The organism is Burkholderia sp. KBS0801, from assembly GCF_005937855.2.
Lineage (GTDB): Bacteria > Pseudomonadota > Gammaproteobacteria > Burkholderiales > Burkholderiaceae > Burkholderia > Burkholderia ambifaria.
Genome location: NZ_CP042177.1, coordinates 2,900,354 through 3,014,484 on the forward strand (window position 1 = coordinate 2,900,354; position 114,131 = coordinate 3,014,484).

Consider the following 114,131-nt stretch of genomic DNA (forward strand, 5'->3'; position numbering starts at 1 on the left):
GCGCAACCTGTGCGGGCAGACGTCGCTGTCCGAGGCGTGCGCGCTGATCGCGCGCGCGAACGCGGTCGTGACCAACGATTCCGGGCTGATGCACGTCGCCGCCGCGCTGCGACGGCCGCTCGTCGCGTTGTACGGATCGACCGATCCGCGCCACACCCCTCCGCTGTCGGACCTGGCGAAGGTACAATGGCTTCATCTCGAATGCAGTCCCTGCTTCGAACGCGAGTGCCCGCTCGGCCATCTGAAATGCCTGCGCGAACTCGGTCCCGAGCAGGTATTCGGCGATTTGCGCGGCATGCTCGTCGGGCAGCGCTGACCCTGACCGGCAGCGTCGCACGACGCGCCGGGCAATCCGATTCACCGGTGCAAGGCGGCCCCCACCCGGGCCGCCGTGCTGAATACGGCGCGCGACGCGCGCGAGAGATAACCCCGATGCCACGTTTTGCCCGCCTGTTCGAAGCCGCTGCCGATACGCTGAACGCCTACTACCAGGCCGTCGCCGATGCCAATCTCGACGCGCTGCTGGGGTTGTGGATCGACGAGGACTTCGCCAGCTGCGTCTGGGCCGACGGCGAGCATCTGCACGGCCTCGACCAGATCCGCAGCGGGCTGGCCAACCGGCTCGCGACGCGCCCGGTGACGATCGAACCGCTCGACATCCGTGTTTACGACAGTCTCGGCACCGTCGTCTATACGATCGCCGAAGCGCATCAGCAGGCCGACCTGACGGCCGAACCCGACATGGTTTTCGCGACGTACGTGATGATCCACGAACGCGGCGAGTGGCGCATCGCGCATATTCACGCGAGCCCGATTCCTGAACAGGCGGCCGGACAATTCGCCGCGAAGATCCGTCACGGGCAGGGTCCGCTGCACTGACGAACAACGAAGCAACGCATTAGCGGGGCGATCATGAGTACGGCTTCTCCGCCCACCTCGCCGCTGACCGGGGCCCCGGCCCCCGACGACGATTCATTGCGCTATCGCGCACCGCGCTGGCTGCCGAACAGCCATGTGCAAACCATCGTGCCCGCGCTGTTCGCACGGCGTCCGGCTGTCGCCTACCGACGAGAGCGATGGGAAACCCCCGACCACGACTTCATCGATCTCGACTGGGTCGCGCACCTCGACAGTGCCGCGCCGCCGCCCGACGCACCGCTGTTCGTGCTGTTCCACGGCCTCGAAGGCAGTTCCGGCTCGCACTACGCGCTGGCGATGATGGCCGCCGCGCGCGCGAAGGGCTGGCACGCGGTCGTCCCGCACTTTCGCAGCTGCAGCGGCGAGTTGAACCGCCAGCCGCGCTTCTACCATCTCGCCGACAGCGCCGAAGTCGACTGGATCCTGCAGCGGCTCGCCGCGCAGCATCGCGGGCCGATCGTCGCGGCCGGCGTGTCGCTCGGCGGCAACGTGCTGCTGCGCTGGCTCGGCGAGCACCGCAGCGACACGTCGATCGTGCACGCGGCCGCCGCGATCTCGACGCCGATTGACGTGCATGCGGGCGGCCGCGCGCTGTCGCAGGGCTTCGCGATGGTCTATACGCGCAGCTTCCTGAAGACGCTCAAGCGCAAGGCGCTCGCGAAGCTCGACCAGTATCCGGGCCTGTTCGATCGCGACGCGATGCTGCGCGCCGTGACGATGCGCGACTTCGACGAGGTCGTGACCGCACCGCTGCACGGCTTCGCCGACGCCGACGACTACTGGACCCAGGCCACGACGCGCCCGCTGCTGCCGGCCATCGACGTGCCCACGCTGATCCTCAACGCCCGCAACGATCCGTTCCTGCCGGAATCCGCGCTGCCGAGCGCCGCCGACGTGTCGCCGGCCGTCGAGCTCGACCAGCCCATGGACGGCGGCCATGCGGGATTCATGACCGGACCGTTCCCCGGCCGCCTCGACTGGCTGTCGGCGCGGGTGTTCGGCTATTGCTCGAAATTCGTCGACCATGGATGACATCGTCAGGCAGGCCCTCGCCAAGTGGCCGAACGTGCCGCACTGCACCGGCTGGCTGCTGCTCGACCGGCGCGGCGAGTGGCGGCTGCGCGACGACGCCGCGCAGGCCGCCGGCGAGCTCGGCTCGCCGGTCCGGCATGCGGCGCTCAATGCGTTCATCGGACGCAACTACGAATGCGACGCGCATGGCCAGTGGTTCTTTCAGAACGGGCCGCAGCGCGTGTACGTCGAGCTCGCGTACACGCCGTGGGTCGTGCGCCTGGCCGAACGCGACGGGCAGCTCACGCTGGCCGACCAGACCGGCGCGCCGTTCGAGCCCGACGCCGCATGGCTCGACGATGCGGGCGGCGTGCTGTTCCGCTCGGCGGGCACGCCGCCGCGCATCGCGGCGCTGCACGACCACGACCTCGGCCTGTTCGCCGATCATGCGGACTTCGACGCGACACCGCCCGTGCTGCGCTGGCGTGACGGGCGCACGCTGGCGCTCGGCAACCTGGCGTGTGCCGATGTGCCGGCAACGTTCGGCTTCGTCGCGAGTCCCGCGCAGCGGGCGCAGTGCGACGCGCCGGCGGGTGGCAACGACAACGACAGCGGCAGCGCCGCAAGCTGAAGCGCCGCCGCCCTGCCCGCCTAGCGACCGTTATCCGCGGCCGTTCTTCTCGTCCTCGCGCTCTTCCTTGTAGCGCGCCTCGAATTCCAGCAGCCGCGCGCCGATGATCGACTGGTCGTAGAACGACACGTCCTTCGCGTCGCGCGCCTCCTTCAGCTGGCGAATCGCCGACGGCCACGCGCCGTCGAGCGCCAGCTTCTCCGCGAGCGCACGGCGCCGCGCGAGCACGTCGCCCTTGCCGTCGCTCGCCTTCGCGAGATAGTCCCACCAGTCCGGTTGCTCCGGGTCCGCTTTCGCCTGCGTGCGTGCGAGCGTCTGCGCTTCGTCGAAGCGGCGCGCGGCGATCAGCGCCTGCAGGTGCGCGACGATCGCCGCGTGCGACGCCGGCCAGCGCCGCTGCGCGAGCGCCGCGAGCCGCACCGCGTCGTCGGTCCGACCCGCGCGGCGGGCGAGGTCGGCGGCGAGCACGTCGAGGCTCGGCGAACTCGTCTGCGGATCGTCCGCGCGCCGCTCGCGCGCGTCGAAGGCGGCGCGGGCCGACGCAAGCGCCTTGTCGGCCGCGTCGTACTGGCCGAGCAGCGTGTTCGCGAGCGCGATCCCGTACTCGTTCGCCGCGACGTTCGGCGCCGTGCGATCGTCGATCTCGAGCTGCATCCGGCGCGCCTCGGCCGCGATGTCGTTCGGCGCACGGTTCTGCAGAATGCGCAGCCGCGCGCGCACGAAGCCGTATTCGGCCGACTGGCGCGGCTGCCGGTACGGCGCGCGGCGCGCGCGATCCTCCATGTCGGCGATCCGTTCACCCGTCAGCGGGTGCGTGCGCGCATAGGCCGGCACGCCCGCGTCGCCCATCGACGCGCGCTCGAGCCGCTCGAAGAAGCCCGGCATCCCGTACGGGTCGTAGCCGGCGCCCGCGAGCAGCTGAAAACCGACGCGATCGGCCTCGCGCTCGGCCGAGCGCGAGAAGCGCAGCTGGTTGTCGACCGCAAACGCCTGCCCGCCCATCGCGATCGCGCTGCCGAGATCGCCGCTGCGCGCGAGCACGCCTGCCAGCACCCCGAGCAGCATCGTCGCGAGCGCGGTGTAGCCGGTCTTCTCGTTGGCGCCGATCATCCGCGCGATGTGCCGCTGCAGCACGTGGCCCATCTCGTGGCCGACCACCGAGGCGAGTTCGGATTCCGTTTGCGTCGTGACGACCAGGCCGCTGTTGATCCCGATGAAACCGCCCGGCATCGAGAATGCGTTGATCTGCGGATCGCGCACGGGGAACAACTCGAAGTCCGGCGTGTAGCCGCCGATGTAGCGCGCCGCGGCCGCGGCCGCGAGCCGCTTCGCGATCGCGTTCAGGTAGTCGCGCGCGAGCCAGTCGTCGAGGTAGTCCGGGTCGCGCCGCACCTCGCGCATCACGCGCTCGCCGAGACGGCGCTCGGCCTGCGGCGTAAGCGAACCGCCGGAGCCGTCGCCGAGGTCGGGCAGTTCCAGCGCGCGCAGGGGTGCACGCAGGCTCGCGACCGGCGCGGACGCGCCGTCGCCGCCGGAGAACCGGCTTTCCGCGCCGCCGTAGGTGCCGAATACGCCGGTCGCGATGCCGGAAGGCACCGTGGAAATCGACGGCGAAGCGCCGGCCGCCGGCTCGAGCGGCAGCGCGGACAGGCGCTGTGCATGGCCGCTCGGCGGCAGCACGAGCGCCGTCGACAGCAACACGGCAAGCAACTGTTTGACACGCATGGCAGGATGAAGACGACGCGTCCCGCGCGCCGGGCGCGCATCGCGGCGTTTGGTCTGAAGATCCTGGTCATTGTACCGGCGGGATCGCGACTGTTCGCTGCGGCGGATGCGCCGTCTGCACGCCCGACGTCGTGCAGGCCGCTGCTATGATAGGCGCCCCTTGAAACGTTGCAGATGGTTGCGGCACGGTGCCCGACGCGGTGGATCGACCGGCCGCGACACAAGAGATCGGAGCAGGACATGTCAGGACTTACCCATTTCGACGCCGCCGGCCACGCGCACATGGTCGACGTCGGCGGCAAGCAGGAAACGCAACGCATCGCGATCGCGCGCGGCACGATCCGGATGCTGCCGGCGACGTTCGCGCTGATCCGCGACGGCAAGGCGAAGAAAGGCGACGTGCTCGGCGTCGCGCGCATCGCCGCGATCCAGGGTGCCAAGCGCACCGCCGACCTCATTCCGCTGTGTCACCCGCTCGCGCTGACGCGCGTGGCCGTCGACTTCGAACTCGACGGCGCGCTGCCGGGCGTGCACTGCGTCGCGCAGGTCGAGACGTTCGGGCGCACCGGTGTCGAGATGGAAGCGCTGACCGCCGTGCAGGTCGGGCTGCTGACCGTGTACGACATGTGCAAGGCGGTCGACCGGGGGATGGTGATCACCGAGGTGAGCGTGAGGGAGAAGCGTGGCGGGAAGTCGGGAGACTGGAAGGCCGAGGACACCGCCGGCTGACCGGTCGGCACCCTGTCGGCCGGTAAATTCGGGATATCGCCCGTTTATCTCATACAATTACCGGATTCCGCACGGGAGAGCGTGCGACCCAGCACAAAAAAAGCGAGCACGGGTGATGAATTCGCAAATGTTAAGAAGCGCATTGCTGGCCGGACCGGTTCAGCACGAGCGCCTTGTCAAACTGGATACGCCGCTGGGCCCCGACGTGCTGCTGCCGCATCGCGTCATCGGCCGATCGCGGCTCGGGCGTCACTTCGAGTTCACGGTCGATACCGTGTCGGTGTCCGATAACCTCGAGCTCAAGAAGCTGATCGCGCAGCCGGTGACGCTGTGGATCCTGCAGGCCGACCAGTCTTATGCGCCTCACCACGGCTACGTGCATTGCGCCCGCCGGCTCGGCTCGGACAGCGGCGTCACGCACTACCAGATCGCCTTCGCTTCGTTCCTGCACTTTCTCAAGTTCCGCCGCGACCAGCGAATCTGGCAGGACCAGTCCGCGGACGACATCATTGCCGACGTGCTGAACCAGCATCCGCAGGCCAAGGGTCGCTTCACCTTCAAGCTCCACCAGCCGCTGCCGCTCCGCTCGTTCTGCATGCAGTACGAGGATGACTGGAATTTCGTGCATCGCCTGATGGAATCGGAAGGCCTGTATGGCTTCTGGGAACAGGACCAGGACGGCAAGTCGCACCGGCTCGTCGTCGTCGACCGCGTCGACGCGTTGCCCACGCTGTCGCCGCGAACGGTGCGCTTTCATCATGCGGGCACGGGCGACGAGGCCGACACCTTCGTCCAGTTTTCCGGCACGCGCACGCTGCGAAGTGTCGCCCGCGCGACACGCACGTTCGACTACAAGCAGCCGCCGAGCGCGGCGAACCCGAAGGCGACCCATACGCCGACGATCGCCAATCAGGGCGACCTGCCGCCGCAGCTCGAGGTCTACGAATACACCGGTGCGTACACGTATCCCGAACAGTCCCGCGGTGACCATCTGTCGAAGATATGGATGGAGGAACAGGAGTCGCGCGCGAAACGCTTTCATGGCGTCGGCGGCGTGCGGCGCATGGATGCCGGGCGGACCTTCGAACTGGCGGATCACCCCGAACACGACAAGGACGATGCCGGGCAGCGCGAATTCGCCGTGATCGAGACGGCGTGGGTCATCGTCAACAACCTGCCCGTGGCGGACGAACAGGCGGTTTTCCCGCACAGCCTGCAGGCCGAGGTCGGCAGCATCGTGGCGGCAACCGATACGGGCCAGTCGCGCGTGCGTCATCCCGACGGCAGCGAAGGCTTCTTTCAGATCCGCGTCGAAGCCCAGCGCACGACCGTACCGTTCCGCAGCCCGTTCAAGCACGCGAAGCCGCCGATGCACCTGCAATCGGCGATCGTCGTCGCACCGAAAGGCGAGGAAATCCACACCGACGCGCTCAACCGGGTCAAGGTTCGCTTCCATTGGGACCGCCTGAACGACGGCGACGAAAAGGCGTCGTGCTGGCTGCGTGCCACCGCGTCGGATTCGGGCAAGGGTTATGGGGCCGTTCACCCGCACCGCAATGGCGAGGAGGTGCTGGTCGATTTCCTCGGCGGCGACTGCGATCGCCCGATCATCGTCGGCAAGGTCTACAACGGCGCGACCAGTCCGCAATGGCACAGCAACGGCATCCTGTCCGGATACCGGTCGAAAGAATACGCGGGCGCCGGCTACAACCAGCTCGTGCTCGACGACGCGACCTCGCAGAACCGCGTGCACCTCTACAGCAGCCAGACCAATGCGCACCTGCATCTCGGTTACCTGATCGACCATACGGGCAACAACCGCGGCAGCTATCTCGGCAGCGGCTTCGACCTGCGCTCGGACGCGTACGGCGCCGTACGTGCGAGCCGCGGGCTGTACATCACGACGCACCCGAAGCAGCCGGCGAGCCAGCCGCTCGACGTTCAGGAAACGCAACAGCAGCTCGTCCGTGCAGAAGGCCTGATGGAGGCCATGTCGGAGGTCGGCGCGCAGCATCAGGCCGAACCGCTCGACCACGGCCACTCGGCGCTGAAGCAGTTCACCGACGCGACGCAGAACAGCGTGAGCGGCGGCACGTCGGGCGGCAGGACCGCGGGTGGCGGAACCGGCACGGCCAACGCGTTCAAGGAGCCGGTGATGCTGTTCGGCAGCCCGGCCGGTATCGGGATGTCCACGCAACAGTCCGTGCAGCTTGCCGCGGACCAGCACGTCAACCTCGTCGGCGGGCAAAGCACGCACGTGGCCGCCGGAAAGTCGCTGATCGCGAGCGTCCTCGACCGGATCAGCCTGTTCGCGCAGAACTCCGGGATCAAGCTATTCGCCGGCAAGGGCAAGGTCGAAGTGCAGGCGCACGCGGACAACATCGAGCTGACGGCCCAGAAGGCGCTGAAGCTGATGGCGGTAACCGAGTCGATCGAAGGCGCCGCGGCGAAGGAAATCCTGCTGACCTCCGGCGGCGCGTACATCCGCATCGCGAACGGCAACATCGAAGTGCACGCACCCGGCAAGATCGACATCAAGGGGGCGCAGCACGCGTTCAGCGGCCCCACGCACCTGTCGCAGACGATGCCGACCCTGCCGAACTCGACCGGCAACTACGATCAGGCGTTCATCGCGCACTGGGCCGGCACCGACATTCCGGTAGCGAACACGCGATACCAGATGTTCTCGAACGGCAAGCTGCTCTCGGAAGGCGTCACCAATGCGGCAGGTGAGACGGGGCTCACGCAGAGCCACGTGCCGCACGACGTCGTCGTCAAGTTTCTAGGGAAATCGAATGGCTGACGGACAACAGGACAACAACGTACTGGGCAGCGGCTCGGGGATGCTGACGCCGACGGGGTACAAGGATCGGCCGAAGGTGGCGATCAATATCTGCGACAAGCATGTGACGCCGGCACCGAAATGGATCGTCGGCACCTGTCCGTTCTACTATCGGCCGCTTCACGGGGCGTATATGGAGACGGTCGAGAAGGTCAGCATGTCGAGCATCTGGTCGACCATCAAGGGTTTCGCCCTATCGTGGGATCCGTGGACCGACTCGGACGTCGCGCACCGACTCCTGCACCGCCGTGAAGAATTGATCAAGATAGACAGCACGAATTCCGACTGGTCTCGTCATGGCAACTTCATGATGCGTCACATCGGGTGCGGACATAAGCCGCCCGATTACTACATCAGCTACGGCTACTACTACTGCTCCGACTATGGAGCGAATCTCTATCCGAGCCTCAGCCCCCAAGGGAAAGCGTGGCTGAACAAAGCGCGCAAGCTGCTCCAGGTCAACATGGAAGACGGGTTGAATCAGAACATGATGGGCAACACGATCCAGATGGCCAGCCCGACGCCGGGAAACGGTAGCGTCGATATGACGTGGCCACAGTTCGAGCTGGAAATAAACACCGAAAAGTTCAAGGAATTTGCATTCAAGACACACCCGATGGCCTACCTCGACGGAGGATTGGCCGACCTGCCGATCATGGATCTCGTCAGGATCGGGATGCGGCCGAACATTCAGGAATGGGGCGACGGAAGAACGTGGGGGCAGGCTTTCGATTCCGCCATCCCTGTTCTCCGGAAAAAAGCCGAGGAATCGGACGCCGACGATCCGGTCGGCAAGGCGCTCGGAAGGCTGCTGGCGAAGTGACATGCGAAAAGGCAAACGATGGCTTTGGGTCGCGGGATGCGTGCTTGTTCTCCCGATCGCTATTTACGGATATACGGAAATGACATCAGGGTGGGACACGGTATCGACCGAATTCATGCGCAACGACAAGCCGTACGGTGCGGGCGCATTTCGCGTGCAACGCAACGATTTCATGTCACTGAAGGTTGCGCGACCGGAACTCAAGTTCAAGCCGGAGAGCGAGCAGAAGAACCCTGACCTCGCGGAATTCACCGAACCTTGGATGGACGATTCGAACCAGCGGCTGAACCGGTCGACCGTCAGTTTCCTGCGCGGCACGCTGGACGGGAGCGCCGTGCGCCACTTCCAGCAACCGGGCCAGACCGCGTCATGGTGGTACTCGCCTGACTGGCAGATCCTGTACGTCAGTACGGGCTGGATGGATTACGCGGCGCCGCGCACCGTCGACGGTGCGTCCCCTCAGACAACCCGACTCTGGAAGTCGAGCGACGGTGGCCAGCACTGGGCCCAGCTCGAATGGCCGACGGAGCGCAACATCAACCGCTTGCTGTTCATTGATGCGCAACGGGGCTACGCCATCGGATGGGGACCCCGCGTGTGGCGAACGGCGGACGGCGGGCAATCGTGGCAGGAAATCAAGGAACCGCCGGGTGCCGCCCTTCAGGACAAGCCACGCCGGACTTTCGACGGGACCAACCTCGGTCCCGACGGTGTATTGCGCATTGCCTATCAGGTTGAAGACGCCGAGCATCCGCAACCGGCAACGGTGGTCTGGCGGCTCGATTGGAATCAGCAGGATTTCATCCGGGAAGCGGTGCTCCCCGGACAAGTCATCGTCAGCCTCGAATCGTCGCCGGCCCCCGTCCGGAATTACGCACTGTATGCGTTGTCGCGTACAAGCGGCGAATCCGGCAGCGGTCATGGTGCGGGCGTCATTTCGACCTGGACTAGCGAGCACCCCGAACACATCCAGGAACTGCATGCGTTTGACAGCCCGCTGACGCTCAACGGACTGAGCGCGGGTCGCAACGGCGTCCTGCTGGTCCACGCGACCGACCCGAACACCGCAAACGGCGGCGGCGCACCGATCGACCTGACGATCAGCAGCACCGACGGTGGAAAGACATGGCAGCAGATCGCCGACAAGGCTTCACAGGGCGGCTACTTCGATCCACAAACGAACACGCTCTATTCGGTGTTCGCCTATACGCTGCGGAAACGGCAATTCTGATCGGCGCCCGATGCGTTTGTCGCAGGCCGTGTCCGCGGAAACGAACGACGTCCGCGGCACGGCCAGCCACGAGATTCCTCTATCGACTTCAGCCAATCCCATGCGCCATCGATCTCGACTGAAGGGGCTGGCCGTCATCGCGATCGGCGGCATCGTATTGAATCTGTTTTACGAGAGCACCGGTCCTCACTGGAAGACCGTTTCGTCGCAGATCACATGGTCCGACCCGCCAGCAGGTGTGGGTGATTTCTACATCGCCGGCAACGAAATCATGTCGCTCACGTTTGCCGATCCTGTCGTGACGCTGAAGCCGGCCGGCGAGTGGAAGGTTCCGACGGTCGCCGAACCCACCGAAGCATGGATGAACAGTGCGGGAGAAACCCTCAATCGACGAACCGTGAATTTCTTCCGCGGCACGCTCGATCACGGACTGCAGCGCTTCTTGCAAGCGCCCGGCCAACACACCGCGTGGTGGCATTCGCGAGACGGTCAGGTCCACTTGATCAGCATCGGCTGGCTGGACTATACGTCGCAGCATTCCGCGGACGACCTCGTCTCGCGGCAAACCCGTGTCTGGAAATCGCTCGACGGCGGCCGCCACTGGTCGCAGATGGCATGGCCGGAGCACGAAGATATCGACGACCTGCTCTTCATCGACGCGCAGCACGGCTATGCGATTGGCCGCGGCCCCACCGTCCGGCGAACATCCGACGGCGGCGAGTCCTGGCAACTGATCGCACTACCGCCGGATGCAGTCGTCCCCAGTGGCCGTCGGCGCAACCTCAGAGCGGTGAATCTTGGTCCCGACGGCACCCTGCGAGTGGCTTACCATGTCGATCCGTCGGCAACGGGGCCCGCTCGCAGCATCGTATACGGGCTTCCGCCAAATCAGCAGACGTTCGTTCCCGATATCGTTCTGCCGAACCAGACCGTCATCCGACTCGCTTCGACGCCGGCCACGACCAGCGGTTACGCGCTTTACGCACTGTCTCTCCTCGACGACGAGGGCGGCAAAGATACGGCACCGGATCGCGCACGCCGGGCCGGCGTGCTTTCGACGTGGACGGACACGCAACCCGCGCGCGTCCGGCAAGTGATGACGTTTGACATGAAGCTCATCGTGAGCGGCCTCGACGTGGGCCGCGACGGCCTGTTACTCGTATATGCCACCGATCCCGGGCAAGCAATCGACGATCCACCAATCCCCCTGATGATCAGCAGCACTGACGCAGGCAGGACCTGGAAACAGAATGCCGACGGGATCGTCTATCACAACCGGTACTTCGACCAGGATACGAACACGCTCTACTCGCTGCTCGATGAAAGACTGAAGAAGCTGTCATTCCCCATCCGACATTCCCCCGCCTCACAAGACTGAATCCCCTCGCTACATCCGGAGACCCTATTCGATGAAAAAAGCGCTGCATCGCGCCGCATTCGTACTGTGCGCTGCCGCGGCGGCCACCGCCTCCGCCGCCAGCCCCTGCCCCGCCGCCGACACCGCCGCACGCGCGGCGCTCGACGCGCAGCACCGCGTACAGCAAGTCCGGAATCCGCAAGGCGACGGCGGCGGCACGGTCGACGTCTCGCCGCCTTTGCGCGACGCGCTTCGCGCGTACAAGCAGGCGCTCGTCGGCGCGATCGACGCGCGGCTTGCGTGCAGCGACGAACACGTCGAGCCGGCTGCGCTGAAACGCACGCTTGCGGCCGCACTCGGCGTACCCGCCCAATCCACCCAATCCGCCCAGCCGAAAAACGGCGAATCGGCATTCGGCCGCAACCCGGACGTCGACGTCCAACGCGACGGAACGTCCCGCTCGCTCCTCTTCGTGCGCACCGGCTTCGACATCCCGTGCGGCGACGACAACCTGCTCACGGCCTACGCGTGGGAAAATGGCGGCTGGCGGCGCGTGCTGCGCTGGCAGGCCGACGACTACAAGGACATCGGCGGCGCCTATGGCGGCGGCTTCTGGTTCGGCGCATTGCCCGGCGGGCAGGTGGCGATCGTCCACGGCACGCCGTGGTGCTCGTCGCGCTGGAGCCGGTTCGGCGCGGACGTGGTCGCGCCGGCAAACGGCACGGTCACGCAACGCACGCTGTTCCATACGGCTCACGGCTACGTGCTCGACGACGACGCGATCCGCTTCAAGGTGCGCCCCGACGGCTTCGAGCTGCGCATGACGGTCGGCTCGCGCGACAGCGACGTGATGACACGGTCGGGCATCTTCCGCTATCGCGTCGACGGCGACACCGTGCAACGCGTGCAGCCGGTCGCGATCAACGGCCGCGATTTCGTCGACGAATGGCTGGGCGTGGACGATACGCTCGCGCGCGCATGGAGCGAACCCGCGACCGCTGGGGCGGCGCTGCAAGCCCGGCAGGCGTTCATTGCGGAAAGCAAGGCGCCCGATACCGGGTTCGCCTATGGACCGGTACGCGGCTGCGCGGACAGCAAGGATCTCTTCCAGGTCGAACTGGATCTGACGGGCAAGGACGGAAACACGGTTGCGCGACGCTACGCGCTGATCCGCCAGGAGCGCAACGGGTTCACGATGCTCGGGCTACGCAAGGCGGCCGAGCCGGCGTGCCACGGCGCGAACCTGATGCCGCGGCACTGAACGTCGGCGGCACGGCGGCGCCTCACAGGAATCGACGGCAAGCGGCACGCGCGCCTCGGCGTGCCCGGCCGCCCATTATTGGGCGCGTCGCGGCTCGAACACGAACGGTTGCGTGAGCAGGAACGGATTCGCGGTGGCGCCCGTCTGCGCGCAGGTCGCGTGCGTCATCGCGTCGACGGCCGCGCGGTCCGCCGCCGCATTGCGGCTGCTCGTCGTCACGGTGACGTTCTGCGCTTCGCCCGCGGTCGTCATCAGCGCGCGCACGAGCACGGTGACCGGACGCGTGAGCGGCTTCGCGCTATCCGGATAGACGGCGCGCGGAATGTGGCAGGTCAGCTTGCTTTCCTGCGACGACGACAGCATCGCGCAGCCGGAAACCAGCACGGCGACGGCAGGCAGGATCAGGAGGGTCGAGCGAAGGGCCATGGTCGAATATCGTTCTTCAGTACTGTTGCGGACGAACGCCGCGCCGGCGGACATCGCCCCGCGCCGCGGCCATCGGACCGGCGCGCCGTTACGGCCGCACGACCGACGGCTGCCCGGTCGCGATCCTGCTTGACGGGTTCCCGGAGATCCGGGGCGGCGTTCGCGGTAGCGGCCCGCAGCGGGCGGCCGCGCACGCGAACGCTTTGCCGCATTGTGCACGCGCCGCCTTGCGCGTGGCCGCGATTTGACAATGGTTGACGCGAATCACACCGGATTCGGCAGGCATCCATTCCGCGGGGGAAGCAATCGCCGCCCCCTTCGCCCCGCCATCGCCCACCCGCCTCACCGCAATGCGGCCAGCGCCGGGATTCCCCGCCCGGCGCCGCGCGGTGTCGGCACGGTGTTCAGCGTGGCGTCACTCGGAATCCTCGTCGGCGTCGTCCTCGTCCGCATCGGCCGGCACTTCCCCGTACTTCGCGACGACGGCCGCCTTGAACGCCTTCAGTGCCGGTTGCTGGTCGCACAGCTTGTACAGCAACGCCAATTGCTGCGGCCAGTCCTTCAATTCCTTCGCGAACACATGCAGGCGCGCGACCGTATCGAGCGCATCGGCTTCCCGACCGGCCAGCGCCTGCAGCGCCGCATAGCGGCGCAGCACCGTCTCGCCCGGCAGCAGCGCGATCGCGCGCTCGTGCGCGGCGAGCTTGAGCGGCAGATTCTCCGGCGAAATCGTCAGCAGCGTGGCCACTCCGTAATCGCCCCATGCGCCGAACAGCTGCGACGGCGCATCGCGGTACTGCGCGGCCGGATCGCTGCCGTAATACAGCACTTCCGCGCGCTGGTAGTCGCGCAGCACGGGCACCGCCGCCAGCACGCCGCCGACCGACAGCACCGCGAACAGCCCGAACGCCGCGCGGCCCGGCAGGAGGCGCAGCGGCTTCACGTCGAGCAGGCCGATCACGAACATCGCCGGCAGCAGGAAGAACATGTACTGCTGCGGATATTCGACGAGCGCATGCATCAGCAGGATGCCGATCAGCGCGAGGCCGAACACGCGCGTGCTCGACTGCGGCGCACGCACCGCGCGCACGAACCACGTCACGAGCGCGACGACGAGCACGCCGAGACCCAGCAGACCGGACTTCGCGAGCAGGTCGATGAAAATGTCGTGCGAGTTGTTCGCGATCTCGACACCGCCGAGCGTGCGCACGAGCGCGAACTGGTGCGACGGGAATTCGCCCCAGCCGACGCCCAGCACCGGATGCTCGCGGAACATCGCAAGCCCGTACTTCCACAGCGCGAGCCGCGGCGCGATCTGCCCCGCGTCGCGCATCCGTTCGGCGGCCGACTCGGCAAGCCCCAGGTGGAAGTGCACGTTGGCCCAGCGCACCGCGACGTTCACCGCGACGAAGGCCACCGCGAGCGCGGCCGGTATCAGCCAGGCGCGGCGGTTGCCGGGCGCACGGCGCGACTCGAGCCATGCCATCCAGAAGCCCGCGACGACCATCACCGCGACCTGCAGCCACGGGCCGCGCGACACCGTCAGCGCGAGACCGCCCGACAGCACGATCGACAGCGCGAACCAGGCCCATACCGCGAGCCGGCGCGTCTGCACCAGATACAGCGCGCCCGCGAGCGCAAACGCGATGTAGGTCGCCAGGTGGTTCGCCTGCGCCATGTTGCCGTAGGGACGGCGATCGACCGCGATGTTGTAGACCACGACGAACGGCGACACCGCGGTTTCGAGATGGAACAACTGCACGACCTGGCTCGCGACCGCGAACACGCCGCCGACGAGCAGCGCGCCGGCCATCATTCGCGCGGTGGCTTCGGCGAGCCCCTCGCGCGCGAGCGTGTAGCCGGCCTGCATCGCGACCAGCGCGGCGGCCAGATAGCCAAGCGCCAGCCAGTTCATCGACGGCACTTTCAGCGGCATCAGCGCAACCTGCGCGAGCAGCACCGCCGCGAACCCGAGCGGCGCGACGAACGCGGCCGGCGCGGCAAACGGCTCGGCCGGGCGGCCCGTGCGCGCGAGCAGCACGACAGAGAGCCCCACCAGCAGATACAGCACCAGCGCGGCAAACTCGGAATAGAAGGTCGGGATCGGATACGTGTGATTCGTGATCGCGTACGGCACGATCAGGGCGACAGCCAGCGCAACGAGCGGCAACGAACGGGAAAAAGTAGAAGGCATGAGCGAACCGGATGTCAGCAACCGGCGCACTATACAAAACTTTCCCCCGTCTGTGCGGCCCCGCCACCCCGTCACCCGATACGGCCGGGCCGGCTCGGCAGGCCGGCAATGCGTGCGCGGCGCCGTGCGCGTGCCCACGCACCGGCCCGCAGGCCGCCCGCACTATGCGCGGCATTCCGCCGGCGCGTATTTCGCTGGCAACGTCGCCGCCTCCGCAGGCAACGGGCCCGCGCCTGGCGCCGGCAGCGATGACGCGGCCTTGCCGGCGGCAAAGCATTCCCATGCGATCGCGCCGGCCTGCATCGCACCCTTTTTCAGCGGCACCCGTGCGGTCGGCGTATCGGCCTTGTCCGGCGCGGACGGCACCAGCACGAGCGTATTCGCGCCGGCCGCGGCGACGCGGGTGGTGAACGCCACCGTGATCTGGCCGGTATCGGCGTCGATCCGGACGGATTCGACGTTCCGGGTGGCGACCGGCGGGCTGTAGCCGCCGTCGAGGCCCGCGCCGCTCGCGGCATTGTCGGCGACCGCGAGCCGCGCGGACGACGCGAGCGCGAGCCCCTCGCCGACGCGCGACCGCGCGAGGTAATCCTGGTACGCGGGAATCGCATAGGCCGCGATCACGCCGACGATCGCGAGCACGATCATCAGCTCGATCAGCGTGAAGCCGGCCGGCCGCCAACGTGGCACGGGCCGGCGCGCGCGCCGCAGATCGGCGGCGACGCGCCGGAACAGGGAAACGGAAAAGGCTTCGAACATGACTGGCTCCGGAAACGAAAAACGCCTGCCGAATCAGGCAGGCGTTTCGATCGTAGCCAGTGGGCCGCGGCCCCGGCAGTCGGCCGGACGGCCAACGTCATTGCGGGTGCGGAATGCTGCGGCGGCGCCGCAGCGCGTACCCTGCGGCAACGACGAACAGTGCGCCGGCGATGCTCGCGCCGTAGATCGCGGCCTGCGTATCGAGCACCGGCCAGCGATCGCCGACCGGGTCGTGCACCATCAGCCCGCCGGCGATCCAGCCGAGCAGCCCCGCGCCCAACGCGACGACGATCGGGAACCGGTCGAGCAGCTTCAGCACCAGCGTGCTGCCCCACACGATGATCGGCACGCTGACGACGAGCCCGAAGATCACCAGCGCCAGCCGGTGCGACGGATCGGCCTGCTCGGCCGCGCCGGCGATCGCGATCACGTTGTCGAGGCTCATCACGGCGTCGGCGATCACGATCGTCTTCACCGCGTCCCACAGCCGGTCGGCCGGCTTCACGTTGTCGTGCGCGTCGGCATCCGGCGCCATCAGCTTGACGCCGATCCACAGCAGCAGCAGGCCGCCGCCGAACTTCAGGAACGGCACGTCGAGCAGCGCGACCGCGAACGCGATCAGCACGACCCGCAGCAGGATCGCGCCGGCCGTGCCCCACACGACGCCGCGCAGCCGCTGGTTGGCCGGCAGGTTGCGGCACGCGAGCGCGATCACGACGGCGTTGTCGCCGCCGAGCAGGATGTCGATGATGACGATCTGGAACACGGCGCCCCAGTGCAGCGACGTCAGGAATTCAAGCATGAGTGGATATAGGTGCGGGGCGACGACCCTGTGACGGGCGGCCCGGTTCATTACCGGCACATGCGTCGCGCATGCCCGGGGCTTACAAATTCATTGCGCGAGCATAACAAAAAACGCCGGCTAAGCCGGCGTTTTTTGCAGGACGAACCACGCGGAACTTACAGCGCCTTCTTCAACAGACGGCCCATCTCCGACGGGTTGCGCGTGACGGTGATGCCGCACGCTTCCATGATTTCCAGCTTCGCTTCGGCCGTATCCGCACCGCCCGAGATCAGCGCGCCGGCGTGACCCATGCGCTTGCCCGGAGGCGCCGTGACACCCGCGATGAAGCCGACGACCGGCTTCTTCATGTTGTCCTTGATCCACTCGGCTGCATTGGCTTCGTCCGGACCGCCGATTTCGCCGATCATCACGACTGCGTCCGTATCCGGATCGTCGTTGAACATCTTCATCACGTCGATGTGCTTCAGACCGTTGATCGGGTCGCCGCCGATACCGACTGCCGACGACTGGCCGAGGCCGAGCGCCGTCAGCTGAGCAACGGCTTCATACGTCAGCGTGCCCGAACGCGACACGACGCCGATGCGGCCCTTGCGGTGGATGTGACCCGGCATGATGCCGATCTTCAGTTCGTCCGGCGTGATCGTGCCCGGGCAGTTCGGCCCGAGCAGCAGCGTCTTGCGGCCTTCGCGACGCATGCGGTCCTTCACTTCGATCATGTCACGCACGGGAATGCCTTCCGTGATGCAGATCGCGAGATCGAGGTCGGCTTCGACCGCTTCCCAGATCGCAGCCGCTGCGCCTGCCGGCGGAACGTAGATGACCGACACGGTCGCGCCGGTTTCCGCCTTCGCTTCCTTGACGCTCGCGTAGATCGGAATGCCTTCGAAATCTTCGCCGGCCTTCTTCGGGTTCACGCCCGCGACGAATGCTTCGCGGCCGTTTGCGTATTCACGGCAGGCGCGCGTATGGAACTGACCGGTTTTGCCGGTAATGCCCTGCGTGATGACCTTCGTGTCCTTGTTGATCAGAATCGACATGTATTTTGACCTCTGTTCGATTGGCGTCGCGTGCAAACCGCGCCGCCATGCGTATTCGATAGCGTTACTTGCCTGCGGCAGCCGCGACGACCTTCTGCGCAGCCTCTTCCATGCTGTCGGCCGAGATGATCGGCAGGCCCGAATCGGCCAGCATCTTCTTGCCCAGGTCCTCGTTCGTGCCCTTCATGCGCACGACGAGCGGCACGTTCAGGTTCACGGCCTTCGAACCGGCGATCACGCCTTCCGCGATCACGTCGCAGCGCATGATGCCGCCGAAGATGTTCACGAGGATCGCCTTCAGGTCCGGGTTCTTCAGCATCAGCTTGAACGCTTCCGTGACCTTCTCGGTCGTGGCGCCGCCGCCGACGTCCAGGAAGTTCGCCGGTTCGCCGCCGAACAGCTTGATGGTGTCCATCGTCGCCATCGCGAGGCCTGCGCCGTTCACGAGACAGCCGATGTTGCCGTCGAGCGAGATATACGCGAGGTCGAACTTCGACGCTTCGATTTCAGCCGGATCTTCTTCGTCCAGGTCGCGGTACGCGACGATTTCCGGGTGGCGGAACAGCGCGTTCGAGTCGAAGTTGAACTTCGCGTCGAGTGCGATGACCTTGCCGTCGCCGGAGACGTTCAGCGGGTTGATTTCAGCCAGCGACGCGTCGGTTTCCCAGAATGCCTTGTACAGGCCTTGCAGGATCGCGCGCGCTTGCGGGATCGAAGCAGCCGGCACGCCGATCTTCGCGGCCAGGTCGTCTGCCTGCGCGTCGAGCAGGCCGGTCGACGGCTCGACGATGACCTTGTGGATCAGTTCCGGGTGCTTTTCGGCGACTTCTTCGATGTCCATGCCGCCTTCGCTCGAACCCATCAGCACGATCTTTTGCGAGATGCGATCCACGACGAGGCTGACATACAGTTCCTGCTTGATGTCGGCGCCTTCCTCGATCATCAGACGGTTGACCTTCTGGCCTTCCGGACCGGTCTGGTGCGTGACGAGCTGCATGCCGAGGATCTGGTTCGCGTATTCGCGAACCTGCTCGATCGACTTCGCCACCTTCACACCGCCGCCCTTGCCACGGCCACCCGCGTGAATCTGAGCCTTCACGACCCACACCGGGCCGCCGAGCTCTTCCGCCACCTTGACGGCCTCGTCCACCGAGAACGCCGGCTTGCCGCGCGGTACCGCGACGCCGAATTTCCGCAGGATTTCCTTACCCTGGTACTCGTGAATCTTCATGCGTGATTCCCTTCAGTCTGAGAGTTGGATGAAAAGTCGCTTAAGACGCTTCTTCGAATGATTTCCGTTCATTCCTTCGTGCTGCCTTCACCGGGCACGTCCGGCCGGCTCGCGCCATACCAGCGCGGGTAGTACTGCCGCACGACCTCGCCGTCGAACCGCAACGCCCGGCAGCGGCCGAGCTGGAAAGGCGCGTCGTCGTGCGCGCCGCCGTGATCCGGCCCTTCGCCGCCCTCCTCGCGCACGTTCCACACATCGCCGGCGAACGCCTGGATCGCTGCCGTCGGCAGCACGGCGCACAGTTCGGTGAGATGGGAACAGCCTGCGACCCCGGCGAGCAGCCGGTTCGCGTTGCGGCGGAAATTGCGGAAGAGGTTGAGCCCGATGAGGGCCCGATAGGCAGGAGTGGCGGATTGACAATGACCGGGATAGGGAACCCATTCCGAAGACGCTTCGGCGTCGACGACGTTGAGATCACGATCGATAGTCACGCGCAGCCAGAGTTCGTGGATCGGCAGGCCCTGGGGCCGGATGCCCGACGCAAGCGCGACATCGCGCGGCTTGTGGTCGGTCAGGCAGGCTTCGATGTCCCACAAGCCGTCGCCGCGCTCGTAGGCTTCCGCTCGGATTGCGCGTCGATGTCGCAACTGACGGGGCACGGGCTCGGATAGCGGCATGCTGGAGGTTGAGGCCGAAGAGGGAAACCCGTGGATTTTAGCATATCGGGTATTTGAGGCAGCCGGCCGCGACGGCGGGTATTCCCGCCTGTCCGGAAACGGTTGCATTGCAGCAAAATCGCGCGCAGCGCGCGTGACAAGCCGGTCAGTCGTCGACCAGGAAATCGTCGCCGACCTTCAGCAACTTCACGATGGTCGAACTCGAGAAGCCGCGCGCGGCAAGGAAGCGCGCCTGTTTCGCGCGCTCGGCCGGCGTTTGCGGCAGTGCACCGAATTTCTTGCGCCAGACGGCCTGCGCACGTGTCCATTCGGTCTCGCGCAACTGCGCGTTGACTTCCTCGACGAGCGTGTCGCCGACCGCGTGACGCTTCAGTTCGCTGACGATGCGCGCGGCGCCGACGCGCGACGCACGGCGATGCACGAGGCTCTCGGCAAAGCGCGCGTCGGACAGCCAGCCTTCCTTTTCCAGCGCATCGAGCACCGGCTCGACGGATTCGTCTTCGCCGACGTACGGCGCCAGCTTGCGCGCGAGTTCCGCACGGCTGTATTCGCGCCTGGACAGATAACCGAGCGCGCGGCCCTTCAACGAACGCGGCGGCTTCGACGACTTGCGCCTGCCGGCGGCCGGATCGTCGCCGGCAGATGTACTTGATGACGTGCTTGACGACGCGCCGGACGCCCGGCGCGTGCGGCGCGGATGCTGGCTGCTGCGGGTATAGACGTCTTCCCGGGCCGGCGCCGCCGCAGCGGCTGCGCGCTCGCCGGGGAAGCTGACACCGGAAACGCGACGGCGGGAGCGGTCGTGCGCGTCGAACGATTCGTCGTCGACGAACGGATCATCCGGCGCGGCAATCTCAAACGAAACGAGGGCATCATCGGATGCCCTCGTCGCGGTGCGGTTCGCGGCGTTGCCGCCTGCGACCTGCCGGTCGGCACCCGAGGATCCGGCTCGCCGGCCGGAGCGACCCGCCGTTTCGGGCGCGTCGCTCTCCTCCGGCTTGCCTGCCTGACCTCGGCGCCCGACCATCACTCTTCTTCGTCCATCGCCTCGGCTTCGTCGTGGACCGCAGCCGCACCTTCAGGCATGGTGACCACGCCGAGCGATTCGCGGATACGGTTCTCGATCTCACGCGCGATTTCCGGATTCTCGCGCAGGAATTCACGCGCGTTGTCCTTGCCCTGACCGATCTTCTCGCCGTTGTAGCTGTACCAGGCACCGGCCTTGTCGACGATCTTCGCCTGCACGCCGAGATCGATGATCTCGCCCTGACGCGAAATGCCTTCGCCATACAGGATGTCGAAGATCGCTTCGCGGAACGGCGGCGACACCTTGTTCTTGACGACCTTCACGCGGGTTTCGTTGCCGATCACCTCGTCGTTCTTCTTGATCGAGCCGATCCGGCGGATGTCGAGACGCACCGACGAATAGAACTTCAGCGCGTTGCCGCCCGTCGTGGTTTCCGGGTTGCCGAACATCACGCCGATCTTCATCCGGATCTGGTTGATGAAGATCACGAGGCAGTTCGTGCGCTTGATCGTGCCCGTCAGCTTGCGCAGCGCCTGCGACATCAGGCGGGCCTGCAGGCCCGGTAGCGAATCGCCCATCTCGCCTTCGATTTCGGCCTTCGGCACGAGCGCCGCGACCGAGTCGATGACGATCATGTCGATCGAGCCCGAGCGCACCAGCGCGTCGGTGATTTCGAGCGCCTGCTCGCCGGTGTCCGGCTGCGAGATCAGCAGTTCCGGCACGTTCACGCCGAGCTTCGCCGCATATTGAACGTCGAGCGCGTGCTCCGCGTCGATGAACGCCGCCGTGCCGCCCAGCTTCTGCAGTTCGGCGACGACCTGGAGCGTCAGCGTGGTTTTACCCGACGATTCCGGACCGTAGATCTCGACGACCCGGCCGCGCGGCAGGCCGCCGACGCCGAGCGCGATATCGAGACCGAGCGAGCCCGTGGACACGACCTGGATGTTCTCGGCCACTTCGCCGTCGCCCATGCGCATGATCGAGCCCTTGCCGAACTGCTTCTCGATCTGTGCGAGTGCGGCCGCCAGCGCCTTGCTCTTCTCGGCGGTCATCCCGGAGCCCTTCTTGCTATCTTCCATGAATCGTCCTTTGCTATGATGAGCAGCGTCTGTTAGAGGCGCGCCCGCTTTCAAGCGCTGCCCATGAATGCAGACACTGTATAAAAAAACAGTGTTTTGTGCAAGCCCGCAATGCAGAGCGTTGTACACGAATAACTTCGGAGACAGCCGCGCCGGCGCGAATGCCCGCCGGCCATCGGTCAGCACCATGCGAATTCTCATCGCCGAAGATGACAGCATACTCGCGGACGGCCTCACCCGGTCACTCCGCCAATCGGGCTATGCGGTCGACCACGTGAAGAGCGGCGTCGACGCCGATACGGCGCTGTCGATGCAGACATTCGACCTGCTGATCCTCGATCTCGGGCTGCCGAAAATGTCCGGGCTCGACGTGCTCAAGCGCCTGCGCGCCCGCAATTCCAACCTCCCCGTGCTGATCCTGACCGCCGCCGACAGCGTCGACGAACGCGTGAAGGGGCTCGACCTCGGCGCCGACGATTACATGGCCAAGCCGTTCGCGCTCAACGAGCTGGAAGCGCGCGTGCGCGCGCTGACCCGGCGCGGCGCGGGCGGCGGCCCGACCGTCGTGCGCCACGGCTCGCTCGCGTTCGACCAGGTCGGCCGCATCGCGTATGCGAACGATCACGTGCTCGATCTCTCCGCGCGCGAGCTCGGCCTGCTCGAGGTGCTGCTGCAGCGGATCGGCCGGCTCGTGTCGAAGGAGCAGCTCGTCGATCATCTGTGCGAATGGGGCGAGGAAGTCAGCAACAACGCGATCGAAGTCTACGTGCACCGACTGCGCAAGAAGATCGAACCGAGCGGCGTGCGGATCTCGACCGTGCGCGGCCTCGGCTATTGCCTCGAGAAGGTCGCGCCCGCCGCGCCGGCCGATACGGCAGCGCCCCAGCCCGCGGTGGCCGGCACGCCGCTGCGCTGAAGCCGGGCGCGCCGCGATGGCCACCCCGGCCCATTCCCGCCGCCCGAGCGGCGCGCCGGCGTCGGCCGCCGACGACGCACGCGACGCGCGCTACGAAAACCCGTTCGCGCCACCCGACGAAACCGATGCGCCCGAGGCGCCGCGCCCGCGCTCGCTGTTCGGCGAAATCCTCGACTGGATGCTCGCGCCGCTGCTGCTGCTGTGGCCGATGAGCATCGCCGTCACCTATCTCGTCGCGAAGACGATCGCGAACGGCCCGTTCGACCGCGCGCTCGAGACCAACGCATACGTGCTCGCGCGGCAGATCCATCCGGTCAACGGCGTCGCCGAGCTGACGCTGCCGCAGCAGACGCGCGACTTCCTGCGCGCGGACAACGTCGACAGCGTGTACTTCCAGGTGCTCGGCACGCGCGGCGAGCTCGTCGCGGGCGAGGCCGACATGCCGCTGCCGCGCGACGAGGACCGCCCGCCGCCGGGCGTCGTCGTGTTCCGCGACGACCTTTTGCGCGGCAACGACGTGCGCGTCGCGTATACGACCGTCGCACTGCCGGAGCCGGGCGGCGCACAGCCCGTGCCCGTGCTCGTGCAGGTCGGCGAGACGCTCGACAAGCGCAACGCGCTCGCGAACGACATCATCAAGGGCGTGATCCTGCCGCAGTTCGTGATCCTGCCGCTCGCGATCCTGCTCGTCTGGTTCGGGCTGTCGCGCGGGCTCGCGCCGCTCAACGCGCTGCAGGCGCACATCCGCGCGCGGCGGCCCGACGACCTGTCGCCCGTCGAGGCGCAGCGCGCGCCGCCCGAGATCGAGCCGCTCGTCACGTCGTTCAACGACCTGCTCGCGCGGCTCGAGCAGAACATGGCGTTGCAGAAGCGCTTCATCGCCGATGCCGCGCACCAGATGAAGACGCCGCTCGCGGGCCTGCGCACGCAGGCCGAATTCGCGTTGCGCCACCCCGTGCCGCCCGACGTGCAGCGCTCGCTCGAACAGATCGCGACGAGTTCCGAGCAGGCCGCGCGGCTCGTCACGCAACTGCTCGCGCTCGCACGCGCCGAGAACCGCGCGAGCGGGCTGACGTTCGAGCCGGTCGAAATCGGCGCGCTGGCGCGCCGCACGGTGCGCGACTGGGTGCAGGCCGCGCTCGCGAAGCGCATGGACCTCGGTTACGAAGGCCCGGAGGACGACGCGCCGCTCGACGTCGACGGCAATCCCGTGATGCTGCGCGAGATGCTCGGCAACCTGGTCGACAACGCGATCCGCTACACGCCCGAAGGCGGCCGCATCACCGTGCGCGTGCGGGCCGAGCCGGCGGCGCGGCGCGTGCATCTCGAAGTCGAGGACACCGGGCCCGGCATCCCGGCCGCCGAACGCGAGCGCGTGGTCGAGCGCTTCTACCGGATCCTCGGCCGCGAAGGCGACGGCAGCGGCCTCGGGCTCGCGATCGTGCGCGAGATCGCGACGCAGCACGGCGGCACGCTGACGCTCGACGATCATGTCTATCAACAGGCGCCGCGCCTCGCCGGCACGCTCGTGCGCATCAGCCTGCCGCTGTCGGCGCCCGCCGCGGATCCAGCCTGACACGCGCGGGCCTCCACCCTCACCCTCACCGCGCACCCCGCCGCGATCGCATCGAAACCGGCGCGTTACCGCCCGTTTGCGACCCGATCGAGGGGCGAAGCGGCCGATTCGGCGCGGGTTAACGCGCAGTCGTTTTGTGCCCGCAAGTCAGTGCGCCGTAAGTTTCCGTGCCAATAATCGTCGACAGGCCCGCCCACCCAAGGCGGCCGCATATCTATATCAAGGGACTTGGAGACGATTCATGGCAACCTTAGGCGGGCAAATTTCGCACTCGCCGATGACGGCCGAAGAAAAGAAGGTGATCTTCGCGTCGTCGCTCGGCACCGTGTTCGAGTGGTACGACTTTTACCTGGCCGGGTCACTCGCGGCCTACATCAGCAAGAGCTTCTTCTCCGGGGTCAATCCGACCGCCGCCTTCATCTTCACGCTGCTCGGCTTCGCGGCCGGCTTCGCCGTGCGGCCGTTCGGCGCGATCGTGTTCGGCCGGCTCGGCGATCTCGTCGGCCGCAAGCACACGTTCCTTGTGACGATCGTGATCATGGGCATCTCGACCTTCGTGGTCGGCTTCCTGCCCGGCTACACGACGATCGGCATCGCGGCGCCCGTGATCTTCATCGCGATGCGGCTGCTGCAGGGCCTCGCGCTCGGCGGCGAGTACGGCGGCGCGGCGACCTACGTCGCCGAGCATGCGCCGGCGAACCGTCGCGGCTTCTACACCGCGTGGATCCAGACGACCGCGACGCTCGGCCTGTTCCTGTCGCTGCTCGTGATCCTCGGCGTACGCACGTTCATCGGCGAGGAAGCGTTCGGCAACTGGGGCTGGCGCGTGCCGTTCGTCGCGTCGATCCTGCTGCTCGCGGTGTCGGTGTGGATCCGGTTGCAGCTGAATGAATCGCCGGTGTTCCTGCGCATCAAGGCCGAGGGCAAGACGTCGAAGGCGCCGCTGACCGAAGCGTTCGGCCAGTGGAAGAACCTGAAGATCGTGATCCTCGCGCTCGTCGGCCTGACCGCCGGCCAGGCTGTCGTCTGGTACACGGGGCAGTTCTACGCGCTGTTCTTCCTCACGCAGACGCTGAAGGTCGACGGTGCCAGCGCGAACATCCTGATCGCGATCGCGCTCCTGATCGGCACGCCGTTCTTCCTGTTCTTCGGCTCGCTGTCGGACCGGATCGGCCGCAAGCCGATCATTCTCGCCGGCTGCCTGATCGCGGCGCTCACCTACTTCCCGCTGTTCAAGGCCCTCACGCACTACGCGAACCCGCAGCTCGAACTCGCGACGCAGAAGGCACCGATCTCGGTCATCGCCGATCCGGCCACCTGCTCGTTCCAGTTCAACCCGGTGGGCACGTCGAAGTTCACGAGCTCGTGCGACATTGTGAAGAGCGCGCTCGCGAAGGCCGGCCTGAACTACGAGAACGTCGCGGCGCCGGCAGGCTCGACCGCGCAGATCAAGGTGGGTGACACGGTGATCCCGGCCTATGACGGCAAGGCGCCCGATGCGAAGGCGCAGGGCGCGGCGTTCGACAAGACGCTCGCGTCGACGCTGAAGGGCGCCGGCTATCCGGCCAAAGCCGACCCGGCGCAGCTCAACTGGCCGATGACGATCGTGATACTGACGATCCTCGTGATCTATGTGACGATGGTCTACGGTCCGATCGCCGCGATGCTGGTCGAGATGTTCCCGACGCGGATCCGCTACACGTCGATGTCGCTGCCCTATCACATCGGCAACGGCTGGTTCGGCGGCTTCCTGCCGGCGACCGCGTTCGCGATCGTCGCGGCGAAGGGCAACATCTATTCGGGGCTCTGGTATCCGATCGTGATCGCGCTGGCCACGTTCGTGATCGGTCTGCTGTTCGTCAAGGAGACGAAGGACTCGAACATCTACGCGCAGGATTGATGAGGTCGGGCAGGCGGGGAGCACCCCGCCTGCAACCCGGGCTGCCGGCAACTTTTTTCGGGGAAGATGAAAAAGGTGTTGACAGCCCGGCGGCACATCTGCATAATTCAATTCTTCGGCGAATTAGCTCAGTCGGTTAGAGCGACGGAATCATAATCCGCAGGTCCGGGGTTCGAGTCCCTGATTCGCCACCAAATGCAAAAGCCCTGTAAATGTTTGATTTACAGGGCTTTTTCAATAAGGGCTCTGCGGCTTCGCTGCGAGCCCTTTTCTTTTACCGGCCCCTCGCGGTGCAAATTCGGTGCAATACGCGGTGCAGACCTCACGGAAGGAGCACCATGGCAGCACTGACAAAAACCCCCTCTGGCACGTGGAAGGCAACCATCCGACGCGTTGGTTGGCCGACCGTCGCCAAGACATTCCGCACGAAGCGCGATGCCGAGGATTGGGCGCGGCGCACCGAGGACGAGATGGTACGCGGCGTGTTCATCCAGCGCGCGCCCTCGGAAAAGACCACGGTAGCCGATGCGCTCGACCGCTACGAGCGAGAAATCGTCCCCACCAAAAAAGCCAGCACGCAGCGCCGCGAAGGCGCGCGCATCCGCGAGCTTAAAGAGCACTTCGGCAAGTATTCGCTTGCGGCGGTCACGCCAGACCTCGTGGGCCGGTATCGAGACGACAGATTGGCTCAGGGCAAGGCGAACAACACTGTCCGCCTCGAACTCGCCCTGCTCGGCCACCTATTCAACGTAGCGATTAAGGAATGGCACATCGGGTTGATCTTCAACCCTGTCTCAAACATCCGTAAGCCCAGGCCCGGCGAGGGGCGAAATCGGCGTCTGTCCGGCCGCGAACAAGCCACCTTGCTTGCAGCCGTCGATGAGCACACCAACCCGATGCTGGGCTGGATCGTGCGCCTGGCGATCGAAACCGGCATGCGGCAATCCGAGATACTTGGCCTACGCCGTGGTCAGGTCGATTTGGAGCGCCGCGTCGTACGACTGACGGACACCAAGAACAATGATGCTCGCACGGTGCCGCTGACCAAGCTCGCGGCATCAGTCCTACAAAGCGCCCTCGCCAACCCCGTTCGGCCAATCGACACCGACCTGGTGTTTTTCGGAGAACCAGGCCGCGACAAGAAACGGCGCGCGTACCAGTTCACGAAGGTCTGGAACGGGATCAAGAAACGTACAGGGCTGGTCGATTTCCGTTTTCACGATCTGCGTCACGAGGCCGTGAGTCGGCTTGTTGAAGCCGGCCTCAGCGACCAGGAAGTAGCCTCGATCAGCGGGCACAAGTCGATGCAGATGCTCCGGCGATATACGCACCTACGCGCCGAAGACCTAGTCGAGAAGCTGGACCGGCTTCACGCGATACGTTGAAAGGTTGCTCAGCAAACGATAGTGGTCTGCCAACCACGTATCTTCGCGTGACCTTTCCCACATTAGGAGGAACGGATCTTCGACGAAACTCGGGAGTTCGTCCGACCACTGGCCATTGAAGTAACGCTCTTCAATGAGCCTCGCATAGTGAGGATCGGTCCAGACCCGTTCACTCTCTAAACTGACCACGTATGTCGCCAGCTCATCCCATACGCCGAGCCATCGGAACGTTGGCGACAACTCAGCCATAGCCAGCCGAACGCACAGATAGAGTGCCAAGCCATCTTCTGGACGCCCAGCCATTCCGGCCTGCTCAAGCCGATACAGCATGATTGCGCGACCAAGGTCTTCCTCTTCAATCTCGACCTCGCATCGCGAATTGCTCCACAGCTTCATTTCCAGCTCAGCCACCACATCGGAGAAGTCCGAGTCGCGTCCCCAACCATCAAGTCTCTCATCGGAATAGTGGCTCCATAGGTCAAGAAGCGCATCGTCGCCACCCCACAGGGCCTGCCACAGCCGTCCAGGACCAACCTCGAACAGTTCGCTCACGCTCTGCTTACACAGCGAGCGACGCAAACTATATTCGGCCTGGATTTCACGGGCATGCCTGCGAGTATCCGACGCGCTGTAGTAGCGATCGTCCGGAAAAAGCTCCTCCAAGTGCGCGATGGACTCCGCAGCCAATCCCACAGTGCCGGCAAAGTTCTTCCGCCACTTCCCGGATTCCTCGGTATCCCACCCCCTCAGCGGATGCCGCTTGCGCATCGCCTCATCGAACCAACGTGCAAATTGACTTGCGTTCTCAGCGCATGTGACGCGCACCAGCAGCTTGTTCAGCGTTGCGACAGTTCGGATGCGGTCGCGCACGCGCGCTCTGCGGTCCTTCACCGATCCTGGCGGCCGACCGCGTCTCGGTCGGACAGGTACAGCACTCAGCTGGGTCGAAAAAGCTTTGGGCATCGGCGGACTCGCGGCGAATTTCTTTTACCGCCCAATATAGCTGAGTTCAGCGAAAACTAGCGATACCAAACGTAACTTGAAGATGCCCCCGGAGCTACCGTGACAACGACGCTTGCCGCATTGAAGGAACGATATTCCGTATTGCTAACGCTGGATCAGCTCGCGGAAATTCTCGACCGCAGCCCGGAAGGCCTGCGCATCAGCTTGAGCACGTCGCGCGCCGATTGGGCACGCCACATCAACGCGACGAAGGTCCATATCGGACGCCGGATTTACTTCCGCACCGAAGCGATCGCGAAATTGATCGACGAGCAGTTCTCGGTGCAGTCATGAAGGCCAACGTCATGCACGAGCAAGGCGACCTGTTTCGCGCGGAGACGACGTGGTTCCACGTGTTCCACTCCATGATCGAAACCGGCGATATAGCTCGCATGGGACCGTATGCGGTAACGGTCTATCTCGTCATCAAGGCTCACACCAATTTCAAGACCGGACGCTCATTCCCGGCAATCGACACGATTTCTGCGGAGTCAGGCATCAGCCGCAGCCAAGTGATCCGCGAGCTGAAGACGCTTGAGGCATTCGGTTACATCACCAAGACCCGCGACGGCCGGCGCAACGAATATCGGCTGCGCGAAAAAATCTGCATTCAAGACGGAGCCGGGCGACCGGCAGCAGTGGCGACATGGGATTACCTCCCCTCGTCGGTTCAAGCGGCAAGGGCCGACCTGCAAAACGTATTGCTCTCGGGCGACTTCGCTGGATCGAGGATTGTTCAGATCGAACGACTACAGGTCAACGTTACCCACGCGAGCGGCAACGCCGTCGTGTTCAACGCTCAGGACATCGCCTGCCTGCCGCAGGACATGCGAGACATCCTGATGTCGCTGCGAACGAAGATCGAGGCTCGACGGCAGGAGGAAGTTGTACACAGCTCAGGCTGATACGTGTCCGCCTGACACCTGACATATCCACATTGGTGTCCGGCAGATACCGATTGGCCGCGAATCAGTGTCAGCCGGACACCCTAACAAGATAGATAAATCTATTTAACAAGAAGTGCGGCAGCCAGCAGCGGGCTGTGGACAACCCGCGAAACCTGAATTGAGGGACGCACATGAAACGACTCATCGTCACCGTGAGTGACAAGACGGCCACCGAACTCGACGAGCTCGTGGGGCTACTCAACGATCATCATGAATCCATCGACCGGTATAGCAGTCATGGCCGCCTCACCCGAGCGAGCCTTCTTGCCATGCTCGCTGAAGATGCCGGTCTGGTAGTCAGTCGGCCTGGAAGCTGGGAAGGAGCCAACATGGCCAATGTTCTGTCGTCTCACGGTTATGCGGTCTGAGGCCATGAAAACACTATCCGAGCGCATAGCGGAGAGAGCGCTGAGCCGCGCCGTTGGTCGCAATGCAAGGAACCGCGCAGCGTTTCTTCTTATGCGCACCGAAATTCAAGCAGCCATCGATGACGGGCATTCGCTGATGAGCATCTGGGAGGCACTGGTGGAGGAAGGACACATCCACTACGGCTACCAGGCTTTCCGCAGATACGCCGACGAGCTGACGCGCAATCAGGAAGTGGCTCGGTAATGGTCAGCAACCTTGCTGCATTCGGCCATTGCCTTCCTGGAGTCGAACAAAACAGGTCTTTTTTCGACCCATGCGGCATTCGCACGTTGTTCTTTCGATTGATCGAAAGGGGTATGGCAAATCAACACCGGCATGTCAATCGTGGAAAGGTTCGGTCTCGTTTAGAAAGCGGTTGCATACCGGGCAGGATAGGTGAAGTTAGCTAACCGGCAAGCCGGCTATCTATCTTCACTCCCCTTATTCGCGCCCTCGGCGCTCAACGGGAATCCTGCTCTGCGTGGCAGCGGCTACCGCCGCTCAGTGCCGGTTCACACCGGCTTGGAGAAGCGATGAACGACGAGAAAAAGATGACAACGCGCAAGCATGGTCGCCACCTCCGCGTGCCCGTCTTGCCCGACGAAGAGGCAGCAATAAAGCGCAATGCGGCGGCCACTGGCTTGAGCATCGCCGCCTACTTGCGCAACGTGGGTGTGGGCTATGAGGTTCGCGGCATCCTCGATCTCGTTCAGGTCCAGGATTTGGCCCGAGTCAATGGCGACCTCGGTCGCCTCGGTGGCCTGTTGAAGCTCTGGCTGACGAACGATGAGCGGACGGCCGGGTTCACGCCAGCAACCATCCGTGCGCTGCTTGCGAAGATCGAGGCCACACAGGACGAATTGCGAGCTGTCATGAAGCGAATCGTACTCGGATGATTTTTTTAGCCGCTAAAACGAGCATCCCATCGCTACGGATGTTCGGTTCGCGGCGCGGCGTCTCACAAATCGAAGGAGAAGCAAGATGCGTAGAGCAACGCGCCAGGCCACCAAGATGGCACTGGTTATCGGAATCACAGCAGCATTCGGTGGCGCGGTACACGCCGGCATCCCCGTTATCGACGCGACGAACGTTGTTCAAACGACGATCAGCGCCATGCAAAACGTGGCGGCGGTCGCGAAACAGATTCAGCAGTACGAGACGCAGTTGCAGCAATACCAAAACATGCTGCAAAACACGCTCGCGCCGGCTGCCTACGTGTGGGATCAGGCAAACCAGACCATCGGCAAGCTCCTACAAGCACAGGACACGCTGAACTACTACAAGAACCAGGCTGGGAGCATCGACGGGTATCTGTCGCGTTATCAAGACGTGGCCTATTACCGGTCGTCGCCGTGCTTCACCTCGACTGGTTGCACAGACGCGCAGCGGCAAGCATTGCTTGATGCGCAAGCGAACGGCTCTGAGGCGCAAAAAAAGGCGAACGATGCCGTATTGAAGGGCGTCGATCAGCAGCAGCAAACCCTTGCGACAGACGCCGCGAACCTTCGCTCGCTGCAATCGCAGGCGACGAGCGCCCAAGGTCAGATGCAGGCGCTGCAGGCAGCGAACCAGCTCGCTAGCGCGCAGACAAACCAGCTCCTGCAAATCCGGGGCATGCTGACAGCGCAGGCAACAGCGGCCGCCACCCGCGCACAAGTGATTGCAGATCGAGAGGCCCAGCAGGCGGCATCGGCAAAGCAGCTTCGTGATGGCAGCAACATCACCACCCCGACACCGAAAAACTGGAGCTTTCAATAAGGTGGTGACGATGAAATTCATTATCTCGCTCTCACTGATCGGGCTCCTTGCAGGCTGCAATGACAAGAGCACCCAGACCGATTCCCAGCGGGCTGCCGCAGCGAAACAACTGCATGATGGCAGCAACATCGTCATCCCGCCTCCCAAAAACTGGTCATGGGGCGATACGCCGTCACAACCGCAGAAAAACGATCAATGACGAAGGACAGCGCTATGAAAACGATGTTTTCCAACGGCGGCAAACTCTCAGTGCTCGGCTTGATGGCCGTCGCGTACTCGGCGACTGTGACGGCCGCGCCGATGAATGCCGATGTGGTCGATTCGGTGATGGGGAAATATCAGGCCGCAGCCAGCGCGTGGGGCAGCGTCATGGTCAATTACGCTTCGTGGCTCTTTTGGGGCCTCGCGCTGATAAGCATGGTGTGGACCTTCGGAATGATGGCGTTGCGAAACGCCGGCATTCAGGAGGCGTTTGCCGAAATCGTTCGCTTCTTCGCCGTGCTCGGCTTCTTCTGGTGGATTCTGTTCAATGGCCCCGCGATTGCCGACTCCATCGTCAAGTCGATGTGGATGATCGGTGCCAAGGCCATCGGCCAGTCAACCGATTTTACGCCAGGAGGTATCGTGCAAATCGGCTACGACATCTTCACCAAGGCGTTCGATCAGTCGTCGGTCTGGTCGCCAACGGACAGCGTGGTAGGCCTTCTCATGGCGTTGGTCGTGATGATTGTTCTCACGATTGTCGGTGTGAACCTGCTGCTGGTCTTCGTGTCGGCCTGGATCATGATCTACGGCGGAGTGTTCTTCCTAGGCTTTGGCGGGGCGCGCTGGACGTCGGACATCGCAATCAGCTACTACAAGCATGTCCTGGCGATCGGTGCCGAGATGATGGTGATGCTGCTGCTCATCGGCATCGGCAGAACGTTCATCAACGAGTACTACGCCAGCATGAGAGCCGGCATCGACCTCAAGGAAATGGCGATCATGCTCATCGCCGCATTCGTGCTGATGTATCTCACGAACAAGGTGCCGCCGAGGATTGCAGGCATCGTCGGGGTTGGCGGCGCTGGGTCCATAGGTGGCGTAGGGATTGGTTCGGTGATGGGTGCAGCCGCCATGACTGCGAGCGCGGCGGCTTCGGTCGGTTCTGCTGCGATGGGTGGCGCGACAAGCGCGGCCGGTGGGGCGTCAGCGCTCAAGGCAGCGTTTCAGTCAGCGCAGCAGAGCATGGCCGAGGGTCGCGGCATGTTCTCGGACGGCAGCGGCAGCTCGAGCGCTATCAGCGGTGGTTTGGGCGGTGCTTCGCTTGGTGGTTCGAGTGGCAGCGGTGGCTTCGCATCGGCGATGAGCACGGCCGGTCGATTCGCGGCTGACATGGGTGGGAATCTCGCCAAGGGTGCAGGCGAAATCGCCAAGGGCAAAGCCGCGAACATCGCGGGTACCGCCAAGGAACGAATCGCGGAGACGACGGGCGGCAAAATCGCATCGGCAATTTCGAGCAAGAGCGGCGCCGGCATCGACGCCGGACCGAGTTTCGCCGGCGACAGTCTCGGTGGGGGTCAGCAAAATGCGACGGCCGGCACCGCCACGAACGACGAGGTAGCCGCGTTCGTGAACAGGCAACGCTCAACACAAGACGATGCTTAGAAAGCGCACCGGCCGGCGGCAACCGGCCGGCACTTCCACGTATCAACACCTGCTAGAGAGGTGAAGCATGGCAACTACGCATAATACCGAAGCGCAGCAAGTTATCCATCATGCCGCAACGCAACTCGCTGATCTGGGCTTCATGGACCAGCGCACCGCTCGGGAGCTATCAAAAATGGCCGAGGCAGTTGCAAACTTGTTCATGGTCGTTTTCTACCAAGCCGAAACTGGACGAGCGACGCGCCTGGATTTCAGTGAGGCAATGGCTGCTGTACGCGAAACCTTGCAGCACCATTGAGTCGCTGGCGAGCGGCATCTATCGGCACAAGGAGTTTCCATGAACCACACCGACTTTCATATCGGCCTGGTCTTCATGGATTGCACCGGATGGTGGCGTTGCACCGATGTCGGGGCGCGAACCATCTTGGCGATCCGGTTGGACCACGACGATCCGCACTGGTATGAAGGGCCGCCCTATATCGTCGAAGAAGAGGTGTTCGATGAAGAGGATATTGCACGTTGTCACCTTGCAGTCGAGGAATCGATTCGTGCGGCGGTCCACGCCGCGCATACTTCTGCGCACCCGGGCTTTCCCCATGAAGTCGTCACACGGATGATGGAGATTCGGCACGCACACCCGTATCCGCACGAAGGGGTTCTGCGATTTGACCGCAAGCGACCAGATGGCGAAGTTCTTCACCCTTTTGCAGGGCGGAAAAAAGCTGATTCGTGGGTTGTGGAGGTCTACCTACCCTTTCGAGGCACCTACGAGACAATGGCCGAGCGCGACTTCATCTCGCTACCGAGAGCTACGCCGGATGACCTCCGAGCAAGAGCAAACCGCTCGGCCGACATGTAACGCGCAGAGCCTGCAACACCGGGCATTGCATTGAATTGAGCTGGAGCCCCATGATCAAAAAGAACGCCTTGAACGCGCATGATGTCATCGCAAGCGGTAACGCTTTGGCCGATCTGGCTGATGCGCCCGAGCCAACCTTCCTGGACGACGAGGGCCCGAGCCTTGACGTTCCCATGTTCATTACGAGGACCAATGCCCGCGAACTATTCGGCCTACGTCCCGGTGAGACGGTAGCCCAGGCAGCAGCACGCAAGGCGGCGGAAGACTAGGTGAGTATCGATTTCAATTGCAACACGCGAGCGACCGAAAACGCACAAGACTGTCGCTCAACTGTCCATAGGCCCAAGCTAGTTGTTTGACACTTGAGGGATCAAGTCGCACGTCTGCCAGCTAAGGCTAAACAGCGTTATCGGCCATCCCCCCAAATGTCAACAAGCACAAGCGGTCGGTAGCACCTCACCTCAAAATGGAGCGGCATCTCGCTTATTTGCACGTGCCGCTCAGATGCAAGAGAACAGTGCGGCAAGGCCATCTGCAAGGCGAGCATTTGTTGTTTGCCATGAGGTGCCTGTTTGAGCGAAAATCTGGGAATGTCAATAAATCCCAGATTCAAGGTGGCCATGGTTGACCCGAGACCGAATGCCCAAGCGCAGCTCTCGATTTTCGCCGCGACAGATGAAACCGATACGGTCGTCCCCGATTACGAGGAAAACCCACTGCATTTCGGGACCGCCGATGCAGCGATTGCACATTTGAGAACCATTGACCTGTCGTTCACGGATGACGACACCAGGTTCTTGGGCCACGATCTGCACCCGTATCCGGCAAAATTCATTCCGCAGCTGCCAGGAACCTTCGTTTCTCTCTTGAGTTCGAGGGGCGAACTAGTATTCGACCCGTTTGGTGGCAGCGGAACTACCGCCTTGGAAGCTATCCGCCTAGGTCGCCGGGCGGTGAGCTTGGATGCGAACCCAGTCGCTGCTCTTATCGGACGCGTCAAAACCGCGCGAGTTAACACCGAGGCAACCGCCGAACTTCACTTGCTACACGGGGCGCTTCGCGCTCTGGTGCCTACCCTTCCCCGCGATCCAGCCGAGACGGTCAGGAAGTACGCTCAATTCGCACCATCAATTACCAATCGTGAAAAGTGGTTCCCGGATTCGTCCTTTGGCGAACTGGCCCATATCCGGCAACGCATCGCGGCATTAGCCGACGATACGGCAAGGGACATAGTTTCACTCGCCCTGTCACGAACGGTACTCGCCGCATCGTTCCAAGATTCAGAGACACGCTACAAGAGCGTGCCGCGTGATATCCCGGTAGGTGAGACAACCAAGCGGTTCATCAGAGAGTTCGAACTGGTCATGCGCTCTGTGGCGAAGAACGCAGCAGCTACCCGCTATGGCGTGTCGTATTTTCTGACTGGCGACGTAAGGGCAATTCCGGAGGATGGACTTCCTGATGGCTCTGTGGATTTAATCGTCACATCGCCGCCTTACGGCAACGCGATGGACTATCACCTTTACCATCGTTTTCGCCTGCTCTGGCTTGGTCATGACCCTGTCGCGTTTGGCAAGCTCGAAATCGGCTCGCATCTGAAACACCAGCGAGAGTCGAGTGGTTTCGAGACATATCACAATGACATGGTGGCGGCACTTGAGGGAATGTCTAGGGTCCTGAAAAACGGACGCTACGCCGTATTGGTAATCGGCGACTCGGTGTACGAGGGCACAACTTATGACACAGCACGGATCCTCGCAGGTGACGCGGAAAGACTCGGATTCGATGCGGCCGACGTCTTCGAACGCGAAGTCCATAAGGTCAAACGATCGTTCACGCCTGCGGGAAGACGAGCGTCTAAGGAAAGCATCCTCGTGCTTCGAAAGAAGGAAGGCCGCACGCCCGTGCTACTTCAGCCTCCCCCTTACAAGCTCTGGCCGTACGAGCAAACATTAAGGGACCGTGAAACCGGGACGGCAGAGTCTCGAACGGCGATTGAGGCCAGCGTGGCCGATCTCGCACGATGCCGTTCGATGGTGTTCACCCACAAAGTGGAGTTTCCCTCGGGGCACGGCGAACCCACGTGGCAGGCCATCCTCGAAAATGGCATGGCGTCCAATCCGGCCGCTCGGAAGGACCCGAAATATGTGACGCACGGACTGCACCCCTATAAGGGAAAGTTTTACCCCCAGCTAGCGAAAGCATTAATTAATCAGCGTTCTCTTGCTCACGGATCGCGCATTCTCGACCCGTTCTGCGGAAGTGGAACGACCTTACTGGAAGGCTATCTGAACGGATATTCCGCGTTCGGATGTGATGTTCATCCTTTAGCGGCGAAAATCGCAAAGGCCAAGAGCAACGTTCTCGACGAAGACCCCGATGTACTAACAGAGGTCGTGTCCAGCGTGCTTGAAGCACTGGACGGCGCGCCGACAAAGATGCCAAACAACTTGGATCAGTTCGACCCCGATTGCATGGATGAGATTTGCAACTGGTTCGCAGCACCGGTAGCGAAGAAGTTGAACTGGTTGTTGAAAACCATCCGTGCGGGGAGTGAGGGGGTTAGCCGGGACTTTCTCGAAGTAGTGTTCAGTTCTATCATCCGGGATGTTTCGCAGCAGGATCCCAGCGACCTGCGAATTCGATATCGAAAAGAATTGCTTGACGACGCGGACGTGTTCGGACTCTTCCGCCAACAACTCACGTTACAGTTTTCGAGGATCGAGAAATTCTGGAAGGTACGTGGACATGCGCCCAACGCGTTTTATTCGGCTTCGGCTGTCGTAGGGGATAACAGAATCGCTGCAACCTACGACGCCTTGGGCTTAGAGGCCGGCACCATCGATATGGTTCTGACCAGTCCACCGTATGCCATGGCACTGCCCTACATTGATACTGATCGGCTCTCCCTCCTGACGCTGTTCGGTTTGGGTGGCACTCGCCGGCGCCCCATCGAACAAACTCTGATTGGAAGCCGAGAGATTTCCACTGGCTTACGCAAACGTATCGAGGACACTTTCAAAGATGACGGCACGCTACCTGCGTCGTGCCTGCACTTCGTTCGGGACCTACACGATAGAGTAAGCAGATCGGATGGTGCCGGATTCCGCAAACAGAATATGCCCGCACTCATTCATCGATTCCTGAGTGACATGCAGGCAGTATTTACCCAACTTCACCGTCTTTGCAAAATTGGGGCCGAAGCTATGGTTGTGATCGGGGACAGTAGGATGACTGTGGACGATAGAGACGTTCGCATTCCGTCCACCGATCTAGTCGAAGACATCGCGGAAGCCTGCGGCTTCAGAAGAATGGAGCGCATCGACATTTCCGTGACCACGGAGAACCTAGTGCATATGAAAAATGCGATCACCGAGAACGTAGTCCTCCGACTGCGCAAGGATGGCTAATCGAATCCGAAACCGCGATCCGTTTTTTCTCCAGTCTTACAGTGCGCTGCCCACTTGGCGTGGAGCGGGTGGGTCTTTTTCACAAGTTCACAAGTGAAATCCGCGGTGCCGTCGTCGACTCGAGTGATTTTGACGATGTCCCCTGGCTCGCCACCCCATGACTTCAATTCCCCAGCTGTAAAGCGGAAGTCAGAACTATTTTCGTAAAAATACATTCTGACTTCTCTACGCACACTTTTTGTCGGATCCCCGACTAAAGAAAGCTTCCAAATGGGGCGCCAGTTATGGTAAATGCGGTCCACCTTCTCTTTTTTCGGGTCTTCGTCTTTCTTTGCGCGCTTTCTATCGGCTCCCGGATTGATGGATACCGTGTAATTGTCAGGCCAACCCCAATATTCCTGAGCGGACCAAATGGCTGGCAGAGGAATACGTTGCTCACCAGGAATGTTCGACTTGTCGCCCTTTTTTGCTTTAGCGCCCTCGGTAGCATTCAGCTCCATGTAAAAAGAAATGGGAGCCATCTGAGCCAACGGCTCCGCAGCCATGATCCCGCCCCTCTTTACCGTCTTAGTCGAGCCGGATTTCCCGGCCTTCTTGGCCCCCTTTTTTATCTCCGTCAGCTTTGCGGAATTTGCAGTAAGTACTAAATCTTGATATTCCGGCGGTAACTCAAGCGCGCCGGGAGTCGGTTCAAAACCGAAGGTATCATCAACTACCGATGACGGCGATCCCACTTTGGCAGTTCTTGCGCGCTGTCGACTTTCCAGCTCGCTGGGAATGTCTGGTCTCGCAAGTAATTTCGTCAAATACTCTTCGTCGAGCAGTTTTGCAACGGGTGCTTCAGGAGCAAGGAACTTCGATAGTTCGGCTTTCGCAGCGGTAAGTGAAGCTGCGTCTGCAGGCAAAGAGTATGCTAAATGAACAGCCCCTTCGTAATTCTTGAAGAGTCCGCCGTCAGTAAGGTTGTTTGATCCCACGAAAAAGTTGGCTACATGATCGCGTTCGACTACGTAGATCTTCGGGTGGAACGTAACACCAACTTTCTTGTTCTTGAAAACGAAAACCTCAATCGGCGACCAAGAGCAAAGCTCTTGCAAGACTTCTTTGCTCGTGCCGCCCATATCGACACCAATCACAAGCCGGACCTTCGTTCCAGCGGCATGAAGCTCACGCAGGCGAGATTTCATGCGGTGGACTGTTGCACGGGCTACGAACGCCGACACGATGGTTATGGCCTTGGGCGGCTGAGGGTTCGCCAGTTCCTCTAAAAAGAGTTTTCCTAGTTGGCTTCCGTGGGGTTGTGCGACAAATCGAACCTGCATCTTCTTCCCTTTATTGCGCAGTTTGATTGGCTTGACATCGATAGTTGCGAAAGCGCCGTCTCGGATGTCCTGTAAAGCAGTCTGTCCCCACTGCATAACATCAGGCGCATCACAGACACGGTCCATTCACACCGTCCTCCACATGGACAGCGGTAGAACCGACGGCTAGCCGCGTGGTCTTCGCGGAATTCGATGACAAATGTTACCGGCGGCAGGAGCATCGAACTCAACGCGACGCTCGCGCGCCGCAGCATGATAGCGCACGGCGCAATGTCCACTCGACAACCAAATCTGGCCGGGTATCGGTGCATAGACGGTACAGCGCCCAACTTTTCTACCCACACTGAAATTACGCTAAACTACTGATACGAAACAACTTTTGATTTCGATCGTTTACGGTCAAATTCTCTTAGTTTTCAGCAACTTACCGCGTCACACGCCGAATCATAATCCGCAGGTCCGGGGTTCGAATCCCTGATTCGCCACCAAATGCGAAAAGCCGCTGTTCCGCAAGGAACAGCGGCTTTTTTCATTGCTTCATCCGTCGCCCGTCCCTCAGGCCACGCACGCCCCGCGCTACGCCACCACCGATCCGCGCTCCTCCACGGCATCCGCACGCACCTTCCCGCGCCAGTTCTCCCCGCCCTCCAGCGCCGGCGTCGACTCGAACAGCTCCGCGAGCCAGTCCGCGAACACCCGCACCTTCTGCGACAGATGCCGGTTGTGCGGATACACGATCGAAATCGGCTTGGGCTTCGGATTGCAGTCGGGCAGCACCTCGACCAGCGAGCCGTCGCGCAGGTTCGGCAGCACCATGAACAGCGTCGGCTGGATCATCCCGAACCCTTCGAGCCCGCACGTCACGTACGCATCCGAATCGTTGACGGTGACACTGCCGTTCATCCGCACCTCGAGCGGCTTGCCGTCGATCATGAACACCCACGGAATCGCCCGCGCGCCGTGGCTCGCGCGGAAATTGACCGCATGATGGTCGGCCAGGTCGGCGATCTCCTGCGGCTCGCCGTGACGCGCCAGATAGTCGGGCGACGCGCAGGTCACGCGCTTGAGCATCCCGATCCGCCGCGCGACCATCGACGAATCCTCGAGCGGCCCGACCCGGATCATGCAGTCGATGCCCTCCTCCACCGGATCCACATAGCGGTCCGACAAGCCGAGGTCGAGCGTGATGTCCGGATAGCGCTGCCGGAAGATCGACAGCGCCGGCAACACGACGCGCCGCCCGAGCGAGCTCGGCATGTGCACGCGCAGCACGCCGCTCGGCTTGCGGTTGCCGGACTGGAAACTCGCGTCGGCCTCCGCGATCTCCGAGATGATCTTCATGCAATGCTCGTAGTACGCGGCGCCCTCCGGCGTCAGCGACAGCCGGCGCGTCGTCCGGTGCATCAACCGCACACCGAGCAGCGCCTCGAGATTCTGGATGATGGTCGTGACCGACGCGCGCGGCATCGCGAGCGTGTCGGCCGCGCGCGTAAAGCTGTTCGCGTCGACCACGCGGGTGAAAACTTCCATTGCCTGGATGCGGTCCATGCTGCGCCCCCTTCGAATCGCCAACAGGACAGAATAGAGCGCGCAACGGCCGCGGCACAAGCCCCCGCCCATTGTTCTCAACTTCTGAATAGTCGACGCGCTTGGGACTGGAAAGTAACCGGCTTTCGTTCAGTTCGGGGCCACGATCGTTCCGTCCCCGGCTGCCGCGCATCGGCCACGCGCCTGCCGCCCGCGACATGCCCGCCCGCTATCGCACGAACCGCTCGCGATAGCCCTGCGGCGACACGCCGAGCACGCGCACGAAACTGCGCCGCAGCGTCTCTTCCGAACCGAAGCCGCATCGCGTGGCGATCCGCTTGACGGGCCACGCGGTTTCGCCGAGCAGACGCTGCGCGGCCTCGACGCGAATCTGCTCGACCGCGCGCGCGGGCGTGCGGCCGGTGCCCGCGCGGTAGTGGCGCACGAAGCTGCGCTCGCTCATGCTGACGCGCTCGGCGAGCGCGGGCACCGACAGGTCGGCCGTCAGGTGCTCGGCGATCCATGCATGCAATTCGCCGAAACGATCGTCGGTGCGCTGCATCGACAGCATCGCGCTGAACTGTGCCTGCCCACCCGGCCGCTTCAGGAACACCACGAGTTCGCGCGCGGCGTCGAGCGCGACCGCGCGCCCGAGATCCTCCTCGACGAGCGCGAGCGCGAGATCGATGCCGGCCGTCACGCCGGCCGACGTCCACAGCGCGCCTTCGCGGATGAAGATCGGATCGGGCTCGACGCGCACGTTCGGGTAGCGCGCCGCGAATTCGTCGCAGCGCGCCCAGTGCGTGACCGCGCGCCGCCCGTCGAGCAGGCCGGCCTCGGCGAGCAGGAACGCGCCGGTGCAGACCGACGCGACACGTCGCGCGCGCTGCGCCTGCTGGCGGACCCAGCGCACCATCCGCGCATCCTGCGATGCGGCGCGCACGCCCTTCCCGCCGGCCACGATCACCGTATCCGGCCGTCCGGCGGAGCGCAGCGAATCGGCCATCACGACGAGGCCGGACGACGTCTCGATCGGCCCGGCCTCAGCGGCGACGACGCGCGGCGCATACGGCGCGGGCTGACCGCGTTCCTCGGCGAGCTCGTTGACGGACGCGAACACCTGAAGCGGCCCGCTCACGTCGAGCAACTGCGCACGAGGGAACGCGAGAATCAGGATCGAGCGCGGCGCGGTAGACATGGCGATTGGCTGAAAACGTGGGTGATATGGCAATTTCGCCAAACACTACGCGCCTAGAATCGATCTGTCCATCGTGCGCCGGTCGCGGCGCCCCCTTCCCTACGGAGTGTTCGCATGACCCTGCATATCGGCCTTCTCGTGTTTCCGGGCGTCCAGCAACTCGATCTCACCGGCCCGCACGACGTGCTGGCGTCGCTGCCCGACGCGGCTGTCCACCTGGTCTGGAAATCGCGCGACACCGTCGCGTCGAGCAGCGGCCTCGCGCTCGCGCCGACCTGCACGTTCGACGACTGCCCGCCGCTCGACGTGATCTGCGTGCCCGGCGGCATCGGCATCAACGACCTGCTGCTCGATGCGGAAACGATCGCGTTCGTACAGCAGCGCGCGGCCACCGCGCGCTACGTGACGTCGGTCTGCACGGGCGCACTGCTGCTCGGCGTGGCCGGCCTGCTGCGCGGACGCCGCGCGACGACGCACTGGGCGTTTCACGAACTGCTCGAACCGCTCGGTGCGGTACCCGTGCGCGAGCGCGTGGTGCGCGACGGCAACCTGATCACCGGCGGCGGCGTGACGGCCGGCATCGACTTCGCATTGACGATCGCCGCCGAACTCGCGGGCGACGAAGAGGCGCAGTCGATCCAGCTGGCGCTCGAATACGCGCCAGCGCCGCCGTTCGACGCGGGCTCGCCGGATACCGCACCCGCGTCGGTGCTGAAGCGCGTGACCGAGCGCTCGGCGGCGGGGCTGGAGAAGCGCAGGCAGACGATCGACGCGGCCTTGCGCGCGATGGCGCGCTGATCCCGAGCATTCGACCACGCCGCCCACCCTGCGCGGCATCCACACTCAAGGGCCTATCGATGAACATCATCCGCAGCACCGCATTCACCGCCGAACGCCCATGGGGCGCGCTGGACATCGCGAACCTGAACGGCATCACGGTCCGCCTGCACTGGACCGATCAGCCGTACCGATGGCACGTGAACGACGGGGAGGAAGTGTTCGCGGTGCTCGACGGCCGTGTCGAGATGCGCTACCGCGAAGCAGGCATCGAGCACGCGACGGTGCTCGAAACGGGAGACGTATTCCACGCGACGATCGGCACCGAACACGTCGCGCACCCGCTCGGCGAAGCGCGCATCCTGGTGGTCGAGACCGAAGGCAGCGTCTGACGACGGGCAGCCCGCGGCGGCCGCCGCACCGATTCGACGGGCGTCAGCCCGAGATGGTGCCCGTGCCCTGCGACGGGATCAGCTTCGGCTGCGGCGTGCACAGGCACTGGCACAGGTCGTGTTCGAGCGCGACGACCTTGCCCATCACGGTCATCGTCCGCTCGCCGCCGTCGGACACGATCACGCCCTGGGTCTTGCACGCGGCGCAGAATACGGGCGCGCCGAGATAGGCGAGTTCGCGGCCGTCGAACGACGAATTGGCGATGCCGTCGAGCACGACGCCGCCATGGTCGGTCGTGTCGCCCTTCAGAATGAATTTACGGCTCATGGTTCGGCTCTCCCTCGGAAACGCCGCGCGGCACGGCGTCGGGCCGCGTACGCGCAGTCGGTATCCGCCCGTCGGTCGCGGGCGTTTCGCGAGGATATCACCGCGCGCTCGAGCGCCGTCGTGCGGATCAGAACTTGTGCCGCATGCCGACGCGCGCCTGCAGCTGCCGATCGTTCGCGGATGCACCGGGCCCGTTGATCGCCGCGACAGCGACGTGCCCCGTCGAGTCGGTGCCCGATGCGCGCTGATAGACGGCGCTCACGTAGACGTCGGTGCGCTTCGACAGGAAGTAGTCGAGCCCCGCCGCGACCTGGTGATACGTCGCACCGTCGCGGCCGTTCACGCCGCCGCGGTGCGTGTAGTCGTACGCCACACCGCCGAACAGCGAGGTCATGAACTGGTAGCGCACGCTCGCCTCCACGTTGTCGAACACCGCGTTGCCGGACACGCCGCCCGGGTTCGGCCCGGACGACAGGTCACCGAGCTGGCGGAACGACGTGTTCGTATACATCGCGCCGAGCGTCATCGCACCGATCGCATAGGTGCCGCCCACCACCGCGACCTGCAGCGTGCGCGCGGACGCATAGCCGGAATACACCGGCGACAGCATGTTGCTGCCCGGCACGCCGCCCACGGTCGGCGCGGGGCTGCCGGTCGTGCCGAAGAACGACACGTTCGGATTGCGCGCATTCAGATAGCCGGCCGCCACCGCGAGCGGCCCGCGCGTGTAGGCAACTGTTGCCGACCACACCTGGTTGCGCGTGGCCGCGCCCGCGATGCCGCCCACCCCGTACATCGCCGCGACGCGAGCCCCGCCGTAGTCTTTGCTCGTGAACTTGATCGCGTTGTTGGTCGAGTTCGCGTTGTTCACGTTGTCGAGGTCACCGGGGTGCGCGACCATGTAGCCGCCGAACAGCGCGGCGGCCTCGAGCGGCCCGAGGATATCGACGTTGGTGTCGTACTGCCGCCCGAGCGTGACGGTGCCGAACGGCCCCGACAGCCCGACGAACGCCTTCTTGCCGAACATCAGCCCGCCCTGCCCGAGCCTGCCGCTGCTCGGATCGAAACCGTTCTCGAGCGTGAAGACCGCGGCCAGCCCGCCGCCGAGATCCTCGCTGCCGCGCAGCCCCCAGCGGCTCGCCTGCTGCACGCCGCCCAGCATTCGCAGCGCGGGCTTGCCGCTCACCGCGCCGTGCGGGCCGGGCGTCGCGATGTTGCTCGCATAGGTCAGCCCTTCATCGATAATCCCGTACAGCGTGACGCTGCTCTGGGCGTGCGCCGCACCCGCGATCAGCGCGACACCCGCGCCGGCCAACAGCTTCTTCTTCATCGAACGATCTCCAGTGCGCGGGTCGAATGGCGATACACGGGCGCACGCCCCCCGCAGGCGCGCGGCCTGCTCCGGTGCAAACCGGAACGGTCGGGGTCAGCCGGGAAAGACGGTCAGCGCAGTGCGTCGGCAACGACCGGCGGCGGCGTCCAGCGCCGGCCGGCCGCGACTTCGTACGCATGGCCGAACTGCAGCACGCCCCAGTCGTCGCGATGGCGGCCGACGATCTGCATCCCGATCGGCAGGCCGGCCGCGGAGAATCCGCACGGGACCGACAGGATCGGCGCCTCGGTCGACGACAGCAGCCAGCACACGCGCATCCAGTCGATGTAGGTCGTGCTCTCGACGCCGAGCACATCGGCAGGCGCGCGCAGCGCCGCGTCGAACGGCATCACCTGAGTGGTCGGCAGCACGTAGAACGCGTAGCGCTGCATGAACGCGCGCATCCGCTCGAACAGGCGCGTCTTGCGCACGAACATGCGGCCGAGATCCGCGGCGGAGAGCGAACGATGCAGCCGGTATTCGTCGTGGAGTTCGGGTTTGAGCGCCGCGCGCTGCCGCTCGTCGAAGCCGTCCATCAGCGTGCCGATCAGCCACGCGCGCTCGATCCGGAACAGGTCTTCGGCTTCGGCGAGATCGGGGTCGTCGAATTCGACTTCGCAGCCGAGCGACGTGAACACGCGCGCCTGCGCATCGACCGTGCGCCGAATCTCGGGATCGACCGGCACGCCGGGCAAGCCGCGCGACATCGCGATGCGCGTGCCGCGAAAATCGCGTTCGAGCGGCTGCGCGAAGCGCGCGCCGGGCTCCGCGATTTCGGTCGCGGTTTCGCCGCTCGGCCCGGCGATCGCGGACAGCAGCAGCGCCGTGTCGGCGACATCGCGCGCCATCGGCCCGTCGACGCCGAGCGTCGCCCAACCGTTCAGGTCCGGCGCGCGCGGCACGCGCCCGGGCGACGGCCGCAGCCCGACGACGTTGTTCCATGCGGCCGGATTGCGCAGCGAACCGCCCATGTCGCTGCCGCACGCGAGCGGATTCATCCCGCAGGCGAGTGCCGCGGCCGCTCCGCCGCTGCTGCCGCCGGCGGAGCGCGTCAGGTCCCACGGGTTGCGCGTCGTGCCGAACACCTCGTTGAACGTATGCGAGCCGGCGCCGAATTCCGGCGTGTTCGACTTGCCGATCATCAGCGCGCCGGCGCTCGCGCAGCGCCGCACGATCAGCGCGTCGTGCTGCGGGACGTGGTCGGCGAACAGCGTCGAACCGAAGGTCGTGCGCACGCCGCGCGTCGCGGTCAGGTCCTTCTGCGACACCGGCAGCCCGTGCAGCGGCCCCTGCCATTCGCCGCGCGCCCAGCGCGTGTCGAGCTCGCTTGCGCAGGCGCGCAGCGCATCGGGATCGACCACGGTGCCGAGCGCATTCACGCGCGGGTTGATCATCGCGATGCGCTTGAGATGCGCATCGAGCAGCTCGCAGGCGCTGATCTGCCGGGACTTCAGCAAGTCGAGCATGGTGCGCGCGGACAGATCGCACAGATCGCCGGCGGCAGCGTCGGCCGGCGACGGCGAAAACGAAACGGTGGTGGTCATGGAATCGATCGAAGAAGAAGGAAATCGGTCGGTCAGTGATCCTGATCGCTTCGGTCCGATGCGAACGCGAGCGCGACGAGCGACAGCAGCCCGCAGACGATCACGTACCACGCCGGCGCGGCCGGATTGCCGGTCGCCCCGATCAGCCAGGTGACGATGAACTGCGCGAAGCCGCCGAAGATCGACACGCCGCCCGCATACGCGATCGACAGCGCGGTCGCGCGCGTGCTCTTCGGAAACAGCTCCGCGAGGATCACGCCGTTCGCGCCCGCATTGATCGAGTGCAGCGCGGCGAGCAGCATCACGACCGCGTACATCGTCGCGATCGACGGCGCCGCGCCGATCAGCTGGAAGCCCGGCAGGATCAGCACGGTCAGCGCCACACGCGTACACAGCGCGACGCGCTTTCTGCCGAGCCGATCCGACAGCCGTCCGCCGATCGGCGCGGCGACGAACATCACCGCACCGGAGAGAATCCCGCACCACAGCGCGGTATCCATCGACAGGTGCAGCACGCGGATCGCGTACGTCGACATGTAATAGAGGACGATGAAATGCGCGGCGGTGCCGCCGACCACGAGGCCGAGCGCGGTCAGCACGGCGCCGCCGTCGCGCCGCAGCACGGTGCCGAGCACCGCGGACGAGCGCCGCGCGGCCGCGGCCGGCGCGTGCTGTTCGAGCGCATTGAAGCGTGCGCGCAGATACAGGCCGACCGGCGCGATCAGCACGCCTGCGAGAAAGGGCACGCGCCAGCCCCACGATTCGAGCGCGGCCGGTTCGAGGAAATACGACAACAGGAAGCCGACGAACGAACCGGCCAGCGCCGCCGCCCCCTGGCTCGCGAACTGCCAGCTCGTGTAATAGCCGCGTTCGCCCGGCGGTGCACGTTCGGCGAGCAGCGACGTCGATACGCCGACTTCGCCGCCGGCGGAGAAGCCTTGCAGCAGCCGAGCGAGCACGACCAGCACGGGCGCCGCGGCGCCGATCTGCGCGTAGGTCGGCATGACGCCGATCATCCCGGTGCCGATCGCCATCGTGACGAGCGTGAGGTTCATCGCCGGCACGCGGCCGAAGCGGTCGGCGACCAGCCCGATCACGACGCCGCCAATCGGTCGCGCGATGAAGCCGACGCCGAACGTCGCGACCGACATCAGCAATTGCTGCTGCGCGGACGCGGCCGGGAAAAACAGTTTTCCAAGCAGCACCGCGAAGAAGCTGAACACGGTGAGATCGAAGAATTCGAGGCCGTTGCCGATCGTGATCGCGACGATCAGCTGGCGATTGGACGGGGATGCGGCAACGTCGCCGACATGCCCGCCGAACGTGCTGTCCGCTCGGGGCGCCTTCATGAAGGTATGTCTCCGTACTGGTTGTGCGTATCGGTTGCGTGTGTGGTGCGCGGCCCGTTCGACGGCCTGCGCATGCAGTCTAGGCATTCAAAATACGCAGCCCGGAGCGACATTTTTCGATCGTGATAACGCGTGGTTATCGCGCGCTTTGCCCGCGCGATCGCGGTGTAGGATACGAACGTCGCTACTGCCGCCGCGCCCCGCCACGCCGTGAAACACCATCAGCTCCGGGCGCTTGCCGCCATCGCCGAACACGGGAGCCTGCGCGCCGCCGCGCGTGCGATCCATCTGTCCCAGCCCGCACTCACGAAGGCGATCCGCGAACTCGAGCAGGACCTCGGCGTGCCGCTCGTCACGCGCAACGCGCGCGGCGCGCAGCTCACGCGCTTCGGCCAGGCCGTCTATGCACGTGCGCGGCTGATCCTCGCGGAAATCCAGCACGCGCGCGACGACGTGATCCATCTGTCGGGCGGCAAGGAAGGCGCGCTCGCGTGCGCGCTGACGCCGCTGATGTCGCTCGGCTTCCTGCCGGCCGCGCTCGATGCGTTTCGCCAGCGGATGCCGACGATCCGCCTCGACGTGCGTGAAGGTTTTCTCGACACGGCGCTGCCGCGCCTGCGCGACGGCTCGCTCGACTTCGTGATCGCGATCGTCGATGCGACGCGGCTGTCGCCCGAATTCACGTTCCGGCCGCTCATCGAATCGGCGCTGATCCTGATGACGCGCGCGAGCAATCCGCTGCGTCACTGCACGTCGCTCGCGCAGCTTCAGGATGCGCAGTGGGTGCTCAACACGTCGCCGGAAAGCATCGGCCGGGTGCTGCAGAACGTGTTCGTCGCACACGGCTACGCGGCGCCGCGGCCGATCGTCGAATGCACGTCGTTCAGCGCGGCGTTCGCGCTGTCGGTGCATACCGACAGCGTGTCGTGCGTGCCGCAGCTCTTCATGGAGATCGACTGGATACGCGAACGGATGGTCACGATCGATGTGAAGGAGACGATTCCGACCGTGTCGGCCGGCGTGCTCACGCGACGCGATGCGTTGAACACGGTCGCATGCGACTACCTGATCCACTGCTTCGTCGAGGCCGTGCGCCGGTACGATCCCGCGAAACTGCTGTGGCGATCGTGACCTGTCCTATTCGATTCGAATCGCACTACGAATATCGATTTTCTTTATAAGAAAAATCACGTCTAATTTCGTACAATTACTAAATACTAATCGAGGCAGAAGGTTTATATAGGACCAATCCCGCCGATAAGATTCGACAAGGCAACGGCCCCGTAACGCGTTATTTTGAGACCGTTCCAGCGGCCGATCAACACATCATTTCATAATACTTATTCGCCTGAATTGCTCGTTCAAATACAAGCATCGGCAGATAGAATTAAACAAACAATTCTATTTACCGATAAAAAATGGACGAACTCCTGCCAATGCGGCTATTCATCAAGGTGGCCGAACTTCATAGTTTCGCGCGTGCAGCCACGGAACTGAACATCTCCAACTCGTCGGCTACCCGCCTCATCATGGGCATCGAGGACCGGCTCGGTGCACGCCTGCTGAACCGCACGACGCGCAGCCTGTCGCTCACCGATGCCGGTCATCTGTATCTCGCGCAGATCCGTCACGTGGTCGAGGAAATCGACCGCGTCGAGGAAACGATCGCGTCGATGCATCACGAGCCGATCGGGTCGCTGAAGATCGCCGCGCCGGTCATGTTCGGCATGCACGTGCTCGCCCCGGCGATCGATGCATTCAAGACGCTGCATCCGGCCATCGTGCCGGAAGTCACGATCGTCGACCGCCATGTCGATCTCGTATCGGAAGGCTTCGACGTCGGGCTGCTGCTGTCGCAGCGCATCAGCACCAACACGCTGGTGACGCGGCCGCTCACGCGACTCAAGCGGATCGTCTGCGCGGCGCCCCGGTATGTCGAAGCCCACGGCGCACCGATCCATCCGCACGATCTCGCGTCGCACGCGTGCCTCACGTTCCATGCCGACTTCGCGGGCGAATACATGTCGTTCGATCACGAGCCGACGCGCGTCGCGGTGCGGCCGAACAAATCCGCATCGTCGAACAACATCGGGCTGATCCGGAACTGGGCGTTGTCGGGCATGGGTATCGCGGTGCTGCCCGACTTCCTCGTCGAAGCGGATCTCGCCGACGGACGGCTGCTCGCGCTGCTTCCCGACTATCGGCTCGAGGACCTCGAGATGAATATCGCGTACCCGAGCCGGCGGCACTTTCCGCGCAAGACGCGGCTTTTCGTCGATCACCTGGTCGAGTATTTCGTCAGGTGAAAGAAGGGTTCAATCGCGCACCTTTTTTTGCATCGACGCCGCGCGCCGACGGCGAACCCGCGGCCCGCCGCGCAGCCGCGCCAGCCGGGCCACGGGCGGCCGCATCGCCGCCCACGCACGGTGCGGGCACACCTGTTGCGCGGCTGCATCTCAGTAGTGAACCGCTCTTGGCAGCCGGCCGTTGAGGACTACACTAATCCTTAATGAGGTGCGGCCGGAGCCCGTGCCTCCAGGGAGACGCCGCCATGAATCGGCCACTGAATCGCATCCTGCCGCGCATGACCGGTAGTGCATCGGTCTGGACGTGGGTCAAGTGGTCGTTGCTGGCCGCGCTGGTGATCGCCCTGGCGATCCTCGTGCGGCTCGTGATGACCGAGATCGCGACGTCGCGCATGCAGGCGCACTACCTGTCCGAACTCACGCGCGACGTCGGCTACACGGTCGAGGCGGGCGCGAGCGACCACATCCGCTTCCCTGCGAACGGGCCGTACGACCAGCGCCTCGGTTATTCGATGATTCCCGCGTTCCAGCAGCGCCTGCTCGCACGCGGCTTCGTCGTCGGCAAGCAGGCGCGCGATTCCGACCGGATGCTGTCCCTCGCCGATCGCGGCCTGTTCCTTCCTTACGAAGAGAAAGATCAGGCCGGGCTGATGCTGTTCGACTCGACCGGCTCGCCGCTGTTCGCGACCGTGTTCCCGCAGCGCGTGTACGCCGACTTCGACACGGTGCCGCGCGTGGTCGCCGATTCGCTGATGTTCATCGAGGATCGCTACCTGCTCGACCCGAACCAGCCGAACCGCAATCCGGCGATCGACTGGGGGCGCTTCAGCCGCGCGCTCGCCGATCAGGCGCTGCACGTCGTCAACCATCACCAGGCGCGCCCGGGCGGCAGCACGCTCGCGACGCAGATCGAGAAGTTCCGCCATTCGCCCGACGGCCGCACCGCGACGCCGCCGGAGAAGCTGCGCCAGATCGCGTCCGCGTCGATCCTCGCGTACCTGAACGGCCCGCAGACGATGCTCGCGCGCCGCACGATTCTGGTGCGCTACCTGAACTCGGTGCCGCTCGCCGCGCGGCCGCACGTGGGTGAAATCAACGGTATCGGCGACGGTCTCGCCGCGTGGTACGGCCGCGACTTCAACGACGTGAACCGCATCCTGTCCGCGCCGACCACCGGCGACAACGTCGACGAGCAGGGCAAGGCGTTCCGCGAGGTGCTGTCGCTGATCATCGCGCAGCGCGCGCCGTCGTACTTCCTGAATCGCGGCTATCCGGCGCTGCAGAAGCTGACCGACAGCTACCTGCGGCTGCTGTCGAACGGCGGCGTGATCTCGCCCGCGCTGCGCGATGCGGCGCTCGCCGCGCAGATCGAGCGCGCCGCGCCGCCGGCCGCCGCGCGCGTGCAGTCGTTCGTGTCGCGCAAGGCCGTGTCGTCCGCGCGCGCGTCGCTGCTGTCGGCGCTCGGCATCAGCGACCTGTACCAGCTCGACCAGCTCGATCTGGAAGCCACCAGCACGCTCGACAACGGCGTGCAGCAGGCGGTCGCCGACCGGCTCGCGCGGGCGTCGACCCGCGACGGCGCGCAGGCGGCCGGCCTGTACGGCTTCGAGATGCTCGCGCCGAAGGACGACCCGTCTCATCTGACGTACAGCTTCACGCTGTACGAGCATCGCAACGGCGCGAACATGCTGCGCGTGCAGACCGACAGCGTGAACCAGCCGTTCGACGTGAACCGCGGCGGCCGCATCAACCTCGGCTCGACCGCGAAACTGCGCACGCTGATCACCTACCTGCAGATCGTCTCCGAGCTGCACGCGCGCTATGGCAACCTGCCGAACGCGCAACTCGCGCACGTGAAGCCCGATCCGATCGACGGGCTGTCGCGCTGGGCGCTCGACTACCTGTCGCACACGCGCGACCGCTCGCTGCAGGCGATGCTCGATGCGGCGGTCGAACGCAAGTACTCGGCGAGCCCCGACGTGTTCTACACGGGCGGCGGCGCGCAGGTGTTCTCGAACTTCGAAAAGTCGGACAACGGCCGCATCCTGACGCTGCATACGGCGTTCGAGCATTCGGTCAACCTGGTGTTCGTGCGGCTGATGCGCGACATCGTCCATTACGAAATGCTGAAGGCGGCCGGTCCGTCGACGTCGTGGCTCGGCGATCCGGAGCAGCGCAAGCATTACCTCGAGCAGTTCGTCGACGGCGAAAGCAAGGTGTACGTGAAGCGCTACTACACGCGCTACGCGGGCAAGACGCCGGACGACGCGCTCGCGCTGATGCTGCAGGACGTGCGCAAGTCGCCGCCGAAGATCGCGACGGTGCTGCGCAGCGTCGCGCCGAACGAATCGCTCGCGTGGTTCAGCGCGCACACGCGCGCGCAGCTGAAGGGCACGCCGGCCGCGACGATGTCGGACGACGATCTCGCCGCGCTCTACGCGAAGTACGCGATCGACCGCTTCAACCTCAACGATCGCGGCTACATCGCGAGCGTCCACCCGCTCGCGCTGTGGACGCTCAATTACCTGCGCGCCCACCCGAACGCACCGCTCGCCGACGTCCAGCACGACAGCCGCGATGCGCGCTTCTACACGTACTCGTGGCTGTACAAGACCCGCTACCACGCGACCCAGGACCGGCGCATCCGCCACATGGTCGAGCTGCGCGCGTATGGGGAAATCACGAAGGCGTGGCGCGCGCTCGGCTATCCGTTCGAGGAAGTCACGCCGTCGTTCGCGGCCGCGATCGGCGCATCGGGCGACCAGCCGGACGCGCTCGCGAAACTGATCGGCCTGATCGCGAACGGCGGCCAGAAGGCGCCGACCGAGACGATCACGCGCCTCGACTTCGCGAAGGGCACGCCGTACGAAACGCGCTTCGTGCGCGCGGCCGCGCAGCCGCAGCCGCTGCTGTCGCCCGAGATCGTCAACGTGGCGCGCACGCTGCTGGGCGACGTCGTGCAGCACGGCACCGCGCGGCGCCTCGCGGGCGGCTTCACGCTGCCCGACGGCAAGACGCTGCCGGTGTACGGCAAGACCGGGACGGGCGACCAGCGCTTCAATGTGTACGCGCGCGGCGCGCGGCTGATCGAGTCGCGCAAGGTCAACCGCAGCGGCACGTTCGTGTTCGTGCTCGGCGACCGCTTCTTCGGCGTGCTGACGGCGACCGCGCACGAGCCGTACGCGGCACGCTACGACTTCACGAGCGCGATGGCCGTGCAGTTGCTGAAGTCGATGGCGCCGGCGCTCGCGCCGCTGATCGAGCGCCCGGCCGAAGCCGGCACGCGCACGGCTGGCCCCGCGCCGCAGGCGGAAACGCCCACGCCGCAGGCCGCGCCGGTCGCGCCGTCCTGAGCGCCGCCCGCGCGCTCACGCGACGACGCGCCGCTCAGACCGAGCGGCCGTCGAAATGCGTGACGGGCAGCGCGTCGATATCGATATCCTCGAGGCATCGCACGTTGATCGCGGCCATCTCGGTGCCGTTCGGATGCGTCCCCTCGCCGAACGCGTGAATCCCGCAGCGCTTGCAGAAGCGATGACGGATCACGTGCTTGTTGAACATGTAGGTCGACAGATTGTCGTCGGGCGTGAGAAGCGTCATGTGGTCGCGCGGCACGAACCACATCAGCGCGCCCTTGCGCCGGCAGATCGAGCAGTTGCAGGCCATCACGCCCTGCAGGTCGCCTTCCGCCTCGAACTTCACGTCGCCGCAGTGGCAGCTTCCGCGATAGAGCATGGTCGTCTCCCGGTGCGGCCCGTGCACGACGACGGCGCCCGGGCGGGACACCGTTGGCCGGGCCGATCCATGCGCGTACAGTAGCGCGCACATGCGCCGCACGCAATGTCCGGCGGCGCCCGCTCCGACCCGTCCCAACCAAGGAAAACCAACATGCTCGAACTGCGCCCCGGCTGCGAATGCTGCGACAAGGACCTGCCGCCCGATTCGGCGGAAGCGCGCATCTGTACGTTTGAATGCACGTTCTGCGCGACCTGCGCCGACGAGGTGCTGAAGGGCCGCTGCCCGAACTGCGGCGGCGACCTGGTCGCTCGCCCGCGCCGGCCGGCGAGCCTGCTCGCGAAGTATCCGGCGTCGACGGAGCGCATCCACAAGCCGGGCGGCTGCGCGAACGCCTGACGGCGCCGCATCGCGCGCCGCTTCCCGTCACGACATCTCGATCCGCGCGCGCGTGATCGCGAGCAGCGACGCCATCGCGCGGCGCGCGCCGTCCTCGTCGCGCACGCCGATTGCGTCGGCGACGGCCGCATGCTCGGCGAGCGACGCATTGAACACGTGCGCCCGGCGCGCGTTCAGGTGCAGCTGCGCCTCGAGTGTGCGGTCGATCAGCGCGCCGAGCGGCACCAGCAGCTCGTTGCCGCCGGCCTCCAGCACGCTCAGATGAAAGCGCAGGTCCGCGCGCACCCATTCGTCGACGTTGCGCGCGGCGGCCATCGCGCGCACCGCGTCGTCGATCGCGTCGAACGCGCCCGCCCCGTGCGAACGCGCGGCCAGCGCGGCCGCGTGCGGCTCGATCATTTCACGCATCTCCTGCAGCTTGAGCGCGAACGCGAGCGGCGGCGCGACCCGCGCATACCAGTCGAGCAGGTCGGCATCGAGCAGGTTCCACGCGCGGCGCGGCCGCACCCGCGTGCCGACCTTCGGCCGCGATTCGACCAGCCCCTTCGACGTCAGCGTGCGCAGCGCCTCGCGCAGCACCGTGCGGCTCACGCCGAACATCTCCATCAGGTCCGGCTCCCGCGGCAGCAGCGATTCGGGCGGATAGTCGCCGCGCAGGATCGCCGTCGCAAGGCGGAAGGACGTCTGTCCATGCAGGTCGCGTTGAATGATCGTTCTCCGTTCGCCGGGCACGCCGCGGCTGTCCACTATCTGCACAATAGTGCTATTAATACTATTTTTTATCGGGCTACGCTAGGATAACCGTCACGTACTCGACGGCGCCGCATCCGCACGCCCGCGCCGCGCAACCCAGGAGACTCGCGACATGAAAATCATCCGCCTCGAAACCTTCGTCGTCCCGCCGCGCTGGCTGTTCCTCAAGATCGAAACCGACGAGGGCATCGTCGGCTGGGGCGAGCCGGTGGTCGAGGGCCGCGCGCACACGGTCGAAGCCGCCGTGCAGGAACTCGCCGACTATCTGGTCGGCAAGGATCCGCTGCTGATCGAGGATCACTGGCAGGTGATGTACCGCGCGGGCTTTTACCGCGGCGGCCCGATCATGATGAGCGCGATCGCGGGCGTCGACCAGGCGCTGTGGGACATCAAGGGCAAGCATCACGGCGTGCCGGTGCACGCGCTGCTCGGCGGCCAGGTGCGCGACCGCATCAAGGTGTACTCGTGGATCGGCGGCGACCGCCCGAGCGATGTCGCGAACAACGCACGCGCGGTGGTCGAGCGCGGCTTCAAGGCCGTGAAGATGAACGGCTCCGAGGAGCTGCAGATCGTCGACACCTACGACAAGGTCGAGCAGGTGATCGCGAACGTCGCGGCGGTGCGCGACGCGGTCGGCCCGCACGTCGGGATCGGCGTCGACTTCCACGGCCGCGTGCACAAGCCGATGGCGAAGGTGCTCGCGAAGGAGCTCGACCCGTACAAGCTGATGTTCATCGAGGAGCCGGTGCTGTCGGAGAACGCCGAGGCGCTGCGCGACATCGTGAACCAGACCAACACGCCGATCGCGCTCGGCGAGCGGCTCTACTCGCGCTGGGACTTCAAGCACATCCTCGCGGGCGGCTACGTCGACATCATCCAGCCCGACGCGTCGCACGCGGGCGGCATCACCGAGTGCCGCAAGATCGCGACGCTCGCGGAAAGCTACGACGTCGCGCTCGCGCTGCACTGCCCGCTCGGCCCGATCGCGCTGGCCGCGTGCCTGCAGCTCGATGCGGTCAGCTACAACGCGTTCATCCAGGAACAGAGCCTCGGCATCCACTACAACCAGGGGAACGACCTGCTCGACTACCTGCGCAACCCCGAGGTGTTCCGCTACGAAGACGGCTTCGTCGCGATTCCGCAAGGGCCGGGGCTCGGCATCGACGTCAACGAGGAGAAGGTGCGCGAGATGGCGAAGACGGGCCATCGCTGGCGCAATCCGGTGTGGCGACACGCGGACGGCAGCGTCGCCGAGTGGTGATGCGGAGCTGAAGTGAGATGAGATGACGTGCGTTGCGCGGCGGACCAGCCGCGCATCGCGAGTCGAGACGGCCGCCCGACAGGCGGCCGCTTTTACATCCGCGGCATGCGGCTCACGCAGCTCATGCGGGGACGGCACTCCGCGCCGTCAGCCGAGCGCCGCGAACCCCGGCACGCAGAACGACAGCACGGCAGCCGCGACGAACACCGCGAACATCGTCAGCGCTTCGAGATGCAGGATGTTGCGGAACGTGTGCGCGTCTTCGGTCGACGCGGTACGGCGCAAGCGCGGCAGCGCGGAGAAGCGGTTCAGCCCGCCGAGCACGAGCGCGAGCGCGACCAGCAGCAGCTTGAGCAACAGCACGCGCCCCCATGTGCTGCCGTCGAGCGGCGCGAGCGAGCCGCCGAGCCCGCGCAGCGCATTGAGCACGCCGGTGCCGAGCACGAAGACGACCGCGATCGCCGAGGTTCGCGACAGTTGCTGGCCGATCCGGATCAGTGCACCACGCGCGACCGACGAACCGAGCACCGGCAGCACCGCGAGCCCGGCCGCGAGCACGAGGCCCCCCCACACCGCGGTGGCGAGGAGGTGCAGCGTCTGCACGCCGACCGCCGCGGACAGCGGGCCCGTGTCGGCCGCATGGCCGAGCGACGCCTTGCCGGCCGCGACCACGATCACCGCGAGCCACAGCACCGCATGCGCGACCGGGCCCTCGGGCTTCGCCAGCGCGACGATCGCGAGCAGCACGGCACCGGCGAATGCGACGCTCCACGCAAAGCCCGCATGCGTCTGCATCAGCATGGTCGGAATCGCATCGAACGCGCCGCCGAGCCCCGCGCCGCTCATCGACGCGGCTTCATACACGAGCCAGCCGAGATCGGCGAGCACGAGCGCCAGCGCCGCCGCGACCAGCGAATGTTGCGCGCGCAGCCATGCATGATGCGATGGCGCGACGACCGGCCGCGCGCCGTCCTTGCCGAGCCACGCCTTGAGCAGCGCCGAGCCGACCGCCATCGCGAACGTCGCGTCCATCAAGGCCGCGAGCGCGACCTGCCCGATCCACAAGCTGTCGATCCTCATCGCGCGCGCCCTCCCGGAAACGGCCGGCCGGCGGCGCGGCGGCAAGTGGAACGACTGCGGGAAGACGGCAACGGCACGGTAGGGAACGTCATCGATGAATCCGGAAACGGGAGAAATGACTGGATCTGCGGCGGAGGCGGCGCCGCGCGACCCGCGAGTGTACGGTCTTCGATGGTCAAAGCGCACGCCGGTTCACATCATCCGTACATATCGCGCGGCAAATTGTCGCAAGTCGCAAACAGACAGGAACCCATGTCCTTTTGCCAAATAGCCGTCATTACCCATCGATGATAGAATGCCGCGTCGCAGCAGCCCGGCTGCCCTGCCATCCATGCGCCGAGCCGATCGTAGCCCGGACAGGTCCCCGACGAATAAACATGGAGTCTCGTGTGTCTTCAAGACGCCTCTTCCGTCCGTTGCTCGCCGTTCTCTTGATCGGTGGCGCGGGCCTTATGAGCGCTGCTCAAGCGCAGACCAAGCCCACGGAGCAAGCGCACGCCCAGCAGGCGCCGCTCAAGGCACCCGATACGATGGCCGAGCGTGTGCGCGGCTGTACCGCATGCCACGGCGTTCACGGCCAGGGCACCGACAACGACTATTTCCCGCGTCTTGCCGGCAAGCCGGCCGAGTACCTGTACAACCAGCTCGTCAACTTCCGTGACGGACGGCGCAAGTACCCGCCGATGAACTACCTGCTGACGTACCTGAACGACGATTACCTGAAAGAGATCGCCGAGCACTTCTCGGCCGAGCGTCCGCCGTACCCGACGCCCGCCAAGCCGACGCTGCCGGCCGCCACGCTCGCGCGCGGCAAGCAGCTCGTCACGCAAGGCGATCCGTCGCGCAAGCTGCCGGCCTGCGTGGCCTGCCACGGCGCCGGGCTGACCGGCATGCAGCCGGCGATCCCGGGCCTCGTCGGCCTGCACGCCGATTACCTGAGCGCACAGCTCGGCGCATGGCGCTCGGGCAACCGCCACGCGAAGGCACCGGATTGCATGCACGATATCGCGTCGAAGCTGTCGGATGAAGACGTCACGGCCGTGACCGCGTGGCTCGCCGCGCAACCGGCGCCCGCCAACCCCGTGCCGGCCCCGGCGCGTTCGATGAAGACTCCGCTCGCCTGCGGCAGCGAACCGCAATAAGGCAAGGGAGACAGACACAATGAAACGCAAGTCCCTGTTTGCACTCTCGGCTGTCGCGATCGTCGCGGCCGTCGCCCTCGTGCCGGTCCTGTGGCCGGGCAACGACACGCTGCACGGCGCTGCCGCCGTCGCGGCCACGCCGGCCGACCAGGCCGCGCTGATCAAGAAGGGCGAGTACCTCGCGCGCGTCGGCGACTGTATCGCGTGCCACACCGTGCGCGGCGGCAAGTCGTTCGCGGGCGGCCTGCCGATGGCGACGCCGTTCGGCACGATGTACACGCCGAACATCACGCCGGACGACAAGGACGGCATCGGCAAGTGGACGTCGGACGACTTCTACCGCGCGATGCACACCGGTCGTTCGAAGGACGGCAGCCTGCTCTACCCGGGCTTCCCGTTCGCGAGCTACACGAAGGTCACGCGCGCCGATTCGGACGCGATCTACGCGTACCTGCGTTCGGTCCCGCCGGTCTCGGTGCCGAGCCGTCCGCACGAACTGAAGTTCCCGTTCAACAACCGCAACCTGCTGATCGGCTGGCGCACGCTGTTCTTCAAGGAAGGCGAATACAAGCCGGATCCGACCAAGTCGGTCGAATGGAACCGCGGCGCGTACCTCGTCGAAGGCCTCGGCCACTGCTCGATGTGCCACACGTCGATCAACATGATGGGCGGCCCGGTGAACTCGGCAGCCTTCGCGGGCGGCCTGATCCCGCTGCAGAACTGGTATGCTCCGTCGCTGACGAACGACAAGGAACTCGGCCTCGGCGACTGGCACGTTCAGGAGCTGTCCGACCTGCTGCAGGCCGGCGTGTCGAACAAGGGCGCGGTATTCGGCCCGATGGCCGACGTCGTGCACAACAGCCTCCAGTACATGAACGACGAAGATACGCGCGCAATGTCGACGTACCTGAAGTCGATCCCGCAGAAGGCTGAAGCGCCGAAGAACATGCAGTACGAGCCGTCGAAGCAGTTCGGCAACACGCTGTTCGACCAGGGCAAGAAGATCTACGCGGACAATTGCGCGACCTGCCACGCCGAAACCGGCGCAGGCAAGCCGCCCGCGTATCCGCCGCTCGCGGGCAACCATTCGATCGTGATGGAATCGGCAGTCAACCCGATCCGCATGGTGCTGAACGGTGGCTACCCGCCGAGCACGTTCAAGAATCCCCGTCCGTACGGGATGCCGCCGTTCGCACAGTCGCTGTCGAACCAGGAAGTTGCGGCAGTCGTCACGTATATCCGGATGTCGTGGGGCAACAACGGTACGCCGATCTCGCCGCAACAGGTGAGCGACCTGCGTTCCGCGCCGCTTGACTAAATAACGCGCGACACAGACGGGGGCGCGGCTGCGGGAAAACCGCAGCCGCGCCCCTTTGCTTTTTGCGACGCCATTCCCCGCGCGGGCCGCGCGAGGCGTCGCAGATCATAAAACTCAAGAGTGGTATCTATGTCTTTCGAATCTCTCGGCTTGGCCGAACCGCTTGTCAAGGCGGTCAATGAGCTCGGCTACACATCGCCGACCCCCATCCAGCAGCAGGCCATCCCCGCCGTCCTCGGCGGCGGCGACCTGCTCGCCGGCGCACAAACCGGCACCGGCAAGACCGCCGGCTTCACGCTGCCCATCCTGCAGCGCCTGCACACGTACTACGCCGAGCATCGCGGTGCGAAGCGCGCGGTGCGTGCGCTGATCCTCACGCCGACGCGCGAACTCGCCGCCCAGGTCGAGGAAAGCGTGCGCGCGTACAGCAAGTACGTGAAGCTGCGCTCGACCGTGATGTTCGGCGGCGTCAGCATCAATCCGCAGATCGACGCGCTCAAGCGCGGCGTCGACATCGTCGTCGCGACGCCGGGGCGTCTGCTCGACCACATGCAGCAGAAGACGATCGATCTGTCGAACCTCGACATCCTCGTGCTCGACGAAGCCGACCGGATGCTCGACATGGGCTTCATCCACGACATCAAGCGCGTGCTGGCGAAGCTGCCGCCGCAGCGCCAGAACCTGCTGTTCTCGGCTACGTTCTCCGACGAGATCAAGTCGCTCGCCGACAGCCTGCTCGATTCGCCGGCGCTGATCGAAGTCGCGCGCCGCAACACCACGGCGGAAAGCGTCGCGCAGAAGATCCACCCGGTCGATCGCGATCGCAAGCGCGAGCTGCTCACGCACCTGATCCGCGAACACAACTGGTTCCAGGTGCTCGTGTTCACGCGCACCAAGCACGGCGCGAACCGGCTCGCCGAACAGCTGACGAAGGACGGCATCAGCGCGATGGCGATCCACGGCAACAAGAGCCAGTCGGCCCGCACGCGCGCGCTCGCGGAGTTCAAGAGCAGCACGCTGCAGGTGCTGGTCGCGACCGACATCGCCGCACGCGGCATCGACATCGACCAGCTGCCGCACGTCGTCAACTTCGACCTGCCGAACGTGCCGGAAGATTACGTGCACCGGATCGGCCGCACGGGCCGTGCAGGCGCGACCGGTGAAGCCGTGTCGCTCGTATGCGTCGACGAGAAGCAGCTGCTGCGCGACATCGAGCGGCTGATCAAGCGCGAGATTCCGCAGGAAGTGATCGCGGGCTTCGAACCCGATCCGAGCGCGAAGCCGGAACCGATCCAGCAGCGCCGCGGGCAGCAGCCGCGTGGCGGCAATGCCGGCGGCGGCGGCAATCGCCAGCCGCGTGCAGGCGGCTCAGGCCAGCCGGCCGCGAAGCGCGAAGGAAATGCGCAGCCGAAGGCCGCGAAGGCAGCCAAGCCGCGCACGGCCGGCGGCGCGGGCGGCAATGCCGGCGGCGGCCGTCCGTCCGGCGGCACCGGTGCACGCCCGGCGAGCGGCAACGCCGCGCATCCGAACCGCAACCGTCCGTCGCGCAGCGGCCAGCGCGGTCACTGAAGCCGCGCGGCCGCGCGCCGCAGGTGCTCGACCTGGCTTTGCCAGCGCGCGAGCACCTCGGCGCGCACCTCCCCTTCCAGCGCAAACGTGACGCCGGTCGCGAGACGCGCATAGCCGACCCGCTGCGCATCGCCGTGCGCGATCGTCGCAGCGAAGCCGGCCAGTCCGCCGAAGTCTCCTTCGAGCGGCTCGATCCTCAGTTGTGCCTGAAAGAATGCGCCGTCCGCGACGAGCGTCATCGCGGCCGCGCGTCGCTGCGCGATCGCACGCGCCGCGCGCGATTGCGGCCATAGCGCGAGCAGCAGCGTATGCGCGTCGCGCGCATGGATCTCGCCGACACTGAGCAGCGTCGTGCGCAGCTGGCCGTCGTCGGTCGCGACGATCAGCGACGCGGCGACGTCGGCATGGCGCTCGAGCGCGGTGCCGTCGAACAGCGCGACGACGGCCGGCGGCCACGCGTCGAACGTCCATTGCTCGAGCGCGTGGCGATGGGAATCGGTCATGATGGCGGCCCCGGTGAAAAGCAGACGATGATGCCGCAGCATACGCGCTGGGCCGCGCGGTGACGATCAGCGCATGAACACGTGCCGCGTGATCTTCGTCAGCGGATAGTGGACGCCCGGCTGGATCTTCGCGGGCAGGTCGAGCGGCTTGAGCAGCATCTTCACGCACATGTCGGCCGACAGGTTGCGCCGCACGAGCGAGCTGATGCGGGCGACGCGCTCGCGGTTGTACTGGCTGTCGCCGACGCGCTCCGGATAGCGGATCGCGAACACGTGGCGCAGCGCGATCTCCGAATCCTCGTTCTTGATTTCCATCACGCGGCGCATCAACGCGCCGAGTACCGCGAGCCGGCCGTTGCCTTCGAGCTTGTTGTACTTCTTGAAGAACTTGAAGAAGTGCTTGTAGTGACGCACTTCGTCGGTGCGGATGTTGTCGGTGATTTCCTTCAGCACCGGCTCGTCCGAGCATTCGTTGATCGCGCGATAGAGCGTGGCCGTGCCCGTCTCGACGACGCAGCGGGCGACCATCTCGAGCGCGCGGGTCTTCTCGAACGCGTCGACCGAGCACGTCTTCGAATACTCGGCGAAGAAATTCGCGAACGCGGTGTCCCAGTCGAACTCGGGCCACACGTGCGCGATGTACGCCTTCAGCGCGCGCCCGTGCTGCAGTTCCTCGGGCTCCCACGCCGTGTTGAGCCACGCGGACACTTCCGGGTCGTCGTTGAAGAACTCGCTCAGGTTGCTCGTGTAGAGATCCGAGCCGCTTTCGATGAACGACGACGCGCACAACAGCAGCAGCAGATCTTCGTTTGCGGCGGCACGCTGACGATCGATCCGGTTCAGGTCGATGTCCTCGATACGCCACGGCATGACATGCGTCGTTTCAGTAGGCATGGTGATGCGCTCCCAGTCGTCGCGCGGCCGCCCGGCCGATGCCCTCGGCACGGGCCCGGCGCGCCCGCAGGCGACGTGTTGCTTGCATTTATAGTGGATTGGTCCGGCCGAACCATGCTGGCATCTTAGCCGCACTTGAATGTTCGTGCTTCAAAGCACTGACCATGCCCGGCGGGCGCAGTTCCGCCGCGGATGTCGCGGTTCGTTAGACGAGTTCTTCGAACCGGTTGCGCGCGCTCGGCGGCATGCGCGGCAGCAGGCAAAACGGGCGGCCATTCGACCGCCCGTCGCCGCAGGAAACTGGAAGCGTCCCGTCAGAAACCGGCCGCGAGGCCATCGCGACGGCTGTCGCTCGCGGCCACGTAGCCGCGGTCGGGATCGTCGGGATCGAGGCGCCACACGAACTGCCCGGAGCCGAAATCCATGTAAGGATCGTCGACCGACTTGATCGTATGGCCGCGCGCGGCGAGCGCGTCGACGGTGTCGCGGTTCATCGTCGCCTCGACGTCGAGCGTGAAGTCGCGATTGACCTTCCAGCGCGGCGCGCAGCAGGCGGCCTGCGGCTGCTGTCCGTAGCCGAGCATCCGAATGATGGTCTGCAGATGACCCTGCGGCTGCATGTCGCCGCCCATCACGCCGAAGCTCATCACCGCCTCGGTGCGGCCGTCGATCTCCTCGGTGACGAACGCCGGGATGATCGTGTGGAACGGCCGCTTGCCGCCCGCGACGACGTTCGGCGAGCGCGGGTCCATCGAGAAGCCGTGCCCGCGGTTCTGCAACGCAATGCCCGTCCCGGGCACGACGAGCCCCGAGCCGAAGCCCATGTAGTTCGACTGAATGAAGCTCACCATCATCCCGCGCTCGTCCGCCGCCGACAGATAGATCGTGCCGCCCGAATGCGGCCGCCCGGCGGCGAAGTGCGTCGCGCGCGTGCGGTCGATCAGCTTCGCGCGTTCGGCGAGATACGCGTCGTCGAGCATCTGTTCGGGCGTCAGCTCCATCGCACACGGATCGGCGACGTAGCGATAGACGTCCGCGAACGCGAGCTTCATCGCCTCGATCTGCAGGTGCTGCGAGTCGACCGAATCGACGGGCCATTCGGTCACGCCCGCGTGCTCGGCGATCCCGAGCGCGATCAGCGCGGCGATGCCCTGCCCGTTCGGCGGGATCTCGTGGATCGTGTGGCGGCCGAAGCGCTTGCCGATCGGCTCGACCCATTCCGGGCGGTATCCGTGCAGATCGGCTTCGGTCAATGCGCCGCCGCCTTCGCGCGCGAACGCCGCGAGCTGCGCGGCGAGCGCGCCCTCGTAGAACGTGCGCGGGCCGTCCTTCGCGAGCGTGCGCAGCGTGCGCGCATGGCCCGGCAGGCACATGCGTTCACCCACGAGCGGCGCCCGCCCGCGCGGCATGAAGGTATCGGCGAAGCCCGGCAGCCCCTGCAGCTCGGGCACCGCGGCCGCCCACTTGTGCGCGACGATCGGCGACACCGAATAGCCGCGCTCGGCGAGCTCGATTGCCGGCTCGAGCAGTTCCGCGAACGGCAGCGAACCGAACTTCGCATGCAGCGCTTCCCAGCCCGCGATCACGCCCGGCACCGTCACGGTGTCCCAGCCGCGCGTCGGCTTGTTCGCGATGCCGTGCGCGTCCTCGCCATGGCGCTTGCGGAAGTAGTCGGGGTTCCACGCGGCCGGCGCGACACCCGACGCATTCAGCCCGGACAACCGCCCGCCGTCCCACACGAGCGCGAACGCATCGCCGCCGAGCCCGCACGACACGGGCTCGACCACCGTGATCGCGGCCGCGGCGGCCAGCGCCGCATCGACGGCATTGCCGCCCTTCCACAGCATCCGCAGGCCGGCCTGCGCGGCGAGCGGGTGCGACGTCGACACGACGTTGCGCGCAAACACCGGAATGCGGATCGTCGGATACGGGTTGTGCCAGTTGAAGTCAGTCATCGGTGCCACCTCGTCGAAAGCAGAATGAACGCGCCGCGCGCAGGCTCGGCGTGCGCGGACAGTCCGCCATTGCAGCGCGATCCGCGCGATCGCGCAAATTCATTTGTCAAATGAATCCATGCACCTTCCGCATGAATGACGAGCCACCGCACGGCCTGCGCCGGCCGAATGCCCTTTCCGCCCCTTACAATACGCGCTCCGCCTCACGATCCGACCGCCCAGCCATGACCCGAGATCCCCGCCTCACCCTCAACGCGCGCCAGCAGGAATTGCTCGAATGGGTGCAGCGCGACGGCTTCGTGACGGTCGACGATCTCGCCGCGCACTTCGCGGTCACGCCGCAGACGATCCGCCGCGACGTCAACTGGCTCGCGGACCTGAACCTGCTGCGCCGCTACCACGGCGGCGCGAGCCTGCCGACCAGCTCGGAGAACGTGTCGTACACCGCGCGCCAGCGGATGTTCCACGACGAGAAGCGGCGCATCGCGGCGCTGGCGGCGTCGCACATCCCCGACCAGGCGTCGCTGTTCATCAACCTCGGCACGACGACCGAGGAAGTCGCGCGCGCGCTGAACCGCCATCACGGGCTGCACGTGATCACGAACAACCTGAACGTCGCGTCGATGATGAGCGGCTATCCCGACTGCGAGGTGCTGATCACGGGCGGCATCGTGCGGCCGTGGGACAAGGGGATCGTCGGCGAACTCGCGATCGACTTCATCCGCCAGTTCAAGGTCGACTACGCGATCATCGGCACGTCGGCGATCGAGGCCGACGGCACGCTGCGCGACTTCGACACGCGCGAGGTGCGCGTGGCCGAGGCGATCATGCAGCATGCGCGCACGGTCTATCTCGTCGCCGACCACTCGAAGGTCGGCCGCCCGGCGCTCGTGCGCCAGGGGCATCTGAGCCAGGTCCATGCGCTTTTCACCGACAAGCCGCTGCCGCCGGAGATGGCCGACGCGGTGGCCGCCGCGGGCACCGAAGTGTACGTCGCCGAATAACACTTGCGATGCTGCGCTGCACCTGAAACTTCAAGTGAAATCAAGAAGTTGGCGCACCGACCGAACCGCTAGCGGCCCGCGTGCCTGTCAAACGGAAAATTAACGGGGCACGATTTGTCGTTGCTCGCGCGCTCGACTAGACTCCAGTTCCCCGGCCCGTTCGCCCGATCCGCCCGTGCCAAGGCGTGTGCGAACTCCCAGGCCGGCCAATACAGCTTTCCCCCCAAGCCATACCCCCGTGTGGGGTATCGCGCTGCGGCGTTCGCGCCGGCCGCGCGGGCATACTGGTCGCCATGGAGAGAACGATGCTGAGTCCGCATGAATTCGCCACGCTATTGCTTGTGAAGGACGCGCCCGATCAAACCAACATGGATCGGGACGAAATCGACGCACTGCTCGAACAGCAGCTCGTCCGCCTGGAAGGGCTCGGCTCGGGACGCAAATACTGCGTGACCGAGACCGGTGACGCCGCGTTGCGATCCATCAAATACCGATACTCCTGAACTACCGCTGGTCCTGACCTGAGCGCGCCGGCCGGATTCCCCGGCCGCGCCGCTTTTCCGCCTTTCCCGCCTCCGCCAGCTTTCCCGCGTCAGCCGCCGCGCAGCGTCGGATCGACCGCGGCCCGCCAGCTGACGGCCTGCGCGCGTGCGCCGTTGAAATACGCGACCCATCCGGCCCGCCCCGCCGCATCGGGTGCCGCATAGCGCGCCGAAAGTTCGTTTACGAACGCGCAATAGTTCGCTTGCGTGAGCCCGCGATACCGTTTCGCCACGTACGCGTCGTACAGCGTCGAGTAGACCGGCTGCGCGTCCGCGCCCCAATCGTGCGCGGTGCCGCCGCACGACGTCTGCAGGTCGACGAATGACGGCGCACGCCAGTTGCCGGCAAGCGGCGGCGTGCCGGCGCTGCACCCAGCCAGAACGACGGCGCAGGCGCCGGCCCACATCCCAATACGCATGATTCACCTCGCGAAACGGTCGATTCCGCCAGTATCGTCCGGGATCGCCGCGCGCGCTACTGGCCCCGCTTTTTCGAACTTTACTTTTTCGATTTCGTTCGTTAAATTTCGAATTCGAACATTTCATGTTCGCCCATTTCCATCAGACGATAAGGACAGCAGGTGACCCAACCGAATCGCTACGATCTGCTCGTCGTCGGCGGCGGCATCAACGGCGCAGGCATCGCGCGCGATGCGGCCGGCCGCGGCCTGTCGGTCCTGCTCTGCGAGCAGGACGACCTCGCGTCGCACACGTCGTCGTGCAGCACGAAGCTGATTCACGGCGGCCTGCGCTACCTCGAATACAACGAATTCGGCCTCGTGCGCAAAGCGCTGCAGGAGCGCGAGACGCTGCTGCGCGCGGCGCCGCACATCATGTGGCCGCTGCGCTTCGTGATGCCGCACATGCCGAACCTGCGGCCGGCCTGGCTGATCCGCATCGGCCTGTTCCTCTACGATCACCTCGCGAAACGCGAACTGCTCCCCGGCTCGCGCGGCATCGACATGCGCCGCCATGCGGCCGGCGCGCCGCTGATCGACTCGATCAAGCGCGGCTTCGTGTATTCGGACGGCTGGGTCGACGATGCGCGCCTCGTCGTGCTGAACGCGCTCGATGCGAAGGAGCGCGGCGCCGAGATCCTCACGCGCACGAAGCTTGTGTCGGCGGAGCGTCACGGCGACGAATGGGAAGCGCGGCTGCAGCACGCGGACGGCTCGATCCGCGTCGTGCGCGCGCGCGCGGTCGCGAACGCGGCCGGCCCGTGGGTCGGCGACGTGCTGCACGGCGCGCTCGGCCGCGGCGCGCAGCACAGCGTGCGGCTCGTGAAGGGCAGCCACATCATCACGCGGCGCCTGTTCGATCACGATCACGCGTACATCTTCCAGAACCCGGACAAGCGGATCATCTTCGCGATTCCGTACGAGCACGACTTCACGCTGATCGGCACGACCGACGTCGAATACACGAACGATCCCGCGAAGGTCGCGATCGATCGCGACGAGACGCAGTATCTGTGCGATTCGATCAACCGCTACTTCAAGCGCAAGATCTCGCCGGCCGACGTGCACTGGACCTATTCGGGCGTGCGCCCGCTGCTCGAGGACGAGAATGCCGCGAACGCATCGGCCGTCACGCGCGACTACCGCCTCGAGCTGGACGACGGCGCCGGCGCGCCGCTGCTGTCGGTGTTCGGCGGCAAGATCACGACCTTCCGCAAGCTCGCGGAAGAAGCCGGCGACCTGCTGTGCCGCGCGCTCGGCCGCGATGCGAAGACCTGGACCGCCGGCGCGCCGCTGCCGGGCGGCGACATCGCGAACGCGAAGTTCGACGTGTTCGCCGACGCGTTCGCGAAGCGCCATCCGTGGCTGCCCGCCGCGCTCGCGCGCCGCTATGCGCGTGCGTACGGCACGCGTGCCGAACGCGTGGTCGACGGTGCGCGCTCGCTCGCCGATCTCGGCACCGAAATCGCGCCGGGCCTGTACGACGCCGAACTGCGCTACCTGCGCGACGTCGAATGGGCGACCTGCGCGCAGGACGTGCTGTGGCGTCGCTCGAAGCTCGGCCTGCACGTCGCGCCGGGCACGCTCGACGCGGTGACGGCCGCGGTCGACGCGTGGTTCGCCGCCGCGCACGCGCCGCACGCATGATCCGTTTGCAGTTGCAGTTGTCTTACCGATGTTGATTCACCGACGCGCCGCCCGACATGCGGCGCGCATCACAACTACGCCGATCCACGGATGGAGATGAGAGACATGCAGGACCAGTACATCCTCGCGCTTGACCAGGGCACCACGAGTTCCCGCGCAATGCTGTTCGATCGCCAGGGCAATATCGTATCGATCGCCCAGAAGGAATTCGAACAGATCTACCCGCAACCCGGCTGGGTCGAGCACGACCCTCAGGAAATCTGGTCGACGCAGGCGGGCGTCGCGGCGGAAGCCGTCACCCGCACCGGCCTGAACGGCACGTCGATCGCCGCGATCGGCATCACCAACCAGCGCGAGACGACGATCGTCTGGGATCGCGAGACGGGCCAGCCCGTCTACAACGCGATCGTCTGGCAGGACCGCCGCACCGCCGACTTCTGCGATTCGCTGAAGAAGCAGGGCCTCGAAGCGAAGGTGCGCGCGAAAACCGGCCTGCCGATCGACTCGTACTTCTCCGCGACGAAGATCCGCTGGATCCTCGACAACGTGCCGGGCGCGCGCGACAAGGCGCGCCAGGGCAAGCTCGCGTTCGGCACCGTCGACAGCTGGCTCGTGTGGAACTTCACGAAGCACGAGCTGCACGTGACCGACGTGACGAACGCGTCGCGCACGATGCTGTTCAACATCCACACGCGCGAGTGGGACAGCGAGCTGCTCGAACTGCTCGACATCCCGCGCAGCATGCTGCCGGACGTGAAGGCGTCGTCGGAAATCTACGGCCACACGAAAACCACCGTGTTCGCGTCGAAGATCCCGCTCGCGGGCATCGCCGGCGACCAGCACGCGGCGTTGTTCGGCCAGATGTGCACGACGTCGGGCATGGTGAAGAACACCTACGGCACCGGCTGCTTCCTGATGATGAACACCGGCGACAAGCCGATCGAGTCGAAGAACAACCTCGTCACGACGATCGCCTGGCAGATCGGCGACGACGTGCAGTACGCGCTCGAAGGCAGCATCTTCATCGCGGGCGCGGTCGTGCAGTGGCTGCGCGACGGCGTCGGCATCATCAAGACCGCCGCCGAAATCGAAGCGCTCGCCGCGAGCGTGCCGCATACCGACGGCGTCTATCTCGTGCCGGCGTTCGCCGGCCTCGGCGCGCCGCACTGGAACGCGCGGGCGCGCGGCTCGGTGTTCGGCGTGACGCGCGGCACGACGTCCGCGCACCTCGCGCGCGCGGCGCTCGACGCGATCGCGTACCAGTCGCTCGACGTGCTGGCCGCGATGGAGGCCGATTCGGGCATCAGCATCGGCGAGCTGCGCGTCGACGGCGGCGCGAGCGCGAACGACCTGCTGATGCAGTTCCAGGCCGACCTGCTCGGCGTCGACGCGGTGCGTCCGCAGATCACCGAGACGACCGCGCTCGGCGCGGCCTACCTCGCCGGCCTCGCGATCGGCTACTGGAAGAACCTCGACGAAGTGCGCAGCCAGTGGCAGCTCGATCGCCGCTTCTCGCCGTCGATGCCGAAGGAGCAGGTCGAGCAGCGCATGGCGGGCTGGCAGCGCGCGGTGCGCGCCGCCAAGGCATGGGCCGACGACACGCAGTAACCGCAGCACACCTGTACAAACGAAATACAACAACACCGGCGGACCGCGCGGCGCGTGAGTCCGCCGTCATCTACGAGAGACAACATGTCACCTTATATTGCGGAATTCATCGGCACGGCGATCCTCGTGCTGCTCGGCAACGGCGCGGTCGCAAACGTGCTGCTTGCGAAGACCAAGGGCAAAGGCGCGGATCTGATCGTCATCGTGATGGGCTGGGCGATGGCGGTGTTCGTCGCCGTCTACGTGACGGCTTCGTTCAGCGGCGCGCACCTGAACCCGATCGTCACGATCAGCCTCGCGCTCGCGGGCAAGTTCGCATGGTCGAAGGTCGGCGGCTACATTGTTGCGCAGATGCTCGGCGGGATGGCCGGCGCGTTGCTCGTGTGGCTCGCGTATCGCCAGCACTTCGCGAAGGAAGCCGATGCGGACCTGAAGCTCGCGGTGTTCTGCACGGCGCCCGCGATCCGCAGCGTCACGCACAACGTGCTGACCGAAGCGATCTGCACGTTCGTGCTGATTCTCGGCGTGCTGTACCTCGCGTCGCCGCAGGTCGGCCTCGGCGCGCTCGACGCGCTGCCCGTCGGCTTGCTCGTGCTCGGCATCGGCATCTCGCTCGGCGGCCCGACCGGCTATGCGATGAGCCCGGCGCGCGACCTGTCGCCGCGCCTGATGCATGCGCTGCTGCCGATCCCCGGCAAGCGCGACAGCGACTGGCGCTATGCGTGGGTGCCGGTGATCGGCCCGCTGCTCGGCGGCGCCGCCGCGGCCGGCCTGTATCTGCGTCTGCACGCGATGGCCTGAGCACGTTTCTTCACTCGAGTGTGAGCGCGCGGCAGCGGCTGCCGCGCGCTTACGGTTTCTCCGCCCTTCCCTCCTCCCGTCTCCCTCCGGAAATGCTGGTCGCCGGATCGATCCGGCCGCGCAAGCAGCTCGCCGAACGGTGCGCGGCACGGCCGCGAAAGCACGTATCATGGCGGCATGATCGGCGTCGCCGACACCCGCCTTTTTCACCACCATGCTCGATCACCTTATCTGCGACTGCGACGGCGTGCTCGTCGACAGCGAAGTCATTGCCGACCGCGTGCTGTTCGAAACGCTGTCCGCCACCTTCCCCCACCTCGATTTCGAAGACGCCGCGAAGTCCGCGTTCGGCCAGCAGACGTCGCGCTTTCTCGCCGGGCTCGAAGCGCATTTCGGCATCCGGATGCCGGACGGCTTCATCGAGACCATCGAGCGCAACATCGAGACCGGTCTTGCGCAATCGCTCGCACCGATCACCGGCGTGCGCGATGCGTTGCTGAAGGTCAGCCTGCCGGCCGCGGTGGTATCGAACAGCCGGCTCGTGCGCGTGCGCAGTTCGCTGAAGCGCGCGTCGCTCACCGAAATCTTCGGCGATCGCGTGTTCAGTTCCGAGCAGGTCGCGCGGCCGAAGCCCTACCCCGACGTGTACCTGCATGCGGCACACACGCTCGGCGTCGCGCCGGCGCGCTGCATCGTCGTCGAGGACAGCGTGTCGGGCCTGAATGCCGCGCGCGCGGCGGGCATGAAGACGATCGCGTTCGTCGGCGCGAGCCACATCCCCGACAACTACGCGGATGCGCTGCGCGCGATGGGCATCACGCGGATCATGCGCAGGATGGATGAACTGCCGGCACTCGTCGCGGCCGGCCTGCGCGGCGAATTCGGCGACGTGCAGTCCTGACGAGCGGCCGCGCCGAAACGACAGAACCGGCGTGCGGCTCGATACGCACGCCGTACCGCGGGCGCATCGAGCCGCACGCCATACCGGCTGTCAGGCCGGTTCGCAGCAGCGCTCGCGCGCGGCCGCCAGCGCCTCGCGGAATTCCACCAGCTCCGCGATCGTCAGCATCGGCAGCCCGTGCTGCTGCGCGAAACGCTCGACGTCGTCGCCGCGCGTCATCGTGCCGTCCGGATTCATCAGCTCGCACAGCACGCCGGCCGGCTTCAGGCCCGCCAGGATCGACAGGTCGACCGTCCCTTCGGTGTGACCGCGACGCGCCAGCACGCCGCCCGGTTGCGCACGCAACGGAAACACATGGCCGGGGCGCACGATGTCGTACGGCTTCGCGTCGTCGGCGATCGCCGCGCGAATCGTCGTCACGCGGTCGGCGGCGGACACCCCGGTATGCACGCCTTCGCGTGCCTCGATCGATACGGTGAACGCGGTGCCGTTGCGGCTCTCGTTGGTCTGCACCATCGGCGGCAGCTCGAGCGCGCGGACCTTGTCGTCGGTCAGGCACAGGCACACGATGCCGCTGCACTCGCGGATCAGGAGCGCCATCGTCTCGGGGGTGATGCGCTCGGCGGCGACGATCAGGTCGGCCTCGTTTTCACGGTCGTGATCGTCCTGCAACACGACCGCGCGGCCCGCGCGCAACGCGTCCAGCGCGGCGGCGATGCGCGGCGGCACCGGTTCGGAATCGAGCAACGGGAGATCGGCAAAGGCGTCGGCGGGTGCCGACGAAACGGACAGGAAGGACATGTGAAACGCTCCTCGCAATTTCGATTTGGGCGAAAAACGTTTCAGGGCATTGCAAACAGACAGAACGACAACCCGCTTCGCACGCACGGCAAAGCGGCCCTGACGGACATGACTATCTGCACATCTTCTCTCATCCGGACTATGACCGTCGGCTCTGGCATTCGACCAGATCTGCTGACCCCGCGCGGATGCGCGGGCGCTCGCGGGCTCGCCGGCTTTCGCCAGCCTACCGCCGGTGGGGAATTTCGCCCCGCCCTGAAGACGCACTGATTACCGGCCGGGAGCTGCCCCGGAAAACCGGCGGGCCAAGCATACCTCAGCTGCGCGCGCCGCGCAGCGAACCACACCTAAAACCTTACTGACGACCCCGTCTAACGGCATCGTCCGAACGGCCGATAGCAGGCCGACACCAGGCCGGCGCGACCGTCCCCAACGATACCGGCAACCCGCCCGCGTTCAGCCCGCCGCGTGCGCGGCGTCGGGCACGAGCCAGCGCGGCGGCACTTCGGGGCTCACCGTCACGCGGAACGCGCGCGCCTCGGTGTCGCCCGGATTGCGCAGGCTGTACGGCTGGTCGGCGTCGAACACGATCGCGTCGCCGGTCGCGAGCAACTGGCGGCGATCGTGCACGCTGACTTCGAGCGTGCCCTCGCTCACGACCAGGTTGACCGTCGTGCCGGGCGCGCGGCGCGTGCCGGGCTCCGTGTGCAGCGGCGCGATCCGCAGCTCGTGGAATTCGGCCGCGGCCGGTTCGCCCTCCGGATACAGCGCGCGCGCCGAGAAACGGCCGCTCGAGCTCACGACGCGCGCCGCGCGCTCCGCCGCCAGGTGCTCGAAGCCGTTCACCGCGTGGCGGCGCAGGAACGCGGCGACCGACACCTTCAGCGCCGCGGCGATCTTGCAGAGCACCTTGATCGACGGCACGCTGCGTGCGGATTCGATCTGCGCGAGCATCGCGCGCGATACGCCGGACAGACGCGCAAGCGCATCGAGCGACAGCTGCCGCTCGGCGCGCAAGCGCGCGAGATTCACGCCGACGACCTGCTCGAGGACGTCGAGCGACGCGGCCGCCCGCGCGCCGGCGGCGTCGCCGGACTCGAAGGAAGACACGTCGCGCACCAGCGCCAGGGATGAAGACATAGCATGGCCTCCGGGCCGCCGTGCGGCCCTGCGAAATGGGGTGAGCCGGAATCGGGTTGCGCCACGAACGGCGCGTATCGAGACGCTATCACCCGGCCCTGCCCCCGCAAACGAAGTTATCTTCACACCGTTATCAGCATCGCGGAGGAATGCGTTCGTCGCGAACGTTTTCCCGTCGCCATGGCGTCGGCGCAGCGCCGCTCAATGCGCGGCCGGGGCCGTGCCGCGCGCCGGCGCGCGCGCATCGAGCCGCATCGCGAACCACGTGACGACGAGCGCCGCGAACGTCACCGCGACGGCGACCCACGGCAGCGCATCGAGCGCGAAGCCGTGCTCCAGCGCCAGTCCGCCGAGCCACGCACCGCCCGCATTGCCGACGTTGAAGGCGCCGATGTTCAGCGTCGACGCCAGATGCGGCGCGCTAGCGGCCTTCTCGACGACGCGCGCCTGCAGCGGCGGCACCGTCGCGAACGCGGCGATCCCCCACACGAACACCGTCGCCGCGGCCGCGACCGGCAGGTGGCTCGTCTTCGCGAACACGGCCATCACCGCCATCAGCGCGACCAGGATCGCGATCAGCGACGGCATCAGCGCGCGGTCGGCAAGCTTGCCGCCGAGCGTGTTGCCGACCGTCAGCCCGGCGCCGAACAGCACGAGGATCAGCGCGACCGCCCGCGGCGAATAGCCGGTGACGGTTTCGAGGATCGGCGCGATGTACGTGAACACGACGAACACGCCGCCGAAGCCGAGCACGGTCATCAGCAGCGCGAGCCAGACCTGCGGCTCCTTCAGCACGCGCACTTCGTGGCCGAGGCCGACGGGCCCGCCGTCATGACGGTTCGGCACCAGCAGCGCGACGCCGCCGAGCGACAGCACGCCGAGCGCGGCGACGATCCAGAACGACGCGCGCCAGCCGAGCAGCTGGCCGACGAACGTGCCGAACGGCACGCCGAGCACGTTCGACAGCGTGAGGCCCGTGAACATCAGCGCGATCGCGCTCGCGCGCTTGTCCGCCGGCACGAGCGACGCGGCGACCACCGCGCCGATCCCGAAGAACGAGCCGTGCGCGAACGACGTGACGACGCGCGCGACCATCAGCATCGCGTAGCCGGATGCGGTCGCGCACAGCACGTTGCCGATGATGAAGATCGCCATCAGCAGCAGCAATGCGGCCTTGCGCGGCATGCGGCTCGTCAGCACCGCGAGCAGCGGCGCGCCGACCGCGACGCCGAGCGCGTAGCCGGTGACGAGCAGGCCGGCCGACGGCAGCGACACCGCCAGGTCGTGCGCGACTTCGGGCAGGAGCCCCATGATGATGAATTCGGTGGTGCCGATGGCGAACGCGCTGATCGCGAGCGCCAGTAACGGGATGGGCATGACGTTCTCCGGAAGGCGGCGGACGCGGCGCCCGGTCGGTGCCGCACCGCACAAAAAAGCAGGACGTGCGCGCATTGTCCCGAATACGCCTATCTTTGATAATTGGCGTGGCATTTGAACCATTTTCAAAAAATTCTGGAAAATCCAATGGATCGACTGGGCGACATCCGGCTGTTCGTCGAAGCGGCGGAACTGGGCAGCCTGTCCGCGGCAGGGCGCAAGCTGAACCTCACGCCGGCCGCCGCGAGCGCGCGCCTCGCGAAGCTCGAGGCCAAGGTCGCGACGCGGCTGTTCGAGCGCTCGACCAGACAGCTGCGGCTCACCGACGAAGGCCGGCTCTACCTGAACTGCTGCCGGCAGGCGCTGCAGGCGCTCGACGACGCGCACGCGCTGCTGCAGGAAGGCCGCAACGTGGTGGCCGGCAAGGTGCGGCTGTCGTCGACGTCCGATTTCGGCCGCAACCAGCTGCTCGACTGGCTCGACGAATTCACCACGCTGCATCCGGGCGTCACGTTCTCGCTGACGGCGTCCGATTCGGCGTCGAACCTGTGGCAGGACGAAATCGACCTGGCGATCCGCTTCGCCGCGCCGCCCGACGGCGCGTTGATCGCGCGCCGGCTCGCCGCGAACCGGCGCGTGCTGTGCGCGGCGCCGTCGTTCGTCGCGCGCCACGGCATGCCGGCGGATCCGCACGATCTGGCCCGCTTTCCCTGCAACGTGATCACGATCACGTCGGGGCCGATGAACACGTGGCGCTTCACACGCGGCGACGAAGTACAGACTCACACGGTGCCGGTGTCGACCGCGTTCGAGACCAACGACGGCGGCCTCACCCGCGAATGGACGCTACGCGGCCACGGCATCGCGCTGAAATCGCTGTGGGACATCGCCGACGACGTGCGCGCCGGCCGGCTGCGCGTGCTGCTGCCCGACTGGCGGCACCAGGACGCGCCGCTGCACGCGATCTATCACAGCAAGCGCTACATGGCGCCGCGCGTGCGCGTGCTGCTCGACTTCCTCGCCGAACGCTTCGCGCGCGAGGAAGCGGCGCTCGACGACCTGCTGAACGCGTGCCGCTGATGCCGACACCGACGCGGGCGGCGTCGCGCCGCCCTATCGGGGTCGGAGCGCGCCGAATGGCGTCGCGCGGCCGCAACCCGCCGCCCGCCCGGGACGGCGCGTAAAGCTATAATGGAAGGCTTGCCCGACGGCTTTTCAGAGTGCACGCCACGCTCGCTCGACGCGCACCGCGCGCCCCGGTCCGCCACGCGGCGCCGGCACGAGCCGCTGCACCGCTGCAGCCGTCCCGATACACCCTTGACGACGCCCCCAGGTCAACCACTGCGAACGGCGAATCCCCATGACGAAAAAAGTTTACGTAAAGACCTTCGGCTGCCAGATGAACGAGTACGACTCGGACAAGATGGTGGACGTGCTCAATGCGGCCGAAGGCCTCGAAAAGACCGATACCCCGGAAGACGCGGACATCATCCTGTTCAACACGTGCTCGGTGCGTGAGAAGGCACAGGAAAAGGTGTTCTCCGACCTCGGCCGCGTGCGCGAGCTGAAGGAAGCGAAGCCGGGCCTGCTGATCGGCGTCGGCGGCTGCGTCGCCAGCCAGGAAGGCGCGTCGATCGTGTCGCGCGCACCGTACGTCGACCTCGTATTCGGCCCGCAGACGCTGCACCGCCTGCCGCAGATGATCGACCAGCGCCGCGCGAGCGGCCGTGCACAGGTCGACATCTCGTTCCCCGAGATCGAGAAGTTCGACCACCTGCCGCCCGCGCGCGTCGAGGGACCGAGCGCGTTCGTGTCGATCATGGAAGGCTGTTCGAAGTACTGCAGCTACTGCGTCGTGCCGTACACGCGCGGCGACGAAGTGTCGCGCCCGCTCGACGACGTGCTGACCGAAGTGGCCGGCCTCGCCGACCAGGGCGTGCGCGAAGTCACGCTGCTCGGCCAGAACGTGAATGCGTACCGCGGCGCGCTGACGGCCGGCTCGACGGAAATCGCCGATTTCGCGACGCTGATCGAATACGTCGCCGACATTCCCGGCATCGAGCGCATCCGCTACACGACGTCGCACCCGAAGGAATTCACGCAGCGCCTGATCGACACCTACGCGAAGGTGCCGAAGCTCGTGAGCCACCTGCACCTGCCGGTCCAGCACGGCTCCGACCGCATCCTGATGGCGATGAAGCGCGGCTACACGGTGCTCGAATACAAGTCGGTGATCCGCAAGCTGCGCGCGATCCGCCCCGACCTGTCGCTGTCAACCGACATGATCGTCGGCTTCCCCGGCGAGACCGAGGAGGATTTCGACAAGATGATGGCGCTCGTGCACGAGATGAGCTACGACACCAGCTTTTCGTTCATCTACAGCCCGCGCCCCGGCACGCCGGCCGCGAACCTGCACGACGACACGCCGCGCGAGGTCAAGCTCAAACGCCTGCAACATCTGCAGGCGACCATCGAGGAAAACGTCGCGCGCATCAGCCGGTCGATGGTGGGGAAGGTCGAGCGGATCCTCGTCGAGGGCCCGTCGCGCAAGGATCCGAACGAACTGTCGGGCCGCACCGAGAACAACCGGGTCGTGAATTTCCCGGCGCCGCTCGCGTCGCACCCGCGCCTGATCGGCCAGATGATCGACGTGAAGATCAACCATGCGTACCCGCATTCGCTGCGCGGCGAGCTGCTGCTCGTGACCGACGACGCGAGCGCGGCCACCCACTGACCGACTGACGCCCGACAGGAGCCCGACGCTACTTTGAAGACCGTCCAAGCACTGGAATTCACCGCGCCGCGCGACGACAACGCGCGCCTCGCCAACCTCTGCGGCCCGCTCGACGAGAACCTGCGGCAGATCGAACAGGCGCTCGACGTCACGCTCGCGCGGCGCGGCCACCGGATCACGATCCGCGGGCGCGGCGCGAAGCTCGCGCTCGCGGCGCTCGAGAACTTCTACAACCGCTCGCGCGATCCGCTGTCGGTCGACGATATCCAGCTCGCGCTGGTCGAAGTGCGTCACACCGCCGGCAACGGCCGCCAGGACACGCTCGACGTGCGCTTTCGCGGCGATCCGGACCATCCGTTCGACGAACCGGCCGTGCAGCTCGACGACGCCGCGCCCGACGAGGAACCGGGGCCGAAGCTGTACACGCGGCGCGCCGACCTGCGCGGGCGCACGCCCGCGCAGCGCGAGTACCTGAAGCAGATCCTGTCGCACGACGTGACGTTCGGCATCGGGCCGGCCGGCACCGGCAAGACCTACCTCGCGGTCGCATGCGCGGTGGACGCGCTCGAGCGCGACCAGGTCAAGCGGATCGTGCTGACGCGCCCCGCCGTCGAGGCCGGCGAGCGGCTCGGCTTCCTGCCGGGCGATCTCGCGCAGAAGGTCGACCCGTACCTGCGGCCGCTGTACGACGCGCTGTACGACCTGCTCGGCTTCGACAAGACGGCGAAGATGTTCGAGCGCCAGATGATCGAGATCGCGCCGCTCGCGTACATGCGCGGCCGCACGCTGAACCACGCGTTCATCATCCTCGACGAGGCGCAGAACACGACGCCCGAGCAGATGAAGATGTTCCTCACGCGGATCGGCTTCGGCTCGAAGGCCGTCGTGACCGGCGACACGAGCCAGGTCGACCTGCCGCGCGGGCACAAGAGCGGCCTGGTGGAGGCGCAGCAAGTGCTCGGCGGCGTGCGCGGCATCGCGCTCACGCGCTTCACGAGCGTGGACGTCGTGCGTCATCCGCTCGTCGCGCGCATCGTCGAGGCGTACGACGACTTCCACGCGCAGCACAAGGACGCGTGACGCACGGGCGGCGCCCGCGGCCCGCACCGGCCCACGGCCCGGCCCGCCCGACGGCGCGCCGGGCTTTTTTTCGCACACACGCGGCCGGTCCGAATTCGGGAGCGATCGGCCGTTTGGTGTATCCTCAACGCGTTCCAATCGCCGTCCCCGTCATGAAATCTTCCCGTTCTCGCAAGTCCGGGCGCGACCAGTCCGCCGCGCCCGATTCCCCCCGTGTTTCGCTGTTCGATGCGAAGGGCAAGGCCCGGACCGTCGACGCACAAGGGCTGCGAATCGACTTCCCGGACGGCCGCAGCCTGATGTTCGACCTGTCGGGCAGCTCGGGCGACACGGCCGTCGCGATCGTCGCGCAGCACAACGATCCGGCGATGCGCGCGAAGCTCGCGCTGCAGCCCGAGCATTACGACAGCGTGACCCTCCACGTCGGCGCCGAACCCGCGCCGCGCGATGAGGAAATCGCGGAAATGGCGGACGAGCCGCGCGAGCTCGAGTTCGACCTGTCCGTGCAGTACGGCGACGAAATCACCGGCGACGTCCGCAAGGCTTGCCCCAAGCGCAAGCTGATCGCCGAATGGATCGAGCCGGCGCTGTTCTCGAGCGCGCAACTCACCGTGCGCTTCGTCGGCGAGGAAGAAGGCCGCACGCTGAACGACGGCTACCGCCACAAGGACTACCCGACCAACGTGCTGACTTTCGCGTACGATCCGCTGCCCGACGGCACCGTGATCGGCGACCTCGTGCTGTGCTGCCCGGTCGTCGAGAAGGAAGCGCAGGAACAGGGCAAGCCGCTCGCGGCCCACTACGCGCACCTGCTGGTGCACGGCGCGCTGCACGCGCAGGGCTACGATCACGAGACGAGCGAAGAAGACGCCGCCGAAATGGAAGCGCTCGAAGTCGCCATCCTCGCGAAGCTGGGCTTCCCGAATCCGTACCAGTAAGAGCCGTCCGCGCCATGCGCCACGCCGCAATGCTGCCACCCGCCTACCCGCCGTCGATCGGCGAGGGACGGCTGCTGACGCAAGACGAACTCGCGGCGTCGCTCGCGCACACGATGCGCGACTGGGACGGCCAGCAGGATCTCTGGCTGTTCGGCTATGGCTCGCTGATCTGGAACCCCGGGCTGCCGACCGTCGCCGCCGTGCGCGCCAAGGTACACGGCTACCATCGCGGGCTCTACCTGTGGTCGCGCGTGAACCGCGGCACGCCGGAACGTCCGGGCCTCGTGCTCGCGCTCGATCGCGGCGGCTCGTGCTCCGGTATCGCATTCCGGCTCGCGGGCCCGACCGCGCAGCCGCATCTCGAGACCTTGTGGAAACGCGAGATGCCGATGGGCTCGTACCGGCCCGCGTGGCTGCCGTGCTCGCTCGAGACCGGCGAACGCGTGAACGCGCTGGCCTTCGTGATGCGCCGCGACGCGCCGGCCTACACGGGCAAGCTGACGGACCCCGTCGTGAAGGAAGTGTTCGGCTGCGCGGCCGGCCGCTACGGCACGACGCTCGACTACGTGAGCCGCACCGTGGAGGCGCTGCGCGCGAGCGGCATCCCCGATCGCGCGCTGGAAGGGCTGCTCGCGCGATGCCGGTGACGTTCGACAGGCGGACGCGCGCCACGCCGCTGCGTGCGAAAGGAGGCGCCATGCCCATGAAACCGTCACGCGGATCGCGCGGCGCGCTGGCCGCGCTGCTCGTCGCCGCGAGTGTCGCGCTGTCCGGCTGCGGCATCCTGGGCTGCGGCGGCGCCGCGACCAACGGCGCGGCGGGCGGCGGCTGTTCGGCCGGCATGCGCTTCTGAATTTGCGGGCCTGCGCGGGCCGGCCCGGCCCGCCCGGCCGCGACGAAATGCCGCCGGCACCGACCGGCCGGCCGGTCGCCGTTGCGCCCCGCTTTTTTGCCGCCGCTGCCCCGGCGCCTCGTTCTGGGATAGGATGGATACGAAGGACGGCGGCGCCCGGCGCGGCCGTTCCCGAGCGGGGCCCGCGCGCGCCGCGTGTCCCCGGCCGGACGGCCGGGGTGACACGGCCGCGCCATGCCCTTGGTGTATCCTTGCCTACTCCGTGACCGCGCGCCCCGGCATGACCCGGGCGCACCACCATGAACGATTCGTATCCCAGTCGTAAGCTCACCGACAAACCGCAAGAAAAGCGCTCGCTGCTCGAGCGCCTGACCGACTTCATCTCGCCCGAGCCGGAATCCCGGACCGAGCTGCTGGAAATCCTCCAGGACGCCCACGAACGCAACCTGATCGACGCCGATTCGCTGTCGATGATCGAAGGCGTGTTCCAGGTGTCCGACCTGTGCGCCCGCGACATCATGGTGCCGCGCGCGCAGATGGACGCGATCAACATCGCCGACAAGCCTGAAGACTTCATCCCGTTCGTCCTCGAGAAAGCGCACTCGCGCTACCCCGTGTTCGAGGAGAACCGCGACAACGTGATCGGCGTGCTGCTCGCGAAAGACCTGCTGCGCTTCTATGCCGAAGAGGAATTCGACGTGCGCGGGATGCTGCGCCCCGCCGTGTTCATTCCCGAATCGAAGCGCCTGAACGTGCTGCTGCACGACTTCCGCGTGAACCGCAACCACCTCGCGATCGTCGTCGACGAATACGGCGGCGTCGCGGGCCTGATCACGATCGAGGACGTGCTCGAACAGATCGTCGGCGACATCGAGGACGAATACGACTTCGACGAAGAAGCCGGCAACATCATCTCGGGGCCGGACGGCCGCTACCGCGTGCGCGCGCTCACCGAGATCGAACAGTTCAACGAATCGTTCGGCACCGACTTCCCCGACGACGAAGTCGACACGATCGGCGGGCTGATCACCCATCATTTCGGCCGCGTGCCGCACCGCGGCGAGAAGCTGCAGCTCGGCAACCTCGTGTTCGAGATCCAGCGCGGCGATGCGCGCCAGGTCCACGTGCTGCTGGTGCGCCGCAACCCGCACGCGAGCCGCCGCGCCGAAACCTCGCACGAAGACTGACCGTCTCGCGCCGCCCGCGTCTCCTTCAACCGCTCGCCCCCTTTCGCTTCACATGGACGATCCGATTCCGTCCCGCCCGGCAGGCGGCCTTCTCGCGCCGGCGCCCGGCCGCGCGCTGCCGCGCTGGCACTATCCGGCCGCGCTGCTCGCCGGCGCGGCCAATACGCTCGGCTTCGCACCGACCCCGCACGGCGGCTGGCTGCAGCTCGTCGTATTCGTCTGGTTTTTCGCGCAGCTGACGCGCACGTCGAGTTGGCGCGGCGCCGCGCTTACCGGCGGCGCGTTCGGCTTCGGCAACTTCATCACCGGCGTGTGGTGGCTCTACATCAGCATGCACGTGTACGGCGAGATGGCCGCGCCGCTCGCAGGCGGCGCGCTGGTGCTGTTCTCGCTGTACCTGTCGCTGTACCCGGCTTTCTCGGCCGGGCTGTGGTCGTTCTGCGCGGGCCATGCATGGCATCGCCGGGAAGCCGACCCGCGGCCGTTCTCGCCGACCTGGCACGGCGCGTTCGCGTTCGCGAGCGCATGGGCGCTCGGCGAATGGCTGCGCGGCACCGTGTTGACCGGCTTTCCGTGGCTCGCGAGCGGCTATGCGCAGGTCGACGGCCCGTTCGCGGGCTTCGCGCCGGTGGTCGGCGTGTACGGGATCGGCTGGGTGCTCGCGCTGTTCGCCGCGCTGGTCGTGCAGGCGCTCGTCGCCGCGCGCCGGTCGCCCGCAGCTGAACGCGCCGGCGGCAACGCACGCATCCGCATCGCCGCGCCGGCCGGCGTCGCCGTCGCGCTCGTCGCGGCCGGCATCGGGCTGTCGCAGGCCACGTGGACCGTGCCCGCGAACGCGCCGCTCAGCGTGCGGCTGCTGCAGGGCAACGTGAAGCAGGACATCAAGTTCGAGCAGGCGGGCATCGACGCGGCGATCAAGATGTACCAGCAGATGATCGTCGAAAAACCTGCCGACCTGATCGTCACGCCGGAGACCGCGATCGCGGTGATGATCCAGGAGCTGCCCGAGCCGTTCGCCATCGCGATCCGCACGTTCAGCGACACGACGGGCTCGGCCGTGCTGTTCGGCGCGGTCGGCGCATCGGTCACGCCCGAAGGCCGTTACGTCGACTACACGAACAGCCTGTACGGCGTGACGCCGCATTCGCGCGACATCTATCACTACGACAAGCACCATCTCGTGCCCTTCGGCGAATTCATCCCGTGGGGCTTCCGGTGGTTCGTCGACCTGATGAAGATGCCGCTCGGCGACTTCGCGCGCGGCGCGCCGGTGCAGAAGCCGTTCCTCGTGCACAACCAGCCGGTGATGGCCGACATCTGCTACGAGGACTTGTTCGGCGAGGAAATCGCCGCGACGATCCGTGACAATCCGCAGCCGCCCGGCGTGCTCGTCAACGTGACGAACCTCGCGTGGTTCGGCGACACGATCGCGCTCGACCAGCATCTGCAGATCGCGCGGATGCGCGCGCTCGAGACGGGCCGGCCGATGCTGCGCGCGACCAATACCGGGATGACGGCCGCGATCGACGCGCGCGGCCGCGTGCTCGGCCAGCTGAAACCGTTCACGATCGGCTCGCTCGACCTGCGGATCGAAGGCACGAGCGGCTTCACGCCGTACGTGACGAGCGGCAACAATGTCGTGCTCGCGGTATCGCTGGTGCTGCTCGCGTTCGGCTTCACGTTCGGGCCGGGCCTGCGCCGCCGCAACGGCTCGAAGGCCGGCGGCGACCCCAACCTGTGACGCCTCGGCCGGCCGCTCAGGCCGGCCGCTTCGCCTGCGCGGCCAGGCCGCGCAGATCCCGCCCCAGCGCCGCCATCACCGGCGCCCACGCGCCGAACGTCGGCTGCCGGTACAGCGTGGCGGTCGGATACCACGGGCTGTCGGTGCGTTCGAGCAGCCACGGCCAGTGCGGATTCACGTCGAGCAGCACCCAGGTGCGCGCGCCCAGCGCGCCCGCCAGATGCGCGACCGACGTGCACACGGTGATCACCAGATCCAGCGCGCCGATGAACGCGGCCGTATCGTCGAAACTCTTCAGTTCGGCCGTGTAGTCCTTGATCGCGAAACCGGCCGCGCGCGCCGCGGCGACATCCGCATCCGCGCCCGGCTGCAGCGAATGGAACGTGACGCCGTCGATACCGCGAAATGCATCGGCGTAGCGATCGAGCCCGACGCGCCGGAACGGATTGCGCTGGTGTCCCGCACTGCCCGTCCAGACGAGCCCGACGTTCAACCGGCCATCGCCCGCGAGCCGCGCGCGCCACGCGTCGCGCGCGTGGCGGTCGGCCTGCAGGTACGGCACCGACTCGCCGAGCGTCGACGTCTCCATCCCGAGCATCAGCGGCAGCCCGATCAACGGCACTTCGTAGTCGAAGGCGGGCAGTTCGTCGACGCTGCCGCCCGCGCTGAAGGCGTCCGCATGCGCACCGAGGCTGCGCTGCATCAGCGTGCCCACCTGCGGAAACGTGTTCCACACGAGCCGGCCGCCCTCGCGGTGCACGCGCTCGGCGAGCGGCGCGACGAAGCGCGCGAACTGCAGCACGTCGCCGAGCCCCTGCTCGCCCCACACGAGCAGCGTCTTGCCCGCGAGCGGCTCGCCCTGCCAGCGCGGGCCCGGCAGCGCCGGCCGGCGGCCGCGCAACTCGCCCGCCCCGTCCCAGCGCGCCTCGTGGCCGCGCCAGCCGGCCGCGTAGTTGCCGCGCACGAGCTGGATGATCGCGAGGTTGAAACGGAACGACGCGTCGTCGGGCGCCAGCTGGCATGCACGCGCCGCGTAGCGCTCGGCGTCGTCCCAGCGCTGCGCTTCCTTCATCGCCATCGCGATGTTGTTCAGCGCGAGCGCATTGTCGGGCGCGATCTGCGCGAGCCGCGCCGCGCAGGCGAGCGCGCCGTCGAGATCCTGTGCCGCGAGCCGCGCGACGACCAGGTTGATCCACGCCTGCACGTCGAGCGGATCGGCCTCCACGGCCGCGTCGAGCAGCGCGATTTCCTCGTTGCGGTCGCCGCCCGACAGCCGCAGCGCGATCGCGAGGTTGTTGCGCAGCGAGGGCCAGCGCGGATCGAGCGCATAGGCGGCGCGATACGGCGCGACGGCCTCGGCGTGACGGCCGAGCATCTGCAGCACATAGCCGTGATTGAAACGGGCATCGGCGCCCGGATGCACGCGCACCGCGCGTTCGGCCAGCGCGAGCGCGTCGGCCGTGCGCTGTCGCGCGACGAGCGCCGACGTGAGCTGTGCGAGCGCGGCCATGTCGACCGCGTGCAGATGGCCGGCGGCGGCAAGCCACAGCGCGTGCGCATCGTGCTCGCCGCGCGCGTGCGCGTCGGCGGCCTGCCCGAGCATGGCGAGCAGCGGCGGGATCAGCGGAATGAGGAAGTCGTTCGAATCGTCCATGCGGTCCGGAGTGGGCAATCGGTCACGCGGCACGCGTCGCGCGCGCCGCAATACGTGCATCTTAACGCCCGCGCCAAGCGCTGCGGCCGCCGATGCGACACGCGCATCGCGACGCCGCACAAGCGAGCGCGACACGCGCGCCGGCACCCCGCGCACCGGCTTCGCACGGGTCGCCGGAACACCGCCGGCGGCCCCTTCGTCGGCGTTCCGGCCGCATCCGCTCGCCGATCCGGTAAAATTACGCGTTTCAGCACACTAACAAGCCGCGCCGCCGCGCGAGCCGACCCTCCGGGCTCCGCCCGGAGCGCCGTTCGCAACGGAGCGCCAGCGCCACGAAGGCTCTTCATGCTTACGTTTCAGCAAATCATCCTGACGCTGCAGTCCTACTGGGACAAGCAGGGTTGCGCCCTGCTCCAGCCCATCGACATGGAAGTCGGCGCGGGCACGTCGCACGTCCACACGTTCCTGCGCGCGGTCGGCCCCGAGCCGTGGCGCGCCGCGTACGTGCAGCCGTCGCGCCGCCCGAAGGACGGCCGCTACGGCGAGAACCCGAACCGCCTGCAGCATTACTACCAGTACCAGGTCGTGCTCAAGCCGGCGCCGGAAAACATCCTCGACCTGTACCTCGGCTCGCTGGAAGCGCTCGGCTTCGACCTGAAGCAGAACGACGTGCGCTTCGTCGAGGACGACTGGGAAAACCCGACGCTCGGCGCGTGGGGCCTCGGCTGGGAAGTGTGGCTGAACGGGATGGAAGTCACGCAGTTCACGTATTTCCAGGAAGTCGGCGGCCTCGAATGCAAGCCGGTGCTCGGCGAAATCACGTACGGCCTCGAGCGCCTCGCGATGTACCTGCAGAAGGTCGAGAACGTGTACGACCTGGTCTGGACCGAGTGGGAAGAGCAAGGCCCGAACGGCCCCGAGCTGCGCCGCCTGTCGTACGGCGACGTCTACCACCAGAACGAAGTCGAGCAGTCGACCTACAACTTCGAGCACGCAAACGTCGACCTGCTGTTCACGTTCTTCAACAGCTACGAAGCGGAAGCGAAGAAGATGATCGACGCGCAGCTCGCGCTGCCCGCGTACGAGCTCGTGCTGAAGGCCGGCCACACGTTCAACCTGCTCGATGCGCGCGGCGCGATCTCGGTCACCGAACGCGCGGCCTACATCGGCCGGATCCGCGCGCTGTCGCGTCTCGTCGCGCAGGCTTACTACGACTCACGCGAGAAGCTCGGCTTCCCGATGCTCGGCAACCCGCCGGGCGTGCCGGGCCTCACCACCGACGCCCAGGACGCCGCGCAGCCGGCATGGGCGCCGCCGCTCAAGGTCGAACGCAAGATCGATCAGGACTGACGAGACGAGATTGATTCCACACATGACGCATAACCATCCCGCCCCCCTGCTCGTCGAACTGCTGACCGAAGAGCTGCCGCCGAAGGCCCTCGCGCGCCTCGGCGACGCATTCGCCGAAGGTCTCGCGCAACGCCTCGCGGCGCGCGACCTCGTCGAAGGCGAACTCGTGTTCGAACGCTACGCGACGCCGCGCCGCCTCGCCGTCGTCGTGCAGAACGTGCGCGCCGTCGCGCCTGAAAAACAGGTCCGAGAAAAGGTCCTGCCCGTCTCGGTCGCGCTCGACGCCGAAGGCAAGCCGACGGCCCCGCTCGCGAAGAAGCTCGCGGCGCTCGGTCACCCGAACCTGTCGATCGCCGATCTCGAGCGCGCGCAGGACGGCAAGGCCGAAGCGTTCTTCGTCAATTATTCGGCAGCCGGCGCGACGCTCGCCGACGGCCTGCAGGCAGCGCTCGACGAAACGCTCGCGAAACTGCCGATCCCGAAGTTCATGACCTACCAGCGCCCGGACGGCTCCGACGTGAAGTTCGTGCGCCCGGTGCACCGCCTGACCGTGCTGCACGACGATCGCGTCGTGCCCGTGACCGCGTTCGGCATCGACGCCGGCGACACCACGCTCGGCCACCGCTTCCTGTCCGACGGCCTCGTCGCGATCCAGCATGCGCACGCGTATGCCGACACGCTGCGCGACAAGGGCCGCGTGATCGCGCACTTCGCCGATCGCCGCGAAACGATCCGCACGCAGCTGAACGAGCACGCGAACGGCGACACGGTCGTGATGCCCGAAGCGCTGCTCGACGAAGTGACGTCGCTGGTCGAATGGCCGGTCGTCTATCCGTGCCGCTTCGAGGACGAATTCCTGCAGGTGCCGCAGGAATGCCTGATCCTCACGATGCAGACGAACCAGAAGTACTTCGCGCTGACCGACGTCGGCGGCAAGCTGCGCTCGCGCTTCCTGATCGTGTCGAACATCGACACGAAGACGCCGGGCGAGATCATCGAAGGCAACGAGCGCGTCGTGCGCCCGCGCCTCGCCGACGCGAAGTTCTTCTTCGAGCAGGACAAGAAGAAGCCGCTCGCCGACCGCGTGCCGCTGCTCGCGAACGTCGTCTATCACAACAAGCTCGGTTCGGCGCTCGCACGCGTCGAGCGCCTCGAGGCGCTGGCCGGCGAGATCGCGCCCGCGATCGGCGCCGACGCCGCGCACGCGAGGCGCGCCGCGCGCCTCGCGAAGGCCGACCTGCTGACCGACATGGTCGGCGAGTTCCCGGAACTGCAGGGCACGATGGGCACGTACTACGCGCGTCACGACGGCGAACCCGACGACGTCGCGCTCGCGTGCGCCGAGCACTACCAGCCGCGCTTCTCCGGCGACGCGCTGCCGACCACGCCGGTGTCGACCGCCGTCGCGCTGGCCGACAAGCTCGAGACGATCGTCGGCATCTGGGGCATCGGCCTCGCGCCGACGGGCGAAAAGGATCCGTTCGCGCTGCGCCGCCACGCGCTCGGCGTGCTGCGCCTGCTGCTCGAGAAGCAGCTGCCGCTCGATCTCGTGGCGCTGCTGCGCACGGCGCATGCGCGCTTCGAAGGTGTGCCGGGCGTCGCCGAATCGACCGACGCGATCTTCGCGTTCTTCATGGACCGCCTGCGCGGCCTGCTGCGCGAACGCGGCTACTCGGCCGGCGAAGTCGACGCGGTGCTGAGCCTGAACCCGACGCGCGTCGACGATCTCGTCGCGCGCCTCGACGCGGTGCGCGAATTCACGCTTCTCGCGGAAGCCGAGGCGCTCGCGGCCGCGAACAAGCGGATCTCGAACATCCTGAAGAAGTCGGAAGGCGGCGCGAACGGCACGGTGCAGCCGACGCTGCTCGTCGAGGCCGCCGAAAAGGCGCTGCACGAACAGCTCGCGGCCGTGACGCCGCACGTGCAGTCGCAGCTCGAGGCACGTGCGTACACGGGCGCGCTGTCGGCGCTCGCCGCGCTGCGCGCACCGGTCGATACGTTCTTCAACGACGTGATGGTCAACGCCGAGGATCCCGCGCTGCGCGCGAACCGTCTCGCGCTGCTGTTCGCGCTGCATCAGCAGATGAACTGTGTCGCCGACATCTCGAAGCTCGCCGCATAAAGGCCGCACGATGCCGATCAGCCCCAACCGCAAGCTCGTCGTCCTCGACCGGGACGGCGTGATCAACGTCGATTCGGACGCGTTCATCAAGACGCCCGACGAATGGATCGCGCTGCCCGGCAGCCTCGAGGCGATCGCACGGCTCAACCACGCAGGCTATCGCGTGGTCGTCGCGACCAACCAGTCCGGCATCGGTCGCGGGCTGTTCGACATGGCCGCGCTCAACGAGATGCACCAGAAGATGCATCGCGCGGCGGCCGCGGTCGGCGCGCGCATCGACGCGGTGTTCTTCTGCCCGCACGTGGCGGAAGATCGTTGCGAGTGCCGCAAGCCGAAACCCGGCATGATGCAGATGATCGCCGAGCGCTTCGAGATCGATCCCGGTCACACGCCGGCCGTCGGCGATTCGCTGCGCGACCTGCAGGCCGCCGTCGCGGTCGGCTTCCGGCCGCACCTCGTGCTGACCGGCAAGGGCAAGAAGACGCTCGCCGCGGGCAATCTGCCGGAAGGCACGAAGGTCCACGACGACCTGCGCGCGTTCGCGCTCGACTTCCTTTCACACGAACACGAGTGATGCGGCCGCCGCGCGCATCCTCCTTACCACCAGACCCACGCCGATGCGCTTCGTCCGCTCCCTGCTGCTGCTGATCTACTTCATCCTGTACACGGTGCCGTACGCCACCGCGTGCTTCATCGCGTTCCCGTTCATGCGCCCCGACGCGCGCTACTGGATGGCGGCCGGCTGGTGCAAGTCGACGCTGTGGGTCGTGCGCTGGCTGAACGGCATCCGCTACCGGATCGAAGGGATGGAAAACCTGCCCGACGGCCCGGCCGTGCTGCTGTCGAAGCACCAGTCGGCGTGGGAGACGCTCGCGTTTCCGGCGCTGATGCCGAAGCCGCTGTGCTACGTGTTCAAGCGCGAACTGCTGTACGTGCCGTTCTTCGGCTGGGCGCTCGGGCTGCTGCACATGGTCAACATCGACCGCAAGGAAGGCAAGAACGCGTTCACGTCGGTGATCCGCCAGGGCAAGAAGCGCCTGTCGGAAGGCGCGTGGATGATCATGTTCCCGGAAGGCACGCGCACGCCGGTCGGCAAGCAGGGCAAGTACAAGACGGGCGGCGCGCGCTTCGCGATCGAAACCAATACGCCGGTCGTGCCGATCGCGCACAATGCAGGTCGTGTGTGGCCGCGCAATTCGTTCACGAAATTCCCGGGCGTCGTCACCGTGTCGATCGGCAAGCCGATTCCGGTCGACGGCAAGACGCCCGACGTATTGAACTCGCAGGTCGAAGCCTGGATCGAAGCGGAAATGCGCCGCATCGATCCCGATGCGTATCGCCAGCCGGGCAACGCCGGCACGCGCGATGCCGCGCGCGTCTGAATCACCCGGATTGCAGCCGTTGCGAACGACGAAACGAAGCGAACTGATGAAAAAGCGTCCGCGGCCACGGCCTGCCGTCGTGGCCCTCGATCATCGCCAGATGGACCTGCCGCTCTTCGACGGGCCGGCCGCGGCCTCGCCGGCACCGTCGGCGCCCGCCGCGCCGCCCACGTCACCTGAAGCGGCCGCGGCGCCCGCGATGCCCACCGCGCCGCTCGATCCGGGCCCCGCGCGCGATCGCTCCCGCGTCCGTACGTTCGCACTCGACAGCCGCGTGCTCGAATACCGGCTCAAGCGCTCCGCGCGCCGCACGATCGGCTTCACGATCGACGGCAGCGGCCTGTCGATCACCGCGCCGCGCTGGGTCACGCTCGCCGACATCGAAGCGGCGATCGCCGAGAAGCAGCGCTGGATCTTCGCGAAGCTCGCGGAGTGGAAGACCCGCACCGAGCAGCGCGCGCTGCCGCAAATCGACTGGCGCGACGGCGCGCAACTCCCGTATCTCGGCAAGACGATCACGATCGCGCTCGGCGCGGGCGCCGTCGCGTTCGACGCCGACGCGCTGCGCCTGTCGCTGCCGCTGCCCGTGCAGGCGGACATGCAGCAGATCAAGGATCGCGTGCAGGGCTGGCTGCAGGGCGAAGCGAAGCGGATCTTCGGCGAACGGCTGGTGATCTACGCGGAAAGGCTCGGCGTCACGTATTCGATGTACGCGCTATCGTCGGCCGCGACGCGCTGGGGCAGTTGCTCGAGCGACGGCAAGATCCGGCTGAACTGGCGGCTGATCCATTTCCCGATGTCGATCGTCGACTACGTCGTCGCGCACGAGCTGTCGCACCTGCGCGAAATGAACCACAGCCCGGCCTTCTGGCAGACCGTCGAATCGATCTTCCCGGAATTCCGCGAAGCACGGCACACGCTCAAGCATCACCCGCCCGAACTGCTGCCGGCGCTGTAGCGCGCTCAGTCGCCACACAAATGCAAACGGGCGATGCGGATTCCTCCGCATCGCCCGTTTTCGTTGCCCGCGACGCACATCGTGCGCCGCGCGCCGCTCATCCCGCGCTCAGTGCGCCTTCTTCTGGATGAACTCGATCTTGTAGCCGTCCGGATCCTCGACGAACGCGATCACGGTCGTGCCGTGCTTCATCGGGCCCGCTTCGCGGGTCACCTTGCCGCCTTGCGCCTTGATCCTGTCGCAGGCCGCGTACGCGTCGTCGACTTCCACCGCCAGGTGGCCGAAGCCGTTGCCGAGATCGTAGGACGGCGTATCCCAGTTATGGGTCAGCTCGATCACGGTGCCCGTGCTTTCCGCTTCATAGCCGACGAACGCGAGCGTGAACTTGCCTTCCGGATAATCCTCGCGACGCAGCAGCTTCATGCCGAGCAATTCGGTGTAGAACTTGATCGAGCGGTCGAGATCGCCGACTCGCAGCATCGTATGCAGCAAACGCATTGTTGTACTCCTGTGGGGGACTTTCCAGAGCCGGAAATTCTACCGGAGTCACGGAAAACCCGCTGCAAGCGAGCCTCCGCGAGACGCGATAGCCTTGTTGCCGCATGGATAAGGCGACAACTATCTTGGCTCACGTGGGCAATAAGGAAAATACGAGGATTGACAGGAAATCTGCAGCACCGAGGCAGCGAAAAACGCATCACATCAGCGATGCCATTCAGATAGATCCATACAATATCGAGATATTTAAATATCTCAAAATCAATAATATTCCCATCCTCAGAAACAATACATTATTATTGAAATCCGATTTCATTTTCATATCGCCATGCAAAACACATATGCATATGGGATACACAACAACCTCACACCTGCAGAGCTATTCTTTTTTGATCGCGGTCGATAAAACCATGGATGAATTGGGAGTTAGTGATGCAGCAGGTGTGGCAATGATACTTGCGGGCTCACGGTTTCTCTCAACACGAGGCAAATTCGCTGGTGCAGTGAAAGGGACTTCGGTTGCTTCGAAGGTGTCTCGCTCACTATTGCCCTATGAGATAAAATATCGAATCTTACCGACGTTCACATCATGGGCCAGTGTAGCGCGATTACGAGTGAAGTTGACGAACCATATTGGTGTATTCGTCGGCCGGGCGATTCCGGGAGTCGGCTGGGCTATTACTGCCTTCGATGTGGCAATGATCGGAAACAAAACGGTTATGGAATACAACCGACGGGTAAAACGTGAGGATCGACTGTAATGGACGATGCGTGGCCCCAACTCCAGAAATTTATACGCGAAGTACGAGCTGCCGGAGCATTTGGACTGGACGAGGAATTAACTCGCGATATGGATCTGTATCATGATCTCGACTGGGAACCACCTAAAATCGTGAACATCATGCGGACGTGGGGTGAACGATTTCACGTCGACCTCAGCGACTTCAATGTCGCCTACTACGTTCCATCCGCGAGTATGCGAAAGCGTGACGTAGTACTGGCTGCGTTGAAGTCGCCGTTCAGCCCGAAGGCGCGAGAATCGCTGGGGGGGCGATCGCTCACACTGGGGATGTTGGAAGAAGCAATGAAGCGGGGGCGATGGGAACAGCGTTAACGACGCACGGCCGCCAGCGCCTGCGCGACACCGACATATTCGGCCACGCTCACATCCTCCGCGCGCCGCGCGAGATCGAAGCCGAGCCCGTCGAAATCGATCGTCTCGCGATAGTCGCCGAGCGTATTGCGCAGCATCTTGCGGCGCTGCGAGAACGCGGCCGTGACGACTTCCCCGAGCAACACAGGATCGACGTCCGGCAGCTCGTGCGGTTCGTACGGAATCATCCGGACGATCGCCGAATCGACCTTCGGCGGCGGCTGGAACGATTCCGGCGGCACGTCGAGCATCTTCTCCATCACGTAGCGATACTGCAGCATCACCGACAGCCGCGAGAACGCCTTCGTGCCCGGCTCCGCGACCATCCGCTCGACGACTTCGTTCTGCAGCATGAAATGCTGGTCGATGACCGCATCGGCGAACGTCATCAGGTGAAACAGCAGCGGGCTGGAAATGTTGTACGGCAGGTTGCCGACGATCCGCAGCGACGGCTTGTCGCCGGGCGCCGCGAGCGAGCGGAAGTCGAACGCGAGCGCGTCGCCGGCGTGCAGCTCCAGCAGCGGGCCGAAACGCTGCTGCAGGCGGCCGATCAGGTCGCGGTCGAGTTCGACCGCATGCAGCGGCGACTCGGGCGTCGCGAGTCGCGCGATCAGCGGCTCGGTCAGCGCGCCGAGCCCGGGGCCGATCTCGACCATTCGCTGGCCGCGCGCGGGGCCGATCGTCGTGACGATCGAGTCGATCACGCCGTGATCGACGAGGAAGTTCTGCCCGAAGCGCTTGCGCGCGAAGTGGCCTTGGTGCTGTCTGCTGTTCGACATCGACTGAGAAAAACGAAAAATACGACGAGTTAGGTCAGGCCTGCGCCTGGGTGCGTCACGACGCGCGGCGATGGCGCGCCATCGCGACGGCCGTGTCGAGGGCGGCGACCATGCTGCCCGGATCCGCGCGGCCCGTGCCGGCCAGATCCAGCGCGGTGCCGTGATCGACCGACGTGCGGATGATCGGCAGCCCGAGCGTGACGTTGATGCCCTCGCCGAACGTCGCATACTTCAGCACGGGCAAGCCCTGATCGTGGAACATCGCGAGCACGCAATCGGCGCCCTCGAGATGGCGCGGCTGGAACAGCGTGTCGGCCGGATACGGGCCGCGCGCGTCGATGCCCTGCGCTTGCGTACGTGCGAGCGCCGGCGAGATCACGTCGATCTCCTCGCGCCCGAGATAGCCGTTCTCGCCCGCGTGCGGGTTCAGCCCCGTCACGAGGATGCGCGGCGCCGCGAGACCGAAGTCGCGCCGCAGATCGCGATCGATGATCACGAGCGTCTCGACGAGCCCGTCGATCGTCAGCGCGGCCGACACGTCCTTCAGCGGCAGGTGCGTGGTCGCGAGCGCGACGCGCAGCGGCCGCTCGCCCGTGCCCGCCAGCATCATCACGACGCGCGGCGTGTGCGTGCGCTCCGCCAGGTATTCGGTATGGCCGGTAAACGGCACGCCGGCATCGTTGATCGTGCTCTTCTGCAGCGGCGCGGTGACGATCGCGTCGAACCGGCCCGCCAGCGCGCCGTCGATCGCGGCATCGAGCAGTCCGAGCACGTAGCGGCCGTTGGCCGCGTCGAGCTTGCCGGCCTGCGCGGGCGCGGCGAGCGGATGATGCTCGACCGACACGGGGCCGCCGCCGGCGAGCACCGCCCGGTCGGCCCCGACGGCCGCCGCGCGCGCGTCGAGCAGCGCGGCGTCGCCGAGCACGGTGAAATGCGCGCCGGGCCAGCGCCGCGCGGCATCCTGCAACGCCTGCACGGTCAGCTCCGGGCCGACACCCGCGGGTTCGCCCGTCGTGATCGCGATCTGCAGCGCGGATGCCGACATGTGAAGCTCGCTCAGTTCGCCGGGCCGACGCCGCCGATCTTGTACTGCACGTAGGACGAATCGCGCAGTTCGCGCAGCCAGTCGGCATACGCCTGCTCGGCCTTGCGCTGGCCGATCGCCTGACGCGCGATATCCATCTGCTGCTGCACCGAGCCTTCCGACTCGCGGCGATCGATCACCTGGATCAGGTGGTAACCGTACTCGGTACGCACCGGCTGGCTGATCTGGCCGTCCTGCAGGTTGTTCATCGCGCGCTCGAATTCCGGCACGGTCTCGCCCGGGCTGATCCAGCCGAGATCGCCGCCCTGCGACGCCGAACCGTCCTGCGAGTAGGTGCGCGCGAACTTCGCGAAATCGCCGCCCGCCTCGACCTGCCGGCGAATGTCCTGCAGCTGCTGACGGGCCTGGCCTTCCGACTTGCCCTCGCCGACGCGCAACAGGATGTGGCGCACGTGCGTCTGGACGATCTTCGGTGCCGCGGCGCTCGTGCCCTGGCTCTGGCGGCGGTCGACGAGACGCACGATCTCGAAGCCGTCCGGCACGCGGATCAGCGTCGGGTTGACCTGGCCCGGGCGCAGCTTCGATGCGGCGTCGACAACCTCGGGCGGCAGCGCGCCCGGCGCCTTGAAGCCGAGGTCGCCGCCCTTCTTCGCGTCGTTCGCTTCCGAATTGTTCTTCGCGAGCTTCTCGAAATCGGCGCCCGACGTGGCCTGCTGGAGCAGCGCTTCGGCCTTCTTCTGCGCGACTTCGATCTCGGCCTGCGGCGCGTTGGTCGGCGCCTTGATGAAGATGTGCTGGAAGCGCAGGTCCTGCTGCTGCGACGCGCTCGGCCCGCGCTGGCTCGCGATGTAGTTCACGACCTCGGCGTCCGACACGGTGATCTTGCCGTCGACCTCGCGCTCGCGCAGCTTCGACAGCATCAGCTCGGTGCGGGCGTCGCTCGTGAACACGCTCCAGGGCACGCCTTGCGCCTCGAGACGCGCGCGATACTGTTCGAGCGTCATCCCGTTCGCCTGCGCGAGGCGCTGCAGCGTGGACTGCACGGTCGCATCGTCGATGCGGATCCCGTCGTCCTTGGCCTTCTGCACCTGGATGCGTTCGAGGACCATCTGGTTCAGCACCTGCGCACGCAACTGGTCGGCCGGCGGCACCGGTGCGTTCTGCTGCTGCAGCCGGCGCGCGATCAGGCCGACGCGCTGGTCGAGTTCGCGGCCCGTGATCACGTCGTTGTTGACGACCGCGACGACTTCGTCGGCGAGCTGCGCGCCTCGCGAACCAAGCGCCTGCGCCGCGGCCGGCGCGGCGGCGAGCAGCGCGGCGGACGCGGCGAGGCTGGACACGACTGCCGCGAAACGAAGGGTTTTCTTCATTGCCACTGATACTCCATTGAAATCGTGCTGACCGGTGCAGACAAGCCGGCGTTACTCGTAGTTACTGAAGCGGGACATCGGCGGCGGCGCGGACGGCAGCGCCGTATAGCCCGGCACCCCGGCGCGGAATGCCGCCACCAGACCGTTGTCGATGCTCGACAGCCCCTTCAACGTCAGCTGCATCATGAATCGCGTCGACGAGTTCTGCTGCCCCGACGAGTTCACGCCGTTCGCGAAGCGCTGGACACCGACGCCGAGCGCCCAGCAATCCGCGTCGTATTGTAAGCCGAGCAGGCCGTCGACGATCCGGTCGGCGGCCAGGTCGTAGTTGAAGCGGCCGACCGCGTACAGGCGGCGCGTGAGCGGCCATTGCGCGGACACCAGGAACTGGTTGATCGGCTGGTTGTCGAGCGTCGTGTTCGCGCGCGTATAGCGGTAGCCGACGTTGATCACGCGACGCTCGCCCGGGCTGAAGCCGAAACCGATGCTCGACTTCACGAGCTGGTTGTTGTTCTGGTTGTACTGGAACGCGGTTTCCGACATGAAGCCGGAGCCGAGCTTGAGCGCGGCACCGACGATCAGGTCCGAGTGGCGCGCCTGCACGGGCGCCTGCACCGAGTTCAGCGTGACGCGCTGATCGGCGAAGTAGTACTGCTGCGCGATCACGAAGCGCGCGCGTTCGTCGCCGGTGCGCGGATCGATGAAGCGCGACGTCAGGCCGGCCGTGATCCGGTTCGCGTCCGCGATCCGGTCGTTGCCGACGAACGTGTTCGGCTGGTAGATCTCCGCGAGGCCGAAGTCGGATTCCGCGGTGTCGAACAGCGGCGCGTTCGACTGGTCGCGATACGGCGTGTACACGTAGTACAGGCGCGGCTCGAGGGTCTGGATGAAGTCCTGGCCGAACAGGCGCACCGAGCGGTCGAAGATCAGGCCCGTGTCGAAGCTCACGGTCGGGATCGACTCGGTGAAGCGCTTCGGGCTGTTCGGCGTGCTCGACGACAGGTAGTTCAGGTCGTACGACGCGAAGTGGTACTGGACCTTCGGCACGACGAAGTAGCCGGGGCCGTACACGCCGTACGCGATGTACGGGTTGAAGACGATCCGGTCGCCTTCGGTCGCATCGGCGGTCGTGATGCGGAACCGCGAATAGTCGGCTTCCGCGCCGAAGTCGAAGCCGCCGACGTTGTACTTCGTGTACTTCACGTTCAACTGCGGCTCGCGACTGTAAGGCGCGATCGACGGCGGCAGCGTCTGCCAGTGCTGGTAGCGCGCGAGCACCGACCACGGGCCGTTGTTGTACGTGAGCCCGGCTTCCTGCTGGTACAGCGTCTGCGTGCCGTTGATGAACTCGTTCGTCGACCCGAGGTCTTCCGGATACGTGTTGTCCGAGACCTTGTTGAAGTAGACGTAGCCGCCGAAGCCGCCGCCGAAGTTCTGCTGGTGCTGCCAGTAGATCGCGTAGCGGTTGCGGTGCGCGAGCCGGTCATCCGGCAGGTAATTGGCCGTCAGCGTGCCGGAATAGGTCGGCGACAGGTAGCGGAACGTCGCTTCGGTCTGCACGCCGCGCCGCGAGATGATGCGCGGCGTGATCGTCAGGTCGCGGTTCGGCGCGATGTTGAAGTAGTACGGCAGCGTCAGCTCGAACCCGTTGTTCGAGTTCATCGAGAACGTCGGCGGCAGCAGGCCGCTGCGCCGCTCGCCCGACAACGGGAACGTCAACCACGGGCTCGCGAAGATCGGCACGCCCTGGAAGAACAGCACGCCGTTGCGCGCGGTGCCTTCGTCGGCGCCCGTATCGAAGTCGAAGCGGCTGCCCTTGATGTACCACGCCGGGTCCGTCGCGCACTGGCACGCGGTGTAGGTGCCGTTGACGAACACCGAGCGCTCGCTGTCGAGCAGGTCGACGCGCTCCGCGCTGCCGGACCCGCCCGTCACGTTGAAGTGGTATTTCGGCGCCGTCATGAAGCCCTGGTTCGCCTCGACCTTCAGATGCGCTTCGGGGCCCGCGAACGACGTGCCGCCGTTGATCACCCGGACCTGGCCGTACGCATCGGCCATGTCGGTATCCTGATCGTAGTGGAGCGCGTCGGCCTTCACGACGGCGTCGCCGCGGCGCAGCTCGGCCGAGCCCTTCGCGGCGAGGTCCTGCTCGGCCGTGCCGCTCGTATGGTCGGCAATCACGAAGGCGGCCGGCTTCGCGCCGTCCTTCAGCGGATGATCCTCGAGCTGCGGGGCGAGACGCAGATCCCACGGCGAGTCGAGCGGCTGCGGCTGCGCGGCCGCGCCCGACAGCTGCGCGTACGACACGGCCGGCACGAGGCCCGGCACGGCCAGGAGCGCGAGCGCGAGCCGCCGTTTGCGCGGCGCCCCGTCACCGGGGAAAACATTCGGGAATAGCGGTTTGGGCGGCATCTATCGTTTGGCGAATCGCCCCTTGTCAACCGCACCGGCGGCACATTCATTCGCGCGCGGCGGCCCACGCCGTCGCACCGCGACTGCGGCTGAGCGCAAACCGGGGAGGCGATCGGGCGGACGGCGCGACAGGCGGCGGGCCTGCGCGGCGCAAGCTGACGCGGGGCGCGTCAAAAAAGTCGTGGGGTATTATATGGCAAGACGTTCCCCCCTCCGCCGAGTTTCATGACGCCCCCATCCGCCGCATCCCAGCCCGACGCACGCCTCGAAGCACTGACCGCGTGGCTGCGCCCGCTCGCCGAGCGCTTCGCCCTCGACCTGTCGACCCTCGCACCCGCGTCGTCGGACGCCAGTTTCCGCCGCTATTTCCGTGTCGCGTCGGCCACGCGCCCCGGCGGCTCGCTGATCGCGGTCGACGCGCCGCCGCCCGAGAAGTGCCGTGAATTCGTCCAGGTCGCGCAGTTGCTCGCCACGGCCGGCGACCACGTGCCGGACGTGCTGGCCCACGATTTCGACGCGGGCTTCATGCTCGTGACCGACCTCGGCCGCACGTCGTACATCTCGGTGCTCGATCCGGCCGATCCGGTCGCGGCACGCCCGCTGATGCGCGACGCGCTCGACGCGCTGATCCGCTTCCAGCTGACGTCGCGGCCGGACGTGCTGCCGCCGTTCGACGAGGCGTTCCTGCGCCGCGAGATGGAGCTGCTGCCCGAATGGTTCGTCGGCCGGCACCTCGGCAGGCCCGTCACCGACGCGATGCGCGGCACGCTCGATCGCACCTTCGCGCTGCTGGTCGCGAGCGCCCATGCGCAGCCGCAGGGCTTCATGCTGCGCGATTTCATGCCGCGCAACCTGATGGTCTGCGAGCCGAACCCGGGCGTGCTCGACTTCCAGGACGCCGTGTACGGGCCGCTGACGTACGACGTCGTGTCGCTGCTGCGCGACGCGTTCATCAGCTGGGACGAGGAGTTCGAGCTCGACTGCTTCGCGTACTACTGGGAACGGGCGAAGAAGGCCGGTCTGCCGGTCGATCCGGACTTCGGCGAGTTCTACCGCCAGCTCGAATGGATTGGGCTGCAGCGCCACATCAAGATCCTCGGCCTGTTCGCGCGCATCAACTACCGCGACGGCAAGCCGCACTACCTGAACGACCTGCCCCGCTTTCTCGCCTATGCGCGCAAGGTCGCGCTGCGCTACCGCCCGCTCGTGCCGTTCGCGAAGCTGCTCGACGAGCTCGAGGGCAAGGCCGCGGCCGACGTCGGCTATACATTCTGACCGCTCTGACCGCTCTCACATTCAGACGAACAACATGAGCACTATCCTCACCACGGCGATGATTTTCGCCGCCGGGCGCGGCGAGCGGATGCGTCCGCTGACCGACGCCCGCCCGAAGCCGCTGCTCGAAGCCGGCGGCAAGCCGCTGATCGTCTGGCAGATCGAAGCACTCGCCCGCGCGGGCATCGAGACGATCGTGATCAACCATGCGTGGCTCGGCGAACAGTTCGAGGCGACGCTCGGTGACGGCTCGCGCTGGGGCGTGCGCCTCGCATATTCGGCCGAAGGCGACGCGCTGGAAACTGCAGGCGGCATCGCGCAGGCGCTGCCGCTGCTCGAGCGCGACGGCCGGCCCACCGTGTTCGCGGGCGTCGCGGGCGACGTGTACTGCACATTCGACTACGGGACGCTCGCCGCCCCTGCCGCTCGAATGGCCACGCTGGATGCGCCCGCGATGCATCTCGTGATGGTGCCGAACCCGCCGTTCCATCCGGACGGCGATTTCGTGCTCCGCGACGACGGCCGGCTCGCGCTCGCCGGCGCCCCGCGCGTCACGTTCGGCAGCATCGGCGTGTACGACACGCGGATGTTCCGCGACATCGTGCCCGGCACGCACCGCGCGCTGTCGCCCTACTTCAGGGCGACCATCGAGGCCGGCCGCGCGACCGGGGAATTGTACGAAGGTATCTGGGAGAACGTCGGCACGCCCGCGCAGCTCGGCGAACTCGACGCGCGGCTGCGCGCCGCGGGCTGATCGTTTCGCGGCCGCCGCCGGGCGACCCGGCGGTGACCGCGCAATGCCGGCCGATTCCGGACGGCCGGCAAACCACCCGCTCGCGCCGCGCGCGGGCAGCCACGCTCACGCGGCTTCGGCCGCTTCCCCGCCCGCCGCCGCGCGCTGTTGCTGCAGCGCCCACATCTGCGCATAGAGGCCGTCCGCGCGTACGAGCTCGTCGTGGGTGCCGCGCTCGACGATCCGCCCGTGATCCATCACGAGAATCTGCTGCGCATGCACGACCGTCGACAGCCGGTGCGCGATCACGAGCGTCGTGCGGTGCCGCGCGATCTGGTCGAGCTCATGCTGGATCGCGCGCTCCGAGCGTGAATCGAGCGCCGACGTCGCCTCGTCGAACAGCAGCACCGGCGGATCCTTCAGCAGCGTGCGCGCGATCGCGACGCGCTGCTTCTCGCCGCCCGACAGCTTCAGCCCGCGCTCGCCGACCGGCGTGTCATAGCCCTTCGGCAAGCTCTCGATGAAGTCGTGGATGTGCGCGGCGCGCGCGGCCGCGATCACTTCGTCGCGACTCGCGGTCGGCCGGCCGTACGCGATGTTGTAGTAGATCGAATCGTTGAACAGCACGGTGTCCTGCGGCACGATCCCGATCGACGCGCGCAGCGAGTCCTGCGTGACGTCGCGGATGTCCTGGCCGTCGATCCGGATCGCGCCGCCCGCCTGCCGGTCGAGATCGTAGAAGCGGAACAGCAGGCGCGACAGCGTCGACTTGCCGGAGCCGCTGTGACCGACCACCGCGGTCGTCGTGCCCGCGTCGATCGTAAACGTCACGTCGTGCAGGATCTGCCGCGACGCCTCGTACGAGAAGTTCACGTGCTCGAAGCGCACCTGCGCGCCGGCCACCGCGAGCGGCCGCGCGTCGGGCGCGTCGGGGACTTCCTTCGCGGCCGCCAGCAGCCCGAACATCCGGTCCATGTCGGTGAGGCTCTGCTTCAGCTCGCGATACACGACGCCGAGGAAATTCAGCGGAATGTACAACTGCAGCATGAACGTGTTGATCAGCACCAGATCGCCGAGCGTCAGCTTGCCCGCCAGCACGCCCTGCGTCGCGCGCCACAGGATGAACACGAGCCCGGTGCCGATGATCGCCTGCTGGCCGAAGTTCAGCACCGACAGTGAGTTCTGCGAGCGGATCGCGGCCTTGCGGTAGCGCTTCAGGTTCTCGTCGTAGCGCTGCGCCTCCCACTCCTCGTTGCCGAAGTACTTCACCGTCTCGTAGTTGATCAGCGAATCGATCGCCCGCGAATTCGCGCGCGAATCGAGCTCGTTCATCGTGCGGCGAAAGTGCGTGCGCCAGTTGGTGACCTTCACGGTGAACACGATGTACGTGACGAGCGCCGCGAACGTCACGTACGCGTAGTACGCCTCGTACTTGACCACGAAGAAGCCGAGCACGAGCCCGACCTCGACGAGCGTCGGCAGGATGCTGTACAGCGAATAGGAAATCAGCTGCTGAATGCCGCGCGTGCCGCGCTCGATGTCGCGCGACATGCCCCCCGTCTGGCGTTCGAGATGGAAACGCAGCGACAGCCCGTGCAGATGCCGGAACACCTGCAGCGCGAGCTGACGCACCGCGCTCTCGGTGACCTTCGAGAACAGGATTTCGCGCAGCTCGGTGAAGAGCGACGTCGACAGCCGCACGAACGCATACGCGACGACCAGCAGGCCAACGCCGCCCGCGAGCACGATGCCGGCCGACTGCTCGGCGCGGCCGAGCGCGGTGAGCTGCTGCACGGCGGACAGGTGATCGACGATGCGCTTCATCACGACCGGCACGCCGAGGTTCGCGACCTTCGCGCCGATCAGGCAGCCGAGCGCGAGCGCGACGCGCCATTTGTAGGTGGCCAGGTACGGCAGCAGCGACCGGATGGTCTGCCAGTCGTTGCGTGGCCCGGTCGGAGCCGGCGCGGGCTCGCCGGAAGCGGAATATCGACGCATGGGGGAAGGATCGGCGGTGCTGCCGGACGCGTGCTGCAGCGGCCGACTCGCCCGCTTTCTCGTACAATTTGCGAACGTTGTATTGTCGCAGAAGCCGCCTCGCGCCGCTGCCGGCGCCCTCGCCGGCCCGGCTGCGCGCGGCGGCATATTCATTACAGGATGAAAGCCCCGCCATGACCGATTCGACCCTCGAACTTCCAGCAAAGCAGCCCGCGCTGCGCGTCGTCCCGCAACCGCACGACGCGAACGTCCACGGCGACGTGTTCGGCGGCTGGATCATGTCGCAGGTCGACATCGCCGGTTCGATCCCCGCGAGCCAGCGGGCGAACGGCCGCGTCGCGACGGTCGCGGTCAATTCGTTCGTGTTCAAGCAGCCGGTGTTCGTCGGCGACCTGCTGAGCTTCTACGCGACCATCATCCGCACCGGCAACACGTCGGTGACGGTCGACGTCGAGGTGTACGCGCAGCGCATGCGCCTGATGGGCGAAATCGTGAAGGTGACCGAAGCGACGCTCACCTATGTGGCAACCGGCCCCGACCGCAAGCCGCGTCAACTGCCGCCGCTCTGATCCGCACGCGCGGCGCCGCAGGCGGCCATCAGTGCGTGGCCGTCAGCCCGAACTCGCGCATCGCCGGCACGAAGTCGTGATTGAGCGTCGGCTTGCGCGACAGCTTCATCAGCACGTAGCGCTGAAACGGCGCGAGCCGCTGCCACTGCGCGAGCGCGGGCGCCGGCAGCCCGGCCAGCGCGCTCTGCTGCACGAGCGCATCCGGCACCGTGTCGGTCGCGCGCCAGCTCGGCTGCTCGTCCGGTTGGAACCACGACGGTTCGAGATCGGCATGCGTGCGCAGCATTTCGAACAGCGCGTGATCGAAATTGGGCTCGATCAGGGTGTCGTCGTCGGCCGGAAAGCGCGCGAGCAGCTTGCGGTCCTCGAGCGGCAGCAGTTGCCACTGCTCCAGCGAAATCCGCAGACCGAAGCGGTCGAGATTGAAACGCACGATCATCGGAATGTACGTCAGGTTTTCCGACGAATCGTGTTCGAAATTGAATAGCAGCGGAGCGTCGCTGAGTCCCATGGTCGTTACCCGAGTGGCGGATGCCGGCGCGGCCGGCCTGCCTGGGGTATTTTAGAACCTCTGCGCGCAAGCGGCGGACATGATCGCCGCCGCCCTGCTTCGAATCAACGGGAGTACTCGTGAATCCGACTGAAACGGAAGAACCGCGCGGCGCGATCGAGCTGTCCGTGCGCCGCACGCGCGGCGGCGCGGTCGAGACGGCCCACGACTACGTCGGCCAGGAATGGCCGGTCGCGCTGGTCTTCAACGGCATCTCGCACGCGGTGATGATGTGCACGCCGCGCGACCTCGAGGCGTTCGCGGTCGGCTTCGCGATCTCGGAAGGGATCGTCGAGCGCGGCAGCGACATCAAGGACATCGACGTGATCCTGCACGCCGACGCGGCGCTGCCGCACGCGGAGGTGCACCTGGAAGTCGTCCAGCAGGCGTTCGCCGCGCTGAAGGACCGGCGCCGTGCGCTCGCCGGGCGCACCGGCTGCGGCGTGTGCGGGATCGAAAGCATCGACCTGCTCGATCTCGCGCCCGAACGGGTGCCCGACACCGGCTTTCTCGCGCGCCTCGCGCCCGACGCGCTCGCGCGCGCGGCCCACGCGCTGCCGGCCCATCAGGCCCTCACGCGGCTCACCGGCGGCCTGCACGCGGCCGCATGGTGCGATGCAACGGGCACGATCCGGATGGCGTTCGAGGATGTCGGCCGCCACAACGCGCTCGACAAGCTGATCGGCTCGCTCGTGCTGGCACGCGCGGACGCGACCGACGGCTTCGTGTTCCTGTCGAGCCGGGCCAGCTACGAGCTCGTGCGCAAGTCGGCGCGGGTCGGCATTCCGATGGTCGCGACGATCTCCGCGCCGTCGTCGCTCGCGATCGAGATTGCAAAGGCGGCCGGCCTGCGGCTCGTCAGCTTCTGCCGCGAAACCGGCCACGTCGATTACGGCACGGCCTGACGCCGGCCGTCCTTGCCGTCCCGGCGCGCCGGCGGGTCGGTGCAGGCGCGGCCCGCCGGGTCAGTCGAACTGACGGAAATCCGGCTTGCGCTTCTCGAAGAACGCCGTCATCGCCTCGCGCGCTTCCGGCGCGCGCAGCATCGCGGAGAAATGGCCGGCTTCCTCGGCGATCCGCGCGGCTACCGCGACCCCGCCCGTATCCTTCAGCAGCGCCTTCGTCACGCGCAGCGACGACGCCGGCAGCGCCGCGAGCTTCGCGGCCTGCTTCGCCGCGAATGCGTCGAGCTCGGCGGCCGGCAGCACGCGATTGACGATGCCGATCCGGTACGCTTCAAGCGCATCGAACGCTTCGCCGAGCAGCAGCTTCTCGGCCGCGACCTGATGGCCGGCCAGCCGCGGCAGCAGCGCGCTCGACGCGGCTTCCGGGCACAGCCCGAGCTGCGCGAACGGCAGCGAGAACGTCGCGACGTCGGCCGCGTAGACGAGGTCGCAGTGCAGCAGCATCGTCACGCCGACGCCGACCGCGACGCCCGGCACCGCGGCGACGATCGGCTTGCTTGCCTGGCTGATCCGCGCAAGAAACTGGAACACCGACGCGTTCTCGTCCTTCGGCGGTGTCTTCAGGAAATCCTCGAGATCGTTCCCCGCGCTGAAGTTGCCATCGCTGCCGCGCAGCAGGATCACGCGGATCGCCTTGTCTTCCTGCGCGTCGGCGAGCGCATCGGCCATCGCCTGGTACATCGCCGCCGTCAGCGCGTTCTTCTTCGCCGGGCGTGCGATCGTGATCGTCATCACGCCGTCGGCGCGTTCCACTTGAATTTCGGCCACAACCGTCTCCTTTGATGTCCTCTACCGGAATGAAAAAACGGTGCGCGAGCTCGTGGCCCGCGCACCGTCGTCGCTTGTCGTCGCGTCCCGCCTACAGGCGTTCGATGATGCCCGCCGCACCCATGCCGGTGCCGACGCACATCGTGACCATCCCGTACTTCAGGTTGCGGCGGCGCAGGCCGTGCACGACGGTCGCCGCGCGGATCGCGCCCGTCGCGCCGAGCGGGTGGCCGAGCGCGATCGCGCCGCCGACCGGGTTGACCTTCGACGGGTCGAGGCCGAGATCGCGGATCACCGCCAGCGACTGCGCGGCGAATGCCTCGTTCAGCTCGATCCAGTCGAGATCGTCCTGCTTCAGGCCCGCGGCCTTCAGCGCGGCCGGAATCGCTTCCTTCGGACCGATGCCCATGATTTCCGGCGGCACGCCGCGCACCGCGAAGCTCACGAAGCGCGCGAGCGGCGTCAGGTTGAATTGCTTGAGCACCTTCTCCGACACGACGAGCAGCGCACCCGCGCCGTCCGACGTCTGCGAGCTGTTGCCGGCCGTGACCGAGCCCTTGTTCGCGAACACCGTGCGCAGCTTCGCGAGGCCTTCGAGCGACGTATCCGCGCGCGGACCTTCGTCGAGCGCGATCTCGCGCGTCTTCACGTCGACTTCGCCCGTCGCGAGGTTCGGGAAACGCTCGGTGAGCGTGTACGCGGCGATTTCGTCGCCGAACTCGCCGGCCTGCTGCGCGGCGAGCGCCTTGCGGTGCGACTCGACCGAGAACGCGTCCTGGTCCTCGCGGCTCACCTTCCACTGCTCGGCGACGCGCTCGGCGGTCAGCCCCATCCCGTACGCGATGCCGAAGTCTTCGCTGCGATCGAAGATGTGCGGCGACATCGACGGCTTGTTGCCCATCATCGGCACCATGCTCATCGATTCGCAGCCACCCGCGAGCATCGCATCGGATTCGCCGACGCGGATGCGGTCGGCCGCCATCGCCAGCGCCGTGATGCCCGACGCGCAGAAGCGGTTGACCGTCACGCCGCCGACCGTCTGCGGCAGGCCCGCGAGCAGCGCGCCCATGCGCGCGACGTTCAGGCCCTGCTCGGCTTCCGGAATCGCGCAGCCGATGATCGCGTCCTCGATCAGCTTCGTGTCGAAGCCGGGCACCTGCGCGACCGCCGACCGGATCGCGTGAACCAGCAGCTCGTCGGGGCGCGTGTTCTTGAAGACTCCGCGCGGGGCCTTGCCGATCGGGGTGCGGCTGGCGGCGACGATGTATGCGTCTTGCAATTGTTTGCTCATTTGAAACTCCTTGGCCTGTCGACCAGAGTTGGCGCTTCAGCGCTTACTCTGGTCCCATGCTATGCACTCGCTCACTCAGTTACGCACCGGCTTGCCGGTCTGCAACATGCCCATGATCCGTTCCTGCGTCTTCTGCGTGCCGAGCAGCTCGACGAACGCACGGCGCTCGAGCGCGAGCAGCCACTGCTCGTCGACGAGGCTGCCGGCTTCGACGTCGCCGCCGCACACGGCTTCGGCGATGCGGCTCGCGATCAGGTAGTCGTGATCGCTGATGAAGCGACCGTCACGCATGTTGACGAGCGATGCCTTGATCGTCGCGATCGCCGAGCGGCCCGCCACCGGCACGTCCTTCGCGCGCAGCGGGGCGCGGTAGCCGACGTCGGCCAGCGCACGCGCTTCCTTCTTCGCGGTGTCGAGCAGTTCGAACACGTTGAAGACGATCGTGTCGGACGGCTTCAGGTAGCCCATCGCGCGCGCATCGTGCGCCGACGACGACACCTTCGCCATCGCCGCGTTCTCGAACGACTTCGTGACGAACTTCAGGATGTCGGTGGTCGCGTTCGCGGCCGTGGCCGCCTCCGCCGCGCGCAGCGCCGCTTCCTTCAGGCCGCCGCCCGCCGGCACGAGGCCGACGCCCACTTCGACGAGACCGATGTAGCTCTCGACGTGCACCACGCGCTTCGCGCTGTGCAGCATCAGCTCGCACCCGCCGCCGAGCGCGATGCCCGACACGGCCGCGACGACCGGCACGTTCGCGTACTTCACGCGCAGCATGCCTTCCTGGAACTTCTTCACGAACGGCTCGATGCCCTTCGCGCCGCCCATCATGAACGCGGGCATCGCCTCCTCGAGGTTCGCGCCGGCCGAGAACGGGCCGCCCGGCGTGCCGAGCTTCAGCGACGTCGGCTGCCAGATCACCACGCCCTTGTAATCCTTCTCCGCGAGTTCGATCGCCTGCACGAGGCCGTCGATCACGCTCGGCCCGATCGTGTTCATCTTCGACTTGAACGACACGATCACGACGTCGTCTTCGCCTGCACGGTCGTCGACCCACGCACGCACTGCGTCGGTTTCGAACAGCGTCTTGCCGTACGTCTTCGGGTCGACGCCGGTTTCGCCGATCAGCGGCGCGCGGAACACCTGCCGGCCGTAGACGGCCAGGTCGGAACGCGGCACGAAGCGCTTCGACGCCGGTGCCCACGAGCCTTCGGCCGTGTGCACGCCGCCCTGCTCGGCGACCGGGCCTTCGAGCACCCACGACGGCAGCGGCGCGTTCGCGAGCGCCTTGCCGGCCGCGATGTCTTCCTGCACCCACTCGGCGACCTGCTTCCAGCCGGCGGCCTGCCAGCCTTCGAACGGGCCTTCGTTCCAGCCGAAGCCCCAGCGGATCGCGAGGTCGACGTCGCGCGCGTTGTCGGCGATCGACTCGAGATGCACGCCGATGTAGTGGAACACGTCGCGGAAGATCGACCACAGGAACTGCGCGTGCGGATGATCCGTCTCACGCAGCAGCTTCAGGCGCTCCGCCGGCGGGCGCTTCAGGATGCGGCCGACGGTTTCGTCCGCCTTCGCGCCCGCATCCACATAGGTGCCCGTCTTCGCGTCGAGCACCTTGATCGCCTTGCCTTCCTTCTTGTAGAAACCGCCGCCCGTCTTCTGGCCGAGCGCGCCCTGCTTCACCAGCTCGGCGAGCACGGCAGGCGTCTGGTAGACCGGGAAGAACGGATCGTCGGCGAGGTTGTCCTGCATCGTCTTGATCACGTGCGCCATCGTGTCGAGGCCGACCACGTCCGCGGTGCGGAACGTCGCCGACTTCGCGCGGCCGAGGCGGCTGCCCGTCAGATCGTCGACTTCATCGAAGCGCAGGCCGAACTTCGCGGCCTCGGTGATCACCGCGAGGATCGAGAAGATGCCGACGCGGTTCGCGATGAAGTTCGGCGTGTCCTTCGCGCGCACGACGCCCTTGCCGACGATGCTCGTCAGGAACGTTTCGAGCTGATCGAGGATGTCGGCACGCGTATGCGCGGTCGGGATCAGCTCGACCAGGTGCATGTAGCGCGGCGGGTTGAAGAAGTGCACGCCGCAGAAGCGCGACTTCAGCTCTTCCGAGAAACCTTCGGACAGCTTCGTGATCGACAGGCCCGACGTGTTGGTCGCGAAGATCGCATTCGGCGCGATGTGCGGCGCGACCTTCTTGTACAGGTCGTGCTTCCAGTCCATCCGCTCGGCGATCGCCTCGATCACGACGTCGCACTCGGCGAGCTTCGCGATGTCGTCCTCGTAGTTCGCGGCTTCGAGGTATTTCGCGTCGTCCTTCACGCCGAACGGCGCGGGCGACAGCTTCTTCAGGTTCTCGATCGCCTTCAGCGCGATCGCGTTCTTCGGGCCTTCCTTGGCCGGCAGGTCGAACAGCAGCACCGGCACGCGCGCGTTGACGAGGTGCGCGGCGATCTGCGCGCCCATCACGCCGGCGCCCAGCACGGCGACCTTGCGAATCAGGAAATTGCTCACGGGATGTCTCCGGATAGTGTCGTGCAGCGCGGGTTGTGAGGGCTGCACGGCGAAGTGAGTACCAGGAACCGTTGCGTCGGGGCGGCGCGCGGCGCGCACCGCCCCGACTCGCGTCAGAACAGCGATTCGTCGACTTCCATCAGCGTCTTCGAACCGGCGCGCGCGGCGCGGATCGTCGCTGCCGTCTCGGGCAGCAGGCGCGCGAAATAGAAGCGTGCCGTCGCGAGCTTCGACTTGTAGAACGGATCTCCCGACGCTTCGTTGTCGAGAGCGATGCGCGCCATGCGCGCCCAGAAGTACGAGAACACCAGATGGCCGACGGTGCGCAGGTACGGCACGGCGGCGGCGCCGACTTCGTCCGGGTTCTGCATCGCCTTCATGCCGATTTCCATCGTCAGCTTCTGCACCTTGTCGCCGATGTCGGCGAGCGGGTTGATGAACTCGGCCATCTCCGGCTTCACGCCTTCGGCTTCCGCGAATTCGGTGACGAGCTTGCCGAACTTCTTCAGCTTCGCGCCCATGTCGCCGAGCACCTTGCGGCCCAGCAGGTCGAGCGACTGGATCGAGTTCGTGCCTTCGTAGATCATGTTGATCCGCGCGTCGCGCACGTACTGCTCCATGCCCCACTCGGAGATGAAGCCGTGGCCGCCGTAGATCTGCATCGCGTGGTTGGTCGACTCGAACGCGTTGTCGGTCAGGAACGCCTTGATGATCGGCGTGAGCAGCGCGACGAGGTCGGCCGCTTCCTTGCGCACCGCTTCGTCACCGTGCGACAGTTCCTTGTCGATCTGCAGCGCGGACCAGTACGTGAACGCGCGCGCGCCTTCCGCGTAGGCCTTCTGCGTGAGCAGCATGCGACGCACGTCCGGGTGCACGATGATCGGGTCGGCCGGCTTGTCCGGTGCCTTCGGGCCCGTCAGCGAGCGCATCTGCAGGCGTTCCTTCGCGTATGCCAGCGAGTTCTGGTACGCGACTTCCGTCAGGCCCAGGCCCTGCATGCCGACGCCGAGACGCGCGGCGTTCATCATCACGAACATCGCGTTGAGGCCCTTGTTCGGCTCGCCGACCAACCAGCCCTTCGCGTTGTCGAGGTTCATCACGCACGTCGAGTTGCCGTGGATGCCCATCTTGTGCTCGATCGAGCCGCACTTGATGCCGTTGCGCTCGCCCGGCTCGCCCGCGGCGTCCGGCACGAACTTCGGCACGATGAACAGCGAGATCCCCTTCGTGCCTTGCGGCGCGTCCGGCAGGCGCGCGAGCACGAGGTGGACGATGTTCTTCGACATGTCGTGCTCGCCGCTCGAGATGAAGATCTTCGTGCCGCTGATCGAGTAGGAGCCGTCGCCGTTCGGCTCGGCCTTGGTGCGCAGGATGCCGAGGTCGGTGCCGCAGTGCGGCTCGGTCAGGCACATCGTGCCCGTCCATTCGCCCGACACGAGCTTCGGCAGATATTGCTGCTGCAGTTCCGGCGCGCCGTGCGCGTGCAGGCATTCGTACGCGCCGTGCGACAGGCCCGGATACATCGTCCATGCCTGGTTCGCCGAATTCAGCATTTCGTAGAGCGCGTTGTTCACGAACGCGGGCAGGCCCTGGCCGCCGTAGTCCGGATCGCAGCCGAGCGCCGGCCAGCCGGCCTCGACGTACTGCCGGTACGCTTCCTTGAAGCCGGTCGGGGTCTTCACGACCCCGTCGCCTTCATACGTACAGCCTTCGCGGTCGCCGACCTGGTTCAGCGGGAACAGTACCTCGGAGCAGAACTTGCCCGCCTCCTCGAGAACCTGGTTGATCGTGTCGGCGTCGAGGTCCGCATGCCGCGGCATTTGCTTGACCTCGGCTTCGACGTTCAGAAGCTCGTGCAACACGAATTGCATGTCGCGCAGCGGCGCGGCGTACTGTCCCATGACTCTCTCCAAAGTGGGCAAACGGCTCGAGCTCCTGGCGGGCGGGTCACGCGCCGCTAACGGCTCTCGCTCTGATACGAAACGATCGTCTTTTCCAGCGCGGCCCACGTGAGGCGCACGGCATCCGGCGAATGCAGGAAGCGTGCGTCGTGATGCAGGCCGAGCGTGAAGCTGTACAACTCGAAGAGCATCAGGTCCGGATCGGTATCCGCACGCAGATGGCCTTCTTCCTTCGCCTGCGAAATGGCACGCAGCATCGCGGCACGCCAGGCCGTCACGCTTGCGATCAACTGCTCGCGCACGGGGCTGTCAGGCCGGTCGTCGTACTCGACGGCTCCGCTGATGTAGATGCATCCGGTCGTCACCTCCTGGATGCGCTTCTCCGTCCAGCGAGCCAGCATCGCCCGCAGGCGCGGCAAGCCTCGCGGCTCGCGCAGGCTCGGAAAGAACACCTCGTTTTCAAAACGATGGTGATATTCACGGACGACCTCGACCTGGAGGTCTTCGCGCGATCCGAAGTGCGCGAACACACCGCTCTTGCTCATCTGCATGCGCTCGGCCAGCAGGCCGATCGTCAGCCCCTCCAGCCCGTCACGGCTAGCGAGGTCCAAAGCAGCTTCGAGTATCGCGGCACGCGTCTGTTCGCCTTTTCGCATAGCTTTTTCTTAACCGTTCGGGGGTTCGAATAAAATCGAACGGCCGTACTATTATTGAGTGCGGCCGCTCGCGAAACAAGGAAATTATTAGAAACCGGTGTCTAACCGAGCCGCTATTTTGCGCGATTCCGGCGGGGCCGGAGCGACTTTTCCGCACGAACGTGCGGACAGATTTTTTGAAGCGGACGCTTAGTCGTAACCGCCGACCGTCAACGCCTTCATCACGACGCGGTACGTGTTGTACGCGAGCCAGTTCAGCATACGCTCGATGCGCGGCCGCGCGGCGTAGCGGGCGGCGTCGATCTCGCGGCCTTCGGCGAACGCGATCGTGATCGCGTCGCGCAGCTCGTTGGTGAGCGCATCGTAGCGCACCAGCACGACATTGGCCTCATTGTTGAGCATCAGGCTCAGCGCGTCCAGATTCGACGAACCGACCGTCGCCCAGTTATCGTCGATCACCGCGACCTTGCCGTGCAGGATCGTCTTGTCGTATTCCGCCACGCGCACGCCCGCGCGCAGCAGCGCGTGATACAGGAACGGCACGGCCGTATCGAGCGCCGTGAACTCGTTGCGGCCGATCAGGATCCGCACGTCGACACCGCGCCGCGCGGCCCCCGTCAGCGCACGGCGCAGCTTGCGGCCCGGCATGAAATACGGGTTCGCGAGCAGGATCCGCTGTCGCGCCCGCCCGATCGCGGCGAGATACGCCTTCTCGATCGCGCGGCGGTTCACGACGTTGTCGCGCGCGACGAACGCGACGCTCGGCTCGGTGACGACCCGCAGCGCACCGGCCTTGATCCATCGGTGGCTGCGCATCCAGCGCCGGAACATGTCCGGGAACGCCTCGCCGCCGTGCAGGCCGGCCGCGTACTGCGCGTACGGCTTGTGGCCGAACTGGATCCGGTGCCATTGCAGCTCGAACGCGGCGCGCACGTCCGACACCGCCGGCCCGGCCATCTCGACCGCGAAATCCCAGCGCGGAAATGGCAGCGTCGCGGTGCCCTGCGTGTAGTCGTCGACGATGTTGATGCCGCCGCAGTACGCGACCGCATGATCGATCACCGCGAGCTTGCGGTGCGTGCGCGAGAAGCCGAAGCGGCCGAACAGGAAGCGGTTGTAAATACAGTGCTCGACGCCGGCGTCGGCCCACGTGTCGAACAGCGGCAGGCGCGCGGTGCCGACGCCGTCAGTGATCACGCGCACGCGCACGCCGCGCTGCGCCGCCCGGATCAGCGCATCCGACACCGGGCGGCCGGCCGCATCGTCACAGAAGATGTAGGTTTCGAGCATCACCTGCTCGCGCGCCGCCTCGATCCGCTCGATCAGCGCGTGGAAGAATTCGCCGCCGGTCGTGCACAACCGCACCGTGTTGCCGGCGGTGAATGCGAGCCGCGACGCGGAGCCGCGTTCCTGCAGGAACATCTGCCGCAATTGCGCGAAGCGCTTGCGGGTTTCCGAATTCATGCGGACGAGCCGTGCGGCGCCCGCGCGAGCGACACGCGCACGGGCAGTTGCAGGATCGCCTCGGCGTTCGACGGCGAGTAGCAGCGCGCGGCCGCTTCGCGGTACGGCAGCCATGCATGGTCGACATGCTCGCGCGGCGACAGCGTCACGTCGACGCGGTGCGGCACGCACAGGCCGAACCAGTGCTCGACGTTGCGCGTGACGCCCGGCCCATAGCGATGCAGGTATTGCGGATAGATCGTGTATTCGATCTGGTGGTGCCAGTCGATCAGCGCGGTGGCCGGCACGTCGTGCGTACCGACCAGGATGCCGGTTTCCTCGGCGACTTCGCGCGCGGCCGTGAGCGCGAGCGGCTCGTCGAGCGCGTCCTTCGATCCGGTCACCGATTGCCAGAAATCGGGCTGGTCGGCACGCTTGATCACCAGCACGTCGAGTTCGGGCGTGTAGATCACGACGAGAACGGATTCGGGAATTTTCGGCGGCTTCGTCATCTTTGTTTCATGCGGCACAGGGCCGTGCGCCGGGCCTGTGCCCGAACGTGCGGCAAGTGCTGCGACTGTACCGCAAAAAACGAAACAGGCGCATCGCGGCGCCTGTTTCGTTGGGGTGTCGTGCGCGCGTCACCGTGCACACGACCTGCGATACGCGTTACGCCTTCGGCTGTTCCGGCTGACGCAGACGGATGTGCAGTTCGCGCAGTTGACGCTCGTCGACCGGGCTCGGCGCCTGCGTGAGCAGGTCCTGCGCACGCTGCGTCTTCGGGAACGCGATCACGTCGCGGATCGAGTCGGCACCGGCCATCATCGTGACGATGCGGTCGAGACCGAACGCGATACCGCCGTGCGGCGGCGCGCCGTACTGCAGCGCGTCCAGCAGGAAGCCGAACTTCAGCTGCGCTTCTTCCGCGCCGATCTTCAGCGCGCGGAACACCTTGCTCTGCACTTCCTCGCGGTGGATACGCACCGAGCCGCCGCCGATTTCCCAGCCGTTCAGCACCATGTCGTACGCCTTCGCGAGGCAGCGGCCCGGATCGGTCTCGAGGTATTCGAGGTGCTCGTCCTTCGGGCTCGTGAACGGGTGGTGCGCCGCGACGTAGCGCGCATCTTCGTCGTCGTATTCGAACATCGGGAAATCGACGACCCACAGCGGCTTCCAGCCGGCCTGGACGAGGCCGTTCGCCTTGCCGAATTCCGAATGACCGATCTTCAGGCGCAGCGCGCCGAGGCTGTCGTTGACGACCTTCGCGCGGTCGGCCGCGAAGAAGATGATGTCGCCGTCTTCAGCACCGGTGCGCTCGAGGATCGCCGCGATCGATGCGTCGTGCAGGTTCTTGACGATCGGGCTCTGCAGGCCGTCGCGGCCCTTCGCCTTCTCGTTGACCTTGATCCACGCGAGGCCCTTCGCGCCGTAGATGCGCACGAATTCCGTGTAGCCGTCGATGTCGCCGCGCGACAGCTCGCCGCCCTTCGGCACGCGCAGCGCCGCGACACGGCCGTCCTTCGCGTTGGCCGGCGTGCTGAACACCTTGAAGTCGACGTCCTTCATCGCGTCGGTCAGCTCGGTGAATTCGAGCTGCACGCGCAGGTCCGGCTTGTCCGAACCGAAACGCGCCATCGCTTC

Annotated in this window: 104 protein-coding genes, 1 tRNA gene, 1 pseudogene and 1 riboswitch (2 of these 107 running past the window's edge); of the genes and pseudogenes, 62 read left to right on the forward strand and 44 right to left on the reverse strand. The window is 66.2% G+C overall.

Annotated features, from left to right (window positions below):
- From waaF to FFI87_RS13820, 4 genes are all read left to right on the forward strand, one after another.
- Window positions 1-316, forward strand: partial view of a lipopolysaccharide heptosyltransferase II gene (gene waaF, locus FFI87_RS13805; protein WP_012364615.1) — the final stretch only. 722 nt of this gene lie to the left of the window's left edge; the window shows 316 of its 1,038 coding nt (coding positions 723-1,038); its start codon lies off the left edge, out of view; the stop codon is at window positions 314-316.
- Window positions 317-432: 116 nt separating this feature from the next.
- On the forward strand, window positions 433-879 hold the full coding sequence (locus FFI87_RS13810) for a nuclear transport factor 2 family protein (RefSeq protein ID WP_006749968.1): 447 nt from the start codon (window positions 433-435) through the stop codon (window positions 877-879).
- Window positions 880-912: 33 nt separating this feature from the next.
- Complete coding sequence (locus tag FFI87_RS13815; protein WP_011657819.1) at window positions 913-1,950, forward strand: hydrolase; 1,038 nt, start codon at window positions 913-915, stop codon at window positions 1,948-1,950.
- The gene (locus FFI87_RS13820) at window positions 1,943-2,560 is read left to right on the forward strand and encodes a DUF2946 family protein (RefSeq protein ID WP_138847218.1); all 618 of its coding nucleotides are present in this window, start codon (window positions 1,943-1,945) and stop codon (window positions 2,558-2,560) included. Before FFI87_RS13815 ends, FFI87_RS13820 begins: the two co-directional genes overlap by 8 nt.
- 30 nt (window positions 2,561-2,590) lie before the next feature.
- Here FFI87_RS13820 and FFI87_RS13825 read toward each other — a convergent pair whose 3' ends face one another.
- On the reverse strand, window positions 2,591-4,285 hold the full coding sequence (locus FFI87_RS13825) for a M48 family metalloprotease (RefSeq protein WP_138847217.1): 1,695 nt from the start codon (window positions 4,283-4,285) through the stop codon (window positions 2,591-2,593).
- 240 nt (window positions 4,286-4,525) lie between these two features.
- On the opposite strand from FFI87_RS13825, the gene moaC reads away from it, so the two are divergent.
- The 6 genes from moaC (at window position 4,526) to FFI87_RS13855 (ending at window position 12,528) form a co-directional block, all read left to right on the forward strand.
- Window positions 4,526-5,014 (forward strand): cyclic pyranopterin monophosphate synthase MoaC, encoded by a 489-nt coding sequence (gene moaC, locus FFI87_RS13830; protein ID WP_138847216.1) that lies wholly within the window; start codon window positions 4,526-4,528, stop codon window positions 5,012-5,014.
- 115 nt (window positions 5,015-5,129) lie between these two features.
- A complete protein-coding gene (locus FFI87_RS13835; RefSeq protein ID WP_138847215.1) occupies window positions 5,130-7,817 on the forward strand; it encodes a type VI secretion system Vgr family protein in 2,688 nt (895 codons plus the stop codon).
- Window positions 7,810-8,679: a hypothetical protein gene (locus FFI87_RS13840; RefSeq protein ID WP_012364620.1), complete on the forward strand. Its 870-nt coding sequence runs from the start codon at window positions 7,810-7,812 to the stop codon at window positions 8,677-8,679. The genes FFI87_RS13835 and FFI87_RS13840 overlap by 8 nt, the downstream gene beginning before the upstream one ends.
- Window positions 8,680-8,758: 79 nt before the next feature.
- The gene (locus FFI87_RS13845; protein ID WP_138847214.1) at window positions 8,759-9,910 is read left to right on the forward strand and encodes a glycosyl hydrolase; all 1,152 of its coding nucleotides are present in this window, start codon (window positions 8,759-8,761) and stop codon (window positions 9,908-9,910) included.
- Window positions 9,911-10,010: 100 nt separating this feature from the next.
- On the forward strand, window positions 10,011-11,288 hold the full coding sequence (locus tag FFI87_RS13850; protein WP_012364621.1) for a WD40/YVTN/BNR-like repeat-containing protein: 1,278 nt from the start codon (window positions 10,011-10,013) through the stop codon (window positions 11,286-11,288).
- Window positions 11,289-11,319: 31 nt separating this feature from the next.
- Window positions 11,320-12,528, forward strand: a complete 1,209-nt coding sequence (locus FFI87_RS13855) for a hypothetical protein (protein WP_138847213.1) — start codon at window positions 11,320-11,322, stop codon at window positions 12,526-12,528.
- A gap of 75 nt (window positions 12,529-12,603) precedes the next feature.
- On the opposite strand, the gene FFI87_RS13860 is transcribed toward FFI87_RS13855, so the two are convergent.
- The 9 genes from FFI87_RS13860 to recA all read right to left on the reverse strand — a co-directional run bounded on the left by FFI87_RS13860 (window position 12,604) and on the right by recA (window position 21,763).
- A complete protein-coding gene (locus tag FFI87_RS13860; protein WP_006749941.1) occupies window positions 12,604-12,954 on the reverse strand; it encodes a TonB family protein in 351 nt (116 codons plus the stop codon).
- Between the two features lie 415 nt (window positions 12,955-13,369).
- On the reverse strand, window positions 13,370-15,148 hold the full coding sequence (locus FFI87_RS13870) for a PglL family O-oligosaccharyltransferase (protein ID WP_138847212.1): 1,779 nt from the start codon (window positions 15,146-15,148) through the stop codon (window positions 13,370-13,372).
- 162 nt (window positions 15,149-15,310) lie between these two features.
- Complete coding sequence (locus FFI87_RS13875) at window positions 15,311-15,907, reverse strand: pilin (protein ID WP_006749939.1); 597 nt, start codon at window positions 15,905-15,907, stop codon at window positions 15,311-15,313.
- A 97-nt stretch (window positions 15,908-16,004) separates the two neighbouring features.
- On the reverse strand, window positions 16,005-16,709 hold the full coding sequence (locus FFI87_RS13880; RefSeq protein ID WP_105834562.1) for a TerC family protein: 705 nt from the start codon (window positions 16,707-16,709) through the stop codon (window positions 16,005-16,007).
- Window positions 16,710-16,867: 158 nt separating this feature from the next.
- A complete protein-coding gene (gene sucD / locus FFI87_RS13885) occupies window positions 16,868-17,749 on the reverse strand; it encodes a succinate--CoA ligase subunit alpha (RefSeq protein WP_006477916.1) in 882 nt (293 codons plus the stop codon).
- A gap of 64 nt (window positions 17,750-17,813) precedes the next feature.
- On the reverse strand, window positions 17,814-18,980 hold the full coding sequence (gene sucC / locus FFI87_RS13890; protein ID WP_006755512.1) for an ADP-forming succinate--CoA ligase subunit beta: 1,167 nt from the start codon (window positions 18,978-18,980) through the stop codon (window positions 17,814-17,816).
- 68 nt (window positions 18,981-19,048) lie between these two features.
- Window positions 19,049-19,657 carry a DUF2889 domain-containing protein gene (locus FFI87_RS13895; RefSeq protein ID WP_012364627.1) on the reverse strand — a complete coding sequence of 203 codons (609 nt, stop codon included), beginning with the start codon at window positions 19,655-19,657 and terminating at the stop codon, window positions 19,049-19,051.
- Window positions 19,658-19,802: 145 nt separating this feature from the next.
- Window positions 19,803-20,684: a recombination regulator RecX gene (gene recX / locus FFI87_RS13900; protein WP_138847211.1), complete on the reverse strand. Its 882-nt coding sequence runs from the start codon at window positions 20,682-20,684 to the stop codon at window positions 19,803-19,805.
- Window positions 20,684-21,763: a recombinase RecA gene (gene recA / locus FFI87_RS13905; RefSeq protein WP_011657832.1), complete on the reverse strand. Its 1,080-nt coding sequence runs from the start codon at window positions 21,761-21,763 to the stop codon at window positions 20,684-20,686. Before recA ends, recX begins: the two co-directional genes overlap by 1 nt.
- A 187-nt stretch (window positions 21,764-21,950) precedes the next feature.
- Here recA and FFI87_RS13910 point away from each other — a divergent pair, with 187 nt between their 5' ends.
- From FFI87_RS13910 to FFI87_RS13930, 5 genes are all read left to right on the forward strand, one after another.
- Window positions 21,951-22,679 (forward strand): response regulator transcription factor, encoded by a 729-nt coding sequence (locus FFI87_RS13910; RefSeq protein WP_012364629.1) that lies wholly within the window; start codon window positions 21,951-21,953, stop codon window positions 22,677-22,679.
- 16 nt (window positions 22,680-22,695) lie between these two features.
- Window positions 22,696-24,255 carry a sensor histidine kinase gene (locus FFI87_RS13915; RefSeq protein ID WP_138847210.1) on the forward strand — a complete coding sequence of 520 codons (1,560 nt, stop codon included), beginning with the start codon at window positions 22,696-22,698 and terminating at the stop codon, window positions 24,253-24,255.
- 241 nt (window positions 24,256-24,496) lie between these two features.
- Entirely contained in the window at window positions 24,497-26,155 is a 1,659-nt protein-coding gene (locus FFI87_RS13920; RefSeq protein WP_012364631.1) for an MFS transporter, read from the forward strand.
- A gap of 117 nt (window positions 26,156-26,272) precedes the next feature.
- Window positions 26,273-26,349, forward strand: a tRNA-Met gene (locus tag FFI87_RS13925).
- A gap of 144 nt (window positions 26,350-26,493) precedes the next feature.
- The gene (locus FFI87_RS13930; RefSeq protein WP_060342190.1) at window positions 26,494-27,540 is read left to right on the forward strand and encodes a tyrosine-type recombinase/integrase; all 1,047 of its coding nucleotides are present in this window, start codon (window positions 26,494-26,496) and stop codon (window positions 27,538-27,540) included.
- Here FFI87_RS13930 and FFI87_RS13935 read toward each other — a convergent pair.
- A complete protein-coding gene (locus FFI87_RS13935; RefSeq protein WP_261378316.1) occupies window positions 27,502-28,410 on the reverse strand; it encodes a hypothetical protein in 909 nt (302 codons plus the stop codon). The two genes, FFI87_RS13930 and FFI87_RS13935, sit on opposite strands and share 39 nt — an antisense overlap.
- Window positions 28,411-28,602: 192 nt before the next feature.
- On the opposite strand from FFI87_RS13935, the gene FFI87_RS13940 reads away from it, so the two are divergent.
- The 12 genes from FFI87_RS13940 (at window position 28,603) to FFI87_RS13995 (ending at window position 37,571) form a co-directional block, all read left to right on the forward strand.
- Entirely contained in the window at window positions 28,603-28,836 is a 234-nt protein-coding gene (locus FFI87_RS13940) for a hypothetical protein (protein ID WP_026051425.1), read from the forward strand.
- On the forward strand, window positions 28,833-29,447 hold the full coding sequence (locus FFI87_RS13945) for a helix-turn-helix domain-containing protein (RefSeq protein ID WP_138847209.1): 615 nt from the start codon (window positions 28,833-28,835) through the stop codon (window positions 29,445-29,447). The genes FFI87_RS13940 and FFI87_RS13945 overlap by 4 nt, the downstream gene beginning before the upstream one ends.
- A 173-nt stretch (window positions 29,448-29,620) precedes the next feature.
- Window positions 29,621-29,857, forward strand: coding sequence for a hypothetical protein (locus FFI87_RS13950; RefSeq protein WP_125347551.1), 237 nt, complete (start codon window positions 29,621-29,623; stop codon window positions 29,855-29,857).
- A 4-nt stretch (window positions 29,858-29,861) separates the two neighbouring features.
- Complete coding sequence (locus tag FFI87_RS34475) at window positions 29,862-30,101, forward strand: TraK family protein (RefSeq protein WP_186381703.1); 240 nt, start codon at window positions 29,862-29,864, stop codon at window positions 30,099-30,101.
- Window positions 30,102-30,430: 329 nt separating this feature from the next.
- On the forward strand, window positions 30,431-30,793 hold the full coding sequence (gene traJ, locus FFI87_RS13960) for a conjugal transfer transcriptional regulator TraJ (RefSeq protein WP_017423590.1): 363 nt from the start codon (window positions 30,431-30,433) through the stop codon (window positions 30,791-30,793).
- An 85-nt stretch (window positions 30,794-30,878) separates the two neighbouring features.
- Entirely contained in the window at window positions 30,879-31,655 is a 777-nt protein-coding gene (trbJ, locus tag FFI87_RS13965) for a P-type conjugative transfer protein TrbJ (protein WP_138847208.1), read from the forward strand.
- Between the two features lie 10 nt (window positions 31,656-31,665).
- Entirely contained in the window at window positions 31,666-31,854 is a 189-nt protein-coding gene (locus tag FFI87_RS13970; protein WP_076934339.1) for a hypothetical protein, read from the forward strand.
- A gap of 23 nt (window positions 31,855-31,877) precedes the next feature.
- Complete coding sequence (trbL, locus tag FFI87_RS13975; protein WP_409995112.1) at window positions 31,878-33,302, forward strand: P-type conjugative transfer protein TrbL; 1,425 nt, start codon at window positions 31,878-31,880, stop codon at window positions 33,300-33,302.
- A gap of 67 nt (window positions 33,303-33,369) precedes the next feature.
- Window positions 33,370-33,600 carry a type I toxin-antitoxin system ptaRNA1 family toxin gene (locus tag FFI87_RS13980; RefSeq protein ID WP_138847206.1) on the forward strand — a complete coding sequence of 77 codons (231 nt, stop codon included), beginning with the start codon at window positions 33,370-33,372 and terminating at the stop codon, window positions 33,598-33,600.
- A 39-nt stretch (window positions 33,601-33,639) separates the two neighbouring features.
- A complete protein-coding gene (locus FFI87_RS13985; protein ID WP_138847205.1) occupies window positions 33,640-34,161 on the forward strand; it encodes a hypothetical protein in 522 nt (173 codons plus the stop codon).
- Between the two features lie 50 nt (window positions 34,162-34,211).
- On the forward strand, window positions 34,212-34,430 hold the full coding sequence (locus tag FFI87_RS13990; protein WP_261378319.1) for a hypothetical protein: 219 nt from the start codon (window positions 34,212-34,214) through the stop codon (window positions 34,428-34,430).
- A gap of 303 nt (window positions 34,431-34,733) precedes the next feature.
- Window positions 34,734-37,571, forward strand: a complete 2,838-nt coding sequence (locus FFI87_RS13995) for a DNA methyltransferase (protein WP_138847204.1) — start codon at window positions 34,734-34,736, stop codon at window positions 37,569-37,571.
- Here FFI87_RS13995 and FFI87_RS14000 read toward each other — a convergent pair.
- From FFI87_RS14000 to FFI87_RS14010, 3 genes are all read right to left on the reverse strand, one after another.
- Window positions 37,568-39,019, reverse strand: coding sequence for a phospholipase D-like domain-containing protein (locus FFI87_RS14000; protein WP_138847203.1), 1,452 nt, complete (start codon window positions 39,017-39,019; stop codon window positions 37,568-37,570). The genes FFI87_RS13995 and FFI87_RS14000 overlap by 4 nt on opposite strands.
- A gap of 450 nt (window positions 39,020-39,469) precedes the next feature.
- Window positions 39,470-40,441 carry a LysR family transcriptional regulator gene (locus FFI87_RS14005; protein WP_105784989.1) on the reverse strand — a complete coding sequence of 324 codons (972 nt, stop codon included), beginning with the start codon at window positions 40,439-40,441 and terminating at the stop codon, window positions 39,470-39,472.
- Between the two features lie 208 nt (window positions 40,442-40,649).
- Complete coding sequence (locus FFI87_RS14010) at window positions 40,650-41,618, reverse strand: GlxA family transcriptional regulator (protein ID WP_138847202.1); 969 nt, start codon at window positions 41,616-41,618, stop codon at window positions 40,650-40,652.
- Window positions 41,619-41,732: 114 nt separating this feature from the next.
- Between FFI87_RS14010 and FFI87_RS14015 the strand changes: the two genes are divergently transcribed.
- The gene (locus FFI87_RS14015; RefSeq protein ID WP_105834555.1) at window positions 41,733-42,416 is read left to right on the forward strand and encodes a DJ-1/PfpI family protein; all 684 of its coding nucleotides are present in this window, start codon (window positions 41,733-41,735) and stop codon (window positions 42,414-42,416) included.
- Between the two features lie 59 nt (window positions 42,417-42,475).
- Window positions 42,476-42,787, forward strand: a complete 312-nt coding sequence (locus FFI87_RS14020) for a cupin (protein ID WP_138847201.1) — start codon at window positions 42,476-42,478, stop codon at window positions 42,785-42,787.
- A 43-nt stretch (window positions 42,788-42,830) separates the two neighbouring features.
- Here FFI87_RS14020 and FFI87_RS14025 read toward each other — a convergent pair whose 3' ends face one another.
- The 4 genes from FFI87_RS14025 to FFI87_RS14040 all read right to left on the reverse strand — a co-directional run bounded on the left by FFI87_RS14025 (window position 42,831) and on the right by FFI87_RS14040 (window position 47,380).
- Window positions 42,831-43,115, reverse strand: a complete 285-nt coding sequence (locus tag FFI87_RS14025) for a PAAR domain-containing protein (RefSeq protein ID WP_011657840.1) — start codon at window positions 43,113-43,115, stop codon at window positions 42,831-42,833.
- Between the two features lie 127 nt (window positions 43,116-43,242).
- A complete protein-coding gene (locus FFI87_RS14030; RefSeq protein WP_138847200.1) occupies window positions 43,243-44,445 on the reverse strand; it encodes a porin in 1,203 nt (400 codons plus the stop codon).
- 113 nt (window positions 44,446-44,558) lie between these two features.
- A complete protein-coding gene (locus tag FFI87_RS14035; protein WP_138847199.1) occupies window positions 44,559-46,031 on the reverse strand; it encodes an amidase in 1,473 nt (490 codons plus the stop codon).
- 32 nt (window positions 46,032-46,063) lie between these two features.
- A complete protein-coding gene (locus tag FFI87_RS14040) occupies window positions 46,064-47,380 on the reverse strand; it encodes an MFS transporter (protein WP_138847198.1) in 1,317 nt (438 codons plus the stop codon).
- Between the two features lie 210 nt (window positions 47,381-47,590).
- Here FFI87_RS14040 and FFI87_RS14045 point away from each other — a divergent pair, with 210 nt between their 5' ends.
- The 3 genes from FFI87_RS14045 (at window position 47,591) to FFI87_RS14055 (ending at window position 53,039) form a co-directional block, all read left to right on the forward strand.
- Entirely contained in the window at window positions 47,591-48,511 is a 921-nt protein-coding gene (locus FFI87_RS14045) for a LysR substrate-binding domain-containing protein (RefSeq protein ID WP_138847197.1), read from the forward strand.
- Between the two features lie 287 nt (window positions 48,512-48,798).
- Complete coding sequence (locus FFI87_RS14050) at window positions 48,799-49,686, forward strand: LysR family transcriptional regulator (protein ID WP_138847196.1); 888 nt, start codon at window positions 48,799-48,801, stop codon at window positions 49,684-49,686.
- 245 nt (window positions 49,687-49,931) lie between these two features.
- Complete coding sequence (locus FFI87_RS14055; RefSeq protein ID WP_138847195.1) at window positions 49,932-53,039, forward strand: transglycosylase domain-containing protein; 3,108 nt, start codon at window positions 49,932-49,934, stop codon at window positions 53,037-53,039.
- 34 nt (window positions 53,040-53,073) lie between these two features.
- Here FFI87_RS14055 and FFI87_RS14060 read toward each other — a convergent pair whose 3' ends face one another.
- On the reverse strand, window positions 53,074-53,421 hold the full coding sequence (locus FFI87_RS14060; protein WP_138847194.1) for a GFA family protein: 348 nt from the start codon (window positions 53,419-53,421) through the stop codon (window positions 53,074-53,076).
- A 153-nt stretch (window positions 53,422-53,574) separates the two neighbouring features.
- On the opposite strand from FFI87_RS14060, the gene FFI87_RS14065 reads away from it, so the two are divergent.
- Window positions 53,575-53,820, forward strand: coding sequence for a DUF1272 domain-containing protein (locus FFI87_RS14065; protein ID WP_138847193.1), 246 nt, complete (start codon window positions 53,575-53,577; stop codon window positions 53,818-53,820).
- Window positions 53,821-53,847: 27 nt separating this feature from the next.
- Here FFI87_RS14065 and FFI87_RS14070 read toward each other — a convergent pair whose 3' ends face one another.
- Entirely contained in the window at window positions 53,848-54,552 is a 705-nt protein-coding gene (locus tag FFI87_RS14070; RefSeq protein ID WP_138847192.1) for a FadR/GntR family transcriptional regulator, read from the reverse strand.
- A 133-nt stretch (window positions 54,553-54,685) separates the two neighbouring features.
- On the opposite strand from FFI87_RS14070, the gene dgoD reads away from it, so the two are divergent.
- Entirely contained in the window at window positions 54,686-55,834 is a 1,149-nt protein-coding gene (dgoD, locus tag FFI87_RS14075; protein WP_006751313.1) for a galactonate dehydratase, read from the forward strand.
- Window positions 55,835-55,981: 147 nt separating this feature from the next.
- Here dgoD and FFI87_RS14080 read toward each other — a convergent pair whose 3' ends face one another.
- Window positions 55,982-56,914, reverse strand: coding sequence for a CopD family protein (locus tag FFI87_RS14080; RefSeq protein ID WP_138847191.1), 933 nt, complete (start codon window positions 56,912-56,914; stop codon window positions 55,982-55,984).
- Window positions 56,915-57,291: 377 nt separating this feature from the next.
- On the opposite strand from FFI87_RS14080, the gene FFI87_RS14085 reads away from it, so the two are divergent.
- The 3 genes from FFI87_RS14085 (at window position 57,292) to FFI87_RS14095 (ending at window position 60,943) form a co-directional block, all read left to right on the forward strand.
- Window positions 57,292-58,056, forward strand: a complete 765-nt coding sequence (locus FFI87_RS14085) for a c-type cytochrome (RefSeq protein ID WP_041489853.1) — start codon at window positions 57,292-57,294, stop codon at window positions 58,054-58,056.
- Between the two features lie 19 nt (window positions 58,057-58,075).
- A complete protein-coding gene (locus tag FFI87_RS14090) occupies window positions 58,076-59,374 on the forward strand; it encodes a c-type cytochrome (RefSeq protein WP_006757973.1) in 1,299 nt (432 codons plus the stop codon).
- A gap of 129 nt (window positions 59,375-59,503) precedes the next feature.
- Window positions 59,504-60,943 carry a DEAD/DEAH box helicase gene (locus FFI87_RS14095; RefSeq protein ID WP_012364647.1) on the forward strand — a complete coding sequence of 480 codons (1,440 nt, stop codon included), beginning with the start codon at window positions 59,504-59,506 and terminating at the stop codon, window positions 60,941-60,943.
- Here FFI87_RS14095 and FFI87_RS14100 read toward each other — a convergent pair.
- The 3 genes from FFI87_RS14100 to FFI87_RS14110 form a co-directional block, all read right to left on the reverse strand.
- Window positions 60,937-61,446, reverse strand: a complete 510-nt coding sequence (locus FFI87_RS14100) for a hypothetical protein (RefSeq protein WP_041489953.1) — start codon at window positions 61,444-61,446, stop codon at window positions 60,937-60,939. The genes FFI87_RS14095 and FFI87_RS14100 overlap by 7 nt on opposite strands.
- Window positions 61,447-61,512: 66 nt before the next feature.
- A complete protein-coding gene (locus tag FFI87_RS14105; protein ID WP_011657853.1) occupies window positions 61,513-62,340 on the reverse strand; it encodes a ferritin-like domain-containing protein in 828 nt (275 codons plus the stop codon).
- Window positions 62,341-62,654: 314 nt separating this feature from the next.
- A complete protein-coding gene (locus FFI87_RS14110; protein ID WP_138847190.1) occupies window positions 62,655-64,295 on the reverse strand; it encodes a gamma-glutamyltransferase family protein in 1,641 nt (546 codons plus the stop codon).
- Between the two features lie 224 nt (window positions 64,296-64,519).
- Here FFI87_RS14110 and FFI87_RS14115 point away from each other — a divergent pair, with 224 nt between their 5' ends.
- The gene (locus FFI87_RS14115; protein ID WP_012364650.1) at window positions 64,520-65,299 is read left to right on the forward strand and encodes a DeoR/GlpR family DNA-binding transcription regulator; all 780 of its coding nucleotides are present in this window, start codon (window positions 64,520-64,522) and stop codon (window positions 65,297-65,299) included.
- 305 nt (window positions 65,300-65,604) lie between these two features.
- Window positions 65,605-65,802, forward strand: coding sequence for a hypothetical protein (locus tag FFI87_RS14120; RefSeq protein ID WP_006751304.1), 198 nt, complete (start codon window positions 65,605-65,607; stop codon window positions 65,800-65,802).
- An 89-nt stretch (window positions 65,803-65,891) separates the two neighbouring features.
- Here the strand turns inward: FFI87_RS14120 and FFI87_RS14125 are convergent, their stop codons facing one another.
- A complete protein-coding gene (locus tag FFI87_RS14125) occupies window positions 65,892-66,260 on the reverse strand; it encodes a hypothetical protein (protein WP_186381704.1) in 369 nt (122 codons plus the stop codon).
- A 162-nt stretch (window positions 66,261-66,422) separates the two neighbouring features.
- Here FFI87_RS14125 and glpD point away from each other — a divergent pair, with 162 nt between their 5' ends.
- The 4 genes from glpD (at window position 66,423) to FFI87_RS14145 (ending at window position 71,256) form a co-directional block, all read left to right on the forward strand.
- Window positions 66,423-67,946, forward strand: coding sequence for a glycerol-3-phosphate dehydrogenase (gene glpD, locus FFI87_RS14130; protein ID WP_138847189.1), 1,524 nt, complete (start codon window positions 66,423-66,425; stop codon window positions 67,944-67,946).
- Between the two features lie 105 nt (window positions 67,947-68,051).
- Complete coding sequence (gene glpK / locus FFI87_RS14135) at window positions 68,052-69,554, forward strand: glycerol kinase GlpK (protein ID WP_006751301.1); 1,503 nt, start codon at window positions 68,052-68,054, stop codon at window positions 69,552-69,554.
- Window positions 69,555-69,638: 84 nt separating this feature from the next.
- Window positions 69,639-70,355 carry an MIP/aquaporin family protein gene (locus FFI87_RS14140; RefSeq protein WP_006757965.1) on the forward strand — a complete coding sequence of 239 codons (717 nt, stop codon included), beginning with the start codon at window positions 69,639-69,641 and terminating at the stop codon, window positions 70,353-70,355.
- A 214-nt stretch (window positions 70,356-70,569) separates the two neighbouring features.
- Window positions 70,570-71,256, forward strand: coding sequence for an HAD family hydrolase (locus FFI87_RS14145; RefSeq protein ID WP_138847188.1), 687 nt, complete (start codon window positions 70,570-70,572; stop codon window positions 71,254-71,256).
- A gap of 90 nt (window positions 71,257-71,346) precedes the next feature.
- On the opposite strand, the gene ribB is transcribed toward FFI87_RS14145, so the two are convergent.
- From ribB to FFI87_RS14160, 3 genes are all read right to left on the reverse strand, one after another.
- Complete coding sequence (gene ribB / locus FFI87_RS14150; RefSeq protein ID WP_006751298.1) at window positions 71,347-72,057, reverse strand: 3,4-dihydroxy-2-butanone-4-phosphate synthase; 711 nt, start codon at window positions 72,055-72,057, stop codon at window positions 71,347-71,349.
- Window positions 72,058-72,175: 118 nt separating this feature from the next.
- A riboswitch (FMN riboswitch) is annotated at window positions 72,176-72,324 on the reverse strand.
- A 189-nt stretch (window positions 72,325-72,513) separates the two neighbouring features.
- The gene (locus FFI87_RS14155) at window positions 72,514-73,197 is read right to left on the reverse strand and encodes a helix-turn-helix domain-containing protein (RefSeq protein ID WP_012364656.1); all 684 of its coding nucleotides are present in this window, start codon (window positions 73,195-73,197) and stop codon (window positions 72,514-72,516) included.
- A gap of 201 nt (window positions 73,198-73,398) precedes the next feature.
- Window positions 73,399-74,574, reverse strand: coding sequence for an MFS transporter (locus FFI87_RS14160; protein WP_138847187.1), 1,176 nt, complete (start codon window positions 74,572-74,574; stop codon window positions 73,399-73,401).
- Between the two features lie 147 nt (window positions 74,575-74,721).
- Between FFI87_RS14160 and FFI87_RS14165 the strand changes: the two genes are divergently transcribed.
- The 8 genes from FFI87_RS14165 (at window position 74,722) to lnt (ending at window position 83,107) form a co-directional block, all read left to right on the forward strand.
- The gene (locus tag FFI87_RS14165; protein ID WP_138847186.1) at window positions 74,722-75,654 is read left to right on the forward strand and encodes a LysR family transcriptional regulator; all 933 of its coding nucleotides are present in this window, start codon (window positions 74,722-74,724) and stop codon (window positions 75,652-75,654) included.
- Between the two features lie 280 nt (window positions 75,655-75,934).
- Entirely contained in the window at window positions 75,935-77,308 is a 1,374-nt protein-coding gene (gene miaB / locus FFI87_RS14170; protein ID WP_138847185.1) for a tRNA (N6-isopentenyl adenosine(37)-C2)-methylthiotransferase MiaB, read from the forward strand.
- 33 nt (window positions 77,309-77,341) lie between these two features.
- Window positions 77,342-78,388 carry a PhoH family protein gene (locus tag FFI87_RS14175; RefSeq protein ID WP_138847184.1) on the forward strand — a complete coding sequence of 349 codons (1,047 nt, stop codon included), beginning with the start codon at window positions 77,342-77,344 and terminating at the stop codon, window positions 78,386-78,388.
- 152 nt (window positions 78,389-78,540) lie between these two features.
- The gene (gene ybeY / locus FFI87_RS14180) at window positions 78,541-79,326 is read left to right on the forward strand and encodes an rRNA maturation RNase YbeY (protein WP_012364661.1); all 786 of its coding nucleotides are present in this window, start codon (window positions 78,541-78,543) and stop codon (window positions 79,324-79,326) included.
- A gap of 14 nt (window positions 79,327-79,340) precedes the next feature.
- The gene (locus FFI87_RS14185; RefSeq protein ID WP_138847183.1) at window positions 79,341-79,973 is read left to right on the forward strand and encodes a gamma-glutamylcyclotransferase; all 633 of its coding nucleotides are present in this window, start codon (window positions 79,341-79,343) and stop codon (window positions 79,971-79,973) included.
- 56 nt (window positions 79,974-80,029) lie between these two features.
- Window positions 80,030-80,179, forward strand: coding sequence for a hypothetical protein (locus tag FFI87_RS34480; RefSeq protein WP_012364663.1), 150 nt, complete (start codon window positions 80,030-80,032; stop codon window positions 80,177-80,179).
- 299 nt (window positions 80,180-80,478) lie between these two features.
- Window positions 80,479-81,366: an HlyC/CorC family transporter gene (locus FFI87_RS14190; RefSeq protein WP_006755523.1), complete on the forward strand. Its 888-nt coding sequence runs from the start codon at window positions 80,479-80,481 to the stop codon at window positions 81,364-81,366.
- Between the two features lie 52 nt (window positions 81,367-81,418).
- A complete protein-coding gene (gene lnt / locus FFI87_RS14195) occupies window positions 81,419-83,107 on the forward strand; it encodes an apolipoprotein N-acyltransferase (protein WP_138847182.1) in 1,689 nt (562 codons plus the stop codon).
- A gap of 16 nt (window positions 83,108-83,123) precedes the next feature.
- Here lnt and FFI87_RS14200 read toward each other — a convergent pair whose 3' ends face one another.
- Complete coding sequence (locus tag FFI87_RS14200; protein WP_138847181.1) at window positions 83,124-84,761, reverse strand: tetratricopeptide repeat protein; 1,638 nt, start codon at window positions 84,759-84,761, stop codon at window positions 83,124-83,126.
- A 345-nt stretch (window positions 84,762-85,106) separates the two neighbouring features.
- Here FFI87_RS14200 and glyQ point away from each other — a divergent pair, with 345 nt between their 5' ends.
- Genes glyQ through FFI87_RS14225 form a run of 5 tightly spaced genes read left to right on the forward strand, consistent with a single transcriptional unit; the run spans window position 85,107 to window position 90,573 of the window.
- Entirely contained in the window at window positions 85,107-86,111 is a 1,005-nt protein-coding gene (glyQ, locus tag FFI87_RS14205; protein WP_006477868.1) for a glycine--tRNA ligase subunit alpha, read from the forward strand.
- Window positions 86,112-86,133: 22 nt separating this feature from the next.
- The gene (glyS, locus tag FFI87_RS14210; RefSeq protein WP_138847180.1) at window positions 86,134-88,233 is read left to right on the forward strand and encodes a glycine--tRNA ligase subunit beta; all 2,100 of its coding nucleotides are present in this window, start codon (window positions 86,134-86,136) and stop codon (window positions 88,231-88,233) included.
- A 10-nt stretch (window positions 88,234-88,243) separates the two neighbouring features.
- Window positions 88,244-88,807 carry a D-glycero-beta-D-manno-heptose 1,7-bisphosphate 7-phosphatase gene (gene gmhB, locus FFI87_RS14215; protein ID WP_012364667.1) on the forward strand — a complete coding sequence of 188 codons (564 nt, stop codon included), beginning with the start codon at window positions 88,244-88,246 and terminating at the stop codon, window positions 88,805-88,807.
- A gap of 43 nt (window positions 88,808-88,850) precedes the next feature.
- The gene (locus FFI87_RS14220) at window positions 88,851-89,615 is read left to right on the forward strand and encodes a lysophospholipid acyltransferase family protein (RefSeq protein WP_012364668.1); all 765 of its coding nucleotides are present in this window, start codon (window positions 88,851-88,853) and stop codon (window positions 89,613-89,615) included.
- A gap of 46 nt (window positions 89,616-89,661) precedes the next feature.
- Entirely contained in the window at window positions 89,662-90,573 is a 912-nt protein-coding gene (locus FFI87_RS14225) for a M48 family metallopeptidase (protein WP_138847179.1), read from the forward strand.
- 108 nt (window positions 90,574-90,681) lie between these two features.
- On the opposite strand, the gene gloA is transcribed toward FFI87_RS14225, so the two are convergent.
- Window positions 90,682-91,071 (reverse strand): lactoylglutathione lyase, encoded by a 390-nt coding sequence (gloA, locus tag FFI87_RS14230; RefSeq protein ID WP_012364670.1) that lies wholly within the window; start codon window positions 91,069-91,071, stop codon window positions 90,682-90,684.
- Between the two features lie 328 nt (window positions 91,072-91,399).
- Here gloA and FFI87_RS14235 point away from each other — a divergent pair.
- Window positions 91,400-91,832 (forward strand): annotated as a pseudogene (locus FFI87_RS14235) (STM2901 family protein).
- A complete protein-coding gene (locus FFI87_RS14240; RefSeq protein ID WP_138847178.1) occupies window positions 91,832-92,185 on the forward strand; it encodes a DUF1493 family protein in 354 nt (117 codons plus the stop codon). The pseudogene FFI87_RS14235 and the gene FFI87_RS14240 overlap by 1 nt, the downstream one beginning before the upstream one ends.
- Here the strand turns inward: FFI87_RS14240 and rsmA are convergent.
- The 4 genes from rsmA to FFI87_RS14260 are packed head-to-tail and all read right to left on the reverse strand — an operon-like array spanning window position 92,182 to window position 97,830.
- On the reverse strand, window positions 92,182-93,003 hold the full coding sequence (gene rsmA / locus FFI87_RS14245; RefSeq protein ID WP_012364673.1) for a 16S rRNA (adenine(1518)-N(6)/adenine(1519)-N(6))-dimethyltransferase RsmA: 822 nt from the start codon (window positions 93,001-93,003) through the stop codon (window positions 92,182-92,184). The genes FFI87_RS14240 and rsmA overlap by 4 nt on opposite strands.
- A 55-nt stretch (window positions 93,004-93,058) precedes the next feature.
- Entirely contained in the window at window positions 93,059-94,048 is a 990-nt protein-coding gene (gene pdxA / locus FFI87_RS14250; RefSeq protein WP_138847177.1) for a 4-hydroxythreonine-4-phosphate dehydrogenase PdxA, read from the reverse strand.
- Between the two features lie 11 nt (window positions 94,049-94,059).
- Window positions 94,060-95,418 (reverse strand): peptidylprolyl isomerase, encoded by a 1,359-nt coding sequence (locus tag FFI87_RS14255; protein ID WP_105785012.1) that lies wholly within the window; start codon window positions 95,416-95,418, stop codon window positions 94,060-94,062.
- A gap of 51 nt (window positions 95,419-95,469) precedes the next feature.
- On the reverse strand, window positions 95,470-97,830 hold the full coding sequence (locus tag FFI87_RS14260) for an LPS-assembly protein LptD (protein ID WP_138847176.1): 2,361 nt from the start codon (window positions 97,828-97,830) through the stop codon (window positions 95,470-95,472).
- 225 nt (window positions 97,831-98,055) lie between these two features.
- On the opposite strand from FFI87_RS14260, the gene FFI87_RS14265 reads away from it, so the two are divergent.
- Window positions 98,056-99,105 carry an aminoglycoside phosphotransferase family protein gene (locus tag FFI87_RS14265; RefSeq protein WP_138847175.1) on the forward strand — a complete coding sequence of 350 codons (1,050 nt, stop codon included), beginning with the start codon at window positions 98,056-98,058 and terminating at the stop codon, window positions 99,103-99,105.
- A gap of 34 nt (window positions 99,106-99,139) precedes the next feature.
- Entirely contained in the window at window positions 99,140-99,859 is a 720-nt protein-coding gene (gene murU, locus FFI87_RS14270; RefSeq protein WP_138847174.1) for an N-acetylmuramate alpha-1-phosphate uridylyltransferase MurU, read from the forward strand.
- Window positions 99,860-99,964: 105 nt separating this feature from the next.
- Here murU and FFI87_RS14275 read toward each other — a convergent pair whose 3' ends face one another.
- Window positions 99,965-101,836, reverse strand: coding sequence for an ABCB family ABC transporter ATP-binding protein/permease (locus FFI87_RS14275; RefSeq protein ID WP_012364679.1), 1,872 nt, complete (start codon window positions 101,834-101,836; stop codon window positions 99,965-99,967).
- A 173-nt stretch (window positions 101,837-102,009) separates the two neighbouring features.
- On the opposite strand from FFI87_RS14275, the gene FFI87_RS14285 reads away from it, so the two are divergent.
- On the forward strand, window positions 102,010-102,405 hold the full coding sequence (locus FFI87_RS14285; RefSeq protein WP_012364680.1) for an acyl-CoA thioesterase: 396 nt from the start codon (window positions 102,010-102,012) through the stop codon (window positions 102,403-102,405).
- Between the two features lie 28 nt (window positions 102,406-102,433).
- Here FFI87_RS14285 and FFI87_RS14290 read toward each other — a convergent pair whose 3' ends face one another.
- Window positions 102,434-102,916, reverse strand: coding sequence for a nitrate reductase associated protein (locus FFI87_RS14290; RefSeq protein WP_006751492.1), 483 nt, complete (start codon window positions 102,914-102,916; stop codon window positions 102,434-102,436).
- Between the two features lie 119 nt (window positions 102,917-103,035).
- Here FFI87_RS14290 and fdhD point away from each other — a divergent pair, with 119 nt between their 5' ends.
- On the forward strand, window positions 103,036-103,860 hold the full coding sequence (fdhD, locus tag FFI87_RS14295) for a formate dehydrogenase accessory sulfurtransferase FdhD (RefSeq protein ID WP_012364681.1): 825 nt from the start codon (window positions 103,036-103,038) through the stop codon (window positions 103,858-103,860).
- A gap of 60 nt (window positions 103,861-103,920) precedes the next feature.
- Here fdhD and FFI87_RS14300 read toward each other — a convergent pair whose 3' ends face one another.
- From FFI87_RS14300 to aspS, 8 genes are all read right to left on the reverse strand, one after another.
- On the reverse strand, window positions 103,921-104,688 hold the full coding sequence (locus FFI87_RS14300) for an enoyl-CoA hydratase (RefSeq protein WP_138847172.1): 768 nt from the start codon (window positions 104,686-104,688) through the stop codon (window positions 103,921-103,923).
- 91 nt (window positions 104,689-104,779) lie between these two features.
- Window positions 104,780-105,979, reverse strand: coding sequence for an acetyl-CoA C-acyltransferase (locus FFI87_RS14305; protein ID WP_011657892.1), 1,200 nt, complete (start codon window positions 105,977-105,979; stop codon window positions 104,780-104,782).
- Between the two features lie 75 nt (window positions 105,980-106,054).
- On the reverse strand, window positions 106,055-108,490 hold the full coding sequence (locus FFI87_RS14310) for a 3-hydroxyacyl-CoA dehydrogenase/enoyl-CoA hydratase family protein (RefSeq protein WP_138847171.1): 2,436 nt from the start codon (window positions 108,488-108,490) through the stop codon (window positions 106,055-106,057).
- A 113-nt stretch (window positions 108,491-108,603) separates the two neighbouring features.
- Window positions 108,604-110,391, reverse strand: coding sequence for an acyl-CoA dehydrogenase C-terminal domain-containing protein (locus FFI87_RS14315; protein ID WP_012364684.1), 1,788 nt, complete (start codon window positions 110,389-110,391; stop codon window positions 108,604-108,606).
- A gap of 56 nt (window positions 110,392-110,447) precedes the next feature.
- On the reverse strand, window positions 110,448-111,047 hold the full coding sequence (locus tag FFI87_RS14320) for a TetR/AcrR family transcriptional regulator (RefSeq protein WP_006751498.1): 600 nt from the start codon (window positions 111,045-111,047) through the stop codon (window positions 110,448-110,450).
- Window positions 111,048-111,236: 189 nt separating this feature from the next.
- Window positions 111,237-112,511, reverse strand: a complete 1,275-nt coding sequence (clsB, locus tag FFI87_RS14325) for a cardiolipin synthase ClsB (RefSeq protein ID WP_138847170.1) — start codon at window positions 112,509-112,511, stop codon at window positions 111,237-111,239.
- Window positions 112,508-113,002: a dihydroneopterin triphosphate diphosphatase gene (gene nudB, locus FFI87_RS14330; protein ID WP_126228487.1), complete on the reverse strand. Its 495-nt coding sequence runs from the start codon at window positions 113,000-113,002 to the stop codon at window positions 112,508-112,510. Before nudB ends, clsB begins: the two co-directional genes overlap by 4 nt.
- A gap of 157 nt (window positions 113,003-113,159) precedes the next feature.
- Window positions 113,160-114,131 carry the 3' portion of an aspartate--tRNA ligase gene (gene aspS, locus FFI87_RS14335; protein ID WP_006477843.1) on the reverse strand. It continues 831 nt past the right edge of the window, so the window shows 972 of its 1,803 coding nt (coding positions 832-1,803); its start codon lies beyond the right edge, outside the window; it ends in the stop codon at window positions 113,160-113,162.

What these genes read in the sequence shown, in the direction of transcription:
- FFI87_RS13810 (WP_006749968.1), top strand. Translation starts at nt 433, where the DNA reads ATGCCACGTTTTGCCCGCCTGTTCGAAGCCGCTGCCGATACGCTGAAC.
- FFI87_RS13815 (WP_011657819.1), top strand. Translation starts at nt 913, where the DNA reads ATGAGTACGGCTTCTCCGCCCACCTCGCCGCTGACCGGGGCCCCGGCC.
- FFI87_RS13820 (WP_138847218.1), top strand. Translation starts at nt 1,943, where the DNA reads ATGGATGACATCGTCAGGCAGGCCCTCGCCAAGTGGCCGAACGTGCCG.
- FFI87_RS13825 (WP_138847217.1), bottom strand. Translation starts at nt 4,285, where the DNA reads ATGCGTGTCAAACAGTTGCTTGCCGTGTTGCTGTCGACGGCGCTCGTG.
- moaC (WP_138847216.1), top strand. Translation starts at nt 4,526, where the DNA reads ATGTCAGGACTTACCCATTTCGACGCCGCCGGCCACGCGCACATGGTC.
- FFI87_RS13835 (WP_138847215.1), top strand. Translation starts at nt 5,130, where the DNA reads ATGAATTCGCAAATGTTAAGAAGCGCATTGCTGGCCGGACCGGTTCAG.
- FFI87_RS13840 (WP_012364620.1), top strand. Translation starts at nt 7,810, where the DNA reads ATGGCTGACGGACAACAGGACAACAACGTACTGGGCAGCGGCTCGGGG.
- FFI87_RS13845 (WP_138847214.1), top strand. Translation starts at nt 8,759, where the DNA reads ATGACATCAGGGTGGGACACGGTATCGACCGAATTCATGCGCAACGAC.
- FFI87_RS13850 (WP_012364621.1), top strand. Translation starts at nt 10,011, where the DNA reads ATGCGCCATCGATCTCGACTGAAGGGGCTGGCCGTCATCGCGATCGGC.
- FFI87_RS13855 (WP_138847213.1), top strand. Translation starts at nt 11,320, where the DNA reads ATGAAAAAAGCGCTGCATCGCGCCGCATTCGTACTGTGCGCTGCCGCG.
- FFI87_RS13860 (WP_006749941.1), bottom strand. Translation starts at nt 12,954, where the DNA reads ATGGCCCTTCGCTCGACCCTCCTGATCCTGCCTGCCGTCGCCGTGCTG.
- FFI87_RS13870 (WP_138847212.1), bottom strand. Translation starts at nt 15,148, where the DNA reads ATGCCTTCTACTTTTTCCCGTTCGTTGCCGCTCGTTGCGCTGGCTGTC.
- FFI87_RS13875 (WP_006749939.1), bottom strand. Translation starts at nt 15,907, where the DNA reads ATGTTCGAAGCCTTTTCCGTTTCCCTGTTCCGGCGCGTCGCCGCCGAT.
- FFI87_RS13880 (WP_105834562.1), bottom strand. Translation starts at nt 16,709, where the DNA reads ATGCTTGAATTCCTGACGTCGCTGCACTGGGGCGCCGTGTTCCAGATC.
- sucD (WP_006477916.1), bottom strand. Translation starts at nt 17,749, where the DNA reads ATGTCGATTCTGATCAACAAGGACACGAAGGTCATCACGCAGGGCATT.
- sucC (WP_006755512.1), bottom strand. Translation starts at nt 18,980, where the DNA reads ATGAAGATTCACGAGTACCAGGGTAAGGAAATCCTGCGGAAATTCGGC.
- FFI87_RS13895 (WP_012364627.1), bottom strand. Translation starts at nt 19,657, where the DNA reads ATGCCGCTATCCGAGCCCGTGCCCCGTCAGTTGCGACATCGACGCGCA.
- recX (WP_138847211.1), bottom strand. Translation starts at nt 20,684, where the DNA reads ATGGTCGGGCGCCGAGGTCAGGCAGGCAAGCCGGAGGAGAGCGACGCG.
- recA (WP_011657832.1), bottom strand. Translation starts at nt 21,763, where the DNA reads ATGGAAGATAGCAAGAAGGGCTCCGGGATGACCGCCGAGAAGAGCAAG.
- FFI87_RS13910 (WP_012364629.1), top strand. Translation starts at nt 21,951, where the DNA reads ATGCGAATTCTCATCGCCGAAGATGACAGCATACTCGCGGACGGCCTC.
- FFI87_RS13915 (WP_138847210.1), top strand. Translation starts at nt 22,696, where the DNA reads ATGGCCACCCCGGCCCATTCCCGCCGCCCGAGCGGCGCGCCGGCGTCG.
- FFI87_RS13920 (WP_012364631.1), top strand. Translation starts at nt 24,497, where the DNA reads ATGGCAACCTTAGGCGGGCAAATTTCGCACTCGCCGATGACGGCCGAA.
- FFI87_RS13930 (WP_060342190.1), top strand. Translation starts at nt 26,494, where the DNA reads ATGGCAGCACTGACAAAAACCCCCTCTGGCACGTGGAAGGCAACCATC.
- FFI87_RS13945 (WP_138847209.1), top strand. Translation starts at nt 28,833, where the DNA reads ATGAAGGCCAACGTCATGCACGAGCAAGGCGACCTGTTTCGCGCGGAG.
- FFI87_RS13950 (WP_125347551.1), top strand. Translation starts at nt 29,621, where the DNA reads ATGAAACGACTCATCGTCACCGTGAGTGACAAGACGGCCACCGAACTC.
- FFI87_RS34475 (WP_186381703.1), top strand. Translation starts at nt 29,862, where the DNA reads ATGAAAACACTATCCGAGCGCATAGCGGAGAGAGCGCTGAGCCGCGCC.
- traJ (WP_017423590.1), top strand. Translation starts at nt 30,431, where the DNA reads ATGAACGACGAGAAAAAGATGACAACGCGCAAGCATGGTCGCCACCTC.
- trbJ (WP_138847208.1), top strand. Translation starts at nt 30,879, where the DNA reads ATGCGTAGAGCAACGCGCCAGGCCACCAAGATGGCACTGGTTATCGGA.
- FFI87_RS13970 (WP_076934339.1), top strand. Translation starts at nt 31,666, where the DNA reads ATGAAATTCATTATCTCGCTCTCACTGATCGGGCTCCTTGCAGGCTGC.
- trbL (WP_409995112.1), top strand. Translation starts at nt 31,878, where the DNA reads ATGTTTTCCAACGGCGGCAAACTCTCAGTGCTCGGCTTGATGGCCGTC.
- FFI87_RS13980 (WP_138847206.1), top strand. Translation starts at nt 33,370, where the DNA reads ATGGCAACTACGCATAATACCGAAGCGCAGCAAGTTATCCATCATGCC.
- FFI87_RS13985 (WP_138847205.1), top strand. Translation starts at nt 33,640, where the DNA reads ATGAACCACACCGACTTTCATATCGGCCTGGTCTTCATGGATTGCACC.
- FFI87_RS13990 (WP_261378319.1), top strand. Translation starts at nt 34,212, where the DNA reads ATGATCAAAAAGAACGCCTTGAACGCGCATGATGTCATCGCAAGCGGT.
- FFI87_RS14000 (WP_138847203.1), bottom strand. Translation starts at nt 39,019, where the DNA reads ATGGACCGTGTCTGTGATGCGCCTGATGTTATGCAGTGGGGACAGACT.
- FFI87_RS14005 (WP_105784989.1), bottom strand. Translation starts at nt 40,441, where the DNA reads ATGGACCGCATCCAGGCAATGGAAGTTTTCACCCGCGTGGTCGACGCG.
- FFI87_RS14010 (WP_138847202.1), bottom strand. Translation starts at nt 41,618, where the DNA reads ATGTCTACCGCGCCGCGCTCGATCCTGATTCTCGCGTTCCCTCGTGCG.
- FFI87_RS14015 (WP_105834555.1), top strand. Translation starts at nt 41,733, where the DNA reads ATGACCCTGCATATCGGCCTTCTCGTGTTTCCGGGCGTCCAGCAACTC.
- FFI87_RS14020 (WP_138847201.1), top strand. Translation starts at nt 42,476, where the DNA reads ATGAACATCATCCGCAGCACCGCATTCACCGCCGAACGCCCATGGGGC.
- FFI87_RS14025 (WP_011657840.1), bottom strand. Translation starts at nt 43,115, where the DNA reads ATGAGCCGTAAATTCATTCTGAAGGGCGACACGACCGACCATGGCGGC.
- FFI87_RS14030 (WP_138847200.1), bottom strand. Translation starts at nt 44,445, where the DNA reads ATGAAGAAGAAGCTGTTGGCCGGCGCGGGTGTCGCGCTGATCGCGGGT.
- FFI87_RS14035 (WP_138847199.1), bottom strand. Translation starts at nt 46,031, where the DNA reads ATGACCACCACCGTTTCGTTTTCGCCGTCGCCGGCCGACGCTGCCGCC.
- FFI87_RS14040 (WP_138847198.1), bottom strand. Translation starts at nt 47,380, where the DNA reads ATGAAGGCGCCCCGAGCGGACAGCACGTTCGGCGGGCATGTCGGCGAC.
- FFI87_RS14050 (WP_138847196.1), top strand. Translation starts at nt 48,799, where the DNA reads ATGGACGAACTCCTGCCAATGCGGCTATTCATCAAGGTGGCCGAACTT.
- FFI87_RS14055 (WP_138847195.1), top strand. Translation starts at nt 49,932, where the DNA reads ATGAATCGGCCACTGAATCGCATCCTGCCGCGCATGACCGGTAGTGCA.
- FFI87_RS14060 (WP_138847194.1), bottom strand. Translation starts at nt 53,421, where the DNA reads ATGCTCTATCGCGGAAGCTGCCACTGCGGCGACGTGAAGTTCGAGGCG.
- FFI87_RS14065 (WP_138847193.1), top strand. Translation starts at nt 53,575, where the DNA reads ATGCTCGAACTGCGCCCCGGCTGCGAATGCTGCGACAAGGACCTGCCG.
- dgoD (WP_006751313.1), top strand. Translation starts at nt 54,686, where the DNA reads ATGAAAATCATCCGCCTCGAAACCTTCGTCGTCCCGCCGCGCTGGCTG.
- FFI87_RS14080 (WP_138847191.1), bottom strand. Translation starts at nt 56,914, where the DNA reads ATGAGGATCGACAGCTTGTGGATCGGGCAGGTCGCGCTCGCGGCCTTG.
- FFI87_RS14085 (WP_041489853.1), top strand. Translation starts at nt 57,292, where the DNA reads ATGGAGTCTCGTGTGTCTTCAAGACGCCTCTTCCGTCCGTTGCTCGCC.
- FFI87_RS14090 (WP_006757973.1), top strand. Translation starts at nt 58,076, where the DNA reads ATGAAACGCAAGTCCCTGTTTGCACTCTCGGCTGTCGCGATCGTCGCG.
- FFI87_RS14095 (WP_012364647.1), top strand. Translation starts at nt 59,504, where the DNA reads ATGTCTTTCGAATCTCTCGGCTTGGCCGAACCGCTTGTCAAGGCGGTC.
- FFI87_RS14100 (WP_041489953.1), bottom strand. Translation starts at nt 61,446, where the DNA reads ATGACCGATTCCCATCGCCACGCGCTCGAGCAATGGACGTTCGACGCG.
- FFI87_RS14105 (WP_011657853.1), bottom strand. Translation starts at nt 62,340, where the DNA reads ATGCCTACTGAAACGACGCATGTCATGCCGTGGCGTATCGAGGACATC.
- FFI87_RS14110 (WP_138847190.1), bottom strand. Translation starts at nt 64,295, where the DNA reads ATGACTGACTTCAACTGGCACAACCCGTATCCGACGATCCGCATTCCG.
- FFI87_RS14115 (WP_012364650.1), top strand. Translation starts at nt 64,520, where the DNA reads ATGACCCGAGATCCCCGCCTCACCCTCAACGCGCGCCAGCAGGAATTG.
- FFI87_RS14120 (WP_006751304.1), top strand. Translation starts at nt 65,605, where the DNA reads ATGCTGAGTCCGCATGAATTCGCCACGCTATTGCTTGTGAAGGACGCG.
- FFI87_RS14125 (WP_186381704.1), bottom strand. Translation starts at nt 66,260, where the DNA reads ATGCGTATTGGGATGTGGGCCGGCGCCTGCGCCGTCGTTCTGGCTGGG.
- glpK (WP_006751301.1), top strand. Translation starts at nt 68,052, where the DNA reads ATGCAGGACCAGTACATCCTCGCGCTTGACCAGGGCACCACGAGTTCC.
- FFI87_RS14140 (WP_006757965.1), top strand. Translation starts at nt 69,639, where the DNA reads ATGTCACCTTATATTGCGGAATTCATCGGCACGGCGATCCTCGTGCTG.
- FFI87_RS14145 (WP_138847188.1), top strand. Translation starts at nt 70,570, where the DNA reads ATGCTCGATCACCTTATCTGCGACTGCGACGGCGTGCTCGTCGACAGC.
- ribB (WP_006751298.1), bottom strand. Translation starts at nt 72,057, where the DNA reads ATGTCCTTCCTGTCCGTTTCGTCGGCACCCGCCGACGCCTTTGCCGAT.
- FFI87_RS14155 (WP_012364656.1), bottom strand. Translation starts at nt 73,197, where the DNA reads ATGTCTTCATCCCTGGCGCTGGTGCGCGACGTGTCTTCCTTCGAGTCC.
- FFI87_RS14160 (WP_138847187.1), bottom strand. Translation starts at nt 74,574, where the DNA reads ATGCCCATCCCGTTACTGGCGCTCGCGATCAGCGCGTTCGCCATCGGC.
- FFI87_RS14165 (WP_138847186.1), top strand. Translation starts at nt 74,722, where the DNA reads ATGGATCGACTGGGCGACATCCGGCTGTTCGTCGAAGCGGCGGAACTG.
- miaB (WP_138847185.1), top strand. Translation starts at nt 75,935, where the DNA reads ATGACGAAAAAAGTTTACGTAAAGACCTTCGGCTGCCAGATGAACGAG.
- ybeY (WP_012364661.1), top strand. Translation starts at nt 78,541, where the DNA reads ATGAAATCTTCCCGTTCTCGCAAGTCCGGGCGCGACCAGTCCGCCGCG.
- FFI87_RS14185 (WP_138847183.1), top strand. Translation starts at nt 79,341, where the DNA reads ATGCGCCACGCCGCAATGCTGCCACCCGCCTACCCGCCGTCGATCGGC.
- FFI87_RS34480 (WP_012364663.1), top strand. Translation starts at nt 80,030, where the DNA reads ATGAAACCGTCACGCGGATCGCGCGGCGCGCTGGCCGCGCTGCTCGTC.
- FFI87_RS14190 (WP_006755523.1), top strand. Translation starts at nt 80,479, where the DNA reads ATGAACGATTCGTATCCCAGTCGTAAGCTCACCGACAAACCGCAAGAA.
- lnt (WP_138847182.1), top strand. Translation starts at nt 81,419, where the DNA reads ATGGACGATCCGATTCCGTCCCGCCCGGCAGGCGGCCTTCTCGCGCCG.
- FFI87_RS14200 (WP_138847181.1), bottom strand. Translation starts at nt 84,761, where the DNA reads ATGGACGATTCGAACGACTTCCTCATTCCGCTGATCCCGCCGCTGCTC.
- glyQ (WP_006477868.1), top strand. Translation starts at nt 85,107, where the DNA reads ATGCTTACGTTTCAGCAAATCATCCTGACGCTGCAGTCCTACTGGGAC.
- glyS (WP_138847180.1), top strand. Translation starts at nt 86,134, where the DNA reads ATGACGCATAACCATCCCGCCCCCCTGCTCGTCGAACTGCTGACCGAA.
- gmhB (WP_012364667.1), top strand. Translation starts at nt 88,244, where the DNA reads ATGCCGATCAGCCCCAACCGCAAGCTCGTCGTCCTCGACCGGGACGGC.
- FFI87_RS14220 (WP_012364668.1), top strand. Translation starts at nt 88,851, where the DNA reads ATGCGCTTCGTCCGCTCCCTGCTGCTGCTGATCTACTTCATCCTGTAC.
- FFI87_RS14225 (WP_138847179.1), top strand. Translation starts at nt 89,662, where the DNA reads ATGAAAAAGCGTCCGCGGCCACGGCCTGCCGTCGTGGCCCTCGATCAT.
- gloA (WP_012364670.1), bottom strand. Translation starts at nt 91,071, where the DNA reads ATGCGTTTGCTGCATACGATGCTGCGAGTCGGCGATCTCGACCGCTCG.
- FFI87_RS14240 (WP_138847178.1), top strand. Translation starts at nt 91,832, where the DNA reads ATGGACGATGCGTGGCCCCAACTCCAGAAATTTATACGCGAAGTACGA.
- rsmA (WP_012364673.1), bottom strand. Translation starts at nt 93,003, where the DNA reads ATGTCGAACAGCAGACAGCACCAAGGCCACTTCGCGCGCAAGCGCTTC.
- pdxA (WP_138847177.1), bottom strand. Translation starts at nt 94,048, where the DNA reads ATGTCGGCATCCGCGCTGCAGATCGCGATCACGACGGGCGAACCCGCG.
- FFI87_RS14255 (WP_105785012.1), bottom strand. Translation starts at nt 95,418, where the DNA reads ATGAAGAAAACCCTTCGTTTCGCGGCAGTCGTGTCCAGCCTCGCCGCG.
- FFI87_RS14260 (WP_138847176.1), bottom strand. Translation starts at nt 97,830, where the DNA reads ATGCCGCCCAAACCGCTATTCCCGAATGTTTTCCCCGGTGACGGGGCG.
- FFI87_RS14265 (WP_138847175.1), top strand. Translation starts at nt 98,056, where the DNA reads ATGACGCCCCCATCCGCCGCATCCCAGCCCGACGCACGCCTCGAAGCA.
- murU (WP_138847174.1), top strand. Translation starts at nt 99,140, where the DNA reads ATGAGCACTATCCTCACCACGGCGATGATTTTCGCCGCCGGGCGCGGC.
- FFI87_RS14275 (WP_012364679.1), bottom strand. Translation starts at nt 101,836, where the DNA reads ATGCGTCGATATTCCGCTTCCGGCGAGCCCGCGCCGGCTCCGACCGGG.
- FFI87_RS14285 (WP_012364680.1), top strand. Translation starts at nt 102,010, where the DNA reads ATGACCGATTCGACCCTCGAACTTCCAGCAAAGCAGCCCGCGCTGCGC.
- FFI87_RS14290 (WP_006751492.1), bottom strand. Translation starts at nt 102,916, where the DNA reads ATGGGACTCAGCGACGCTCCGCTGCTATTCAATTTCGAACACGATTCG.
- FFI87_RS14305 (WP_011657892.1), bottom strand. Translation starts at nt 105,979, where the DNA reads ATGAGCAAACAATTGCAAGACGCATACATCGTCGCCGCCAGCCGCACC.
- FFI87_RS14315 (WP_012364684.1), bottom strand. Translation starts at nt 110,391, where the DNA reads ATGGGACAGTACGCCGCGCCGCTGCGCGACATGCAATTCGTGTTGCAC.
- FFI87_RS14320 (WP_006751498.1), bottom strand. Translation starts at nt 111,047, where the DNA reads ATGCGAAAAGGCGAACAGACGCGTGCCGCGATACTCGAAGCTGCTTTG.
- clsB (WP_138847170.1), bottom strand. Translation starts at nt 112,511, where the DNA reads ATGAATTCGGAAACCCGCAAGCGCTTCGCGCAATTGCGGCAGATGTTC.
- nudB (WP_126228487.1), bottom strand. Translation starts at nt 113,002, where the DNA reads ATGACGAAGCCGCCGAAAATTCCCGAATCCGTTCTCGTCGTGATCTAC.